At 64.9% G+C, this 115,343-nt stretch carries 94 protein-coding genes, 3 pseudogenes and 1 riboswitch (2 of these 98 cut by a window edge); of the genes and pseudogenes, 32 read left to right on the top strand and 65 right to left on the bottom strand.

Going from position 1 to position 115,343, the window contains the following annotated elements; all coding sequences use genetic code 11:
• The 54 genes and pseudogenes from HFGMBDPB_RS17245 to HFGMBDPB_RS16975 all read right to left on the bottom strand — a co-directional run.
• Positions 1–352, bottom strand: partial view of a hypothetical protein gene (locus HFGMBDPB_RS17245; protein ID WP_212645869.1) — the 5' portion only. Its footprint begins 14 nt before the window's first position; only the first 352 of its 366 coding nucleotides appear in the window; the start codon lies at positions 350–352; its stop codon lies beyond the left edge, outside the window.
• Between the two features lie 632 nt (positions 353–984).
• Positions 985–1,366 (bottom strand): annotated as a pseudogene (locus tag HFGMBDPB_RS30055) (RHS repeat-associated core domain-containing protein); the annotation flags it as partial.
• A gap of 581 nt (positions 1,367–1,947) precedes the next feature.
• Positions 1,948–2,640, bottom strand: a complete 693-nt coding sequence (locus tag HFGMBDPB_RS17235) for a hypothetical protein (protein WP_157158274.1) — start codon at positions 2,638–2,640, stop codon at positions 1,948–1,950.
• Positions 2,621–3,958 carry an RHS repeat-associated core domain-containing protein gene (locus HFGMBDPB_RS17230; RefSeq protein ID WP_212645868.1) on the bottom strand — a complete coding sequence of 446 codons (1,338 nt, stop codon included), beginning with the start codon at positions 3,956–3,958 and terminating at the stop codon, positions 2,621–2,623. Before HFGMBDPB_RS17230 ends, HFGMBDPB_RS17235 begins: the two co-directional genes overlap by 20 nt.
• 191 nt (positions 3,959–4,149) lie before the next feature.
• Entirely contained in the window at positions 4,150–4,560 is a 411-nt protein-coding gene (locus tag HFGMBDPB_RS17225; RefSeq protein WP_212645867.1) for a VOC family protein, read from the bottom strand.
• Between the two features lie 4 nt (positions 4,561–4,564).
• Positions 4,565–5,050, bottom strand: coding sequence for a hypothetical protein (locus tag HFGMBDPB_RS17220; RefSeq protein WP_249343486.1), 486 nt, complete (start codon positions 5,048–5,050; stop codon positions 4,565–4,567).
• The gene (locus HFGMBDPB_RS17215; RefSeq protein ID WP_349305381.1) at positions 5,020–6,063 is read right to left on the bottom strand and encodes an integrase core domain-containing protein; all 1,044 of its coding nucleotides are present in this window, start codon (positions 6,061–6,063) and stop codon (positions 5,020–5,022) included. The genes HFGMBDPB_RS17220 and HFGMBDPB_RS17215 overlap by 31 nt, the downstream gene beginning before the upstream one ends.
• Positions 6,064–6,130: 67 nt before the next feature.
• A protein-coding gene (locus HFGMBDPB_RS17210; protein WP_212645905.1) for an IS5 family transposase occupies positions 6,131–6,939 on the bottom strand; the annotation gives its coding sequence in 2 pieces (ribosomal slippage) (positions 6,131–6,609 and positions 6,609–6,939; 810 coding nt in all).
• 57 nt (positions 6,940–6,996) lie between these two features.
• Positions 6,997–7,662: a hypothetical protein gene (locus HFGMBDPB_RS17205; protein WP_183021405.1), complete on the bottom strand. Its 666-nt coding sequence runs from the start codon at positions 7,660–7,662 to the stop codon at positions 6,997–6,999.
• A 110-nt stretch (positions 7,663–7,772) separates the two neighbouring features.
• Positions 7,773–8,480 (bottom strand): RHS repeat-associated core domain-containing protein, encoded by a 708-nt coding sequence (locus HFGMBDPB_RS17200; RefSeq protein ID WP_349305377.1) that lies wholly within the window; start codon positions 8,478–8,480, stop codon positions 7,773–7,775.
• Between the two features lie 171 nt (positions 8,481–8,651).
• Positions 8,652–9,155 (bottom strand): hypothetical protein, encoded by a 504-nt coding sequence (locus HFGMBDPB_RS17195; RefSeq protein ID WP_151021350.1) that lies wholly within the window; start codon positions 9,153–9,155, stop codon positions 8,652–8,654.
• Positions 9,155–11,023 carry an RHS repeat-associated core domain-containing protein gene (locus tag HFGMBDPB_RS17190; protein WP_502757470.1) on the bottom strand — a complete coding sequence of 623 codons (1,869 nt, stop codon included), beginning with the start codon at positions 11,021–11,023 and terminating at the stop codon, positions 9,155–9,157. Before HFGMBDPB_RS17190 ends, HFGMBDPB_RS17195 begins: the two co-directional genes overlap by 1 nt.
• 109 nt (positions 11,024–11,132) lie before the next feature.
• Complete coding sequence (locus HFGMBDPB_RS17185; protein ID WP_212645865.1) at positions 11,133–11,465, bottom strand: DUF7716 domain-containing protein; 333 nt, start codon at positions 11,463–11,465, stop codon at positions 11,133–11,135.
• 175 nt (positions 11,466–11,640) lie between these two features.
• A complete protein-coding gene (locus HFGMBDPB_RS17180) occupies positions 11,641–11,994 on the bottom strand; it encodes an immunity protein Imm33 domain-containing protein (protein WP_071955994.1) in 354 nt (117 codons plus the stop codon).
• Positions 11,991–12,928, bottom strand: a pseudogene (locus tag HFGMBDPB_RS17175) (RHS repeat domain-containing protein); the annotation flags it as partial. The gene HFGMBDPB_RS17180 and the pseudogene HFGMBDPB_RS17175, both read right to left, overlap by 4 nt.
• A 20-nt stretch (positions 12,929–12,948) precedes the next feature.
• Positions 12,949–13,368 (bottom strand): DUF4259 domain-containing protein, encoded by a 420-nt coding sequence (locus HFGMBDPB_RS17165; RefSeq protein WP_160856191.1) that lies wholly within the window; start codon positions 13,366–13,368, stop codon positions 12,949–12,951.
• A gap of 6 nt (positions 13,369–13,374) precedes the next feature.
• Positions 13,375–13,947: a hypothetical protein gene (locus HFGMBDPB_RS17160; protein WP_212645863.1), complete on the bottom strand. Its 573-nt coding sequence runs from the start codon at positions 13,945–13,947 to the stop codon at positions 13,375–13,377.
• 3 nt (positions 13,948–13,950) lie between these two features.
• Positions 13,951–14,535 (bottom strand): RHS repeat-associated core domain-containing protein, encoded by a 585-nt coding sequence (locus tag HFGMBDPB_RS17155; protein ID WP_237426826.1) that lies wholly within the window; start codon positions 14,533–14,535, stop codon positions 13,951–13,953.
• Positions 14,499–15,218 carry an RHS domain-containing protein gene (locus HFGMBDPB_RS17150; RefSeq protein WP_502757471.1) on the bottom strand — a complete coding sequence of 240 codons (720 nt, stop codon included), beginning with the start codon at positions 15,216–15,218 and terminating at the stop codon, positions 14,499–14,501. The genes HFGMBDPB_RS17155 and HFGMBDPB_RS17150 overlap by 37 nt, the downstream gene beginning before the upstream one ends.
• 249 nt (positions 15,219–15,467) lie before the next feature.
• Entirely contained in the window at positions 15,468–15,962 is a 495-nt protein-coding gene (locus tag HFGMBDPB_RS17145; RefSeq protein WP_160856183.1) for an ankyrin repeat domain-containing protein, read from the bottom strand.
• Positions 15,959–20,626: an RHS repeat-associated core domain-containing protein gene (locus tag HFGMBDPB_RS29920; RefSeq protein WP_212645862.1), complete on the bottom strand. Its 4,668-nt coding sequence runs from the start codon at positions 20,624–20,626 to the stop codon at positions 15,959–15,961. Before HFGMBDPB_RS29920 ends, HFGMBDPB_RS17145 begins: the two co-directional genes overlap by 4 nt.
• Before the next feature lie 5 nt (positions 20,627–20,631).
• The gene (locus tag HFGMBDPB_RS17135; RefSeq protein WP_212645861.1) at positions 20,632–21,813 is read right to left on the bottom strand and encodes a hypothetical protein; all 1,182 of its coding nucleotides are present in this window, start codon (positions 21,811–21,813) and stop codon (positions 20,632–20,634) included.
• An 8-nt stretch (positions 21,814–21,821) separates the two neighbouring features.
• The gene (locus tag HFGMBDPB_RS17130) at positions 21,822–22,943 is read right to left on the bottom strand and encodes a DUF2169 family type VI secretion system accessory protein (protein ID WP_212645860.1); all 1,122 of its coding nucleotides are present in this window, start codon (positions 22,941–22,943) and stop codon (positions 21,822–21,824) included.
• On the bottom strand, positions 22,940–24,301 hold the full coding sequence (locus tag HFGMBDPB_RS17125) for a hypothetical protein (RefSeq protein ID WP_227741005.1): 1,362 nt from the start codon (positions 24,299–24,301) through the stop codon (positions 22,940–22,942). Before HFGMBDPB_RS17125 ends, HFGMBDPB_RS17130 begins: the two co-directional genes overlap by 4 nt.
• A gap of 70 nt (positions 24,302–24,371) precedes the next feature.
• Positions 24,372–24,851, bottom strand: a complete 480-nt coding sequence (locus tag HFGMBDPB_RS17120; protein WP_160853108.1) for a hypothetical protein — start codon at positions 24,849–24,851, stop codon at positions 24,372–24,374.
• 57 nt (positions 24,852–24,908) lie between these two features.
• Complete coding sequence (locus HFGMBDPB_RS17115) at positions 24,909–27,215, bottom strand: type VI secretion system Vgr family protein (RefSeq protein ID WP_160853106.1); 2,307 nt, start codon at positions 27,213–27,215, stop codon at positions 24,909–24,911.
• A gap of 110 nt (positions 27,216–27,325) precedes the next feature.
• Positions 27,326–28,483: a hypothetical protein gene (locus HFGMBDPB_RS17110; RefSeq protein WP_016447001.1), complete on the bottom strand. Its 1,158-nt coding sequence runs from the start codon at positions 28,481–28,483 to the stop codon at positions 27,326–27,328.
• A 2-nt stretch (positions 28,484–28,485) separates the two neighbouring features.
• Positions 28,486–29,382 carry a hypothetical protein gene (locus HFGMBDPB_RS17105; protein WP_223275298.1) on the bottom strand — a complete coding sequence of 299 codons (897 nt, stop codon included), beginning with the start codon at positions 29,380–29,382 and terminating at the stop codon, positions 28,486–28,488.
• Between the two features lie 99 nt (positions 29,383–29,481).
• Complete coding sequence (locus HFGMBDPB_RS17100) at positions 29,482–31,752, bottom strand: S41 family peptidase (RefSeq protein WP_212645859.1); 2,271 nt, start codon at positions 31,750–31,752, stop codon at positions 29,482–29,484.
• Positions 31,749–34,490: a type VI secretion system ATPase TssH gene (gene tssH / locus HFGMBDPB_RS17095; protein ID WP_212645858.1), complete on the bottom strand. Its 2,742-nt coding sequence runs from the start codon at positions 34,488–34,490 to the stop codon at positions 31,749–31,751. The genes HFGMBDPB_RS17100 and tssH overlap by 4 nt, the downstream gene beginning before the upstream one ends.
• A gap of 50 nt (positions 34,491–34,540) precedes the next feature.
• Positions 34,541–35,077: a hypothetical protein gene (locus HFGMBDPB_RS17090; protein WP_212645857.1), complete on the bottom strand. Its 537-nt coding sequence runs from the start codon at positions 35,075–35,077 to the stop codon at positions 34,541–34,543.
• A gap of 52 nt (positions 35,078–35,129) precedes the next feature.
• Positions 35,130–35,762, bottom strand: coding sequence for a hypothetical protein (locus tag HFGMBDPB_RS17085; protein ID WP_016446996.1), 633 nt, complete (start codon positions 35,760–35,762; stop codon positions 35,130–35,132).
• A gap of 5 nt (positions 35,763–35,767) precedes the next feature.
• Positions 35,768–36,601 (bottom strand): hypothetical protein, encoded by an 834-nt coding sequence (locus HFGMBDPB_RS17080; protein WP_016446995.1) that lies wholly within the window; start codon positions 36,599–36,601, stop codon positions 35,768–35,770.
• Between the two features lie 24 nt (positions 36,602–36,625).
• Positions 36,626–37,798: a type VI secretion system baseplate subunit TssG gene (gene tssG, locus HFGMBDPB_RS17075; RefSeq protein ID WP_212645856.1), complete on the bottom strand. Its 1,173-nt coding sequence runs from the start codon at positions 37,796–37,798 to the stop codon at positions 36,626–36,628.
• Positions 37,795–39,669 (bottom strand): type VI secretion system baseplate subunit TssF, encoded by a 1,875-nt coding sequence (tssF, locus tag HFGMBDPB_RS17070; protein ID WP_016446993.1) that lies wholly within the window; start codon positions 39,667–39,669, stop codon positions 37,795–37,797. The genes tssG and tssF overlap by 4 nt, the downstream gene beginning before the upstream one ends.
• A 23-nt stretch (positions 39,670–39,692) precedes the next feature.
• Positions 39,693–40,247, bottom strand: a complete 555-nt coding sequence (gene tssE / locus HFGMBDPB_RS17065; RefSeq protein ID WP_016453373.1) for a type VI secretion system baseplate subunit TssE — start codon at positions 40,245–40,247, stop codon at positions 39,693–39,695.
• 11 nt (positions 40,248–40,258) lie between these two features.
• Positions 40,259–40,705, bottom strand: coding sequence for a DUF4087 domain-containing protein (locus HFGMBDPB_RS17060; protein ID WP_212645855.1), 447 nt, complete (start codon positions 40,703–40,705; stop codon positions 40,259–40,261).
• Between the two features lie 11 nt (positions 40,706–40,716).
• On the bottom strand, positions 40,717–41,526 hold the full coding sequence (locus HFGMBDPB_RS17055; RefSeq protein WP_212645854.1) for a type VI secretion system accessory protein TagJ: 810 nt from the start codon (positions 41,524–41,526) through the stop codon (positions 40,717–40,719).
• Between the two features lie 48 nt (positions 41,527–41,574).
• On the bottom strand, positions 41,575–42,114 hold the full coding sequence (locus HFGMBDPB_RS17050) for a hypothetical protein (RefSeq protein ID WP_249343485.1): 540 nt from the start codon (positions 42,112–42,114) through the stop codon (positions 41,575–41,577).
• 29 nt (positions 42,115–42,143) lie between these two features.
• Positions 42,144–42,515, bottom strand: a complete 372-nt coding sequence (locus HFGMBDPB_RS17045) for a hypothetical protein (protein ID WP_013802359.1) — start codon at positions 42,513–42,515, stop codon at positions 42,144–42,146.
• A 117-nt stretch (positions 42,516–42,632) separates the two neighbouring features.
• Complete coding sequence (tssC, locus tag HFGMBDPB_RS17040) at positions 42,633–44,126, bottom strand: type VI secretion system contractile sheath large subunit (RefSeq protein WP_016446990.1); 1,494 nt, start codon at positions 44,124–44,126, stop codon at positions 42,633–42,635.
• Positions 44,127–44,154: 28 nt separating this feature from the next.
• Positions 44,155–44,697 carry a type VI secretion system contractile sheath small subunit gene (gene tssB, locus HFGMBDPB_RS17035; protein ID WP_212645852.1) on the bottom strand — a complete coding sequence of 181 codons (543 nt, stop codon included), beginning with the start codon at positions 44,695–44,697 and terminating at the stop codon, positions 44,155–44,157.
• A gap of 123 nt (positions 44,698–44,820) precedes the next feature.
• Entirely contained in the window at positions 44,821–45,243 is a 423-nt protein-coding gene (locus HFGMBDPB_RS17030; RefSeq protein ID WP_016446989.1) for a hypothetical protein, read from the bottom strand.
• The gene (gene tssA / locus HFGMBDPB_RS17025) at positions 45,240–46,265 is read right to left on the bottom strand and encodes a type VI secretion system protein TssA (RefSeq protein WP_017405326.1); all 1,026 of its coding nucleotides are present in this window, start codon (positions 46,263–46,265) and stop codon (positions 45,240–45,242) included. The genes HFGMBDPB_RS17030 and tssA overlap by 4 nt, the downstream gene beginning before the upstream one ends.
• A 59-nt stretch (positions 46,266–46,324) precedes the next feature.
• Complete coding sequence (tagF, locus tag HFGMBDPB_RS17020; RefSeq protein WP_212645851.1) at positions 46,325–47,029, bottom strand: type VI secretion system-associated protein TagF; 705 nt, start codon at positions 47,027–47,029, stop codon at positions 46,325–46,327.
• Complete coding sequence (gene tssM, locus HFGMBDPB_RS17015) at positions 47,011–50,667, bottom strand: type VI secretion system membrane subunit TssM (protein ID WP_212645850.1); 3,657 nt, start codon at positions 50,665–50,667, stop codon at positions 47,011–47,013. Before tssM ends, tagF begins: the two co-directional genes overlap by 19 nt.
• A 5-nt stretch (positions 50,668–50,672) precedes the next feature.
• Positions 50,673–52,004, bottom strand: coding sequence for a DotU family type VI secretion system protein (locus HFGMBDPB_RS17010; RefSeq protein WP_043790650.1), 1,332 nt, complete (start codon positions 52,002–52,004; stop codon positions 50,673–50,675).
• A 21-nt stretch (positions 52,005–52,025) separates the two neighbouring features.
• Positions 52,026–53,360 carry a type VI secretion system baseplate subunit TssK gene (gene tssK / locus HFGMBDPB_RS17005; RefSeq protein WP_016446984.1) on the bottom strand — a complete coding sequence of 445 codons (1,335 nt, stop codon included), beginning with the start codon at positions 53,358–53,360 and terminating at the stop codon, positions 52,026–52,028.
• 17 nt (positions 53,361–53,377) lie between these two features.
• A complete protein-coding gene (tssJ, locus tag HFGMBDPB_RS17000) occupies positions 53,378–53,977 on the bottom strand; it encodes a type VI secretion system lipoprotein TssJ (protein WP_016446983.1) in 600 nt (199 codons plus the stop codon).
• 19 nt (positions 53,978–53,996) lie between these two features.
• Complete coding sequence (locus HFGMBDPB_RS16995; RefSeq protein WP_046240040.1) at positions 53,997–54,785, bottom strand: PP2C family protein-serine/threonine phosphatase; 789 nt, start codon at positions 54,783–54,785, stop codon at positions 53,997–53,999.
• On the bottom strand, positions 54,782–56,932 hold the full coding sequence (gene tagH / locus HFGMBDPB_RS16990) for a type VI secretion system-associated FHA domain protein TagH (protein WP_212645849.1): 2,151 nt from the start codon (positions 56,930–56,932) through the stop codon (positions 54,782–54,784). The genes HFGMBDPB_RS16995 and tagH overlap by 4 nt, the downstream gene beginning before the upstream one ends.
• A gap of 51 nt (positions 56,933–56,983) precedes the next feature.
• Complete coding sequence (locus HFGMBDPB_RS16985) at positions 56,984–57,469, bottom strand: TssQ family T6SS-associated lipoprotein (RefSeq protein ID WP_223275220.1); 486 nt, start codon at positions 57,467–57,469, stop codon at positions 56,984–56,986.
• Positions 57,470–57,477: 8 nt separating this feature from the next.
• Positions 57,478–58,266, bottom strand: coding sequence for a PEGA domain-containing protein (locus HFGMBDPB_RS16980; RefSeq protein ID WP_016446979.1), 789 nt, complete (start codon positions 58,264–58,266; stop codon positions 57,478–57,480).
• Positions 58,267–58,275: 9 nt separating this feature from the next.
• A complete protein-coding gene (locus HFGMBDPB_RS16975) occupies positions 58,276–60,363 on the bottom strand; it encodes a serine/threonine-protein kinase (protein WP_212645848.1) in 2,088 nt (695 codons plus the stop codon).
• 615 nt (positions 60,364–60,978) lie between these two features.
• Here HFGMBDPB_RS16975 and HFGMBDPB_RS16970 point away from each other — a divergent pair.
• The 4 genes from HFGMBDPB_RS16970 to HFGMBDPB_RS16955 all read left to right on the top strand — a co-directional run bounded on the left by HFGMBDPB_RS16970 (position 60,979) and on the right by HFGMBDPB_RS16955 (position 65,862).
• Positions 60,979–61,461, top strand: coding sequence for an Hcp family type VI secretion system effector (locus HFGMBDPB_RS16970; RefSeq protein ID WP_016446977.1), 483 nt, complete (start codon positions 60,979–60,981; stop codon positions 61,459–61,461).
• 815 nt (positions 61,462–62,276) lie between these two features.
• Complete coding sequence (locus HFGMBDPB_RS16965; protein WP_016453385.1) at positions 62,277–63,014, top strand: GntR family transcriptional regulator; 738 nt, start codon at positions 62,277–62,279, stop codon at positions 63,012–63,014.
• Between the two features lie 221 nt (positions 63,015–63,235).
• Positions 63,236–64,069, top strand: a complete 834-nt coding sequence (fliD, locus tag HFGMBDPB_RS16960) for a flagellar filament capping protein FliD (RefSeq protein ID WP_017407064.1) — start codon at positions 63,236–63,238, stop codon at positions 64,067–64,069.
• 38 nt (positions 64,070–64,107) lie between these two features.
• Positions 64,108–65,862 (top strand): methyl-accepting chemotaxis protein, encoded by a 1,755-nt coding sequence (locus HFGMBDPB_RS16955; protein WP_212645847.1) that lies wholly within the window; start codon positions 64,108–64,110, stop codon positions 65,860–65,862.
• 11 nt (positions 65,863–65,873) lie between these two features.
• Here HFGMBDPB_RS16955 and HFGMBDPB_RS16950 read toward each other — a convergent pair whose 3' ends face one another.
• Both HFGMBDPB_RS16950 and HFGMBDPB_RS16945 read right to left on the bottom strand, forming a co-directional pair.
• Positions 65,874–66,281 carry a hypothetical protein gene (locus HFGMBDPB_RS16950; protein ID WP_017407006.1) on the bottom strand — a complete coding sequence of 136 codons (408 nt, stop codon included), beginning with the start codon at positions 66,279–66,281 and terminating at the stop codon, positions 65,874–65,876.
• Between the two features lie 107 nt (positions 66,282–66,388).
• Positions 66,389–66,778: a hypothetical protein gene (locus HFGMBDPB_RS16945; protein ID WP_017407005.1), complete on the bottom strand. Its 390-nt coding sequence runs from the start codon at positions 66,776–66,778 to the stop codon at positions 66,389–66,391.
• A gap of 207 nt (positions 66,779–66,985) precedes the next feature.
• On the opposite strand from HFGMBDPB_RS16945, the gene HFGMBDPB_RS16940 reads away from it, so the two are divergent.
• The 4 genes from HFGMBDPB_RS16940 to HFGMBDPB_RS16925 all read left to right on the top strand — a co-directional run bounded on the left by HFGMBDPB_RS16940 (position 66,986) and on the right by HFGMBDPB_RS16925 (position 73,308).
• Positions 66,986–70,489 carry a response regulator gene (locus HFGMBDPB_RS16940; protein ID WP_016453387.1) on the top strand — a complete coding sequence of 1,168 codons (3,504 nt, stop codon included), beginning with the start codon at positions 66,986–66,988 and terminating at the stop codon, positions 70,487–70,489.
• A 195-nt stretch (positions 70,490–70,684) separates the two neighbouring features.
• Entirely contained in the window at positions 70,685–71,515 is an 831-nt protein-coding gene (locus HFGMBDPB_RS16935; protein ID WP_016446970.1) for a CheR family methyltransferase, read from the top strand.
• Entirely contained in the window at positions 71,515–72,129 is a 615-nt protein-coding gene (locus HFGMBDPB_RS16930) for a chemotaxis protein CheB (RefSeq protein WP_016446969.1), read from the top strand. The genes HFGMBDPB_RS16935 and HFGMBDPB_RS16930 overlap by 1 nt, the downstream gene beginning before the upstream one ends.
• A 48-nt stretch (positions 72,130–72,177) precedes the next feature.
• Entirely contained in the window at positions 72,178–73,308 is a 1,131-nt protein-coding gene (locus HFGMBDPB_RS16925) for a hybrid sensor histidine kinase/response regulator (RefSeq protein WP_016446968.1), read from the top strand.
• A 45-nt stretch (positions 73,309–73,353) separates the two neighbouring features.
• Here HFGMBDPB_RS16925 and HFGMBDPB_RS16920 read toward each other — a convergent pair whose 3' ends face one another.
• From HFGMBDPB_RS16920 to HFGMBDPB_RS16905, 4 genes are all read right to left on the bottom strand, one after another.
• Positions 73,354–73,725 carry a response regulator gene (locus tag HFGMBDPB_RS16920; RefSeq protein WP_016446967.1) on the bottom strand — a complete coding sequence of 124 codons (372 nt, stop codon included), beginning with the start codon at positions 73,723–73,725 and terminating at the stop codon, positions 73,354–73,356.
• A 185-nt stretch (positions 73,726–73,910) separates the two neighbouring features.
• Complete coding sequence (locus HFGMBDPB_RS16915) at positions 73,911–74,720, bottom strand: metallophosphoesterase family protein (protein ID WP_016446966.1); 810 nt, start codon at positions 74,718–74,720, stop codon at positions 73,911–73,913.
• Between the two features lie 27 nt (positions 74,721–74,747).
• A complete protein-coding gene (locus HFGMBDPB_RS16910; RefSeq protein ID WP_016446965.1) occupies positions 74,748–75,752 on the bottom strand; it encodes a diacylglycerol/lipid kinase family protein in 1,005 nt (334 codons plus the stop codon).
• A 123-nt stretch (positions 75,753–75,875) separates the two neighbouring features.
• Positions 75,876–78,461 carry a bifunctional diguanylate cyclase/phosphodiesterase gene (locus HFGMBDPB_RS16905; protein WP_462936543.1) on the bottom strand — a complete coding sequence of 862 codons (2,586 nt, stop codon included), beginning with the start codon at positions 78,459–78,461 and terminating at the stop codon, positions 75,876–75,878.
• Positions 78,462–78,965: 504 nt separating this feature from the next.
• Between HFGMBDPB_RS16905 and HFGMBDPB_RS16900 the strand changes: the two genes are divergently transcribed.
• The 12 genes from HFGMBDPB_RS16900 (at position 78,966) to HFGMBDPB_RS16845 (ending at position 96,624) form a co-directional block, all read left to right on the top strand.
• The gene (locus tag HFGMBDPB_RS16900) at positions 78,966–79,436 is read left to right on the top strand and encodes a YjfI family protein (RefSeq protein ID WP_223275219.1); all 471 of its coding nucleotides are present in this window, start codon (positions 78,966–78,968) and stop codon (positions 79,434–79,436) included.
• Positions 79,437–79,476: 40 nt separating this feature from the next.
• Complete coding sequence (locus tag HFGMBDPB_RS16895; protein WP_016446962.1) at positions 79,477–80,187, top strand: PspA/IM30 family protein; 711 nt, start codon at positions 79,477–79,479, stop codon at positions 80,185–80,187.
• A gap of 75 nt (positions 80,188–80,262) precedes the next feature.
• Positions 80,263–80,931: a hypothetical protein gene (locus HFGMBDPB_RS16890; RefSeq protein WP_016453393.1), complete on the top strand. Its 669-nt coding sequence runs from the start codon at positions 80,263–80,265 to the stop codon at positions 80,929–80,931.
• Between the two features lie 131 nt (positions 80,932–81,062).
• Positions 81,063–83,138 (top strand): hypothetical protein, encoded by a 2,076-nt coding sequence (locus tag HFGMBDPB_RS16885; RefSeq protein WP_046240080.1) that lies wholly within the window; start codon positions 81,063–81,065, stop codon positions 83,136–83,138.
• A gap of 166 nt (positions 83,139–83,304) precedes the next feature.
• A complete protein-coding gene (locus HFGMBDPB_RS16880; RefSeq protein ID WP_249343483.1) occupies positions 83,305–88,812 on the top strand; it encodes a DNA repair ATPase in 5,508 nt (1,835 codons plus the stop codon).
• A 252-nt stretch (positions 88,813–89,064) separates the two neighbouring features.
• On the top strand, positions 89,065–89,709 hold the full coding sequence (paoA, locus tag HFGMBDPB_RS16875) for an aldehyde dehydrogenase iron-sulfur subunit PaoA (protein ID WP_212645845.1): 645 nt from the start codon (positions 89,065–89,067) through the stop codon (positions 89,707–89,709).
• The gene (locus HFGMBDPB_RS16870; protein WP_212645844.1) at positions 89,706–90,656 is read left to right on the top strand and encodes an FAD binding domain-containing protein; all 951 of its coding nucleotides are present in this window, start codon (positions 89,706–89,708) and stop codon (positions 90,654–90,656) included. Before paoA ends, HFGMBDPB_RS16870 begins: the two co-directional genes overlap by 4 nt.
• 4 nt (positions 90,657–90,660) lie before the next feature.
• Positions 90,661–92,913, top strand: a complete 2,253-nt coding sequence (gene paoC / locus HFGMBDPB_RS16865; protein WP_034368911.1) for an aldehyde oxidoreductase molybdenum-binding subunit PaoC — start codon at positions 90,661–90,663, stop codon at positions 92,911–92,913.
• Between the two features lie 290 nt (positions 92,914–93,203).
• Positions 93,204–94,544: an MFS transporter gene (locus HFGMBDPB_RS16860; protein ID WP_212645843.1), complete on the top strand. Its 1,341-nt coding sequence runs from the start codon at positions 93,204–93,206 to the stop codon at positions 94,542–94,544.
• Between the two features lie 84 nt (positions 94,545–94,628).
• Positions 94,629–95,036, top strand: coding sequence for a protocatechuate 4,5-dioxygenase subunit alpha (ligA, locus tag HFGMBDPB_RS16855; RefSeq protein ID WP_016453399.1), 408 nt, complete (start codon positions 94,629–94,631; stop codon positions 95,034–95,036).
• Entirely contained in the window at positions 95,036–95,908 is an 873-nt protein-coding gene (locus tag HFGMBDPB_RS16850) for a class III extradiol dioxygenase subunit beta (RefSeq protein ID WP_212645842.1), read from the top strand. The genes ligA and HFGMBDPB_RS16850 overlap by 1 nt, the downstream gene beginning before the upstream one ends.
• On the top strand, positions 95,905–96,624 hold the full coding sequence (locus tag HFGMBDPB_RS16845) for an alpha/beta fold hydrolase (RefSeq protein WP_212645841.1): 720 nt from the start codon (positions 95,905–95,907) through the stop codon (positions 96,622–96,624). Before HFGMBDPB_RS16850 ends, HFGMBDPB_RS16845 begins: the two co-directional genes overlap by 4 nt.
• Positions 96,625–96,642: 18 nt before the next feature.
• Here HFGMBDPB_RS16845 and HFGMBDPB_RS16840 read toward each other — a convergent pair whose 3' ends face one another.
• Positions 96,643–97,914, bottom strand: coding sequence for a LysR family transcriptional regulator (locus HFGMBDPB_RS16840; protein WP_212645840.1), 1,272 nt, complete (start codon positions 97,912–97,914; stop codon positions 96,643–96,645).
• A 169-nt stretch (positions 97,915–98,083) separates the two neighbouring features.
• Here HFGMBDPB_RS16840 and HFGMBDPB_RS16835 point away from each other — a divergent pair, with 169 nt between their 5' ends.
• Complete coding sequence (locus HFGMBDPB_RS16835) at positions 98,084–98,536, top strand: nuclear transport factor 2 family protein (protein ID WP_212645839.1); 453 nt, start codon at positions 98,084–98,086, stop codon at positions 98,534–98,536.
• 116 nt (positions 98,537–98,652) lie between these two features.
• Complete coding sequence (locus HFGMBDPB_RS16830; protein WP_212645838.1) at positions 98,653–99,831, top strand: porin; 1,179 nt, start codon at positions 98,653–98,655, stop codon at positions 99,829–99,831.
• A gap of 22 nt (positions 99,832–99,853) precedes the next feature.
• Here HFGMBDPB_RS16830 and HFGMBDPB_RS16825 read toward each other — a convergent pair.
• Positions 99,854–100,080, bottom strand: a pseudogene (locus tag HFGMBDPB_RS16825) (IS3 family transposase); the annotation flags it as partial.
• Positions 100,081–100,420: 340 nt separating this feature from the next.
• Between HFGMBDPB_RS16825 and HFGMBDPB_RS16820 the strand changes: the two are divergent.
• Positions 100,421–102,283 (top strand): methyl-accepting chemotaxis protein, encoded by a 1,863-nt coding sequence (locus HFGMBDPB_RS16820; protein WP_212645837.1) that lies wholly within the window; start codon positions 100,421–100,423, stop codon positions 102,281–102,283.
• Positions 102,284–102,332: 49 nt separating this feature from the next.
• Complete coding sequence (locus tag HFGMBDPB_RS16815; protein ID WP_212645836.1) at positions 102,333–102,893, top strand: chemotaxis protein CheW; 561 nt, start codon at positions 102,333–102,335, stop codon at positions 102,891–102,893.
• 105 nt (positions 102,894–102,998) lie between these two features.
• On the opposite strand, the gene HFGMBDPB_RS29915 is transcribed toward HFGMBDPB_RS16815, so the two are convergent.
• The 3 genes from HFGMBDPB_RS29915 to HFGMBDPB_RS16800 all read right to left on the bottom strand — a co-directional run bounded on the left by HFGMBDPB_RS29915 (position 102,999) and on the right by HFGMBDPB_RS16800 (position 107,423).
• On the bottom strand, positions 102,999–105,206 hold the full coding sequence (locus HFGMBDPB_RS29915) for an AAA family ATPase (protein ID WP_212645835.1): 2,208 nt from the start codon (positions 105,204–105,206) through the stop codon (positions 102,999–103,001).
• Positions 105,203–106,453 carry a hypothetical protein gene (locus HFGMBDPB_RS16805; protein WP_016446084.1) on the bottom strand — a complete coding sequence of 417 codons (1,251 nt, stop codon included), beginning with the start codon at positions 106,451–106,453 and terminating at the stop codon, positions 105,203–105,205. Before HFGMBDPB_RS16805 ends, HFGMBDPB_RS29915 begins: the two co-directional genes overlap by 4 nt.
• A gap of 148 nt (positions 106,454–106,601) precedes the next feature.
• The gene (locus HFGMBDPB_RS16800; RefSeq protein ID WP_016446083.1) at positions 106,602–107,423 is read right to left on the bottom strand and encodes a hypothetical protein; all 822 of its coding nucleotides are present in this window, start codon (positions 107,421–107,423) and stop codon (positions 106,602–106,604) included.
• A 205-nt stretch (positions 107,424–107,628) separates the two neighbouring features.
• Between HFGMBDPB_RS16800 and HFGMBDPB_RS16795 the strand changes: the two genes are divergently transcribed.
• The 8 genes from HFGMBDPB_RS16795 to HFGMBDPB_RS16760 all read left to right on the top strand — a co-directional run.
• Positions 107,629–108,360, top strand: coding sequence for a 2OG-Fe(II) oxygenase (locus tag HFGMBDPB_RS16795; RefSeq protein WP_212645834.1), 732 nt, complete (start codon positions 107,629–107,631; stop codon positions 108,358–108,360).
• A gap of 27 nt (positions 108,361–108,387) precedes the next feature.
• Positions 108,388–109,038 carry a DNA oxidative demethylase AlkB gene (alkB, locus tag HFGMBDPB_RS16790; RefSeq protein WP_212645833.1) on the top strand — a complete coding sequence of 217 codons (651 nt, stop codon included), beginning with the start codon at positions 108,388–108,390 and terminating at the stop codon, positions 109,036–109,038.
• Positions 109,039–109,052: 14 nt separating this feature from the next.
• Positions 109,053–109,727 (top strand): 2OG-Fe(II) oxygenase, encoded by a 675-nt coding sequence (locus tag HFGMBDPB_RS16785; protein ID WP_212645832.1) that lies wholly within the window; start codon positions 109,053–109,055, stop codon positions 109,725–109,727.
• 12 nt (positions 109,728–109,739) lie between these two features.
• Positions 109,740–110,058, top strand: a riboswitch (cobalamin riboswitch).
• Positions 110,059–110,179: 121 nt separating this feature from the next.
• Entirely contained in the window at positions 110,180–112,306 is a 2,127-nt protein-coding gene (locus HFGMBDPB_RS16780) for a TonB-dependent receptor (protein WP_212645831.1), read from the top strand.
• The gene (locus tag HFGMBDPB_RS16775) at positions 112,306–113,349 is read left to right on the top strand and encodes an ABC transporter substrate-binding protein (RefSeq protein WP_212645830.1); all 1,044 of its coding nucleotides are present in this window, start codon (positions 112,306–112,308) and stop codon (positions 113,347–113,349) included. The genes HFGMBDPB_RS16780 and HFGMBDPB_RS16775 overlap by 1 nt, the downstream gene beginning before the upstream one ends.
• Positions 113,336–114,427 (top strand): FecCD family ABC transporter permease, encoded by a 1,092-nt coding sequence (locus tag HFGMBDPB_RS16770; protein ID WP_212645829.1) that lies wholly within the window; start codon positions 113,336–113,338, stop codon positions 114,425–114,427. The genes HFGMBDPB_RS16775 and HFGMBDPB_RS16770 overlap by 14 nt, the downstream gene beginning before the upstream one ends.
• The gene (locus tag HFGMBDPB_RS16765) at positions 114,424–115,212 is read left to right on the top strand and encodes an ABC transporter ATP-binding protein (RefSeq protein WP_013802412.1); all 789 of its coding nucleotides are present in this window, start codon (positions 114,424–114,426) and stop codon (positions 115,210–115,212) included. Before HFGMBDPB_RS16770 ends, HFGMBDPB_RS16765 begins: the two co-directional genes overlap by 4 nt.
• Positions 115,199–115,343, top strand: partial view of a (2Fe-2S) ferredoxin domain-containing protein gene (locus tag HFGMBDPB_RS16760; protein WP_249343477.1) — the start only. Its footprint extends 638 nt past the window's final position; 145 of the gene's 783 nt are visible here — the first part of the coding sequence; its start codon is at positions 115,199–115,201; its stop codon lies off the right edge, out of view. The genes HFGMBDPB_RS16765 and HFGMBDPB_RS16760 overlap by 14 nt, the downstream gene beginning before the upstream one ends.

Below are 115,343 nucleotides of genomic sequence, written 5' to 3'. Positions count from 1 at the left end.
TTATATATACCCTGTTGTCCTCAAGCCACTTCCACATCTCAACTCTGTTAGCACTGTTGTTATAGTCGAATTTTGGCTTAAATCCCATTCTGTTTCTTATTTCTACAATCAAATTTTCTGGATTCGCCAAAAGATCCAGGCTTGCATGAATTTTACTTAATTCTTGATGCTTTTTCTCATCCCAAACATCCTCTGTTTGTATCAGCATCTCATCGCTTTCTGGAGTCCAATCAAGATTAAATCTTATGGCTTGAGAGGCGTTCATTAATCTGGTGCTTCTAATTTCCTCAGAAGGTATTACAAAAGATTCGTCCCTTTGGACTACTTCTGCACGCCAAAGCTTGGAGTTCAAGTATGAACGCCAGTTTGCACTAACGAGCGGCATCAATCTTGGTGATTTAACTATCTCGTTGCTAAACTCCAAACTGTTGTTATTTTGCGAAAATATCTCGCATAAGTAGGTGTGTCCAGGGATTAGATAAAGCAAGCGCATGAATGCATAGCAATCATTCCCTATGTATATTCCCAATATGTCACCTGGTTTTACTTGAGTGAAGCGTATTTTCATGGATTAGCAAGGATTGATTTGAGATGACGGGGCATTTTTTAGCCATTCTTCAGCTTTTTGATAACCTTTTTCAAAAGACTCATGCCGATCAGCTGGCCTTGTGGTGCTATCTCTGTTGTATCCAACTTTTTTTTTTCCTATATTTCCTTTGCCACAAGGGCATCCCCATTTTCCATTTAAAGTATCGTGGTGTTCAATCATTTTTTGTTCAAATCCTCTGGCATCACCGTATGAAGGAACATTTGTAATTGGTTTTAGAGTATCGTTTTTTGGCAATCGCCCAGATTCTTGATGTTGACCCTGCCTGGTAGATAAATCACCTGTTTGCCCGACGTAACCGACTACTCCGCCATCTTTGCATATGGCATAAATATCATATCCTTTTCCTCCATTTGTGTCAGTATGGGGGATAGATTTTAGTCCCCATGGATCTTTTAATGTTAGTGGATTTGTGGCGAATTCGAATAAATTGCTGCCTCCTAAAACACCAATGGGATCCTGCGATATAAATCTTCCAATTTGCGGATCGTAGTATCTGAACAGGTTGTAGTGCAGCCCCGTCTCCTCATCAAACTGCTGCCCCTGTAACCGGAAGGGCTGCTCAATGGGCGGCGGTGGCGGTGGTGCAACAGGCTTGGAGCCCCAAGCCCGTGCGCTGCCGGGCTGATCATCAGTGCCTGTCCGCAACACACTGCGCATGACCGCCTCACCCCAGACCTTGTAGTCCGCCGCCCAGGCTACCTGGCCTTGTTCGTCGGTCAGCTCCAGCGGGGCGCCGATCTGGTCGCACTGGTACCAGTAGGTGCTGTGTTCCTCGCCTGCGCCCTGAATGGTGGCCAGCGGCACAAAGCTGCCTAGCTCCTAGATATAGAGCGCCTGTCTTGCACCCCGCTGGCTGTGCGCCATGAGGTCGCCATCCCACAGGTAGTGGGTGCAGCCGAAGGCATCGCTCTTTGCGACGCGTCGGTCCAGGGGGGCGTAGCGGGAGTCTTGGCGGCCGCGGAGGGTGTCGGCTCGGGCGGAGTTCTGGTGATTTAAAAAATAGTTTTATATTATTCTCTCATTTTTGAATAATTATATTTTGGAGTGTGCTATGAATTATTAGAAGTTGCATTTTTTAGAAAATGCATTCGCGGATAATTTTGCAAAATTAGAATTTTTCTTTTCTAAGAAAAATAAATATCTTTCCCAAAGATTTATCACCTACTACAAATCGTATTGTGGGTGTGATAGCTCATAGGCTATCGCTAAAAATACATTTCATTCTATGAATTTCTATAAATAAGATATTTATTGGTAAAATAAAGTTTAGAAATACTTAATCAGATCTAATGATCTTCAAAATATCTCATTATATATTAATGATGCGTCATTGTAAATTAATTTTTATTCCAAACAATTGCAAATCCACCTTCTTTTGCCAGAGTGGTTATATTGGTTAGTTCATTGTTTTTGTAGTTAAATTGATATTCCACCTCATTATCCCATCCAGACGCATAGGCCAATTCTCTGATGGGGATACCATCTTTCAATTCTATTGAATTTATTGAGTAATTTTTTCCTCTGCCGACTGTTATATTTAATATCGTGTCATCGTCTTTTTTTGAAATATGACCATATCCATTTAAACGAGGAAGATTTTTTCCAGGGGGATTTATTGAAAAATCAATGTGATATACGTTACTTAGTTCGGAAAATAGATTTTCATCATATATACTTATAGAGACGAAGTTACACTGATTCTCTCGCGGCGATCTGATGATTTTCAATTGACCATTGCTGAATCCGCTTGCAAAATATCCTTTCTCACTTGCCTCTTCAGGTGATTCATATTTTTTGTTCAAAGATCTTGGCGTCCTGAATCCATCCATTTCACTGCGATATGGAATGGGGTTGTATAAATCACCCTTTGAGTATTTCCACTCATTGACTATTGGTAGGTTTTTAATTTCTGCATTTTTTAGAATTCTGGCGGCTGTGTCTTGGTAATTATTTAGCAAAATCTCTAGCCGTTGCTTAATTTCTGGATTATCTATCAACATATTTATTCCTTCATGAGCAGCAGCAAGCAAAAGTTGCCTTCCAACTTCCGCTCTCTAATCGTCTTCCAATATCCTCTAGGGCCGCTTCAACGTTGCCACCACGCTTCTCCACGCCTTTCAATATTTGGTATATAAGTTTATCATTCATATCACTATGTACATGAGATCCGGCGTGATAAGTGCCGGCTCCAATGCTTGCAATCTGGCCTGGATGATTTGCCATTGCAATTTGAGATGGTCTCGTTCCCCATAATCTTGCGCCATTAGCCGCATCGTCAATTCCAATGTTGTTCCTGGCTAATATTGCGCGCGAGTTTTTTACATGTTCATTTTTATTGCATTTTTCTTGAACAATATGATGTGGACTTTGGTCAGGTAGAGCAGGACGCCCGGCTTTTCTAAGGCTTCTCCCAAGTTTTACAGAACTTAGGCCAAGAATGTCTGCCCATATCGTAGGGGTGGAAGCATATATATATAAATTGAATCCTCCTATTAATCCAATCGGATCCTGACTAACAAACCGCCCAACCACCGGATCGTAATACCGAAACCGGTTGTAATGCAGCCCCGTCTCTTCATCAAACTGCTGCCCCTGAAACCGGAAGGGTTGCTCAATGGGCGGTGGTGGAGGCGGTGCAACGGGCTTTGAACCCCAAGCCCGTGCGCTGACGGGCCGATCATCGGTGCCAGTCCTCAATACGCTGCGCATGACCGCCTCGCCCCAGACCTTGTAATCCGCCGCCCAGGCTACTTCGCCTTCCTCGTCGGTCAGCTCCAACGGGGCACCGATCTGGTCGCATTGGTACCAGTAGGTGCTGTGTTCCTCGCCCGCTCCCTGGATTGTGGCCAGTGGCACAAAGCTTCCTGGCTCGTAGATGTAGAGCGCCTGCCTTGCACCGCGTTGGCTGTGCACCATGAGGTCGCCGTCCCAGAGGTAGTGGGTGCTGCCGAAGGCATCGCTTTTGGCGACACGTCGGCCCAGGGGGTCGTAGGCATAGCGCGTGGCCTGGGTGACGCCATGGCGCGTGGTGTTCGATTCGATGAGCTGGTGGTCTGCGTTCCAGGTCAGGTCCAGCACTTCCTGGGTGCCGGCCTTCTGGTTGCCCCGGGTGCGCTTTGTGACGTTGCCGTGCACGTCGTATTCAAAGTGCAGATCCTGGTAGAAGCGCAGGCGGTTGTCGCCGACGACGCCCAGGGTGGTGTCCACGGGCTGGCCGTCTTTGCCGGGTAAGGAGTCCAGCAGGTTGCCTGCGGGGTCGAAGGCAAACAGTTCGTGGGCCAGCGGGCTGCCCAGGGAGGGCAGACTGGTGAGCTTGTCTACCTGCGTAGCCTTGGTCTGCCCAGGCAAGTTCTACAGTGTGGCCAGTTGCCTGCTGCACTTGCTCTAGCATGCATTCACGAAATTTAGATGAATGAGCGAAAACTGGAAAGTAACGACGCGGCTGTATCCGCAGTCTTGTGTTAATAGGTCATATTTACGGAAACGATTAAGACACAGCTGTTTCTGAATGAAATATGAAAAAATAGCGACGCTTAATATTATGGGATAAATATATTCCACTTACCATTCGAAAAATCTAGACGTGTGCCAAATGGATCATAGATTGACGCATATGCCCCTCCGGGGCATTCATGTATGCCGTATATATGGCCGTTTGGAGTTTTTTCTGCAGGATCATCATGCTCAGGAATTTTGCCTGAGATCTTTTTATATAGATCCCATACGTCTACTTTATAAAATTGAACCCAGTAAGATCGATCTGCTAAAATAGCATCCCATTTCTCTTCATTTCTTTCTGATACTTGTATTGAGTAATTGCTTGATATACCTTCAATAGAGAAATATTTCGAATTTTCATTGATTTCATGTGAAAGCTTAAACGGGAGTTTTTTGCAATAGAAATCTAGTGCGATATTTATATCTTTCACGAAAATTGGTACACGGATCATAAATCTAATCGCATTGATGATTGGGCCTGGGTTTAGGCTTTGGTTTGCCTGGGCAATGGCAGCCAGCTCTGGCTACTGATACATTGGGCTTCATGGAGTGATCATATGGTTTTATTCCGGAATCTCTTAATGCCTTTAGTTCTTCCTTATAAAATGGACTTCTGACGGATTGATCATCTGTGCCAATAATAATGAATTTGTATCCTTCTTTGGCTTTTTGCCTAATCCAATCACCGTTTGCCTTAGCTGCAGCACATGTCCATTCAACGGTGCCGGGTTTTAGATTTGAATCCATTCCTTTTGTTATATCTTGCCACTCATTAGAAATTGTTTTAAAACTATCTCCCGATTTTTCAATTCCTAGCTGTTTGGCATACGCCTCAACTCCCGACTGGCCTTCACCTAGGACAATATAAGATGCTAATCCCAGTGGATCAATTAATGCAAGAGAATTCGGACCTAAACGATAAATATTTGTGCCGCCAGCCAATCCAATCGGATCCTGATTAACAAACCGCCCAACCACCGGATCGAAGTACCTAAGATGTTCAGTCCCACAGTGAGATGGTGCGGATGAAGTCTAAAGCGGCTTGGATCTTTTTCCCATGCCTCGCAAATCGCCCGGAATGGTGTGTTCCACCTGAGCGCCTTCAAGTGCTTGCCGAAGTTGTAGCTTTGAACGAAGGCCTGGACATGTTCCCGTAGCTGCTCCAGTCCTTCGTACTCGTAGGCCTTGATCGTGGATTCTTTGATGGTCCGGTTCATGCGCTCGACCATGCCGTTCGTCCAGGGGTGATATGGCTTGGTGTGCCTTTTATCGACGCCATTGAACTTGCAGATGCGTTCAAAGATGTGACCGATGCATGTATCGGTGACGCCGCCTCTGAAGCGCTCTTGCCCTGTAAAGGCCATGCCGTTGTCCGTCAGGACGGTATGTATGCGGTACGAAAAGGCTACAAGCACCTGCCGAAGGAACTGCGCTGCGTTGGCTTTCGTGGCCCTGTCAAAGAACGCGACATGTGTGAATTTTGTGACGCGGTCTATGGCAACAAACATGTGCTGTTTGCCGCTGGAGATCTTCATTTCGGCGCTGCCGATGTGCACGAAACCCAGCGTCGTTTCTTCAAACTTTCCGTGCCTTCGTGGCAGGTGCGTTGTGGGTTGTCGGCTGATTCCGTGACGCTGCAGGCATCGATGCAAGGCGCTATGGCTGAGCTTGGGTGCTGTCTCCACGAATTGCCCCATGAGATCGTCCATCGACAGATGCCCTTGCTTGCGCAACGCAATCGCCAAGTGTTCTTGCTCTTTGGAAGGATGCTGGCTTGCTCTGTCCCGAGGACCCATAGGCTCATCGAGCACCGAGGTGCGCGCACGCCACTTGGCCACGGTCTTGGGGTTGATGCCGTAGAGCTTGGCCAAGGCCCGATGGCAGCCGGTCGCTAGCTGGAGTTCTGCGCGGATACGCGGCGTCGTGCGGGCGCTGCCATGCGGGCGGATTGCTATAGTGCTTTCTCCTGTTCCAGGCTGAAGAATGCATCATGACTTCCTGGGACCGTACATCTAAGACTGGCTAACACCACCGATCCACGAATCGTGCGCAGATGATCGCTGCCGCCAATTTCAGCAGCGCTTCGTGGATATCCAGTCGTCTTTCAAAGCGGATTCGCAGCTTGCCAAAGCCTGCAAACCAGCTGTGCGTCCTCTCCACCACCCACCGGTGTTTGCCCAGCCGCTCGCTGCTCTCAATGCCTCGTCTAGCAATCCGGCCAATGATGCCCCGCTGCCTCAGGTGGGCTCGGCATCGCTTGAAGTCGTAGCCTTTGTCGGCGTGCAGCTTTGCCGGTCTTCTACGGGGACGTCCTGGCAGGCCAGCAATCGCAGGAATCGCGTCCACGCACCTCTCGAACATCTTGGAGTCGTGCCGGTTCGCGCCGCTGACCAAGATCACCAGCGGGATGCCTCTGGCATCTACGACGATGTGCCGCTTGGAGCCGAGCTTGCCTCTGTCCGTGGGGTTTGGGCCCGTTTCCTGGCCCCCCGGGGGCTTGGTACCGAGGAGCCATCAATGCTGGCCCGGCTCCAATCGATTTGGTCATGTTCACGCAAGCGAGTCAGCATGGCCTGATGCAGCTGCTCCCAGACACCAGCGGCGTTCCAGTCGCGTAGGCGGCGCCAGCAAGTCATGCCGCTGCCGTACCCAAGGGATTGGGGAAGGTCTTCCCACGGAATGCCTGTTTGCAACACAAACAGGATGCCGTTGAGGGCGGCTTCATCGCTGACTGCGGCCTTGCGGGCACCACCTTTGGAGGAAGGTACGAAGGCTGGGATGAGAGGTTGTAGCTGTCGCCACAGTTCTTTGCTTACGGGTCGTCGTGCCATGAGGGCAGCGAGCATAACGCTCTGCGGGGGGCTTCTGACCAAGTGGTGTTAGCCGCTCTAAGAAGCTTTAGACCATATTAAGCTAGCGCTAGATGTGACTTTATTGAGATTTCCTTCATTATCGTAGTGGAAATATCTGAAAAAGTCAGGTATGCCTCCAGATAATTCCAAGCTGGTATATCCTTGCGCCATAATTGGCTGGTCCGAAGAGTATTTGTAAAGAAAAATAAAACATGCTCCACGCTCACCAACACCAAGATGTAATTTGTTATTATCTTTCAGATCAATCCAGCGATGCATGCCGGCTACTTTAGATTTTCTCTTGCTTGGGGTATCGATGAATTTGCAATTTATATATTTAAATTCAATTACCCCCGGATTTTTCGCACTGAATAAGCATGCATCAAGTGCCTCCATATTTGGCTCGCTGGGCATGACAGTCACAAGATGTTTACCTGCCAGAAATCCAGCGCAGTATTTCCCTAGCCATCGAGCTTGATCAACATTTTTGTATGACCTCTTCATAAGACGTGCCGAAGGAGAACCATTGCTCTCTTCTGAGTAGGGGATGGGAAAGAAATAGTCTCCAGACGAGAACTTCCACTCATCAACATTTGAGGATATTTTCAGATATTCATCGTACCAATCCAGCTTGGGTAGTGTTTCAAACTCTTGCCTAAGCTCTGCAAGATAAGACTTTATTTCAGGATTTTCTAAAATCATATTTTATACGCACTTAGTAATTCATCGATGAATGGAGCTGGTGGAAATTTTTCTTGAACAATAGGTGCAAAATTGTTTAATAATGAATCTCCATTAAATATATTAAGATCCTAGTTGCAGCAACAAGAAAATGTCGTCTTCCAGGCGCCCGACTCCATACGCCGCCCTATGTCTTCCAATGCGTTTTCCAAATTACCACCACGCTTTTCAACACCTTTGAGCACTTGATAGATAAGCTTGTCATTTGCCTTGCTGTGAATATGACGCCCGGCGTGATAGTTGCCAGTGTTGGCTGCGGCTACTCTACCGGGATGATTCGGCTCCGATATTTGTACATTATTGGTTCCCCATACTCGAGCCCCATTTGAAGCACTGTCTATTCCAATTTTGTTCCTGGCAAGAATATCACGGGATTTTTGTACGTGACTACGTGGATTGCTATTTCTGAAATTTTCCTGAACGATATGGTGCGGGGTTTTCCCATCCGGAACTGGACGGCCCGCTAACGCAAGGTTCTTCCTAAGCTTGTCTGCAGTCAGTCCCAGCGGATCGAGATACTCGATCGGATTGGGACCAAATTCGTAGATATTTAACCCGCCGACCAACCCAATCGGATCCTGACTAACAAACCTCCCCACCACCGGATCGTAATACCGAAACCGGTTGTAGTGCAGCCCCGTCTCTTCATCAAACTGCTGTCCCTGAAACCGGAAGGGTTGCTCAATGGGCGGCGGTGAAGGTGGTGCAACAGGCTTTGAGCCCCAGGCCCGCGCACTGACAGGCCGATCATCGGTGCCGGTCCGCAACACGGTGCGCATGACCGCCTCACCCCAGACCTTGTAGTCCGCCGCCCAGGCTACCTGGCCTTGTTCGTCGGTCAGCTCCAGCGGCGCACCGATCTGGTCGCATTGGTACCAGTAGGTGCTGTGCTCTTCGCCCGCTCCCTGGATGGTGGTATGAGTACAAGAGCAGGTCAGAGGTGCAATATCTCAGTATCGACCAGTGTCGTCTTTCTCTCTTTCTCCAACTAGATATTCTAAAAATCTTTCTAAGTTAAAGAACATTTTATAGTCTGCACCGAAGTATCTCCAAACTTGCGGTTCAATATTTCCTTCAACCCACACCAAATAAGCCTCCTCTGGCTCGTAAGGATTCAGAGCAAAAAGTGTGCAGTGGCTAGCTGAGATACTTTCTGGAGGAGTTTCCGACCAATTTTCTTTTCTTAAACTTATCCACTCTTTTGCTATATCATTATTGTATATGTCAGATATTTCTTTAAGACTTAACCAGTCTTGATCAAGGTTGGCATTTTTCCAGCTACTTGCATATTCGAACCTTAATTTCAGCATTGGAGACAGTTTTCTAAAGCTGTAATCAAGCATCATGATTTCGTGTATATCATCCTCTTTTTCGCTAATCTCCTGATCGCCATGCTCAGGATCATTGGCATTTCTCAAGAATAACTTTTCCATTAGAGAAGTTGTGTTGTGCATTAGCAGCCTCCTAAATTGTCAACAAGCTTCACGCTGTCGTATGTATAACCTACAGGTATTTTAGATACAATGCCTCCTACATATGAATTTGTCTCTTTCATTTGAGCCATCCAATCAAGAGGAATGGCCGGGCCACCTGCTGCTGCATCTGGGACATGTCCAGCAACCGTATTTCCAGGACATTGACAGCGCATCCTTTTTTTCCAATTTCTAGACTCTCTTTCCTCTTGTTCTGTCAGTATTCTACGTGTCATAGATCCACCGTTTGCATTAATCTGCTTGTTCCAGCGATCTGTGAACTCTTGTAGTTCTTTGGCTGCCGGAGAATTGGCTGGAAATTTATTCTTTATGCATAGGGTTTTACCGGCGGTCTTGAATGCTACTGGCTCTAGGCCTAGAGGATCTGCAAAAACTACGGGGTTCGTTCCATAACGATAAAAATTAACACCGCCCGCTAGCTTAATAGGATCTTGCGAAACATATACTCCAACCACAGGATCGTAATACCGAAACCGGTTGTAGTGCAGCCCCGTCTCTTCATCAAACTGCTGTCCCTGAAACCGGAAGGGTTGCTCAATGGGCGGCGGTGAAGGTGGTGCAACAGGCTTTGAGCCCCAGGCCCGCGCACTGACAGGCCGATCATCGGTGCCGGTCCGCAACACGGCGCGCATGACCGCCTCACCCCAGACCTTGTAGTCCGCCGCCCAGGCTACCTGGCCTTGTTCGTCGGTCAGCTCCAGCGGCGCACCGATCTGGTCGCATTGGTACCAGTAGGTGCTGTGCTCTTCGCCCGCTCCCTGGATGGTGGCCAGCGGCACAAAGCTCCCCGGCTCGTAGATGTAAAGCGCCTGTCTTGCGCCCCGCTGGCTGTGCACCATGAGGTCGCCGTCCCAGAGGTAGTGGGTGCTGCCGAAGGCATCGCTTTTGGCGACACGTCGGCCCAGGGGGTCGTAGGCGTAGCGCGTGGCCTGGGTGACGCCATGGCGCGTGGTGTTCGATTCGATGAGCTGGTGGTCTGCGTTCCAGGTCAGGTCCAGCACTTCCTGGGTGCCGGCCTTCTGGTTGCCCCGGGTGCGCTTTGTGACGTTGCCGTGCACGTCGTATTCAAAGTGCAGGTCCTGGTAGAAGCGCAGGCGGTTGTCGCCCACCACGCCAAGAGTGGTGTCCACGGGCTGGCCGTCTTTGCCGGGGATGGAGTCCAGCAGGTTGCCGGCGGGGTCGAAGGCAAACAGTTCGCGGGCCAGCGGGCTGCCTTGTGCGGGCAGGCTGGCTAGGATGCGGCCCGTGGGGTCGTAGCGGAAGTCCTGGCGGCCGCGCAGGGAGTCGGCACGGGCGATGAGCTGGCCTGCGGCGTCGTAGGCGTAGCCACGCTCCAGCGTTGCGTTGGAGTTGCCGGGCCGGATCACGTGGCCGCTGCCTTGCAGCGCGGCGCGGTGGCGCAGCAGACGCCCGGCAGGGTCCCAGTCGTAGCGGCTGGACAGGGCACCCTGGCTGCGGCGCACTTCGCGGTGCAGGGCGTCGCGTTCCATGTCGGCGATGACCTGGTGCGCGGCCGGAGGCTGGTCAGGGCCTTGCGCCGCAGAGATGTTGATCTGGTGCAGGTGGCCCGAGCCATAGAACAGCCAGTGCAGGGTGCGGCCATCAGGCATGCGGGTGTGGGTGCGGTTGCCCAGTTCGTCGTAGCCGTGCGAAAGGCTACGCTGCAGTTTCTGGCGGGCCTGGCCTGTGGCATTGCCGAGAGCCTGCAGGGTCTGGGTCTCGCTGAGCAATTGGCCCACGGGGTCATAGGCAAAGGCCAGGTGGGAGGCGGCGTTGCTGGCCTGGGTCAGGCGGCCCAGGGCGTCGTAGCGGTAGGTGGTTTCTTCCAAGGGGCCGGTGTGGCCCAGGGCGCGCTTGGCCAGCAGACGGCCCAGGGCATCGCGCTCGAAGCAGGTGACCTTGCCGGGCCCGGCGTCGCTGCCACCCCGGCTTGGTCGCCTAGTCTATTTCAATAAAAGCATCATTCTCCTTGAAAAATCTCATTGCTTCCAAGTATTTTTCTATTCTTGGAGAATCCATCTGTTGATCTAAGTTATCAACTATATCTTCGATGTCTTCTTTTGAGAGATATGGGAAAAATCCCTGTCGATGAAAATTTTCTCTAACTTCTTTTTCTTCCTCAGGGCTCCGATTTAAGTCGGCAATGTAGAAAAATACTTTTGCATCGTCATTGGCGTTAATGTCATTTTTTGCATAAATCCATCTATTGTAATTTTGGATTTCTTTTATGGCATTTTTAATGCCGATAAAATTCTTTAGCATCAAAAGCATTTCAATTTCTTGGAGCCATATTTATATGGTTGTGATGAAGTGGCTTCTTTGTTGATGAGGTTACCAAATTAATTTCGGGATGATGCATAAAATCCTCATTTCAGCCAATCATAACTCGTATCAAGCTGACTTGATTGGAATGAGGTTTCGGAGAGCTGAATTTTGCAGAAGGCCCTTATTTCTTTGTAATAACTGGCTCATGCCAAATATCCTCGTAACCCTCGTCGTCAATGATAAATCTATAACCTGGTGCAAGAGCCAAGTACGGCATTAGTGCGGGCCATACATCTGGGACGTGGCCAATGTGTATTGGCTGAAAAAAATCAGGATCTTCAGAATACTCTCCTGCCCAAATATACCAGCCGGCAGTCCCATTTTCAGGATTGGCTCTCATTCCTGTTATGGGTTGTTTTCCTCTTGTTTGCAATGCGATGCCAATTTTTAAACTCTCATCCGGATAAAATTCTGGAGATCCAGCTAGAATACATTTTTCTTTCTGAAGAGACTTGAGTTTGCTATGGTCGTTCATATTTTTCCAGCCATACATTTAGAGAATGCAGATGCTTGTCCGCCTTGAATTCTAGAGCATGTGGGACAGTGTGACTGAACTGAAGAAACTTGTGTCTGTTTAACTACATCGTTAGTTCCAGTTCGATAGTGCTCCACAACAAGTGGGTCAATATGGTCAGCTACCATTTTTGCTTCAATGCCACCACAAACTACACAAGGTTGTCCTTGTACAGCGGCGGTCTGCTGTGCCGTTGGACCACAAGGACCAAGTCTTTGATATTTGCCAATTCCTTGCTTTGGCTCAAAGGTGCTTTTATCGGGCACTCCATAATCCGATGTAATTATCGTGTTGCCTTTCGAGTCGGTGGTGGTGCCTGCAAGGCCGAGTTGATCAAGCCAAGTGAATGTATTATTCCCAAATAAGAATAAATTTAATCCACCAAATAATCCAATAGGATCCTGACTAACAAACCGCCCAACCACCGGATCGTAGTACCTGAACCGGTTGTAATGCAGCCCCGTCTCCTCATCAAACTGCTGTCCCTGGAAGCGGAAGGTTGTTCAATGGGCGGCGGTGGAGGTGGTGCAACAGGCTTTGAACCCCACGCACGCGTGCTGATCGGCCGATCATCGGTCCCGGTCCGCAACACGCTGCGCATGACCGCCTCACCCCAGACCTTGTAGTCCGCCGCCCAGGCTACCTGGCCTTGTTCGTCGGTCAGCTCCAGCGGGGCACCGATCTGGTCGCATTGGTACCAGTAGGTGCTGTGTTCCTCGCCCGCTCCCTGGATGGTGGCCAGCGGTACAAAGCTGCCTGGCTCGTAGATGTACAGCGCCTGTCTTGCGCCCCGCTGGCTGTGCACCATGAGGTCGCCATCCCACAGGTAGTGGGTGCTGCCGCAGGCATCGCTCTTGGAGACGCACCGGCCCAGGGGGTCGTAGGCGTAGCGAGTTGTGTGAATAAATTGTTTTATCAGCTAACCATATTCAGTCGTGCTTGTAGCGCTCTTACATGCTGACACCACTCTTCCAAATCCTCCACTGACTGCCATCCCTCCAAAGCTTCGCAAGGTGGTCGCAGAACACGCCCTACGGCCAGGCGAGCCATAGGCAAAAGGTCAGGTGAAGGTGATTCAATGCAATCAAATTCGAGCCATTCTGCAATGCGCTCTACAATATTGATTGATGACCCTGGATGTCCATAGGCTTGAGCAATAACCTCTGCTGCCGCTAGCGCTCCAGAGGCTAAATCAATTTCAATATATGAATCTTTGGCTACATTGATTTCTTCGAAAGATTTACGGATCAACGAATAAGCTTTTTTTCTCTCCAATAGACCAAGCCAATGGAATGACTCATCATTGCCAAATATTTCTGTACTCCAAGTTCCCATTTTTGTTTATCCGAGATATACCTTGTTATTTTTCAGCCAATTAAAAATCTCCATTCGTTTTGTTCTGTCTTTATAATCTAGTGTTGGCTTCAGTTTGAGCTTATTTCTAATTTCACAAATTAGCTTCTCTGGATTATCATAAAGTTCTAAGTTGGCGTGCTTTTTACTTAGTGCAGCATGTTTTTCTTCATCCCAAACATCTTCAGCTATGATCAACATTTGATCACTATTTGGAGTCCAGTTCATGTTGAATTTTATTATCTGGGAAACATTCATTAGTCTCGCGTCGCTTATCCGATCTATTGGCGGGGTAAATGAATTATCTCTGTGAACCACTTCTCCATGCCAGAATTTTGGGTCAAGATATGCCTTCCAATTTGCACTAACAAGGGGAGTTAACTGATTTGCATGAAGTATCTCTTCCGTAAATTCCAGCTTTGTGCACTTGAATTCAAAAACTTCACACAGATATGTATGGCCGGCTATCATGTATAAAAGGCGCATATATGCGTAGCACCCATTTCCTATGTACATGCCTAATATATCACCGGGCTGAACTTCCTTGAATCGTATTTTCATATATTAGCAGGGGTTAATTTGAGAAGAGGGGGCATTTTTTAACCATTCTTCAGCTTTCTGATAGCCTTTTTCAAATGCACTGTGTCGATCTGCAGGCCTTGTGGTGCTATCGCGGTTGTAGCCTACCTTTTTATTTCCAATATTTCCTTTCCCGCAAGGGCATCCCCAGTTTCCGTCAAGAGTATCGTGATGCTCTATCAGTTTTTGTTCAAAGCCTCGAGCATCGCCATAAGTGGGTACATTACTAATACGTTTTAAATCTTCTCCAGTTTGTAGCCGTCCTGAATCACGATGTTGGCCTTGCCTAACATCCATGTCACCTGTTTGCCCAACATAGCCGACGACTCCGCCTTCTTTACAGATTGCATAGATATCATAGCCTTTCCCACCATTTGTATCTGTGTGAGGAATAGATTTAAGTCCCCATGGATCTTTCAATGTCAATGGGTTCAGTGCGAACTCAAATAAATTACTGCCTCCCAGTACGCCGATAGGATCTTGCGATATAAATCTTCCAATTTTCGTGTCGTAATATCTGAAAAGGTTATAGTTCAAACCTGTTTCTTCATCAAATTGTTGTCCTTGCAAGCGCAGTGGCTGTTCGACGGATCGGCGCGGAGTTGCACAGTGACCTTGATTCCCCAAGCCCGCGCGCTGATCGGCCGATCATCGGTCCCGGTCCGCAACACGGTGCGCATGACCGCCTCGCCCCAGACCTTGTAGTCCGCCGCCCAGGCCACCTGGCCTTGCTCGTCGGTCAGCTCCAGCGGGGCACCGATCTGGTCGCATTGGTACCAGTAGGTGCTGTGTTCCTCGCCCGCTCCCTGGATGGTGGCCAGCGGTACAAAGCTGCCTGGCTCGTAGATGTACAGCGCCTGCCTTGCACCGCGTTGGCTGTGCACCGTGAGGTCGCCATCCCACAGGTAGTGGGTGCTGCCGAAGGCATCGCTCTTGGAGACACGCCGGCCCAGGGGGTCGTAGGTGTAGCGGGTGGCCTGGGTGACGCCATGGCGCGTGGTGTTCGATTCGATGAGCTGGTGCTCTGCGTTCCAAGTCAGGTCTAGCACTTCCTGGGTGCCGGCCTTCTGGTTGCCCCGGGTGCGGCGGGTGACGTTGCCGTGCACGTCGTATTCGAAATGCAGGTCCTGGTAGAAGCGCAGGCGGTTGTCGCCCACCACGCCAAGAGTGGTGTCCACGGGCTGGCCGTCTTTGCCGGGGATGGAGTCCAGCAGGTTGCCGGCGGGGTCGAAGGCAAACAGTTCGCGGGCCAGCGGGCTGCCTTGTGCGGGCAGGCTGGCTAGGATGCGGCCCGTGGGGTCGTAGCGGAAGTCCTGCGGCCGCGTAGGAGTCAGCCGTATGCTACGGTAGAGCTAACTTAATATCATAAGTAAACGGTTTATGTTTAATATTGGTTTGAAATTGTTAAAAAGTTTTTAATAATAGATTGTATTTTGCTCAAGAATTATTATGAGAATAACCTCGAAAATTATTACACCAAGCTTCAGTGGCTAATATTCTGCTCAATTATTAATCAGGCTTTTTATTAGGTCCGGATTAACGTCATTCGGAGAAACTCCAGCATTGTTTTGTAGAAATGGATCGGCTCCATTAATTATAAGAATTTTTGCCAGTTCGAAATTATCTGACGTATTTTGAGCCAGCAATCTTAGGAGTGGAGTTGCTCCAGTGCTATTTTTTTCGTTTACGGAAGCCCCAGATTGGATGAGAAATTCTATATTTCTCTTGCATTTGTATTCGCAACTAAAATGCAGAGCCGTCCAGTTGGCACTGTCCTTTTGATTGACGTTGGCACCATTAGCTATGAGCCATTTAAGAAAATTATTATTCTCATCACTCATGGCTGCGCGCATTAAGGGCGTTGTCTGACAATTTCTCCTTGGATCGGCAGAATTTACACTTGCCAAACCTGATGATATTAGTTTCTTCATTGCTTCAAAATCATCTGAAACAAATGCATCCATCATTTCTGAGTGAATTTTGGTACTATTTTTCATGGCAGTTCGTATTTGTGGCTCATATTTAGTTTAGGATCTTCTATTTGATAGAAGTTGGCGTTGTTCATATGATCATTAAACAGGGCTTGACTCATGCATTTTTTTTCTGCTGCCGCCTTCTCTCTCCAAAATTCATGGCCGCGTTTATGACCTAGATGATAAGCTCCTTTAATTGGCGTCAGCTCGTTTGCATCTAAAAACTCTCCTGCTGCATTTTTGGCGGCTTTCATCTCAACGGTTGCCCTTACATCTGCTCTAATGTAAGGCCTGTGTAGTGTAGGACAAGAATCATCACACTCGCATCTAGGTTTATTTCCAAATTGCCCATTTGATTTTCTGTCTTGTGATGTCCAATGCAATCCAAGTGGATCAAGGAAAATAAGAGGGTTTGGTGCAAATCTAAATAAATTCAATCCTCCTTCCAACCCAATTGGGTCTTGATGGACAAACCGTCCAACCACCGGATCGTAGTACCGAAACCGGTTGTAGTGCAGCCCCGTCTCCTCATCAAACTGCTGTCCCTGGAAGCGGAAGGGTTGCTCAATGGGCGGTGATGGAGGTGGTGCAACAGGCTTTGAACCCCAAGCGCGATTTCCGCTGGGTCGATCATCGGTCCCTGTGCGCAACACGCTGCGCATGACCGCCTCGCCCCAGACCTTGTAATCAGCAGCCCAGGCTACCTGGCCTTGTTCGTCGGTCAGCTCCAGCGGCGCACCGATCTGGTCGCATTGGTACCAGTAGGTGCTGTGTTCCTCGCCCGCTCCCTGGATGGTGGCCAGCGGTACAAAGCTGCCTGGCTCGTAGATATAGAGCGCCTGCCTTGCACCGCGTTGGCTGTGCACCATGAGGTCGCCGTCCCAGAGGTAGTGGGTGCTGCCGAAGGCATCGCTTTTGGCGACACGTCGGCCCAGGGGGTCGTAGGCATAGCGCGTGGCCTGGGTGACGCCATGGCGCGTGGTGTTCGATTCGATGAGCTGGTGGTCTGCGTTCCAGGTCAGGTCCAGCACTTCCTGGGTGCCGGCCTTCTGTTTGCCCCGGGTGCGCTTTGTGACGTTGCCGTGCACGTCGTATTCAAAGTGCAGGTCTTGGTAGAAGCGCAGGCGGTTGTCGCCCACCACGCCAAGAGTGGTGTCCACGGGCTGGCCGTCTTTGCCGGGGATGGAGTCCAGCAGGTTGCCTGCGGGGTCGAAGGCAAACAGTTCGCGGGCCAGCGGGCTGCCTTGTGCCGGGAGGCTGGCGAGGATGCGGCCCGTGGGGTCGTAGCGGAAGTCCTGGCGGCCGCGCAGGGAGTCGGCACGGGCGATGAGCTGGCCTGCGGCGTCGTAGGCGTAGCCACGCTCCAGCGTTGCGTTGGAGTTGCCGGGCCGGATCACGTGGCCGCTGCCTTGCAGCGCTGCGCGGTGGCGCAGCAGGCGCCCGGCCGGATCCCAGTCGTAGCGGCTGGACAGTGCGCCCTGGCTGCGGCGCACTTCGCGGTGCAGGGCGTCGCGTTCGATGTCGGCGATGACCTGGTGGGCGGCCGGGGGCTGGTCAGGGCCTTGTGTTGCAGCGATGTTGATTTGGTGCAGATGGCCCGAGCCATAGAACAGCCAGTGCAGGGTGCGGCCATCTGGCATGCGGGTGTGGCTGCGGTTGCCCAGTTCGTCGTAGCCGTGCGAGAGGCTGCGCTGCAGTTTCTGGCGGGCCTGGCCTGTGGCATTGCCGAGAGCCTGCAGGGTCTGGGTCTCGCTGAGCAACTGGCCCAAGGGGTCATAGGCAAAGGCCAGGTGGGAGGCGGCGTTGCTGGCCTGGGTCAGGCGGCCCAGGGCGTCGTAGCGGTAGGTGGTTTCTTCCACGGGGCCGGTGTGGCCCAGGGCGCGCTTGGCCAGCAGACGGCCCAGGGCATCGCGCTCGAAGCAGGTGACCTTGCCGGGCCCGGCGTCGCTGCCGCCGGCCTCGATGACGTGGGTCAGTTCACCGGCGGCGTTGTAGATGTAGCGCTGCCAGCGGCCGTCGAAGCCGACTTCGTCGGTGAGCTGGTCGCGCAGATCGTAGCGGAAGTGGGTGCGGGCGTGGTTCTCGTTGTCCAGGGCAATAAGGCGGCCGGCGCGGTCGTAGTGGTAGGCGAGGCTGCGGCCTGCGGCGTCAATCCTGGTGAGCGGGCGGCCCATGCCGTCGTAGGTGTAGCGGGTGCTCTGGCCCATGGGGTCGGTGTAGGCCAGCAGGTGGCCTTCGCCGTTCCAGACGTAGAGGTGGGTGGGGCTGGCGGGCTGGCTGCTGGGGCCTGCGGGGCTGGATGGCTCGATGACACGTATCAGCTGGCCCGCATCGTTGTATTCGTAGCGGGTCTGCTGGCCCAGCGCATCGGTGCGTAGCACGGGCTGGCCCAGGGCGTCGTAGGCGAAGCGCGTGGTCTGGCCCGAGCAGTCGGTGTAGGCCACAAGGCGGTCGGCCTCATCCCAGGCCAGGCGCTTGAAGCCTCCCTTGGCGTCAATGACTTCCACGGTGCGGCCCCGGGCGTCATGGCGGTAGCGCGTGGTGCGGCCCAAGGGGTCGGTGGCCTGCACAAGGTGGCCCCGGCTGTCGTATTCCTGTTGCCATTCGTGGCCGAGGGCGTCGCGCAGCGTGGTGACCAGGTCCAGCGGGTTGTATTCCAGTGTGGTGGCATGGCCCATGGCGTCGATGATCTGGACCAGGTTGCCGCGTGCATCGCGGCGCAGGGTGGTGCGGCGGCCCAGGGGGTCTATGCGGCCTGTGGAGGCGCCGGTGGCATCGGTGGGGGTCTGCTCGATGATCTGTTCGGGCGTGCCTTCCGCGATGACGGTGGCGATGATGTTGAAGCGCGCATCCCAGTGGTAGGCGGTGGTGCGGCCCAGGCCGTCGGTGTGGCGCGTTACACGCTCATGGGGCAGGTAGGTGAAGCGGTCGTCGTCCTGGCCGGGCACCGGCGTGTCGGCGCACCAGGAGCGCAGCACGCGGCCCTGGGGTCCTTCGATGTCGTACTGGGCGAAGTAGCGATGCCCGCTGGATTTGCGGTAGCCCACCAGCACGCCGGAGCGCCAGGCGTATTGGCGGTAGGGCTGGCTGCCGTGGTGCGTGGAGATGAGCTGGCCCTGGGCGTCGTAGGCGTACTGGGCCAGGGTCTGCGGGGCGTGCTCCGGGGCATGCAGGACCACGGCAGTCAGGCGGGCGCCGGCAAAGGCGTCCAGCGGCAGTGTGCCTGGCGCGCTCCAGTGCAGGTGCAGGCGGCGGCCTGCGGTGTCGCTCAGGCCGGCGAGCAGGGGGCGGGCAAAGGGTGCGTGTGGCTTGCCCTGTGTGGCGGGGGCAGCACCCTGGCCTGCGGCGTAGCGTGCACTCCAGGTCTGCGTTGTGGCGGGTTCGTCCGAGCCCAGGGCGTATTTCCAATGCAATTGCACGGTGTTGCCGTCGCGGTCCTGGAGCGCGGCCAGCGGCAGGCGCCATTGCTCGGGTGCTTCGCGGCGGAAGAGGCGGGACAGGCCTTCCTTGTAGGTGATGGCCCAGAGGTCGGGTTCGGGGTGGCTGAGCGTGAACTTTTCATAGATGTCGAAATGCTCGGCTCCCACGGCCAGGGAGGGCAATGTGACGTACAGGCCTGTGTCGTCTGCCAGTACGCAGCCATCGGCCGACAGGCGCAGTTCCTGCGTGAATTCATGGCTCCAGCCCCGGCCCCAGGGACTTTCTTCGGCAAGGCCCGAGATGTAGCGGCGCCGCCAGACGATGGGTATGGGGCCTGCGAGGGTGAAATCGGTTTCGTCCAGGTGCTTCTGCCCGGTGGAAAGAATCACGGGAAAACGCGTGGCGCACTGCGAGCAGGGGCCCTTGCCATCGGGCTTCTTGGTGTCGCTGTGTTCGGTGGTGGGGTGCTGATCGCTGTTGCCCTGGCTTTTGGTTTTGCGCTTGAATTTACCTGCCAGTGCCAACAGCAAGGCCATGCCGCTGCCCATGAGCCACAGCGCCAGTTGCATGCGGGCATGTTCCATTTGGGCAGGTGTCATCTCCGTGCCCCAGTTGGCCGTGATGTTGCGGATTTCCTCGGCCGCTTGTATTGCCGCCTGGCCGGTGCCCACGGCGCGGTCCACCATGACGGCGCCCCCTACGGCCTGACCCAGGACAGGGACGCCTTGCACGGCAGTGGCTCCGATGGAGACGGCCAGGCCCATGTAGGTTTCTGGGTCCTTGAGCATTGCCAGCAATTCCTCGGCCTGGGCCTGACCGGCCGCGCTGAAATGCCGCAATTCCATGCCGGTCAGCACGTTTTTGCCGTTCTCGATCATCTTGGCGGTTTCAGGCGCCAGTTTGATCAGGATGGCATTGGTCAGCGTGGTGACGCCGTTGACCACCATCTCGCCCGCCTCATGGACGACAGACTTGACGTAGGTGACGTGCTGGTTGACGTGGTCCTTGACCTTGGTGAATAGGCCCACGATGACACTGACGGGATCGTGCTTGCCGGTATCCATGGCGCCGTAGCGGTTGGCCATGTCGGTGCCGTATTCCTTGACGGTGCCCAGCGGGACCTTGATGGCGCGGCTGTTGTTGGAGTGCCAGGCCACGCCGGGGTCGCCCTTGGGCTTGAGGTGGACCGGGGTGGCCGGGTCGAAGGTCCAGGCGTTGGCGGTCTGGGTGATGGCGCCATCGCCGCCGCTGAAGATGTGCGTGCCCATGGTGTTCAGGACTCCTTGCTTTGCAGAAAACGGGCCGAGAAGGTCTGCGTTGCGGCGCCGTTGCTGCTGTGGATGGGGTATGCGTTGCGAGTGGACTGGACGCAGATGGTGCGTTCCAGCGCCACGGCGGCCACTTCCTCGCCTTCATCCAGCACCCAGCTGAGGATGGAGTTGGGCGGGCGCGCATCGTGGCGAAGGCGCTGGGCGGCCAGGGCCCAGTGCAAGGGGCCGGTGGCGGCGCCGACCTGGCCGGTCATGGCTGCAGGCTCCCAGGTATCTGGCTGGAAGCTGCCGTCCAGCCGAGCCCGTGCCATGACCTGGATGGCCGCGCGCCAGTCCGATCCGTCGAAATCGGAAACGGCGCAGCCCACGTGTTCCTCCTTCCAGCCCGCGCCGTCGAGGGCGCCGCGCAGCACCTCGGCCAAAGGCGCTGCATCGGCCCGCTGGTGTGGCAGGCGATGGGGGCCGGCGCCGCGTGCCAGGGAGGGGACATGCAGCACCAGATGGCGGTCATCCCGGTAGGTCGTGTCTGGCGCGGCCTGCAGCAGCAGGGCGGCAGCCGCCTCTCCGGCAATGCAGCCCTGTGGGCGGCTGTCGGTCAACAGGCCTGCCTGGGCATGGGCTTGCACCAGGTTGGCTTCGTCCAGCAGGCTGTCTACCGCCAGCAGCAAGGCATGGTCATCGGCTGCGGTGGGCCGGCCCAGGGTCTGCAGGGCGTCATAGCCGGCGCCATGTCCTCCGAAGACGGGGGTCAGGGGAATGCTGATCAGGGGGGCCGACGCTTTGGGGCCTGCCCAGCGTTCCAGCGCGGCAAGTGTCTGGCGCCACAGTGCAGCGGCCTCGTCACCGGACACGCGCATGGGCAATGCCAGCACGATGCGGCGTGGCAGTGCGACCGGGGCGTCGGCGGGCCGGCTTTGCACGTCCGCAATGAGGTCGGCCAGTGCCGCGCCCAGCAGCTTGGCCAGGCGTGCCGTCTGCTGCTCGCCTTCGGTGATCTCAGGACAGGGGGCGATGGTGACGGGATGGGGGCTGACGGCTGCAACGACGAGTTTGCGCATGCGCTTTTGCATGCCGACCCAGGAGGCGGCCGACTGCCAGGCGCTGGTGCCGATGCAGGTGACTGCCCCGGCATGCTGGATGCGCCACAGGCAGGGGGATGAGGGTGGTGTGTTCGAGGAGGCCATGCGGGAACTCATTGCGGGGCGGCGGGGACCGCGGGGGCGTTTTCATGGGCCCAGAGATGGACCACGGCGATGCGTTCCTGCGCGGCAAGGGGCAGCAGGGCGCGCCAGACCAGCGAGGCATCGGCTTGCTCCGTGTCCACGGCCAGCGTGTCCCAACGCAGCTCCTGGGGCGGCAAAAGCGTGCCGCCCGCAGTCTCAGCCTGTGCCAAAAGGGCCACCCGTGGCCAGACGAAACGCATCAGCGGCTCGGTGCCCATGTGGTGCAGTGCCAGTACGTCTCCGGGCCGCGGCGACTCGGCCAGCTGCAGCGATTGCGGTGCGGCGTTGCGGTGGCGTGGATCATGGTCCAGGGGCAACAGCGGTGCGCGGCTCTGGCGCCAGGCGTCGTCGAAGCTGCCCTGCAGCGCGCGGCGCGGCTGGTGGTGGGCAGGCACCAGGCCCAGGCCAAGGGCCTGTTCCGCCACGGTGTCATCCCAGTACCTGAGCGGTTTGTCCAGCGCCTGCATCCATGGCAGGGGCGCCGAGGCGGCCTGCGCCGCCGTGCCGTAGAAACCCATGCCGTCCGGGTTGTGCTCGTCCACCAGGCTGTTGCCCCTGGCGTCCAGCGTTTGTCCTCCAAAGGCAAACGGCCGCAGCAGCGGGATGCGCAATGACGGCCCCAGCTCACTGGCCTTCAACTGGCCAAAGTCCTTGATCCATATCCGTGGGCTGAATGCCCTCAGTGCGGCCAGGCGGTGCTGGCGGCCCTGGCGCTCATAGTCCACGGCGACGTCGATGCTGGAGGCCGGGCGCCCGTTCGGCGATACGGCGCAGGCGTCGAGCAGCAGGTCGAACCAGGGTTTGGGAGGCACATGCTCCGGTTCGCAGATCGGCCAGGGTTGCTGTGCACGCGGCTGAAGCACCTGGGCCTGGAACTCGTCCCTGGCAAGACTGCCCAGGGGGCGCAGCAGGCCGGCGCGGTGGATGGGGCGCTGGCGCTCGGCCGGCCGCAGCCTGGGCAGGTTCGTGGCGCCGGCGGCCAGCTCCCAGGTTCCCTTGGCGACGAGGGCCAGCGAGTGCACGCCCTGCGCGTCCGTATGGGGAAAGGCCTGGGCAGCGAACGGGGTGTTGTTGAGGATGCTGCAGTTCATTGCGCCGTCCCGTCGTCTTCCAGGCTGCTGATGAGCTGGATCGTCTCTACGGCAGTCATCTGCCGCCGGGCATGGTCTTCGTGGGACAACGGGAACGGCCGGCCGGTGCGGGCCGCATGCTCCACATACAGCCAGCGGCGCAGGCCGTGGCCTACGTCAAAGGCTTCCTCGAGCGGCAGCACGGTGTGCAGTGGCCGACCCGCACGCAGGCGGATGCCGTCCAGCGGCCAGAGAAGCTCCTTGAGCGCGGGATCTGTCCAATCGCCGATCTGCCCGGGCTCCAGCGCCTGGCAACCATTGGCGGCAAAGACCTCGCAGGCCAGGGTGCGCAGCGCGGCGGTGCGGGCGGGAGCCTGCCCGTGTGTATGGGTGAGCTCGCCTGGCACTTTGCCAAACACCAGCCGCAGCAGATCGCGCTCTGCGGCTGTGACCGGCCTGTCCTGTTGCTCGATGAAGCGCAGTGTCGGCAGCAGGCCTTGAAGACGGCCGGCAAGGGCCACCGTGCGCAGTACGGTGTCGGGGGGCAGACGCAGGCCCTGGGTGACGGCCGAAAGCGCCTGCTCAGGCTGGCGCGCGGTCCACAGCGCCATGGCGGTGTCCGTTGCCGAGGCCCAGAGTCCTGGGTGGGATTCCTCCGTGGGGCCATCGTTGGCGGTGAGTCGCTCGATGTAGCGCGCAAGCTCCCGCTGCAGCAGGCTCCCACCGGCTACGCACAGGATCTCCAGCGCACGGCGCTGCAGCGCCAGGTCATGGCCTTGCAGTACGGCGGCCAGCCGGGGCGCGGCCTGATCGGGCAACTGGCCCATGCGGGCGCAGGCCAGCAGGCAGGCTTCAGTGTCCGCACCCCGCCTGGCCGCTGCGTGTACCGCGTCAAGGTGGCTTGGCAGGGCCAGCAGGCCGGCCAGCTCCACGCCCAGGGCCTGCAGGCGGTCGTCGCCCGATGCCAGCAGGTGGACGCAGGTGTCTTCAGCGGCGTGGAACCACAGGCCATCGCGCACGGCAACGGGATGCTCCGGGAGCAATTGCGCAATCAAGGCAAGCCGTGCTGCGGCATCGGCCTCATGCGCTTCTGAAAGGGCGATGCGGACATGCGCCGAGCCTGCCCGGTCAACCGGCAGTGCCTGTGCGTGGGACGCGGCAGCTTCTTCCTGGGCCACTGTGCCGCCGTAGTAGCGGCATGCCGCCATCAGCATGTCCAGCCGCTGGTCGGTGGCCTTCAATGCCCTGAGTGTGTGTTCGGTCCGCAGCAATGCGGCGCGGCGGCCATAGGCACGGATGGCTGTCGCCAACTGGCGTGACAGCATTGCGGGCAGCGGCGGAGCGGCAGGAGCGCGGAAAAGGGGAGTTGACGTGTTCATTCGGTCGAAGCGAAGGGAAGGGCTTGCGGCGCATGCCGCGTTCGCAGGGGCGTTGCCTTCGGCGGCCTAGTCAGTTGAGTTCGATGGAGCCACCTTCGAGACGGTGGGTTTCGACGGCGGCAGCCGTGATGGTCTGGCCCCGGATCTGTACTTGCCCATCACGGGTGAACTGCAGTCGCGTGTCGGCGCAATGGATGAGCACGCTTTGCACGGCTTGCAGCTCCAGGCTGGCCACGCGCAGGCTCAGGGCACCGCTGGCGCGGTCGAATTCCCAGGGCGGGCAGGCCGGTGCCTGCGCTGCGGGCCAGGCGGCGACGATCAAGGGGGCAAGGTCGTGCTGCCCCTCCTTGGGACTGGGCATTGCGACCAGTACGTGCTGTCCGCTCACCAGTCTGGGCAGGTGGGTGGACGCGACCGCCTGCCACTGCTGGCCAAGGCACTCGATGGTGATGCTTCCATCGTCTTGCTGGGGTTGCAGAACCTGTGCGGGCTGCAGGCCAGATGCCGTGGGGATGGCCTGTGCCTGGGCCGGGCGTTGGAGTGCGGTCATGGGTGTGCTCCTTGAAGACTGGGGTGCTGTTGGGTGTGGCCGGGGCCGTGGCGTGGATCAGTTTTCATGGATGCCGCCGGAACTGGTGGTGACATCGTTGGCACCGATGAGCTGGATGCTGTTGCCATTGACGGTGATGGTTCCGTCTGCCTTGAGCACAAGGCTGCTGCTCCCCACGGTGATGGCGACGCTTTGCGCGTCCATGGTGATGTTGGAGCCGCCGCCGCCGCCACCCGAGCCGCTTTCGGACGGCGCAACCACATTGCTTGCGAGACCGCCGCCTGCGGAAGATCCGCCGCCACCGCCGCCCCCAACGGTCAGCGAATACGTGGTGCCGACCGTGGTTGTCTTGGTGCTGCCAACCGTGGTGGACTGGCTGCTGCCCACGCTGGTGGTCTGGGTGCTGCCGACGATGGTGGCCATGATGGCGCCCACGTTCAGGTTGTAGGCGACGCCGACGTTTTCCATGCGCCCCACGCCCACGTTCTGCATGTAGGCGATGCCGATGGTCTCGGTCTTCATCTTGCCCACCTTGATCGACCAGTTGTTGCCGATCTTGTCCTTCTCGTTGCGGCCTATGGTCTTGCTGCGGTTCTTGCCGATGGAGATGTTCTCGTCGATGCCAACGTCTTCATTGCGGTTGTCGCCGATGCTGATCTTCTCGTTGTGGTCCACCCGCTCCGTGCGGTTGTTGTGCACGGTGATGGTCTCGTCACGGTCCACGGTCTCGGTGCGGTCGCGGTGGATGACGTTGGTCTCGTCCCGGTCGATGGTCTTGCGCCGGTCGTTGCCCACCCATTTGTCCTCGTCGTTCTCGACTTCGGTGAGCTGGTCCTTCTGCGCGTGCAGCCAAAGCTGCTCTTGCCCAGCCTTGTCCTCGAAGCGGATGGCGTTGGCGTCGCCCTGGCCGTTCTTCATGCCCGCGCCTGGGGCGCCGCCCTTGCTCGACCGGGTCTTGATGCCCGATTGCGTGGCGTTGGCCGGCAGTGCCCAGGGCGGCATGTTGGAGGCGTTGTAGACGCAGCCCATGACGATGGGGTGGTCAGGATCCCCGTTGAGGAAGTCCACGATGACTTCCATGCCGATGCGCGGGATGTGCACGGCGCCAAAGCCCGGCCCGGCCCAGCTGGTGGCCACGCGCATCCAGCAGCTGGAGTTCTCGTTCATGCCGCCGATGCGATCCCAGTGGAACTGCACCTTGACGCGGCCGTACTGGTCGCACCAGATCTCTTCGCCTGCGGGGCCCACGACGACGGCGGTCTGCGGGCCCGTGGTACGTGGTTTGGCGGTGATGCGCTGGGGCTTGAAGGGAAGGCTGGTGGGCTGGGCCTGGAGCACGAATTTCTGCACCGAGCCTTCGCCGCTGCCGCCGTCGCTGACGCGCGGGTTCTCCTCGAAGGCATAGTCGACCGCCGTGACCAGGTAGGTCTGGTTCTGGTCGCCGCGCGGATAGTTGTCCAGCGTGAAGGTGTAGCCCGGCGCCATGGCGCGGTGGTTGGAGCGGCCCTGCACCGTGCTCTGGCGCGTGAGGCTTTGCTGCAGGCGCACGCGGATGTAGTCCTCGCCGTCGCCGGTCTCGGTGTAGCCGCCCGGCCATTCGTAGATCTCGTAGGCGTCGTGCGCGTGGCCGGGCGGGTTGCGGCGCATGTTGGACAGCTCGGCGCGGGGCTTCTTGAAGTCGTAGTCGTCGTTGTAGTGCCGGCCAGGCTTGACGCGCTGGTGCAGTTCCCAGGCGTGTATGCATTCCTCGCGCGCCACGGCGGCCTTGCCCGGCGGGTGGAAGGGGATGACGGCGCCGCCCTGCAGCGGGTCGTGCGAGGCGATGACATCGTCGCCCAATGTCAGCACATGCTGGCCCGCGCTGTGCTGGTGGTAGTAGCAGATGCCCTCGTGCTCCATGAGGCGCGAGACGAACTGGAAGTCCGTCTCGTTGTACTGCACGCAGTACTCCCAGGTGCGGTAGGAGCGCGTCAGGCGCTGCTGCATGGGGTGGCCGTAGATGCCCAGGACCTCGTTGATGATGTCCGGCACCGTCTTGTTCTGGAAGATGCGGAAGTCGCTGCGGCGCGTGGCCAGCCACAGCCAGGGCGACAGGCGTGCGCGGTACAGGAAGTTGCGGTGCTCGTCCTGGCCGCGCATGCCAAAGGCAGTGACCAGGCCGTCGATGTAGCGCTTGCCGCCGTCCTGGGTCTCCACCACCACGGTGGCGCCCTTGCCCAGCAGGGCCTTGGGGTCGATGCTGTCGTCCTCGCTGAGCAGGTCGATCTCCAGGGCGAACAGATGGCTGATTTCCTCGCGCCCCTGCAGCCGGCGCAGCTGCAGCTGGTCTGCCAGGGGGGTGTTGATGGTGACTCTGCGTGTCATGGTGTCGGATCTCGCGGTGCTTGGATGTAGACAAGGGGCGGGGGCGTCAGGTCCGGGTGGGCGGACCTGCGTGCGCCGGCGGTGGATCGGGTGGAGAGGTGCCTTTGCTGCTATCGGGCTGCGTACACCAGCCCTGGACGGGCGCCGTCTGCGTCATCCAGGGCTGGATCGATGACGGGATCGGGGCGAAAGGTGTGCCCCAGCGCGATGAACTGGTAGTTGCCGCGCCGGTCGGTGAAAACAGCCAGGCCGCCAGGCGTCAAGGCCACGTTGAACCAGTCGTTGTCGGTGCGCGGTTGGTCCAGGTCCAGCTTGCCGGACTGGCTCAGTGCAAGCACGCTGCCTGCCAGGCTTTCCAGGTTCAGAACGCTGAGCTGGCGGCCGTCAGCGCCATACAGCCGTAGCTCTCCGGTGGCTTCGACCTTGCTGAGGCCCTCGCCAAGGGGGACGGATCGCTTCATGGTGGCCAGCACGAACTGGCCGCCCGGCGCCAAACGCAGGTCCGGGGGGATGTCGCCGGAGCCATGGCGGAATTCGGCCAGGCGCACGATGCGCGCATCCGTGCGCAGCGCCAGCGCTGCGCCCGTGCCGCGCTGATCGGGCAAGGCATAGGTCAGCAGCACATTGCCTGCTGACCATTCGATGGCATTGGCCCAGGTCATCGCATCGGCTCCCGCCCAGGACTGAACCTGCGCGGCCATGGCTGCAGCCGGGTCCTCGTCCCGGGGCTGCACGGTCAGGCTTGCGTTGGCGGAGATGGCCAGACGGGGCGGTGCATCCAGGCTGCCCAGGTTGCGGGTCTGCTGCAGTGTCCATTGGGGCAGCTCGAATGTCAGCAACTGATACGGCTTGCGGCCATCGGCATCGGGATCCACATGGCTGCTGGCAACGATGTGGACCATTGCGGCAGTGCGATCCTGCGCATCGTCCGTGGCCACGGAGCGGGCCAGGCAACCGCCGGGGCGCACTCCCGGCTGTGCAAGCGCCGCAACGGCAGGGGGGCTGCCGCTGCGCTCGGACAGCTGGAAACTGCCCACTTTGGATCGTTGGACGAGGTCCAGGCGATCAACGGTGCCGTTGCAGTAAACGGTATAGAGATAGCGGTACGGGTCCTGGTCGTTCGACGAGGCGAAGCTGGCCGGCTTCGCCTGCACGGACGAGACGGCAGGGCTGTCATCCGCATTGCGCGTGCATGCGACCGACAGCAAAGCGCTGGCCAGCATTACGCCAATGGTCGCGAAGCGGCGGGAAGTAGCACTCCAGGGCATGGCTAGAAGTCCTCGCGGGCAAGCACGTTGTCGACATAGTTGCGATCGCCCACGGCGCCGCGCTCGGCGGCGGGAATCCTTTCCCATTCGGCGCGGGCCGTATTGCCGTCGGCGCTGACCGTCACCCACAGTTGATCGCCTTGCATGCGTATGCGGTACTCATGCAGATTGTTGGCATAGCCGTTGAAGCCGCGCAGGGTGTCGAGTTCGAGCTGCTCGGCCGTGTAGTCCGGCAGTTCCACGGGAATGGCTGGCAATCCTTGTGCGGTTCGGGCCTGGTTCCAGGCTCTGACCAGACCTTTGAACCGCTCGCCCTTGCGCTGCTTGCCAGGATATGCCCTTGCGAAGGCCTCCTTTTCCAGGAAGAGCTTCCAGCCGCCGCGCACGTTGTCCTTCCAGTTCCAGGTCTGATTGGCGGTCGGTGCCGGTCGGGTGAGTTGGCACAGGCCCACGCCACCCAGGCCATCGCTGCTGTATTTCGGCCAATTGCCGGGAGTGCGGAATTGTTGCAGCGAGCTTTCCTGCCGCATTTTTTTTCGAAACACGATCCTGTCGGCGCCAATGCTGTTGGCAAAGGCACGGATGGCGGTGCTCGTGGGATTGGTGCCGACGATGGTCCAGGTGGCGCGCGCCCGGCGCTCCACACCGGCCGCCCGCATCGTGACCTGCACGGTCAGCAGGCCTCCACGGACTTCGGTGAACGGGATGCGCCAGCTCGGGCTGGCGCTGGTCTGCGGTGGCAGAGGGCTGTGTGCAGTGCTTCGGCCACTTCCATACGCGGTGTTGGTAGGCGGTGTGCCGCCTTCGAACGTCAGCGTGGCCGACCATTCGAAGATGGGCGTGCTCCCTGCAGGCAGCGCTTCGTTCTGCAGGACGGCAGTCACCGTGATGGTGGGCATTTGGGCATCGGCCGTGATGGCGAACTGCGGTCCTGCGGGCTGGCTGGTAATGGCAAGTGGCATGTTCAGGGGTCTCCGTAAGACGATGGATGGCTGGTCCTAGCGCGATGCCTGCACAGCGCGGGCGCGCTCCAGGTGGAGCACGGCAGCGTCCAGCAGCGGGTCGCCGCCGGCCTGGATGGAGGCGGTGAAGGCCGCGTCCACGGGCACGCGCAGGCGCGGGGTCACGCCTTGGGCTTGTGCGGCGGTGTTGTTGCCGGCAGTGGGGCCGGTTTCTGCGAGCAGGGGGACTTGCACGATGAAGCCAGCTGGCAGGTGCACGCGTGTGGCGGGGCCGGTGGCGCCGGCCGTGGTGCTGGTGGCGACGATGTCGGCACGTTGGCTGTGCTGCAGCCAGGCGGCGAACAGTTCGCAGGGGCCGGCGCAGCCGGGGCCGGTGAGCACGGCGACGGGGGCCGTGAAGGGCGCGCCCGTGGCGGCCAGCGGCAGCTGGGCCGGCAGGCCCAGGCCGCCACGGCTGCGCCAGACGCGGGCGGCGGGGTCGAACAGGCGCTGGGCGGCGTCCTGCATGCGCAGCGGCTTGTCGCGTGTGTAGAGCGAGGCCAGCATGTGGGGCAGCAGCTGGTAGGCGTCGTCGCCCCGGTGGGCGCGCAGGTCGATGACCAGGCCCGTGACCCTGGCCTGGGTGGCGGCGGCCAGGGCGCTTTCCCAGCGGCTGAGCTGGCCGGTGGCGCCGTCGGCAAAGCTGTCGAGGGCGATGTAGGCCAGGTTGCCGCCCTGGGCGCTGCGCAGCAGGAAGGAGGCGAGGGCGGGCTCGGCCGCAGGCCGGGCCGTGGTTGCGGCGGGGGCGGCGTCCAGGCGCAGGGTCTGTTCCTGGCTGGCCGGGGGCGCGCCGGCTGCGGTGCGCAGGCTCAGCGTGGCGGGCGTGCCCAGGTCCAGCGCCAGCAGGTCGGCGCGGCGGGCGTCGGCACCGGCGCGCAGCGAGGCGGGGGCAATGCGGTCCAGGTAGCGGGTCGGGCTTTCCCCTTCGATGGCGAGGATGTCGCTGCCGGGCTGCAGGCCCGCCTTGGCGGCGGCAGAGCCTGGCGCCACGCCGGTGATGGCGATGCGGCCGTCCTCGCGCAGCCAGGTGCGCGGCATGGGCATGTTGACGCTGCCGCGTGCCAGCAGCTGCGGGGACAGGCCCCGGTCTGTGCGGGCAGGCCAGGCCTGGCCGCCGGGCAGCAGAACGCGGTACTGGCCATCGCCCAGGCGCTGGCCCATTTCTGCCAGGGCCTGGGCCTGTGCGGCGCTGTCGCCGCGCTCGGCGGCGGTCTGCAGGCGCTGGCCGTAGTCGGCACGCAGCTTGCCGGCATCAAAGCCGCTGGCAGCGGCCAGCGGGTGGCGCTCGGCAATGAGGCCGATGAGGGCCTGGGCCGCATCGCCCGCGCCCAGGCGGGACAGGTCGATGTCCTGCGCGGGCTGGACGGCATGGAAGGCCAGGGCGATTTCCCGGGCGCGGTCGAAGCGCAGGCCCTGCGGCTCCAGCGTGACCACGGTGTAGCCGCGCGGCAGGGTGACCATGGGGTCGTCGGCGGTGAACAGGCGCCCGTCGGCGCCAAAGCCGGAAGGGAAGCGCTGCGTGGCATCGCTGGCCCAGACCAGCAGCTTGCCGCCCGTGGGCTCCAGGATGTCGCCGCTTTGGCGCGGCCATTCGGTGCGCACCGAGCTGGCGCGCAGCATGGCGTGCTGCTCTATGGCGTCCAGGCTGCGCCGGCCCGCGCGCTGGGGCACGTCGGCATGGACGGACAGGGCGAAGATGCGCACGCCCCGGCCCCCGGGGCGGGCACGGCCGGTGGACAGGTCATAGGTCGTGCCGTCGGGGTCGCCGGGCAGTTCGATGGCCACGCCGGTGCTGTCGCCGCGCGGCAGGGCCAGCCATTGCGACTTGGCCGGCGCCACATGGGCGGCCTGGCGCTGCACGAGGTACGGCCCCTGGTCCATGAGCGCGACCACGGCCTGGCCGCGCCGGGCGCTGTCCGTCCAGGCGTCGCCCAGCACGGCCATGACGCGGCGTGGGCCGCCCTGGTCGTCCTGCACGGGGGCGGCGCCGGAGGGCGCCGACTGTGCCGCCTCGGGCTGGGCCTGGTTGCGGTCCCACCAGGCACGGGCCTCGCTGGCGGCGCCGGTGGCCGCGTTGGTGGCCGTGCTGGCCGCGCTGCGGCCGGCCTCCAGCGCCTGCTGGCCGGCTGTTGCGGCGCCCGAGGCCCGCTGCACGGTGTCGGCGGCCTGGCCGATGGCGCCCAGGTCCAGCGCCTGCGCAGCCGGGGCGGCCAGCAGAGCTGCTGCGATCACTGCCGTGGCGGCGCGTGGCAGGCGGTGCCTTCTCATGCCGGCTCCGCAGCGCGGGTGCGCACGTCCAGCGTGAAGTCGTCGCCGCTGGCGCCGGCATGCAGGCTTTGCAGTTCCTGGCCTTGCACGGTGGCCTGCAGGAAGTGGGTAGCCATGCGCGGCAGCAGGTTCTGGGTGAGGATGCCGTCCACCATGCGCGCGCCCGATTCGACCTCGCTGCAGCGGCGGCGCACCAACTCCACGGCGGCTTCGTCGAAGCTGAACTGCGCGCCGTGGCGTTCCTCGATGCGCCGCTGGATGCGCAGCATCTGCAGCCGGATGATCTGCTCCAGCATGGCGTCGGAGATGGGGTAGTAGGGCACGACGGTCAGGCGGCCCAGCAGCGCGGCGGGGAAGGTCTGCAGCAGCGGCTGGCGCACGGCCTGTGCCAGGCCTTCCGGCGTGGGAGCCAGGTCCGGGTCGCGGCACATGTTGGCGATCAGGTCCGAGCCCACGTTGGAGGTCAGGATGATGACGGTGTTCTTGAAGTCGATGTAGCGGCCCTCGCCGTCCTCCATCCAGCCCTTGTCGAAGACCTGGAAGAACATCTCGTGCACGTCGGAGTGGGCCTTCTCGATTTCGTCGAGCAGGACCACGCTGTAGGGGCGGCGGCGCACGGCCTCGGTGAGCACGCCGCCTTCGCCGTAGCCCACGTAGCCGGGCGGCGCGCCCTTGAGGGTGGAGACGGTGTGCGCCTCCTGGAACTCGCTCATGTTGATGGTGATGAGGTTCTGCTCGCCGCCATACAGGGCTTCGGCCAGGGACAGCGCCGTCTCGGTCTTGCCCACGCCCGAGGGACCGGCCAGCAGGAACACGCCGATGGGCTTGCCCGGATCGTCCAGCCGCGCGCGGGAGGTCTGGATGCGGCGCGTGATGGCCTCCAGGCCGTGGCGCTGGCCGATGACGCGCTTCTCCAGCGTGTCTGCCAGCGAGAGCACGGACTGCACCTCGTCGCGCACCATGCGGCCCACGGGAATGCCGGTCCACTCGGCCACGACGGCGGCGACCACGCCGGCATCGACCACGGGCTGCAGCAGCGGGGCATCGCCCTGCAGCTCGGCGAGCTGGCGGCGCAGCGCTTCCAGCGAGGCCACGCTGGGTGGCTCGGCAGGTTCGGTTGCGGTGGCTTCGGCGGCCGTTTCCGGTGCCGCAGCGGACGGGTCTGCGGCTGCGTCGGTGGAGAAGACGGGCGGCTTCAGGCCCATGAGGGCGGCCTCGGTTTCCAGGATGCGGCGGGCCAGCGCGCTTTCCTGGCCGAAGCGCTCGGCCAGCGTGGCTTGGCGCTCGCGCAGGCTGGCCAGGTCGGTTTCCAGCGCCTGCAGGCGCTCGGCCGTGGGCAGGCCGAGGGCGGCCTCCCGCAGCAGCACTTCCTGCTCCACGCCCAGGGCCTCGATGCGGCGCTGCACGGCTTCCAGCTGGGCGGGCGTGGCATGCAGGGCCATGGCCACGCGCGAGCAGGCCGTGTCCAGCAGGCTGACGGCCTTGTCGGGCAGCTGGCGCGAGGGAATGTAGCGGTGCGACAGGCTGACGGCCGCGGCCACGGCGTCTGCGGCAATGCGCACCTGGTGGTGGTTTTCCAGCTTGGCGGCCACGCCGCGCAGCATGTCCACGGCGCGGGGCTCGTCGGGCTCGTGCACCTGCACCAGCTGGAAGCGGCGGGTCAGGGCCGGGTCTTTTTCGATGTATTTCTTGTACTCGGCCCAGGTGGTGGCGCCGATGGTGCGCAGCGTGCCGCGCGCCAGGGCGGGCTTGAGCAGGTTGGCGGCATCGCCGGTGCCGGCCTGGCCGCCCGCGCCCACCAGGGTGTGGACTTCGTCGATGAAGAGCACGATGGGCGTGGTGCTGGACTGCACGGCGTCCAGCAGGCCGCGCAGGCGGTTCTCGAACTCGCCCTTCATGCTGGCGCCGGCCTGCAGCAGGCCCACGTCCAGCACGCGCAGCTCCACGCCCTGCAGCGGCGGCGGCACATCGCCCTGGGCGATGCGCAGGGCCAGGCCTTCGACCACGGCGGTCTTGCCCACGCCGGCCTCGCCCACCAGGATGGGGTTGTTCTGGCGGCGGCGCAGCAGGATGTCCACCATCTGGCGCACTTCGTCGTCGCGGCCGGTGACGGGGTCCAGTTCGCCCGCCTTGGCGCGGGCCGTCAGGTCCACCGTGTACTGCTGCAGCGCACCGCCCTGGCCGGGTGCGGCGCCCGTGGCCTGGCTCGCTTCGCCCGGCGTGCCTTCCAGCCCGCCGCCATCGGCCGCGCGCATGCGTGCCTCGGGCGAGTCGGGCAGCAGGCGGGCGAAGGCATCGCTGAGCGCGGGCTCGGAGATCTTGTCGAATTCGCGCGAGATGGAGCGCAGCTCATTGGCCAGCGAGCGCGTGCGCACCATGCCCGACAGCAGATAGGCGCTGCGGATCTGGCTGTCGTTGAACATCAGCGTGGCATAGACCCAGCCGCGCTCGATGGCGGTCTCTATGTGCTCGGAGAAGTCGCTGATCGAGGTGGCGCCGCGCGGCAGCTGGTCCAGGCGGCGCAGCACATCGGCGGCCAGGCGGTCGGAGGCGATGTCGAAGTGGCGCAGGATGCGGATCAGGTCGCAATCGTTTTCCTGCAGCAGCTGGTGCAGCCAGTGCACCAGCTCCACATAGGGATTGCCGCGCAGCTTGCAGAACACGGTGGCGCCTTCCAGCGACTTGAACAGCAGCGGGTTGAGCTTGCCGAAGAGGGATTGGCGGCTGATTTCTGTCATGGGTCTTGGGTGCGGAAAAAGAGTGGATGAATGGGGGCCGGGCATGCCGGCTAGCGGCGGGGGCGGACTTCGACCTTGCGGCCCTTGGCCTGGCACTGCGCCAGCAGCCGGTCGACCCAGGCGCGTTCGACGAGGAAGCTGCTGCCGGTGATTTCCTGCGCCGTTTCACGGACGCCAGTGGCCAGGCGGATGGATTTGTTGCGCGCCATGCCTTCGCCGTGCTCCTCGGCCTCCTGCGGCGTTGCATGTGCCGGGGCCAACAGCGAGCCCAGGCTGAGAATCTCGCCGCCGTCTTGCCAGATCATCCAGACGAAGGGGCTTGGATCTTCGGGCGGCGCGGAGCGCTGCTGGACAAAGCAAAAGTGCTGACGCCTTCCCGCCAAGGAGGTGTCTGCGTACTGCAGCTTGAGTCGAAGGTAGGCGCGCAGTACGGCAGGCGAAGGGATGCTGGCCTTGACGGGACGTGAGAAGTCGTCAGGAGGGAGACCCTGGGAGGTTGCTGGCGCAGGGCTGCCGTTGTCTGCCGCAGCATTGGCCTGAGCCAGGACTGTTGCGGGCAGGGCCAGCGCAGCCACCAGACAGGCCATCCGGCACATCCGGCTGGGCGGCAACCAGGATTGGTGGAGATACGGCATTCGGCTATCGGGCAGGAGCCACTTTGATGGTGCGGCCCTTGGCCTTGCACTGCGCCAGCAGCAGGTCCACCCAGGCACGCTCGACGAGGATGCTGCTGCCGGTCGTTTCCTGCGCCGTTTCACGAACGTCGGTCGCGAGGTGGATGGCCTTGGCTTCGGCCAAGGCATCTCCGTCCCATTGCGCTTCATCCGGCGATGGTTTGGCGGTGAAGCGGCGCTGCCCCAGATTGGCGATCTGGCCGCCTTCCAGCCAGACCATCCAGACCGATGAGCGCGCAGGGGTTACGGTGCGGTTGTGCTGCTGCACGAAGCAAAAGTGCTGCCTGCTCTGGGCTTTCTGGGTGTTGTTGGCTTCGTCCTTGGCTTGCAGATAGTTGCGAAGGGCCGCAACCGATGCCACGTAGTGAGAGGCCGGGCGCGAGAAGTCGGCGGCCGCGGCGTGTTTTGGTGCGGCATCGGCTGTGTCTGCCGGTGCTGCAGCGACAGCGTGCCAACTTGCGACTGCGAGGAGGGTCAGGCACGCTGCCCGTGCGAGACCGACCGAGACGCTGGCCGGCTTGGCAAGGGCAGGCATTGCGCAATGGCCGTGGTGGCTGGGGGAGCCCAGTCGCTGGAGGGCTTGTTGAAGTTCAGGCATGGGCTTCAGTCCTTCTTGCGCAAGCGGGTATGGGTGTAGAACGTGTTGCCGGACAGGGTCTTGTGTTCGCGGAATTCGGGGCCTGGCTGGGGGGCTTCAGTGGTTTTCCAACCGAAGAGCCCTGTGGATGTGGGGTCCGGGGGCACTGGCGCCTGGGCGATGTCGATGGCGGCCTGCACAAAATCCAGATAGGCCTTGCGCTGCGGGTGAAGGCCGTTGTTGGCGTTCTGGAGATACTTTTGAAGGTTTCCTGCCATTTCGGATGGCAGCGTGGGATACAGGTTGAACCCGTGGAACTGGACCGATCCACGGTCGTTTGCCATGACGATGTCTTTTTCGCTGGTGGCGCCACGTGCCATGAAATCCCCGGGATTCGGGCTCTTGAGGCGGTTTTCGATCACGCGCCGCATCCATTGCATGGAAGTCCGAATGTCTTCAATTCGCCAGCTTGAGCCACCGAGTGCGGGCGAGGTGTTCTCCGCCAGGAACAGCCTTGCCAGCATCCCCTCCGTCGTGCTCTCCGCAGGCAGCGAAATGCTCTTCTCCACCTGCACGGTGATGGCTGCGGGCATGACGCTGAGCCCGCTTCCCTGCACCGCCACGATGCTGAGCTTGGTGAGCCCGGGCTGCTGCGCCACGAAGTCGAATTGCCAGCTGTCGGCGCGGGCGTTGTGTACGGGGGGCTGGGCCGCAAGAATGCTGGGCGCATCGATCCTTGCACCCAGCTTGTAGGTCTTGGCGACGGCCTCGATCTTGACGCGCAGGCGGTTGCCTTCGACCAGCGTCAGCGTGGAAGGAACCGGTGCGTTGTGCGGGAACTTGATCTGTACGGTGGGCATGTGTGCGAGCAGGGAAGTGGTGATTCAGTGGTTCGGTGATTCAGTGGCTCGAGGACTGGGGCCGGGGCCGGGGCGCCGGCCCCGCACGGGCTGGCGGCGCTGGCGCAGCCAGGCTTCGGGGTCCAGGCGGAAGTCGCGCGCGTCCTGTGCGGGCTCGGCATGCGTGAGCCAGGTGGTCCAGCCCAGCTGGGTGCTGCTGCCCAGCCGGGCGGCAGGCACTTCCTGGCGGCGCAGCACCAGCACATAGTCCCAGGCGTATTCGATGCCCAGGTAGTTGCGCACCCAGTCCACCAGGGTCTGGAACAGTGCGGCCTGGGGCAGCAGCTGCCGGTATTGCTCCAGGCCCAGCGGGCCGAGCACCAGGCGGAACTTGCTTTGCGCATCGGGCACGCGCGAGCCCACGACGGCATCCACGCCCAGGCGCGAGTTGCAGGGGCGGCTTTGCAGCCGGGTCTGCTGCCCGGGTTCCAGCTCCAGGTGGTGCAGGCAGTTTTCTTCCAGCCGCACGGGGATCTGGAAGTAGTGCGACAGGGCCTGGCACAGGCCTTCGGGATTGCGTGTCCAGCGGGTCAGGTGGCCGGCCATGAAGCGCTTGGCGTGGTCGGGCACGTCGTCGCGTGCGCGCTGGCTGGGCAGGCCGGTGCCGATGAAGCTGTCTATGTAGCGGCCGAAGGGGTCCTCGCCGGGGCGGTCCAGCGATGCCGTGGGCTGGGCGTCCGACCAGGCGCGAAACAGCAGCAGCAGCATGCGGTGGTGAAAGATGTCTGAAAAACGCGCCAGCGTGGCGTCGTCATGCTGGCGCAGGCGCTCGCGCACGTATTCGGTGATGTGCGTGGGCAGCGGTCCGTTGGGGCCGTAGAGGCCGAAGTTCCAGACCGTCATGCGCTCGGGCTCGCCGGCGCGCGAGGGCAGGATCTCGGCGATGGTGGCGGGCGCGAAGGCCAGCGACGGGTCCTGGCCCAGGCGCAGCGGTTCGTCCTTGGGGCGCGTGGCCTGGCCCAGGCGCGGCAGGCCGGGGTGGCGCGCCTGCAGGTAGCGCAGGCTGTGCATCAGGTCGAACTGGTAGGGCCTTGCGCTCAGGCGCTGCCAGAACAGGCGCGCCCGAGCGTCCTCGGACGCGTTCGCCTGCACGGTGGGCAGCTCCGGGTCCTGATCGGGCACCGGCTGGGCAAGGGGAGCGTGCGCGGCGTTGCTCATATGCCGGGCCGTTGTCCGGGGCGTGGCGCCCAGTGCGCGACGGGGCCGCGCTGGCGAGAGTGCAGCTGCAGCTCGGTGAAGCTGTTGACGCCCACGTGGCGGGCAAAGAACCGCTCCAGCATGTTGGCCAGGGGCCAGGGGCTGACACCGGCCATGGCCGGCTCGTCCACGCTCAGGTGCACGCCCACGCCGCGCCCGTAGACGAGCTGGCGGTGCTGGGGCAGGCGGCGCGTGATGGGCTCGATGCGCATGCCCTGGATGGCGGCGATCTGTCCGGCCAGCTGGTGGTTGCCCAGGTCCAGGTACAGGCGCAGCAGCTCCTGCAGCGTGGCCGCGCCTTCCTCGTCGGACAGGTCGGTCATGGCCAGGTAGTTCAGGCTCAGGTGGGAGATCAGCCGCCAGGTGAGGCCGCCATCGGCCACGGCCGGTATAGGGGCGCTGGGGCCGGCGATGACGCGGGCCCAGTCCACCGGTGCCGACTCCTGAAGGGCAAAGTCGCCGCCCGGCTGGTTGACGCGCATGAGCAGGGGCAGGTCGCGGTTGGTGCACAGGGTATGCATGGACAGCTGCTTGAGCTCGTCGGAGAACGGCGCCTCGCGCTGGTCCACCAGCGAGATGAAGACTTCCGAGCCCAGGTACTGCGTGCGCGGGCCGCTGCGCAGGCTGCGTTCGGAAAACAGCCGGGGCTCGCGCCGCGTGGTGAAGTAGGCCTGCTCGGTGGAGTGCAGGCCGTGAGTGGATGCGTACAGCGGCGCAAATTCACGGTCCTGCGTCTTGCCTTCGTGGTGGCCGGTGACGGCCTGCACGCCGTAGACCTCGAAGTCCAGCGGCCGCATGCGGTCGGCAACGACGTGGTATTCGTGCACGTTGGAGGCCACGTGCAGGCGGTCCGCCGTGTACTCGAACAGGTTGATGGCCGGAATGCAGTGCATCAGCAGCTTGGCCGCGTCGATCTGCGGCTCCAGCGTGGGCGCGGCGCGGCGCAGCAGCAGCGTGATGCCCACGCCGTCGTGGGCAATGCGGCGCATGCTGCGCGACAGGCCGTTGATCGAGAAGAACCGCTGCCGCGCGGGAAACGCGAAGTACTCGTGCAGCAGCCGGTGGCCCTGGAAGGCGCGGTGCGAATAGGGAATCAGGGCCTGTTCGCTGTCATGGCCCTCGGCGCGCAGCGCATCGGGCGGGAGCACGTCCCAGACCTGACGCGGGTCCTGCGGGTGGTGGACCACGATGGCCAGCGTCTGCGTGTGGATGAGCTCCTGCAGATGGGAAGCGACGACGTCGCCCGCATGGATGTACACCCACAGCTGGTCCAGCGCCACCTGCATGCACTGCGAGGCATCCAGCGTGGCCAGCTGCAGCCGCAGGTGGCCGCCGGCCTCGCCCAACTGGGGCACCAGCGCATGGGGCAGGTCCAGCGCCGGGCCGCCCAGGCGGGCCTGGCGTATCTCCAGCGGCCACAGCGTCAGCGGCCCGCCGGTGCGGAAATCGCAGATGGTCTGCTCTTCCTGCACCTTGTGGGTGCGCAGCACGCTGCCCGAGGGCAGGGTGAATCCATCGACCAGGTTGCCTTCCTTGGCACTGGGCTTGAGCTGGACCACCACCATGGATGGCGTGGGCGCCAGGTAATGGGGGCAGACCATTTCCAGCATGCGCTGGGACAGGCGCGGGAACTCCGCGTCCATCTTCAGCTGGATGCGTGCGCTCAGAAAGCTGAAGCCCTCCAGCAGGCGCTCCACATAGGGGTCGGCCACATCGGTGTCGTGCAGCGAAAGACGGCCCGCGACCTTGGGAAAGGCGGCAGCGAACTCGGCGCCCAGCTCGCGCAGATAGGCCAGTTCGCGGTTGTAGTACTCGACGAGGCGGGGATTCATGGTGTGTGTGGCGGCGTCCGGGCTCAGGCCCTGAGGTTTTGCAGCGAGACCTGGCCGGTCTCCAGGTCCAGGCTGGTCTTGAGCAACAGCTCCAGCGGATAGGGCATGGACCAGAACTGGCAGCGGATCTCGAACTGCAGCGTGTTGTGGTGGTTGAGCTGCTCGGTGGAGGCCAGCAGCGTCACGGCCAGCGTCTTGGGCAGGATGCGCGGCTCGAAGGCCAGGATGCTTTCGCGGATGCTGCGTTCCACATGGCCCCAGTCCAGCTCGGACAGCAGCTGGCCGGCCAGCGGCGGCATGCCGTAGTTGATGACCGAGCGCTGCACATGCTCCAGCCCCTCCATCTCCACGTGGTCCCAGGCATCACGCGCATTGAGCAGCCAGCCCAGGTCGCGCAGCAGGGCCTCGCGCAGGCGGGATTCGTTCACGAAGACCGCATCGGGCCGCTCGGTGCGCAGATGGGGCTCATGGTCGGTCAGCCGGTCCAGCAGGGCGGGCTGCAGCCGGTCCTTGGCTGCTGTCGCCTGGTTCTGGCGCGTGCGCAGCGTGGGCATGGGGTTGAGGGGACTGGGGCGCATGGCTTGTTTCTTCAGGAACCGGCCGGCCGGGCAGCCGCCAGGGGGTTCACGGGCTCCTTCGCCTTCAACGCCGGGTCTTGGCGGCAGGCGGAAAGAGGGCGCGAACGGGCAGAGAAGATCTGAACGATCTGCTCCTTTTCATCGGTGGACACCTTCATGCAGGCGCAGCCATAGCCGTGGCTGCCATGGCCGGTACGCACCCAGTCACGGTTTGCAAAGCGGGGCCAGTCGCCCTGGACCTGATGGCCGCCCTGCACGCCAACGGTCCATTCGGTATCGCGATCGGTCAACGAGGCATTGGCGGGCGTGGGGTTGTCGAACCAGCCGCAGCGCAGGGCATTGGCCGGGCCGTGGCTGGAGGCCGATGCAGGCCACGGGCCCAGACACAGCAAGGCAGCCAGCAGCAAGAACGGGCAGCGCAGGGCTTGCGGGGACGCGGGGGCGACTGTTCCGTGCATGGCCTGCTCCGTCATCGCGTGGCGGTGTCCAGCGCCAGCTGGCGCACCTGCAGCATGGGAAAGTCCTCGGAGTCGGTGACCCAGGTGCGCTGGCCGTGGCCGGCCACGTGGCCCGAGGATTCGTCAGGATCGGAGGAGCCTGTGTCCAGCGGGCTCCACTGCGTGCGGCGCGACATGCGGACGGCGTCGTCATCGCCGGGCGCCAGCGGATAGCGCGCAGGCATGAAGCCCTGCAGCGCGCCGCCCTCGCGCAGCGTGACCTCGCAGGGCAGCCAGATCAGGTCGCGCAGGTCCTGCACGGGCTCGAAGCCGATCTGTGCAATGGCGTCGAAGGGCAGCCAGTAGTAGCTGCCGTGCGCCAGCAGCTCGCAGACGGGGCCGAGGCGGGTATCGCTGTCGGCCAGCCATTCGAAGCGGTGCTCGCCCATGTGGCCTGCGGTGGCGGGCGCCTCGTCCAGGGCGCGGGCGCGCAGGTCCTGGGCAGCTGCTCCTTCATGGGCCAGGGCGTCGATCAGGCAGGCCAGCCATTGCGCGGGCTCGCCCATGAGAAAGGGCTTCTTCTTGCCGGCGAAGACCTCGGCGCGCAGCACTTCGCAGCGGATGGCCTCGCGGTAGGCGCGCGCCATGGGCTCGCACGACGGGTCGAGCTGGGCGCACAGCTGCAGCTGCTCCAGCGCCTTTTGCCATTCGCCCAGCACGCACAGCAGCTGGAAGTAGTAGACGCGCAGGGGCGCCGAGGCCGGGGCCTGGCGGATCTGGTCCTTCAGGGCCTTGAGTTGCTCGTCCAGGGAAAGCTGTGAGGTGAAGCTGGGCAGGGGCATGGTGAAAACGCAGGAAAAAGAGAGGGGCGGGGTGCGGCTGCGCCCCGGTCAGTCGTCGTAGGAGCGGCAGCCCCAGCGCACGGCGTAGGGCGCCTCGCCGGCCACATGGCCGATGACGATGCGCGGTGGCGTCTCGTCCAGGCCCTTTCTGAGCGGCATGGCGCGCGTGTACTGGGCGGGCAGCTCGCCAAAGCCTTCAAGATCCCAGCGGCTGCGCGCCTGCGGCCGGGCCTTGGTGCGCTGGACCAGCGCCTGCAGGCTGCCCGTGGCGCGCGCCGCGACAATGCTGCCGCTGCCGCCGCGCACGGTGATGGAGGACACCTGCGTGCCATCGATCTCCAGCGGCGTGGCAAACAGGTAGAGCAGGTCCAGGCTTTCGCCGGGTGCGCGGTCCACCACGGTCACGCCCTGTGCGCGCAGGCGCTGGGCCAGCGCTTCGTCGCGGCCATCGGGAAACTCGATGCGGCAATGCAGGGCGTCGGTGAACAGGGTGGTGATGTCCGCTGCCGTGGCGGGGGCGGCCTGCACCGTGGCGCAGGCCGTGCCGGCCAGCAGCAGGGTGAAGAAGGTTTTGGAACAGGCGTTCATGGCGTGGCTCAATGGGCGCATCAGGCGCATCAGGGATGGCGGTAGATCTTGAAAGCGGGCTTGTGGGTGCGGTAGCCGGGGCCTGCCCAGAAGCCGTTCTGCTTGAAGTCCGAGATCCAGACGCTTCCGTCGAACATCTGCATGTGGCCGGCGGGCGATGAGGTGAAGCCCTGCATCACGGCCACATCGCCTTTCTTGTAGCCACCTTCGGGCATGGCGTCGTAGCGTGTGAAGCCGGCGGCCACCAGGCTGGTGCCGTAGTCCTTGGCATCGCGCGTGCGCTGCAGTGCGATGCCGCCAGCGCCGATCGCATCGCGCACATAGCGCGCGCAGTAGCCGGCGGAACTGGCGCGGGCATTGGTCTGCAGGGTGGCGACGGCGTTGTCTACATTCCAGGGCATGAAAAGCCTCTCTGAATTGGGTCCTGGAGGGGAAAGCTTCTCCAGGCCTGTTTCTTGTTATGGGGCCTGGCCCTGGTGCGAGCGTGTCGGCACCAGGAGCCAGGTGGGCGGACAGTCTTACTTCGCGCCCTGCTTCACGGAAGGCAGCTTGGACACCAGGCGCAGCGACACCGTCAGGCCTTCCAGCTGGTAGTGGGGGCGCAGGAAGAACTTGGAGGTGTAGTAGCCGGGGTTGCCCTCGACTTCCTGCACCTGCACCTCGGCGGCGGCCAGGGGCTTGCGGGCCTTGGTTTCCTGCGAGGAGTTGGCCGGGTCGCCGTCCACGTAGTTCATGATCCAGTCGTTGAGCCAGCGCTCCATGTCGGTGCGCTCGCGGAAGGAGCCGATCTTGTCGCGCACGATGCACTTGAGGTAGTGCGCGAAGCGGCAGCAGGCGAACATGTAGGGCAGGCGCGCCGACAGGTTGGCATTGGCCGTGGCGTCGGAGTCGTAGTACTCGGCGGGCTTGGCCAGCGACTGGGCGCCGATGAAGGCGGCCACGTCCGAGTTCTTGCGGTGCACCAGGGGCATGAAGCCGTTCTTGGCGAGCTCGGCCTCGCGGCGGTCGCTGATGGCGATTTCCGTGGGGCACTTCATGTCCACGCCACCATCGTCGGTGGGGAAGGTGTGGGCCGGCAGGTTGTCCACCGCGCCGCCCGATTCCACGCCGCGGATGGAGGTGCACCAGCCGTAGTACTTGAACGAGCGGTTGATGTTGACCGCCATGGCGTAGGCCGAGTTGGCCCAGCAGTACTTGCCGTGGTCGCCGCTGTCGGTTTCTTCCTCGAAATCGAATTCATCGACCGGGTTGGTGCGCGCGCCGTAGGGCAGGCGTGCCAGGAAGCGGGGCATGGCCAGGCCGATGTACTTGGCGTCGTCGGACTCGCGCAGGCTGCGCCAGGCGGCGTACTCGGTGTTGGTGAAGATCTTGGTCAGGTCGCGCGGGTTGGCCAGCTCCTGCCAGGATTCCATCTGCATGATGGCGGGCGCCGCGCCCGAGATGAAGGGGCAGTGGGCCGCGGCGGCCACCTTGGCCATTTCACCGAGCAGCTCCACGTCCGGCGGGCTGTGGTCGAAGTGATAGTCGCCCACCAGGCAGCCGAAGGGCTCGCCGCCGAACTGGCCGTACTCCTCTTCGTACACCTTCTTGAAGACGGGGCTCTGGTCCCAGCCCACGCCCTTGAAGCGGCGCATGTTGCGGTGCAGCTCCTTCTTGGAGATGTTCATGACGCGGATCTTGAGCATCTCGTCCACCTCGGTGTTGGTCACTAGGTGGTGCAGGCCGCGCCAGGCGCCTTCGAGCTTCTGGTAGTCGTCGTGGTGGATGATGCGGTTGATCTGCTCGGACAGCTTGCGGTCGATCTCGGCAATGATGGCCTGCACCGTCTGGTAGGCATCGTTGGACAGCGTGATCGCCGAGCCCAGGGCCTGCTGGGCCAGCGTCTGCACGGCCGCTTCCACGGCTTCGCGGGCCTGCTCGGTCTTGGGCTTGAATTCCTTTTGCAGCAGGCTGCCGAATTCGCTGCCGGCCAGCGCCTGGGTCGATTGTTCGAGTTGGGTTGCGGTATTCATGACGTGCTTGCCTTCCTGATGTGCTGCCTCAAGCCTCGGATGCAGGGCCCGAGGCCTGCGGGGCAGTGATATTGGGCGTGGCGGCCAGCGACTTGAGCAGCGCAGGGTCCTTGAGCACCTTGCCGATCAGCTCCTCGGCGCCCTGCTTGCCGTCCATGTAGGACAGCAGGTTGTGCAGCTGGGTGCGTGCCTCCAGCAGCGAGTTGAGCGCGCCCACGCGCCGCGCGATGGCGGCGGGGGAGAAGTCCTCCATGCTCTCGAAGCTCAGGTCGATGTTGAGCTTGCCCTCGCCCGTCAGCGTGTTGTCCACCTGGAAGGCGACGCGGGGCTTGATGGACTTCATGCGCGCATCGAAGTTGTCGATGTCGATTTCCAGGAACTTGCGGTCGGCGATCTCGGGCAGCGGATCGACGGGCTTGCCCGACAGATCGGCCAGCACGCCCATCACGAAGGGGATCTGCACCTTCTTTTCCGAACCGTAGATCTCGACGTCGTACTCGATCTGCACGCGCGGCGCACGGTTGCGCGCGATGAATTTCTGACCACTCTTGCCGGTTTTGGTGAGCGACATGCGGGTGTTCCTTTCAAGAAAAAAATAGGTCGCAGAAGTAAAAAGCCTGGAGTCCCGCCTTGCGGCGGACCGAAGGGCTGAGGGCGCAAGAGGCCGTGTGGAAACAGGTGGACGGGGTGGGGGTCATGGGGCAGCCGGCTCCTTGAAAGCGAAGTCCGGGTCCAGCAGATCCGTGCATTCCTCGCAGTAGAGGTAGGCGATGGAGCGCTTGTTCTCCGTCGTCCCCCAGCCGGTGCCGCTGTCGATGGTCAGATTGACCTGGCGGCCGCCCTTGAAGCGCACGACGGCACGGGCACTGCAGCTACCGGTTTCATAGGCATGCGCGTAATTGAACTGGCTGCTGGACTTGGCGTGGCGCAGGAAGTAGCGCGCGCGCTTTTCGTCAATGCGCAGTGAATCGCAATGGATGCGGGGGTCTTCGCTTTTGGCGGTGCCGTCGCGGATCGTGATGCGCTCGATGGCGTTTGCATGCCGTGCACCGGCATCTGCGAAGGCTGGCGTCGAGAGACCCACGCCCAGGGCCATGAAACAGCATTTGGCCTTCATGTCTGCTGCTCCTGCAGGTGGGCGCCCGTGATCACTTCCACCTGGGCCAGGCTGTCGGGCGACAGTTCGCGCAGGATGTCCATGAAGCCCATGCGCATGAAGCGGGCGGCGCGGCGGATGAGCAGGGGGGCGGGGTTGGAGGGCTCGGTGCGCTCCACGAAGGCGGCGATTTCCAGCAACTGGGCAATCGCCTGTTCGCGGTTGCGTGCCGGGGTGTGGGGGGTGCCGGGCGCGGGCTGGGATGCCAGGCCGTCCCCGGTGCCGGCCTGTGCGGCCGGATCGGTTTCAGCGGCCGTGTCGGCGTCGCCTGTGGACTGGGGCAGCCATTGACCGAGGGCCAGCAGCAGCTGGCGCAGGCCGTCGAGCTCGGGCTGCTGGTGGCTGGGCAGGTGCTGTTCGCAGCAGGCGCGGATCCGGTCGAGTTCCTGCAGCGCGGGGGTGACGGCCAGCAGGGTTTCGTGGCCCTCGGCATGTGCGCGGGCCGAGGCCATGCGCAGCTCGTCGGCGGTCAGGTGCGGCAGGTCCTCGGGCACGTTGCCCCTGGCCATCAGTTCGGCGTCGCGCACGCTGATCTGGCCCAGGGCGCCGCGCAGGAAGTCGGCGTTGCGCAGGTCGCGCACAAAGCCCGTCACGTCCGACAGGGTGCCCAGGGCGTTCATGCGCATGAAGTAGTCGTCGCCGTCCTCGGGCAGGGGGTGGACATGCTCCCAGTGGCGCTCCAGCAGGGCGGCGCACAGCTGCAGGCCCTGCAGCGTGCCGGGCAGGCCGTGCAGGATGGTCCAGGCACGGCACAGCAGCACGGCCACGCGCAGGTCCTTGGTGCGCTGCATCAGGGCCGAGGCCTGGCGCTCCACGTCGCGCCAGTCCGGTGGTTCGGCGGGGATGACGGTGTCGCCGAACTGCTGTTCGACCTTGCCCTGCGCAGCGCTTTCCATGGACTGGAAGTCGTTGTCATAGGTGAGGTCCGGGCCGCAGGGGGGCTCGGCGGATGTCTCGGTCAGCAGGTCCTGGATATTGGCCATGGGCGGGATTCGATGTGGCTTGGGGTTTGGTGTGCAGGGGCCGTGCGCTCTGTGCGGGTTCAGGCGCCCTTGAACAGCCGGGTGAACAGGCGGCGGTGCAGCACTTCGTGCTGGACCACTTCGTCAGGGGCGTGGCGCGGCGTGGCCGAGATCCACCAGACGGAGGTGGTGGAACCGGCGCGCATGCAGGCGCGCCAGTCCATGCGCGGCAGGCGCGCGGCGTTGCCTTGCGAGGCGCCCATGTCAAGGTCCGCCAGCAGGCTGTGGATGGAGGTGCTGTCCGGCGCGCTGCGCTCCTGCTGGAACGGCCATTGCAGGGTGCCCAGCCGCTCGTCGAGCTGCTGGGCCGACAGGGGCAGGCGTCGCGCGTCGATGAGCGCATCGCGTGCGCCGCTCAGAAAGCGTTCGATGTCCTGGTCCGACGCCGGTATGCCGGAGCTGCCGTCCACCGTGGCCATGATGGCCAGCGGAAAGAGCCTGCCGATGCGGTCGGAGCTGGGGCCGATCACGCCCACCATGGACTGGCCCAGGATGGAGGCAGGGCACAGGAAGAACCACAGCGGCGAGTGCACGAAGCGCGTGGACCAGCCATCGGCCGCATCGCTGCGCAACTGGTCCATGCCGTTGCGCAGCCATTCGTCCCAGCGCATGGTCAGTGCGTGGGGCATGCGCCGGCCGACGAAATCGCCCTGGCTGGGCAGCTTGCCCCACCAGGCGGCGCATGGCCGCTGGACAGTCATGGCGTTCACAGCCGGTCCGGACATTCGAATTCCTCCATGGCCTTGAGCCGGAATGGGTTGAGGACGCTGCTGGTGGTGACTTCCATGCGCAGCTTGCGCCCGTCGATGGTGAAGATGGCCGTGAAGCGCTCGGGCGAGTTGCCCGGCAGGATCTGGGCGCGGTCGAACAGGCGGTGCAGGGCCCAGGGGCCTTCGGTCACGATGCCGGTGTTCTGCGCGCCGGCCGCAGTGATCTGCAGCCGGGCCTGGCCTGTGCCGCGCGTGCCGGGCCAGGAGACGGCCTTGGGGATTTGCGGGCCGTGCTGGTAGCGCACGATCTCGCCGTCCACGTCCAGCACCATCTGGGAGATGGAGGCGTCCATGTCCAGCGGCTTGATCTCCAGCCGGATGCCGGGCGTGTTGCCGCCTGCGCGGAAGAACACGTCGCGGATGGAGGCCGCGCGCTGGAAGGCGGCCAGCGAGGCAGAGCCCCCCACCGGCGTGCCGTCCACACCCTGCTTGAAGGTCCAGGGCACGGTGGAGATGTCCACCATGGTCTGCAGCTGGGTGCGGAAGAACTCGTCCATGGTGCCGCCGGTGGCGAACAGGCGGGCGAAGTCGTCCGTGGTCACGTCGCGCGTGGCGCTGCGCGTGAAGGGGTAGCGGCCCAGGATGGCTCGGCGGCAGAAGTCGCCGATGGTGGCGTTGAGGTTGCCGCCCAGCGTGCTGCGCACGCTGCTTCCCACGAAGGACGAGGTGGAGGTGGCCAGGGCCTCGTACATGCTGTTGAGCGGAGGCGGCACGCGCTTGGCCTCCGAGCGCACCTTCTCCAGCGTGCCGCTCAGCGAGGGAGGCACGCCGCCGCCCTGGATCACCTGCTGGCGCGCCGAGGCGATGACGGCCGCCGCCTCGTTGAGCACCTGCAGGCTGGCGGTGATGGGCGCCGGGCCCGAGCCGTTGCTGGTGGCAAGGCGCCGGTATTCGCGGAAGCGGAAGTCCACGATGTCGGCCTCCAGCGTGCCGGTGGCCAGCATGCCGCCCACGTTCAGCGGCTTGCCGGTCAGGCGGCTGAGCTGTTGCTGTTCCTCGCGGATGCGCTGCAGTTTCTCGCCCAGCCAGCTGCTGGTGCTGCCCGAGCTGCCGCCTTCCTGCTGGTCCGGGCGGCGGGCCAGCGTGGTCTCGCGGGCCACGGCGCGGATGAACTGCTCCAGGCTGGAGTTGGCGGACGAGTACAGGCGGGCCTGCTCGCCGGCCTGCTCCAGCGAGGCCGTGCGTATGGGGCGGATGTCGGCCAGGAAGGTTTCCCACAGGCGCGCGTACTCCATCAGGTACAGGCGCTTGACCTCGTTGGCCAGCTGGCCCGTGAGCACTTCCTGGGCCACGCTGCGCCGGCCTTCGGCCTGGCCCAGCACCCAGGTTTCCTCCTTGGCCAGCAAGGTGGTGACCTTGGGCAGCTCGTGCAGGAAGAGGCCGTGGTAGCCGTCATAGGTGAACAGGCCGCTGATGCCCTGGGTGAGCGGCTTGCCGCTGGCACGCGCAAAGACCTGGGGCGCCTCGGGTCCGCTGGCACGCACCACGCTGAAGTCGGGCGGCAGCTTGTCGCCGGTGTTCAGCAGCTGCTTGAGGCGGCTGTAGGCACGCTGGGCGGGCGACATCTGGGCCAGGCGCTGGCGCACTTCGGCGACCAGGTTGGCGTCGATGGGCTGGGCGGAGACCACCACGCGGCCGTCGATGAGGCGGTCCAGGTGCTCGGACAGCTGGTCCACCAGGCCGGCCTGCACCAGATGCTGGGGCAGGGTGTTTTCCCAATCGCTGCGCAGCCAGGCCTTGACGAAGGTGGCGTCGAAGTGGTCGGGCTCGTAGAGCATGAGATAGGCCTTGAGCGTTTCGTAGCTGGCCTCGGGGCTGCCGGTGCTGACCTGGCGCAGCGAGCGCGCGACATGGCTGCTCAGGCGCGGCAGCCAGGCGTCTTCCAGCAGGCGCAGGTAGGTGGCGTGGGCGGCCGTCTGCACCTTGGGCACCTGCAGCAGGCCCCAGCGCCAGCCCAGCGGGGCTGATTCCTCGAAGCGGCTGCTCTGCGCCACGCGCGCCGCGTGGTTGAGCATGGGCACCAGGGCGACCACGTTGTCGGGATCGGTGGCCTTGGATTCCTCCACGGCCTGGCGCAGCGTGCCGGCGTTGTCGGCCACTTCGTTCAGGTAGCGCTGGTTGTTCTCGTAGCTCAGCGTCCAGGCCAGGGCCGCGCCGCCCAGGGCCAGCAGCAGGGCGCACAGGCCGGCGGCCTGCATCAGGCGCAGCTGGCGCTCTTTCTTGGCGTTGCGCCCGGTCAGGCCGGACTCGTTGAACATCACGTCCTTGAACAGCGACTCCAGGAAGTAGCTGCGGCCCTGCTGGGGCACGGCATCGGCCGGCAGGCGGCCGCGCAGCGCAAAGCGGCGCGACAGGGCCGACATCACGCGGTCAAAGGGCATGCCCTCCTGCGTTCCGCTGGTGAAGTAGACGCCGCGCAGCAGCGGCTTTTCCTTGAAGCGCGAGGCGGAGAACGCCGCATCCAGCGTGTCGCGCACCACGTCCTTGAGGCCGGCAAACTGCTGGGGCAGTGCGTAGAGCAGGCTGCGGCGCGCAAGATCGGGCTCGGTCATCAGCCGCTGGGGCAGCAGGCGGTTGATCTGGGCGACCAGGGCGTCGAACTCCTGCATGTACAGGGCACTGGCCGCCTGCGGGTCGCTGGCGGGCGAGCGCTGGGTCTTTTCGTCATAGGGATAGGTGAAGCCCCAGACCTGAGCGCGCTCCTCGCGGCTCATGGCCCCGAAGAACTCGTTGAAGCCCGCCAGCAGGTCGCTCTTGGTGACCAGCACGTAGACGGGAAAGCGGATGGTCAGCTCCTCGCACAGCTCGCTCAGGCGCAGGCCGATCAGCTGGGCCAGCTGGGCACGCTCGGTATCGCTGCTGCTGAGCAGCTCCTGCACGCTGAGCGTGACGATGACGCCGTTGACCGGCTGGCGTCCGCGAAAGCGCCTGAGCAGCTGCATGAAGCCCTTCCAGGCAGCCTTGTCCTGCTCCGCATCGCTTTCCTGGGTGGTGTAGCGGCCGGCCGTGTCCAGCAGCACGGCCTGGTCGGTGAACCACCAGTCGCAGTTGCGCGTGCCGCCCATGCCGGGGATGGCGCGCTTGCCGAACTGGGCCGCCAGCGGGAAGTCCAGCCCCGAGTTGATCAGGGCCGTGGTCTTGCCCGAACCCGGCGAGCCGATGATCAGGTACCAGGGCAGCTGGTAGATGTAGCGCTTGTTCCAGCGCCCGAACAGGCCGCCTTCGGTCTGGCCGAAGCGGGTCTTGCTCAGCGTGTCCAGGGCTTCCTTGAAGCGGGACTCCAGCTCGGCCACTTCCTCGGAGCCGGCAGCGGGCGTGCCGTCCGCCTCGCGCGGCGAGGTCAGGCGGGACAGGCCGGTCATGAGGTGCTCGTTCATGCGCTGTGCGCGCCACCATTTCAGCAGCAGGCGCAGGAACCAGAGGATGAACAGGCCGGCGATCAACCACCAGCGCACGGTGGGGCTGCCCAGTGGCTGGTAGGGCTGGATGAAGACGAGGGGGCCGACGAACCAGATGAGCAGGCTCAGGGCCACCAGGCCCAGAAGCTCCAGCATGTAGCGGTTGAACAGCCATGAGGCGATGCGACGGATCATGGGGGTCAGTTCCTGGTCTCGGGTGCGGCAGGCAGGGCCTGCAGTTGCTGGTCACGCTGCTGGGGCGCGACCAGCAGGACGATTTCCACCCGCCGGTTCAGCGCCCGGCCTTCGGCCGTGTTGTTGGGGGCGACGGGGTCGCTGTCGGCACGGCCCTCGGCATGCAGGCGCTGGCGGTCGCGCAGCGAGCCGCCCAGCATCTGGGACACGGCCTGGGCGCGCTCCTGCGACAGGTTCCAGTTGGAGGGGAAGCGTGCCGTGCGGATGGGCAGGTTGTCGGTGTAGCCATTGACGATGACCTTGCCCGGCACTTCGTCCAGCGCCGCGGCCACGCGGTGGATGACCTGCACGTAGCGGGGCTTGACGACGGTGGCAGCCGGGTCGAACAGGCCGTCGCCGCGCAGGATGACGGTGCTGCGGTCGGCTTCGTCGCGCACGCTGACCAGGCCTTCGCGGATTTCGGGCTCCAGGAACTGGCGCAGCCGCGGCTTGATGGTGGCCACGGTGGCAGCCGCCGAGGTGCGCGGGAACCGGATCTCGTTGATGGCGGCGAACAGATCATCCGAGCTGTTGGACAGCCGGTAGCTGAACCACAGGTAGATGAAGAACGCCAGCAGCAGCGTGATGGCTGCCGCCACCCACAGCGGCACCATGGCCCAGGGCGGCGAGGCCAGGCGCTGCACGCCGCGCCAGTGCACGGACAGCAGGCTGCTGCGGTCGCCGCGCGTCGATTCGATGAGCTGCAGCAGGCGCGCCTTGAGCGTCTCCAGCTGGGCGCGGCCGTTGTCGATCACGCGGTAGCGGCCTTCGAAGCCCAGCATCACGCAGTAGTACAGCAGCTCGATGAGGTCGATGTGCTGGTGCGGCGTCTGCACCAGCCGGGCCAGCAACTGGAAGAACTTCTCGCCGCCCCAGGTTTCGTTGTGCAGGGCCACGAGCAGGCTGTAGTGAGGCCAGATACCTGCGCTTCCCCAGGGCGTCTGGGCGGCGGTTTCGTCGAGCACGGTGCAGATGCAGTAGCGTGCGCCGATGATGGTTTCCATGGGCACGCCGCTGGCGCCGGCACGCTGCTCGAACTCGCGTATGTGTTCGAGCAGCAGCTGCTGCAGCGCGCGCGGGTCTTCGTTGGTGACCATGGCGCGGATCTGGGGGATGAGGTTCAGCAGCTGGTTGGCGGCGGCCACCAGCGGGTTGCCGCCGCTGACCACGTCGGGCAGGTTGGAGCGCAGCGGCTCCTGGCCGGCAGGCGCGGTTGCGCCGCTGGCTGCGCCTTCGGCTCGGCCCGCGTCGCCGTCTCTCCCCCAGGGCATTTGGTGGCTGATGTTGGAACTGTTCATGTCGGAAGATGCGTCGCGCCGTCAGCGGCGGATGGCCCAGAACTCCAGCTGCAGGTCGGGGAATTCACCGGAGACGTGCATGGCAAGGCCGCCGGAGCTTTGCAGCTGGTTCCACAGGTCGTGCGTGGTGTCCACCTCGAAATAGTTGTAGCCCGCGTGGTAGGGGATCTCGCGCGGGGCGATGGGCAGCGGCCGCAGCGTGACGCCGGGCAGGTGCAGGTTCACCAGGTCGCGTATGCGCTCCACCGGGCCCAGCTTGGTCTGGGTGGGGAAGTGGGTGCGCAGGAATTCCGGCGTGGTCTGGGCATGGGCGGCCAGCACGAAGTCGCAGGTGGTCAGCAGCTCGGTGGACGGGATCAGCGCCACGCGCACGCCGTACTGGCGGTCGTGCAGCGGGATCTGGATGGCGTTTTGCTCCAGCACCGAGGACAGACTGCGCCGCAGCTCCAGCATCAGCGGCGGAAAGCTGCGCCGCAGGTCGTCGTGGTCATAGACGGGCAGCACCTCGGGGCGGCGGCGCTCGTGGTCGAAGGTGGTCAGCTCGGCGGCCAGGCGCAGCAGTTCCTCGAACAGGCGCTCGGGATGGATGCTGCCGGTGCGCACCCAGTGCTGGGCGGCGCCCGTCCAGTGGTTGATGAGCTGCAGCAGCAGGAAGTCGCCGACCTCGCCGATGCCGCCGCGCTCGGGCTGGATCATGCGCTGGGCCAGAACCTCGCCGCGCTGGCGCAGCAGGCCGTGGATTTCCTTGCAGAAGGTGTTGAGCACTGAGCTGGGCCCGTTGTTGACCACGGTGGGAATGAAGCCGGGCTCCAGCAGCACGCCGCCGCTGGCCTGGCGCTCGACCACATGGGCCACGGGCAGGCTGACCCAGCCTTCGGTCAGCTCGTGGGCGGGGCGCAGGCTCAGGCGCAGCCGGCCCAGCTGCACCTCGGCGGGCTGGGCGCCCACGTCGTTGCTGTCCGCCACTTCGGTCACGTCACTGAGATAGCGCGCGGGGCTTTGCGTGCCTTCGCCAAAGGTGACCTCGCTGCCCGACAGGCGGCGCAGCGGCAGGGCCAGGTGCACCACCACGTCCTTGAGGTCCTTGCCGATGTCCAGCGGGGTGGGCGCCTCGTCGTCGCCCGGCAGCTGGAACGGCGTGCCGTCGGGCAGCACGCCGTGTGCCGAGCGTATGCCCAGCTTGCCCATGCGCAGCAGATCGGTGTCCAGCTCCAGTTCCGAGAAGCCCCAGAAAAAGGGCTGTCCCGGCAGGCTGCGCGACTGCAGTTGCCGGAACAGGAAGCGCTCCTGCTGCTGGAAGTGCTGGGGCCGAAGGAACATGCCTTCGGCCCAGATGACTTTGCGTTGCCAGACCATGGTGGATAGATGTGCGTTTATTGGGATGCGGGTTGAATGCGCACGGTGACCTCCTCGCGGGTCAGGTGCACCTGGTAGCGCACGGGCTGCAGCTTTTCGGTGGAGCCCATGCCCCACCAGCGCCTGCGCAGCTCCACGGAGTTGGGCGCGGCGGCCGAGGCGCGCCAGGTGCTGCGCTCCAGATCGCGGTAGGCGGCGAACAGGCCGAAGGCGCGCACATCGGGGTTGCCCTTGCGCTCAATCACCTGGCGCTGGCCGGGCGCGATCAGGAATTCCTCGCGCCGCACGAAGTCGCTGCCCAGCTGGCCGTCGTCCTTGTCCTGCAGGTCGAAGAAGCCGGCGCGGTCGAAGGCGGCGGAGGCGCGCAGCTCGTAGATGCGCAGCAGCACGGGCTTGGGGATGCCTTCGCGGTCGGGGTTGATGTCCATGTCGGCCACCACCTCGAACACGGCGGCGGGCACGGCCGTGGGCGCCACTTCAGGCGCGCGGCTCAGGGGATTGAGGGAGCCGCAGCCGGCCAGGCCGGTCGCCATTGCCGTGCCCAGGCCCAAGGCGCCCAGCGTTTGCAGCGCCTGACGGCGCGCTTGCGGTACATGCGGTGCATGCGATTTCCACATGGCTTCTCCTGTCTCGATATCAGTCATTGGTGTCACGCGGGCAGATCCACACCGTCAGCGCGCTGAGGTTGTCCTGGTGCGGATTGCCGCTGGATACGACGCGGCCGACCATGCGCTGTATCCATTCGTCGGGGCGCTGGCTCGCGGCCAGCAGCTGCTCCATTTCCGACTCGTGCATGCCCTCCCAAAGGCCGTCCGAGCACAGCAAAAAGACATCGCCGGGCTCCAGGGCCACGGCGGCGGAGCGGATGCTGGGCGGCACCTGGCCTTCGGCACCGATGGCGCCGGCCAGGACGTTGCGGTTGGGCAGGCGGCGCGGGTCGTTCTCTTCGTACAGGCCGGCGTGCAGCAGCTGCTGCACCAGGCTGTGGTCTTCGGTGCGCAGGTGCATGCGGCCCGCGCGGAACCAGTACAGGCGCGAGTCGCCCCAGTGCGCCCACAGGGCGCGGCCCTGTCCGGGGTCGATGCACAGCACCACCACGGTGGCGCTCATGTGCATGCGCGAGGCCGAGGTGGACTGCTGGCCGCTGACGCGGTGCTCCGCCTGGGAAATCAGGGAGGCCAGGCTGGCAGGGGCGAACAGCGGGTTCTCCCGGAAGCCCTCCAGCACGGCCTGGACCGTGAGCTGGGCGGCAAGTTCGCCATGCCCGTGCCCGCCAGCCCCATCGGCCAGGGTGCAGCACAGGCCGCCGGCGCCCAGGTCCATCAGGCCCATGGCGTCTTCGTTGCTGGAACGCCTGCCGCTGTGGGATGCGCTGGCCACCTGGATGCTGTAGCGGTGGCCGTCTCCGTCGAGGTAGGCGATCACGGCTGGCCTTTCACGGACTGCTCGGCGTTTTCGTAGGCCTCGACGAAGGTGCGGCCCGAGAAGGCCATCAGATCGTCCTCGGCATGGCGGCGCAGCACGTCGAAGTTGTGCTTGTAGTCGTCCCACAGCGCAGCCTTGCGGCCATTGGTCAGCAGCTTGTCCAGCAGGCCGGGGTTGGTTTCGGTGCGGCGCTCCAGCTCGGTCGGATCGAACCGGGTCAGGGCCTCGGCATAGGCGGCGCGGATGCCGGCCATCAGGGCCAGCTGGTGCACGTGCAGATCCTGGAAGGCGTCCTGCATGGCGGGCAGCGGCTTCATGAAGCCCGGGAAGGTCTGGTGGACCATCTGCATGAGCACGCCCTCGGAATTGGGCAGGAACTTGAGCGGGTTGTTGGCGCCCGTGGCAATGATGGTGACGCCGGCACGGAACTCGCGCTTGATCTCGGAGCGCGCCGCCAGCAGGTCGATGGTGCCCTGCACGGCAATGCGCAGGGCTTCGCCGAAGGTGCGCATGAATTCGGGCGTGACCTCGAAATGGGTCTTGGCCGGGTTCAGGCCCGCGCCTTCCATGAAGGCCGTGGCCAGGGCCTGCAGGTCGGCGTGGGCGGCGCTGGCGGCCGGCTGGGGCTGCACCGGAGCATCGACAGGCGCGGCGGTGCAGGGCAGGGTGCCGACGGGAATGGCGGCGGCGCCCTGGCCGAGGATGCTGGAGGCTGCGTTGAAGTGGACGCTGGAGCTGGTGTTGGCGGGAGCGGCGGCAGCGCTTGCGGCAGAAACGATGGCTGGCGCAGCTTGGCCTGCGCCGGACTGGAAGATGTCCAGGTCCAGCCCGTTGGTGGGCAGCAGTCCGTCGAGCACGACGGGCTCGGCGGGGATTTCGGGGGCCGTCGCGGCAGCGGGGGCCGTGGCCATCGGTGCAGCAACTGGTGCAGCGGCAGGTAAGGGAGCTGATACGGCAACTGGTACGGCAGCTGGTGCGGCCTGAACCTGTACAGGTTGCTGTGTCTGCGCCGCAGGCGCCAATGACTGCTCCAGGCCGGCCGGCTGGGCCGGCGCCGCTGCACCCTGTGCAGCAGGCTGCGCAGGCGGCTGCATGCGCGGCAGGTTGAAGGCCTGGCCCAGCTCGGAGCCCCGGCCCGATGCCTGTTGCAGCGGCGCTGCGTCGCCGGGCAGGCCGCCCTGGTCGAACAGCGCGAGCGGATCGAGCTTTTGCGATGCCTCGAAGCACGAAGGCAGGCCGGTATGGGAGGCGTCATGCAGTGCCTCGGTGCTCAGGCCCTTGAGGGGAAGCGTTTGGACCATGCCGTCATGGCGCTGCTGAATCAGCTCGCCCTTGCCGTGCGAGGGCAGGCCGGCCCAGCCTTCTTCCTGCTGCCGAGCCTGCTCGGGCGGCGGTGCAAAGGGGTCGAAATCATTGGGAATCAGCAGCGGGCGATGCTGCGGCCTGGCCGGCTGCGGCATCGCCATGGCCGCTTGCTCGGGGGGGATTGCACTCTCGGCAGAAGGCGCAGGCGGGGTCTGGATGTCATCCAGGCTCAGCGCCGTCAGGCCTTCCCAGGGATCGGCGATGCCGGCGGCGGCTGGAGGCAGAACGTCTGCCAGTGGCGCAGCTTCTGCCGGCCCCGTTGATTGCGGCTGCAGGGGGCTGTCAACTGCGGGGGGCTGCTGGATCTGTGGCTGCGGGATTGCCGTGACCGGCGAGGGAACCGATGGCGTTGAGGATGCTGAGGACGCAGAAGGTGCTGAGGGCGTCACAGCCGCTGCAAATGCTGCGCTGGCAGGCGCCGGCACGGCTGCACCGGGCGAGGCCGGTGCCTCGAAAGGGGTGCCCGGCGCCACGGCGGCCAGGGTGTAGGCGCCGATGCGGATGCGCGCGCCCAGTGTCAGGGCCACTTCCTGGCCCGAGCGCACGGGCTGGTCTGCCACCCAGATGGGATCACGCTCGCTCAGGTTCGCAACAAAGGCTCCCTCGGAATCGAGCCTGACCATGGCGTGCACGCGCGCCACGGAAGCGTCCGGATCCGAGATGATGAGCTTGTTCTGGCCACTGCGTCCGATCGTGCCGCCTGCCATGCCGAATACGGCATGCCAGTGGCGGTCGACCGCAACGCCATCGTGGTCCACGACCCTGAGTTCGATTTTGTCCATGGAGTCTTAGGCTAGGCAGTTTTCAGGAAGCGTCGGGGGCCTCGGCAGGCCTCAGGAGGCCTTGCGCGCGGGCGCCGGGCGCTTGTTGCGCAGCGCGGCGCGGGCATTGTTGAATTCCCGGCCCCAGGTGGGATGGCCCTTTTCGGCCTCGGTCAGCTGGAAGGTGGGGTCCAGGGCCAGGGCCATGTCGAAGTGCTGCCGGCAGGGCTTGCGGCGGCCTTCCACGCAGTGGCTGAAGGCGATGTACTTGAGCGCCTTGACCTGGCTGCTCATCGGCAGCTCCTGCGCGGTGGACAGGGGCGTCAGGGCCGTGATGGCATCCTCGTAGCGGCCATCCACGTAGAGCTGGATGGCCTCGACCAGCTCCTGCTCCTTGATCACCACCGGGTCCACGGGCTTGACGGGCTCGACAGGCGCCTGCACCACGGGCGGTGCTGGCTCGGGCTCCACCGGCTTGGGTGCGGTTTCGCAGGCGGCCAGCCCGAAGGCAACGGCAAGGGCAAGGGTCAGGCGCTGGAGGGAGTGAGGGATATGCATGGACATGGTCATCGGGCATCAAAGTCATGGGAAAGGGTCACCGACTGGCCGTCGGTGATGCGGATCACCTGCCGATAGCTCTCGAAGCCGGGGTTGCGCAGTTCCACCGTGTGGGAGCCTGGCGCCAGCTTGAGCAGCACGACGGGAGGGGTGACGCCGGACGGCTTGCCGTTGATCAGCACGTTGGCCCAGGGGCTGACCCTCAGGCGCAGGTTGTGATCTGTCCGTGGCGTCTCAGGCCGTGCGGCCAGTGCGGCGGAGCGCACCGGGGCCGAGCCCGATGTCAGTGCGGTGATCGATGTGATCACGCGGCTGTTCAGTGCAAAGCCGCCGGCCGTGGGCGCTGCGGTTGCCACGCGCAGCCGTTGCGCGGCAGGGCAGCGCTGGGTCCAGCGTTCCTGGGCGCGGCTGTAGGCGTCCCGCCACGGCGTACCCGTGGTCTCGTAGGCCTGCAGCGCAAAGCCGGGGTGGGCGGCGAACGCGGCGTCGAATGCGGCCTCGCAGCGCGCCCATTCCTTGTGCGTGCAATAGGTGTAGGCCAGGTACTTGTGGGCGGAGGCCCGCTCCATGGGATCCGCCAGCCCGCCAAACAGCGCAGCCTGCAGCGCACGCTCGGCCTGGGCCAGGTCGCGCGCCTCGAACAGCGCAATGCCCTGCGCCAGCTGCGGGCGTCCTGCCGAGCCGGTTTGGGCCGGCGCGGCCTCCTCGCATGCCGCCTGGGAATGCGCCAGGCAGGGCAGGCCGAGCACTGCAGTGCACAGCATCCATCGCCAGCGGTGGTTCATCAGTCGAGCCATGCGCCGCGCTCATTCGAAAAGATGGTTCACGGTCACCGACTCGCCCTTGGTGACCGTGATGGTCTTGGTCACCGTAGAGGCCGCACCCGGGTTGCTGATGTCGATGCGGTACTCGCCCTCCGGCAACTCCATCTGGGTCAGCGGCGGGCTGGTCCGTGCCGGGGCGCGGTTCACGGAGACATAGCCCCAGGGCACGACCCTGAACACCACCTTGCCTGTGGCCGCTGCGGGCTTGGCGGGGCGGGCTTCGGTCTTGGGCGGCTCGGTGGGCAACGGCTCGGGCACCGCGGCCACCGTGACGGGGGCGACGGGCGCCCCTTGCTCGGGCTGGGAAGGGGGGAGTTCAGCCAGCGCGGCCTGCTCCGGCGGGGTCATCGGCTGCACCTGCTCCGTGGAGGCCAGCGAGGCCTCGTTGAGCAACTGCTTGAGCAGCGCCTGGGCCTCGGTGCGGTGCTGTCCTTCGGGGAAGCTGTCCAGGTAGTCCTGCAGGCGGGCCAGGCTGGACTGGCTTTGGGCCTGCTGCCAGGCCAGGTTGTCGCGCGCCGCCAGGGTCTTGGCACGGGCCTGGTCCTGGGAATGGTCGTACCACAGCACGCCGCCGCCCGCGATGGCCGCCAGCACCAGGGCGCCGATGGCCATCGGCACGGCCATGCTGCTGCGCCTGGCCTTGGGCACTGCCCGGACGGCAGCGGCCGGAGGCTGCACCCCTGCGGGCGCGCCCTGAACGGCGGGTGCGGAGGCGGGCTGTTGGGATGCAGGCGCCTGCGCCTGAACCGGGGGCTGCGCAGGCTGAGCGGGGGGCAGTGCCTGGTCGATGTCGATGTACGGACCGTTGTCCAGGTCCATGGGATCGGCGGCAGATGCCTGAGGCGTCATCTGGGGCGCGGCTGCGGCTGCAGATGGCTGGGCAGGGCCGCCTGTTGCCAAACCCCCAGGCGTGGTGGGAGCGGGCGGCACCGGTGCGACCGTGGCGACAGGAGGGACCGATGCAACAGATGCAACAGGCGGGACCGCAGGCACGGGCATGACCGTGGCCGCGGGCGCTGCCTGCGGCGCTGCTGCAGGAACGAAGATTTCCGTGATCGGCACGAAGCGCGGCGCCTGCACGGCTGCCGACTGGGTGGCCATGGCGGCCTGTACGGACGCAGGCGGCGTGATCGGGATGTAGATGGGGCTGGGTTCCCCCGGCGCAGGCGCTGCCCGGGCGTCGGTGGACAGGCCCAGCAGGCTGCGCAGCTCGGCAATGGACTGGGGGCGATCCTGGGGGCGCACCGCCAGCGCCCGTTGCATGCCCTGCAGAAAAGCGTCGGAGTAGCCCGGGACCTGTTCGGAGGTCAGCGGCTGCATGGGATCGGTGACCATGCGCGCGACCGAGGTGGCCGGGATGCGGCCCGTGGCGGCCTGGTGGATCAGTGCGCCGACCTGGTAGATGTCGGTCCACGCGCCCTGGGGCATGGCGCCGTCGTCCACGTATTGCTCGATGGGCGCAAAACCGGGCTTGAGCACCATGGTCAGCGCCTGGGTCATGTCGCCGATGATGCGGCGCGCGGCGCCGAAATCCAGCAGCACGGGGCTGCCATCGCGCTGCACGAAGATATTGTCCGGCGCGATGTCGCGGTGGAAGCAGTCCTGCGCATGCAGCACTTCCAGCACGTCCAGCAAGGGGATCAGCAGCGCGCTGAGCCCGGCCTGATCCATGCGGCCGGACGATGCCTTCAGCACCTGGCCCAGCGTCTGGCCCTCGTAGTGGCGCATCACCATGTAGGCCGTGCCGCCGGCTTCGAAGAAGCGGTAGACATGCACCAGGGTGGGGTGGGAGAAGCGCGCCAGCAGGCGGGCCTCGTTGATGAAGCTGCGCAGCCCGGCGTCGAAGGCGCCACGGTGCTGCGAGCGCACATGCACCTGATGGGAGCTTTGCCGTCCGGCCAGTGCCGAAGGCATGTACTCCTTGATCGCGACCTCGCGGTCCAGCGAGAGGTCGCGGGCCTTGTAGACGATGCCGAAACCGCCTTCGCCGATGACATCGAGCACGCGGTATTCGCCAATCTGGACACCTGCCGGAAGGCAGTTGGTCGAACATGCTGCTTCGCTATCCATGCAATCCCACCCAAGATGTTGTTTCACACGCTGGCGGGCGAGGTCTGTCGCAGTGCCAGGGTGCCGAATCTGTTCGAGGCCATTGGACAAGCACAAAGCCGGCATCGCACCGGCAATCTGTCTATGCAACCGCTGGTTTTCCTCGATCAGCCAATTGTCTGAAGCCGGGGGCCAAAGACGAACGTCATGGACTCGTCATGAATACAAGATCGTATTTCAATCGGACTCCGAATGCGGCGTGAGTGTAGCTTGAGTTCTGCAAAAAGCCATGACACGTATCGAATGGATAAGCGATGGATACATTTTTTTTCAGATGTATCGGCCGTAACAATTCAGTCGGGCCAATTGTTTGTATTTTTCCGATCTTATCCACTATCATCGCGGCTCCAACAAAGGAGGGCGGTTCACGACAGTGAGGATTGCAGGCGATTGTCAATACATTCCTTGACCATCCAGGGTATGCGCCGCACTGATCTGAATCACATGTTCAGTGAATCGGTTTCGTGCGCTCTGCCCGGGAGTGGTTTTCCCCTTTGTTCGCGTGTGAACCATCCGATGCAGTCGGTCTATTGGGTTGCATGCGAACGTTTAATCCATTAATTCGAGAGGTGTGCAATGTCCGTTGATATGTTCATGAAGGTCGAGGGCGCCAGTGGCGAATCCCAGGATTCCAACCACAAGGGCTGGACCGACATCGACTCCTTCACCTGGGGCGCGACCCAGCCCAACACCATGGCCAGCGGCGGCGGTGCCGGCGCCGGCAAGGTGAGCTTCCATGACCTGAACGTCATCGCCAAGGTGGACAAGTGCTACCCCGCCGTGCTCAAGCACTGCGCCACGGGCAAGCACCTGGGCCAGGTCGACATCTCGCTGTGCAAGGCCGGTGGCTCGCAGATCGAGTTCACCAAGATCACCCTGACCGACGTCATGGTGACGAACGTGACCGTCAGCGGCGCCAACTCCTCTGACACCGTGACTGTCAACTACTCGTTCCAGGCTGCCAAGGTCAAGACCCAGTACTGGGAACAGACCAACCAGGGCGGCAAGGGCGCCGAGAGCCAGATGGGCTTCAACATCAAGGAAAACCGCGAAGCCTGAGTCTTCTTGCGCAGGCTTGCTGCTGCGGCAAACCCGCGTCGGATGCATCCGGCGTGGGTTTGCCGTGGATGCGCGGGAATATGGCCTCCATCCATCGATGGAGGCTTTCCAGTATGGAAAGCTGGAATCGAGCGGTGGATGGAATATCGGGCAGGACGTGCCTTGTCTCTGCACGCAAAGGCCGCTGCTAGCAGATTCACATGTCAGTTCCTTGACAGAAGGCTGCCTTCCATTCCTGTCAGAGGCTGAATGCCTCAATATCTTGCAATATTTAACAAATACACAAACCCATGGCCGCAGGCATGGGGAATTGATGCGCTCGTTGCACCAGGTGTGTGCAGAAACTCTCTGGAAAAAATGGATTGGCGCAAATATGCGCAGGATTACCGCGAGTGGGTTCCTGTTGGTGTTGGTCCAGTCACTTTGAATGCCTGGTGCCGGGGGTTGCCAAACGCTATGGTGTGTATGGCCTTTGCGGCGGCAAGTCGCGGAGCATACACGAAGATCGGCCGTTGTCGAGGATATTCTTGTAGGTCCAATTATTAAAACGCAATTCGTTTCTTTAATAAATCCCACTGCCAACTTGTGTACAAGAAAGAGTACTAAATGCGTGAATGGACCATTGCCCATTGCCTGATAGCAAATCAGGCAATGGTATTGCTGCTGCGGTCGGCGTATACCCTGTCTTCGGCCATGCGCGAGTCCGGTGTCGAAGGCAAGGCCTGGCCCTTCTTCAGGGCTCCGGGCATGTCGTTGCCAGCCCCTGGCGGTGGCCAGCGGCAAGGCCTGCGTGCTCCAGCAGGCGTGGCAGTCGCATGAGCATCGCGGTTGTTTCCTCGCCGGTGTGCGAGACGCGCCAGGGGCCTGCGAGCAGCGCGCATTCGCTGGCTGCGCAGATCTACGCCTGCCTGAAGAACGACATCTTCGATTTCCGCCTGCTGCCTGGCGACCGTTTCAGCGAAGGCGAGATCGCCACGCGCATGCAGGTCAGCCGCACGCCCGTGCGCCAGGCGCTGTTCTGGTTGCAGCGCGATGGCTATGTGGATGTGCACTTCAAGAGCGGATGGCAGATCAAGGCCTTCGACTTCAAGTACTTCGAGGATCTGTACGAGGTGCGCACCCTGATGGAGACCAGCGCCGTGGCCAGCCTGGTGGGCGAATCGCTGCAGTCATTGCAGCCGCTGCGCGAAGTCTGGTGCGTGCCCGAGGAGCAGCGCGAGACCGACCCCGCCGTCGTGGCCTCGCTGGACGAGGCCTTCCATACCGGCCTGGTGGCCGCGACCGGCAACCAGGAGATGGCGCGCATCCACCTGGACATTACAGAGCGCATCCGCATCATCCGCCGCCTGGATGTGATCAAGCTGCCGCGCGTCTCGGCAACCTATGACGACCATGCCGCCATTCTTGCCGCCATCGAGGCCGGCGATGCCGCGCTGGCCCAGTCCTGCCTGAAGCAGCACATCGCCGACAGCCGTGCCGAGGTCAAGCGCATCACCTTCTACATGCTGCAGACGGCGCGCGAGCGCTACGGAGCCCTGCAGCAGACGGCCTGATGGTCGGGATGTGTGGAACGGGCCTCTTCGGAGGCCCTTTTTCATGGGCGCACGGCTCGCTGGGGGAAGGCGCGCGTGCATCCGGCCCGGCAAAGGCTGCAAGTCGCGGGTAAGCGGCCCGCTTATCCCTGCATTGCGGCGGCGGCGTCCCGGTAGTCTCCCTGCCAAACCGTGGACGGGCCCTGCGCCCGCACCATCCGCAAACTTACAGGGAAGAGAACATGAGCATCAGAACCGACAACCTGAATGTGCAAAGCCTGTTGGCCCGAGCCCAGTCCAGGCTCAACAGCAGCACCACGGCGCAGACGGCTTCGGACTCGGCCATCAAGAAGAGCGATGCGCAGGCCGGCGCCACGAAGACGGACAGCACCAAGACGGAGACCACCGAAGCGGAGAAAGTCCGCAAGCTGGCGCCTTCGCTGTCCAAGGCACACGAGCGCATTGCGGCCCAGGCCCAGGCGGGCTCTACCTCGCTGTCGGCGCTGGGGCAGTTCAAGTCGTCCCTGGTGGATCTGGCCACGGCGGGCAAGGAGATGGCGGCCCTCACGGCGACCAGCACCACCCAGTCGGTTCAAGGTGCGCTGGAAAAGCTGGTGGCGCGCTACAACGCCAGCGCGGCCAAGGGCAATGCCAGCGCGGCCGCAGGCTCCACCACCGATGTGGGGGCCACCCGCGCGCTGCGCGAGCTGCGTGCGGCCATCATGAGTGTCACGGGCAGCGCGACTTCGCCCAGCCTGGCCAGGATCGGTATCGTCCAGCGCCAGGACGGCACGCTGGCGGTGGACGCCAAGGCCCTGGAAAAGTCCATGGCCACAGATCCCGCAGGCGTGACCTCGGCCCTGGCCGGCATTGGCAAGGCGGTGGAAAACAGCGCCAACGATGCACTGTCCACGGGCAGCCGCCTGAGTTCGTCCATGGCAAGCCTGGGCGACCGGGTCAAGGCGCTGCAGCAGCAGCAAAGCGCCGTGGTGGCGACGGCCGAGAAGCTCGGCGATTCCCTGGTCGGCTCGGCCAACTGGAATCGCATGGTGCTGGACGCCTACCTCAAGAACTAGTTTTCGCCGCGTTCCGTCCCGCATCCTGTTTCCCCATCATGAAAAATCTGCGCATAGGCCTTCGTCTCGGAGGCGGTTTCACCATTCTTTTGCTGATCATGCTGCTCATCAGTGTCACCAGCATCGTCAGCATGGGGCACATGGCCCGCTCGACCACGGAAATCACCGAGGTGGCCCTGGCCAAGGAGCGGATGATCAGCGACTGGTTCCGCAACATCCACTCGGGTTCGCGCCGCACCACGGCCATTGCCAAGAGCAGCGATCCCTCGCTGGCCACCTTCTTCGCCGAAGACGCAGCCGAGTCCTCGCGCCAGTCCAGCAAGCTGCAGGACCGCATCGAGCCGCTGCTGCAGACCCAGGAGGAAAAGGACATCTGGGTCGAGATCAAGAAGGCGCGCGCCGGCTATCTGGCGGGCCGCGACGTGGTGACCAAGGCCAAGGCCGAGGGCCGCGCCGAAGACGCCGAGCGCCTGTTCACCCAGCAATACCAGCCCGCCACGCAGCGCTATATCGACATGGTCCAGCGCCTGCTGGACATGCAGCGCGCGGCCATCGACAGCTCCGCCGCCGATGTGCTGGTGCGCTTCTCGGCCAGTCGAGCCGCCATCATCACGGTGGTCTCGCTGGCCTTTGTGCTGGGCGCGCTGGCCGCCTGGTGGATCACGCGCGGCATCACCAGGCCGCTGGCCGAGGCCCTGCGCGTGGCGCGCACCGTGGCCAACAACGACCTGACCAGCCGCATCACCGTCGATTCGCGCGATGAAACGGGCCAGTTGCTGCAGGCGCTGCGCCAGATGAACGACAACCTGGCCCAGGTCGTGGGGCAGGTGCGCTCGGGTGCCGACAGCATTGCCACGGCTTCGGGCGAGATCGACGCGGGCAATCAGGACCTGTCCTCGCGCACCGAGCAGCAGGCCAGCTCGCTGGAGCAGACGGCCGCTGCCATGGAGGAGCTGACCAGCACGGTCAAGCAGAACGCAGAGAACGCGCGCCAGGCCAATCAGCTGGCCGCTTCGGCGTCGCAGACAGCCGTGCAGGGCGGCAAGGTGGTGGCGGGCGTGGTGGACACCATGGGCGGCATCAGCGAGTCCAGCCGCAAGATTGCCGACATCATCGGCGTGATCGACTCCATTGCCTTCCAGACCAACATCCTGGCGCTGAACGCCGCCGTGGAAGCGGCGCGTGCCGGCGAGCAGGGCCGCGGCTTTGCCGTGGTGGCGGGTGAGGTGCGCGCGCTGGCGCAGCGCAGCGCCTCGGCGGCCAAGGACATCAAGGACCTGATTGCCGACTCGGTCTCCAAGGTGGAGGCGGGCACGCGCCAGGTGGCAGACGCCGGACGCACCATGGACGGCATCGTGCAAAGCGTGCAGCAGGTCAGCGACCTGGTGGCCGAGATCACCGCCGCCAGCCAGGAGCAAAGCAGCGGCATCAACCAGGTGCACCAGGCGATTTCCCAGATGGACACGGTGACGCAGCAGAATGCGGCGCTGGTCGAGGAGGCGGCCGCTGCAACCGGCTCGCTCAAATCCCAGGTGCACCAGCTGGCCGCTGCAGTGAGCGTATTCCGTATCGAGGGCGCGGCGTCCGCTCGTCCGGCGGTGGCCCCAGCCCCGGCCCCTGCCGGGCGTGCACAGCCTGCGGCAGCGCAGATGCGCGCTCCTGCCAGGCCGCTGGCCGCGCCTGCTGCGTCCCCGGGCGCACCCGCCGCCAAGCCTGCAGCTGCCAAGCTGCCGGCCTCCCGGCAGTCCGTGCCCGCCACTGGCAAGGATGATGGGGACTGGACCTCGTTCTGAGCCCGGCCAGGTTACTTGGGGGCGCCCAGCTCGTACTTGGAGCCCTCTCCCTGGCCGTCGGTGATGGCGGCGGCCTGGCCGGCTGCCGGGTTCACGCCGCCTGCATCTTCCTTGTTGGTGGCACCTGACCCGCTTGCCGGTTCAGACGCCCGGGCGGGCAGCGGCGCGGCAGCCGGCAACGGCTCATGCGGGTCGCTCTTGGCATGGGGCATGACCTGCTCGGCCGTGATCACGGGCTGGCCCAGCAGGGGCTTGTCCGGTGGCGGCTGGTTGAAGCGCGGCACTTCGGCCATGGGAAATCCCGCGCGCTGCGACGAGGTCTCGCCCGAGCAGGCGGCCAGCGTCAGCAAAGAGCTTGCGGCGACGCCCAGGGCCAGCCGTCTGGCAAGTGTCGTGGCATGCACAAATTCATGGGGCATGGTTGTTCTCCGGTGGTCTATCTTCCGGCCGACATGCTCCCACGCGCCCAGGGCTGGTGGCGTAGGTCCATGCCGGATTCCCGGTCGCCGACCACCGCAATCCTTGCTCAGGGCTGGCTGCCGCTGGCCTTCCACGATCCGTCGGACTGCTTGCAGAACCAGAAGCGCCAGTTTTCCGAGGTCTTTTTCAGGCGCACATCGGCCGACAGCAGGCGGCAGCTTCCGGCCGTCCCGGTCTGCACGGTCTGCTGCGGCTGCAAGGCCAACGTCACGCGCTGGTTGGTTCGGTTCGGGCCGCTGGTCCATTCGGTCACGGAGCCGTCGGCGGCCTCGTTGAGCACCTTGGCCACGGCGGCCTTGGCATCGGGCAGGTCCCTGGCGGGAATGCGCGCGGCGATGGTGTCGTTGAGGAAGATCGAAGCCGCAGCGCTGGCGCTGGTGGACACCAGCGAAGCGGCAGCGGCCAGCGATGCGACGGTGATGGCAAAGGTTTTCATGCAATGGGTCCTGGAAAGTGGGCCGACGCCCGCAGCGGGGTGCCGGAAGGAGAGTATCGGGCCATGTTAACGGCTGCAATGGCGCCTGCGGGCGTCGCGCGCCGCCGAAACCAGCGCAAGCTGCGCCACAGTGCTGCCGAGGGCTGCGCAAAACGTTTACAGTCCTTGGCGGATTTCCCCGTCCCTTCCTGCCAGAAACTCCACTGCATGCCACGATCCTCCCGCAATCAGAGCACCCAGCGCTTTGCCATTCCATGGACACTTGTTGCCGGCTTTGGCGCGGCGGCACTGGCCACCCTGGTCATTGCCTTCGTCAATTTCAGGGCGTCTGAGACGCGAGGCCAGGCCGTGGTGGCCATGGACCGCACGACACTGGCCATGCGCCAGCTCAGCCAGCTCAATGCTTCGCTCAAGGACGCTGAGACCGGGCAGCGCGGTTTTCTGCTCACGGGCGACCCGGCCTACCTGCAGCCCTACCAGCAGGCACGCGATGTGCTGATGCAGCAGCTGGAGGCGCTCAAGGCGCGCACTTCCAATGACTCCGACCAGCACCGGCTGCTGGCGCAGATCGAGGAGATATCGGCCCAGAAGCTGCGCGAGCTGCAGGAGACCATAGACCTGCGCAAGTCCGGCGATCTGGACGCCGCCATGGCCCTGGTGCGCCTGGACGTGGGCAAGAACGCCATGGACCGGCTGCGCGAGCTGATCGACGACCTCTACACGCACCAGACACGGGAGCTGGCCCAGCGTCGCCAGCTGTGGGTGGAGGCATCCACCACCTCGACCTACTATTCCTGGGGCGGCTCCCTCATCCTGCTGGGCCTGATCCTGGCATCGGCCGCGCTGACGGTGCGCGAGTACCGCGTCAAGGCGCGCCAGTCGTGGGTGACGTCCGGTCTTTCCGGCCTGGGGCAGCAGTTGCAGGGAGACCACCGGCTGGAAGACCTGGGCCAGAAGGCGCTGGAGTACCTGGCCAACTATTTGCGTGCCGATGTGGGCGCCGGCTATGTGGTGGACTGCGCCGATGGCGGGTTGCGCCTGTTCGGCGGCTATGCCCTGCCGCGCGAGCGACTGCAGCAAAAGCTGCTGCCCGGCGAGGGGCTGGCGGGCCAGGCGGCCGCGTCGCGCAAGCTGCTGCATGTCAGCGATGTGCCTGCCCAGCATTTGCAGATTTCCTCGGGCACCGGCCAGTCCAGCCCCTTGCAGCTGATGCTGGTGCCCGCCATGGAAAACGGCGAAGTGTTCGCCGTGATCGAACTGGGCTTTCTGCGCCCCGTGGGCGAAGCCGAGCGCAGCCTGCTGGAGCGCGCCTCCGAATCGCTGGCCGTGGCCATTCGCTCGGGCCTGGACCGTTCGCGCCTGGAGACCTTGCTGGAAGAAACGCGCCGCCAGTCGGAAGAGCTGCAAGCCCAGCAGGAAGAGCTGCGCGTGAGCAACGAGGAGCTGGAGCAGCAAAGCCGCATCCTGCAGGAGTCGCAGACCCAGATGGAGCACCAGCAGACCGAGCTGGAGCAGACCAATGCCCACCTGGAAGAGCAGACCCAGCAGCTGGAGTACCAGCGCGAGCAGTTGCTGCGCGCCCAGGGCGCGCTGACCGACAAGGCCCGCGAGCTGGAGCTGGCCAGCCAGTACAAGAGCGAGTTCCTGGCCAATATGAGCCACGAACTGCGCACGCCGCTGAACTCCACCCTGATCCTGGCCAAGCTGCTGGCCGACAACAGGCCGGGCAATCTGCAGGCCGAGCAGATCAAGTACGCGCAGACCATCCACGCCGCAGGCAGCGACCTGCTGGCGCTGATCAACGACATCCTGGACCTGTCCAAGATCGAGGCCGGCCAGGTCACCGTGGTCGCCGAGCCCGTGACCATTGCCACGGCGCTGCAGACGCTGATGGAGCCGCTGCGCCCGATTGCCCGCGAAAAGGGCCTGGAGCTGTCCTGGACCGTGGACCCGGGCGTGCCCGCCACCATGCAGACCGATCCCATGCGGCTGGCCCAGGTGCTCAAGAACCTGTTGTCCAACGCGCTCAAGTTCACGGCCAAGGGCTCGGTGGGCCTGCAGGTGTCCTGCGCGCCCCAGGGCATGCTGTCTTTCGCGGTGCGCGATACCGGCATCGGCATTGCCGAGCAGCAGCAGCAATTCATCTTCGATGCCTTCCGCCAGGCCGATGGCAGCACGCACCGCAAGTTCGGCGGCACGGGCCTGGGCCTGTCGATATCGCGTGATCTGGCGGGGCTGCTGGGCGGCACGCTGACCGTCTCCAGCACGCCTGGCCAGGGCAGCGTTTTCACACTGACCGTGCCCGTGAGCCTGGAGTCGGCCGAGTCCGGCCCGGCCACGGCCGCGACTGCCGCACCGCAGCCTCAGCCGCAGGGGCTGCGAGAGGCCTTGGCAGCGTCGTCCGTGCCCGTGCTCGCAACGGCCAACGTTGCGCCCGCCGCACCTGCGTTCGCGCCGCCCATGTCGCCTGCCATGGCACCTGCCGCGTCGGCGGCAACGGACGCCCTGCGCAAGAGGGGTCAGAGCGGGCGCCGCATCCTCGTGATCGAGGATGACCTGCGCTTCGCGGACATCCTGTCGGAGCTGGCACGCGAGATGGATTTCGAGTGCGACGTGGCCAATACGGCGTCCGACGGCCTGTCCATGGCGGCCGACAATCAGCCCAACGCCATCGTGCTCGATATCAACCTGCCCGATTTCTCGGGCCTGGGCGTGCTGGACCAGCTCAAGCGCAACCCGGCCACGCGCCACATTCCCGTGCACGTGGTCTCGGTCGCGGACTATTCGCAGGAAGCCATGGGGCGGGGTGCCGTCGGCTACGCGCTCAAGCCCGTCAAGCGCGAGGAACTGGTCCACGCCCTGCAGCGGCTGGAGGCCAAGTTCACCCAGGACCTGCGCCGCGTGCTGGTGGTGGAGGATGACGAGCGCCAGCGCGAGAGCGTGCGCCACCTGCTCAGCCGCAGCGATGTGGACATCGTCTGCGCGGGCACGGCGGCGGCCGCGCTGGATCATCTGCGCGGCTCCACATTCGACTGCATGGTGATGGACCTGAACCTGCCTGACATCAGCGGCTACGAGCTGCTGCAGCGCATGACGGACCAGGACGATGTTTCCTTCCCGCCTGTCATCGTCTACACGGGCCGGGCGCTGTCGCGCGATGAAGAGCAGCAGCTGCGGCGCTTTTCCAAGTCCATCATCATCAAGGACGCGCGCTCGCCCGAGCGACTGCTCGACGAGGTCACGCTGTTCCTGCACCAGGTGGAGTCGGAGCTGTCGGCCGAGCACCGCCAGATGCTGCAGGTCGCGCGCAGCCGCGAGTCTGCGCTGGAAGGGCGCACGGTGCTGGTGGTGGAAGACGATGTGCGCAACGTGTTTGCGCTGTCCAGCATCCTGGAGCCCACGGGCATCCGCGTGGAGATCGCGCGCAACGGGCGCGAGGCGCTGGAGGCGCTAGAGTCTCGCGGCGCGGCGCAGGCCGGTATCGACCTGGTGCTGATGGACATCATGATGCCCGAGATGGATGGCTACACCGCCATGCGCGAGATCCGCAACCGGCCGCAATGGCGCCGCCTGCCCATCATCGCCCTGACCGCCAAGGCCATGAAGGACGACCAGGAGAAATGCCTGGCCGCCGGTGCCAACGACTACATCGCCAAACCGCTGGACGTGGAAAAGCTGCTGTCGCTGGTGCGGGTGTGGATGCCCAAGTAGCAAGGAGGACGCGATGCCTCAGCTGAAAAATAGCCCCCACGCTCCCCTTGCTGCGCAAGGTCCGCTGCCCCCCAAGGGGGCCGCTTTTTCATCTTGGGGCGGCCCGGCGATGAAAAATGGCCCCCACGCTCCCCTTGCTGCGCAAGGTCCGCTGCCCCCCGAGGGGGCCGCTTTTCATCTTGGGGCGGCCCGGCGATGAAAAAAGCCCGCACCGCCGACATCGAGCAGCGCCTGCTGATCGACGCCATCTACCACCGCTACCACTACGACTTCCGGGGCTATGCCCAGGCCTCGCTCAAGCGGCGCCTGCAGACGGCCCTGGTGCAGTTCGGCTGCCAGACGCTGTCGCAGCTGCAGGACCGCGTATTGCATGATGCAAGCGTGTTCCCGGCGCTGCTGGAATACCTCACGGTCCAGGTCAGCGACATGTTCCGCGACCCGAGCTATTTCCGGGCGCTGCGCACCGAGGTGGTGCCGCTGCTGCGCACCTATCCCTCGCTCAAGGTCTGGGTGGCCGGCTGCAGCGCGGGCGAGGAGGTGTATTCGCTGGCCATCCTGCTGGAGGAGGAGGGCCTGCTGGACCGCACCCTGATCTATGCCACCGACATCAATCCGCATGCGCTGCGCGCGGCCGAGCAGGGGGTGTTCGACATGTCGCGCGTGGCGGCCTTCACCGACAACCATGCGCGCTCGGGCGGGCACAGCTCGCTGTCGCACTACTACACGGCGCGCTACGGCCGCGTGGTCTTCGACAAGGGGCTGCGCGAGCACATGGTGTTCTCCGACCACAGCCTGGCCACCGACAGCGTGTTCGCCGAAATGCACCTGGTGTCCTGCCGCAACGTGCTGATCTATTTCGAGCGCGAGCTGCAGGACCGGGCGCTGGGCCTGTTCCGCGATGCGCTGTGCCATCGCGGATTCCTGGGGCTGGGCTCCAAGGAGTCGCTGCGGTTTTCAGGGCATTCGGAGGCCTTCGAGGACTTCGTGCTCGAGGACCGCATCTACCGCAAGAAGGCCGGGCTGTGATGCCCGTGACCACGAACACACCCGCCTCTGACGCCGCCACAGCCTACGAGGCCATCGTGATCGGCGGCTCGGCCGGCGCGCTCGATGCGCTATCGGTGGTGCTGCCCGCGCTGCCGGCCAGCCTGCGCGCCTCGGTGCTGGTGGTGCTGCACCTGCCGCGCGATCGCCGCAGCCTGCTGGCCCAGCTCTTCGGCCCGCGCTGCGCCGTGCCGGTGCGCGAGGTGCAGGACCAGCAATGGATCGAGCCTGGGTGCCTGTACTTCGCCCCGGCCGACTATCACCTGCTGGTGGACAGCGGCCCCCGGCTGGCGCTGTCGCTGGATGCGCCCTGGCATTTTTCGCGGCCCTCCATCGACGTGCTGTTCGAGTCCGCTGCGGATTGCTATGGCGAGCGGCTGCTGGCGGTGCTGCTGTCCGGCGCCAATGACGACGGCGCGCAGGGCATGGCCAGCGTGCACGCCGCCGGTGGCCTGGCCGTGGTGCAGGCGCCCGACGGCGCCCGCATGCCCACCATGCCGCTGGCGGCGCTGGCCCGCGTGCCGCAGGCCCAGGCGCTGGCGCCCGAAGGCATTGCCTCCCTCATTGCATCGCTGCACCGCCAGGGAAGGCTTTGAATGTCCAGCCGGCACGCCCCCACAAGACTAAATACCGAGAGAGAATCCATGCCCCATACAGATCGCGTCAAATGCTTGATCGTCGATGACATCGCCGAGAACCTGATCGCCATCGAGGCGCTGCTGCAACGCGACGGCATCGAATTCCTCAAGGCCCAGTCCGGCCCCGAGGCGCTGGAGCTGCTGCTCAACCACAGCGACGTGGCCCTGGCCCTGCTGGATGTGCAGATGCCCGAGATGAACGGTTTCGAGCTGGCCGAGCTGATCCGCGGCAGCGAGCGCACGCGCCATATCCCGCTCATCTTCATGACGGCCGGCTCGCGCGAGCACAACTGGCAGTTCCGTGGCTATGAGAGCGGCGCCGTGGACTTCCTGTACAAGCCCATCGATCCCCACATGCTGACCACCAAGGCCAATGTGTTCTTCGAGCTGCACCAGCGCAAGCAGGCACTGGCCCATCAACTGCAGGAACGCACCGAGGCGCTGCGCATCAACGAGATGTTCATGGCCGTGCTCAGCCACGACCTGCGCACGCCGCTGCAATCCATCAAGGCCGCCGCCACGTTGCTCACGCGCCAGCCCGATACGGGCAAGGTGGCCAGCATGGCCGAGCGCATGCTCAGCAGCAGCCAGCGCATGTCGCGCATGATCGAGGACCTGCTGGACGTCACCCGCATCCGCCAGGCGGAAGGCCTGCCGCTGTCACCGCGGCCTACCAGCTTGCAAGCGCTGCTGCAGCGCACGCTGCAGGAAGTGGAGACGGGTTTTCCGCAGCGGCGCCTGGACAGCGAGATGCTGGGCAATCTCGATGGCACCTGGGATGGCGAACGCCTGTGCCAGGTGCTCACCAATCTGGTGGGCAACGCCATGCACCATGGCGATCCGGCGCAGCCTGTGCAGGTGACGGCCGATGGCAGGCAGGACCATTGCGTGGTCATCACGGTGCGCAACGGCGGCACCATTCCTGCGGAGCTGATGCCCACCCTGTTCAACCCGTTTCGCGGAGGAGAGCGCAAGCCGGGCCAGCACCAGGGCCTGGGCCTGGGGCTTTTCATCGCGCACCAGATCGTGCGTTCGCACAACGGGCGCATCGATGTGCACTCCGCCGATGGCGTGACCAGCTTCAGGGTGGAGTTGCCGCGCGAGATGGCAGCGGGAGGCTCCAAGGCCGTGCTGTGACGGCGGGAGCCGATGGACCGGCAGGCCGGTCTCGGAAAAATGGGCTCAGTGGACGGGCCTGGTGTGCAGCGCTTCCTGTATGGAGTCCAGCAGCGTTTCCAGGTCCTCGATCTCGAAGGGCTTGAGCAAGGTCCGCACCTGGGGACCCCAGGCGGCCGGGTAGGGCCCCAGGTCGTAGCCGGAGCACAGGATGATCCAGCGCTGCGCATCGGCCTGCAGCAGCTGCCGCGCCAGATCGGTGCCGGACAGGCCCGGCAGACTGACATCGGAGACCACCACGTCGAAAGGCTGGCCCGCATCCAGTTCCAGGGCCTGCTCGGCAGTGGCGCAACTGGTCACGAAACGGGATTCGCTCTCCATCAGCAGGCCAATGGTTTCTCGCAGGTCGGCATTGTCTTCAACGTACAGGATTCGCATATCTCTTTGTTGCAGTGCGTCATGCTGCTATCAAAAAGGCAGCATGGACGAGGGCTGATCATCCACACCCGCCGCCTTCCATCACGTAGGACAGCATGCAAACTTGGTCGACGGTTGCCTTCTGTGCGTGCCAGGCGATGGATTGTGCAATACAAAGGCAAGTCCCACGAACGGCCTGTGCGATCTCAAGTCTGGGCAGTGGGCAGGGGATCCAGCACATGCCTTTGCACGGGCAGGAATTCACCGGCCTGCCGCGAATAGTCCCAGCGCGTGAGCTGCCGGCGCCAGTCCTGGCCCGTGGCGCCATCCCGATGCTCCAGGGTGAACAGGCTGTTGGGCGCATGGGCGCGCAGCCGCACCGAGACCGCGGTGCCCGCCTGCGCTGCCCACAGCCCGGGCAGGGGCTGGACCAGGCCGGGGTCATGCCCATGGCCCGAGAGCACCAGTTGCGCTCCGGCATCGCGCCAGCGGGCCAGTGCCTGCGCGGCGCGGTGAGGACGGTGGCTGCGGTCCTCTTCGTGGGCCGCAGCCAGCGGGTGGTGGCTGACGACGATGCGCCAGTCGGCAGGGCTGGCCTGCTCCAGGCGCTGCGCCACGTGCAGGATCTGCCCGGCCGACAGGCTGCCGCGCTGGTGGCGCCACCAGCGTGTGGTGTCCACGCCGATCACGCAAAAGCCTGGCACGGCGCACCAGGGCTGCAGTTCGGAATCGATCCAGCGCACATAGCGGTCGTGGGCGTGGCCACCCAGCCGTTCCCACCAGGCGAGCAGCGGCAGGTCGTGGTTGCCGGGCACCACCAGTCGCCGGGGCACGGAAAGGCTGTCGAGAAACTCCCGCGCCTGGGCAAATTGCGCGGCCGTGGCGCGCTGGGTCAGGTCGCCGGAGACCACCAGCAGCGTTACCGGCAGCCGGGCCGCCAGTCTGGCCACGGCGGCGCATACGGCCTGATCGTGGGCGCCGAAATGCAGGTCCGACAAATGCATGAGCAAGGCCATGGGCGCTCCTTGTTCCTCATTCGGCGGTCAGGAGGAGGCGGGCTCTGCCGGGGCAGGCACCACCAGCCACAGCGGCTTCTCGCCCAGGCGAAAGCGGATGGGCGGTGCCATCCATTCGCGTTCGCCATCGAAGGCCACCTTCATGCGGCGAGGACGCCGTCCTGCTGGCTCCGCCACCAGCTCGGTACAGGCCAGGCTGGCGACGGCATCGTCCTGGGCCAGCCGTCCCATCACCGCATTCCAGACCACGCGCGCCGGGGCCTCGCTGGCCTGGGGCAGCAGCAGCACGGCGGCCAGATGCCGGCCATCGGCCACGGCGCGGGCCTCGTCAATCCCCACGCGCTCCAGCTGCAGTGGGTTGTTGCCGACGAACAGGGTGGTGGCCAGGTGCTCCTGTTGCTGCAACGGCGCATCCCGGTCGGGGCGCAGGGCCACGCGCCAGCGGCGCACGCTGCCGCCGCGCAGGATGCTCCAGATGGAGGCGGCTATGGCCACCAGCCGGGTGCGGCCGAAGCGGGTGGACGCGCGTTCGCGTTCGTCGAGCAGGCGGGGGTACAGGCCCAGGCTGGCGTTCACCAGGAAAAGCCGTTCGTTGACCAGGCCCACGTTCACGGCCCGCATCTGGCCGGCCTGCAACGCCTGGAGAATGTCCTGCACGGCCTGGGCCGGCTCCAGTGACAGCGCCTGCTCGCGGGCGAAGTAGTTGAAGGTGCCCAGCGGCACCACGCCCATGGGCACGCCACGCGACCAGGCGGCCGAGGCCACGGCATTGATGGTGCCGTCACCGCCGGCGGCCACGACCAGGCCGCCGTCCCTGCGGGCACTGTCCACGGCGCTGGCGGCCAACTGCACGATGTCGGCCCTTGCGCCCGGCACATGCCAATGCACGCTGCGCTGCTGCAGCGCCGGCACGCCGGTCAGGCGGGCGCGCAGCTGCTCCAGGTCGGCGCCGGGGCGCAGCGGCACGATCAGGTGGATGGGGCCGGCGGGATCAAGTCTGGGCGGCTGGTTGTCGCAAGATGAGGGCGTCATGGAAGGAAGCGGGCTGGAACAGGCGCCGATTGTTCCGTGGATGGCACCTGCCGGTGCACCGGAACATGCAAGCGGTGCGCGTCAGCCAAAGCCGACAGTCTGCGGGCTGCTGACTGTACCGGCTCACTCGCGCCAGGGGGCGCGGTAGTCCAGCATCTGCGCCAGCGGCACGGGCCGCTCGAACAGATAGCCCTGCGCATGCTCGCAGCCGAGCTCGTGCAGCAGCTGCGCCTGGGCCTGTTCTTCCACACCTTCGGCGACCACCTTGACGCCAAAGCCCTGGGCAATGCGCAGCACGGCGGTCACGATGGCCTTGTCGGACTCGGAGGCCGGCAACTGGCCCACAAAGCTCTGGTCGATCTTGATGCAGTCAAAGCGCAGTCGGCTCAGGTAGGCCAGGGACGAGTAGCCGGTGCCGAAGTCGTCGATGGCGATCTTCACGCCCAGCGCGCGGATGGCGGCAATGCGCTGCAGCGTGGCGTCGCTATCGTCCAGCAGCATGGACTCCGTCAGCTCCAGGGTCAGCACCCGGGCGGGCAGGCCGCTGGTGGCCAGCGCCTGCTCCAGCGTGCAGGCGAAGTCGGACTGGATCAGCTCGCGCGCCGACATGTTGACGTGCAGCTCGAAGTCGGCCGGCAGGTGCGCAAGGTGCAGGGCAATATCGTGCGCCGCCGTGCGCAGCACCCATTCGCCGACGCTCAGGATCAGGTCCGACTCCTCGGCCACCGGGATGAACACGCCCGGCGGCACCCTGCCGCGCGTCGGGCTTTCCCAGCGCACCAGGGCCTCGGCACCCACCATGCGGCCCGTGGCCAGATCCACCACGGGCTGGTAGAAAACGCGCAGTTCGTTGCGCTCCAGCGCCTGGCGCAATTCCATGGCCAATTGGGTGCGGCCTAGCATTTTCTGCGCCAGGCTGGGCTCGAACAGCAGGAAGGGGTGCGAGCCGCGCTGCGCCTCACCCAGCGCAATGCTGGCGTTGCGCAGCCACTCGGGCAGCGCGCCCGGCAGCAGCTCGCCGCTGACGGCGCCCGCGCAGGCGCGCAGCACGATGTCGTCCTTGCCCACTGAAAATGGCTGGTCGAAGATCTCCAGCAGATGGCGGCATTTGTCCTGTACCTGCAGCGGCGTGCACTCGTGCAGCCACAGCACGGCGAATTCATTGCTGGCCGTGCGCGCCAGCAGGGCCGGAAATTGCAGATGGTGGTTGCGCAGCCGCTCGGCCACGGCCCGCAGCAACTGCTCGCCCGTGCCATGGCCCACATCGTCGCGCACGCTGCGGAAGTTCTGCAGCTCCAGCAGGCACAGCGCGGCAGGGACGGGCGCGCCGGCGTTGGCGGCCGCATCGGCCTGCTCAATCAGGCCGGCGCGCGTGAGCAGCTGCGTCAGGCTGTCGTACTGCAGCAGGGTGCGCATGTGCTCGAAGGATTCCTGCAGCCGCTGCGCCATGTTGTGGAATGCCGAGACCAGGGACGAGGTTTCCACCACGGACGTGTCCGGCAGCGCCTTCACCGCGCTCCAGTCACCCTGGGCCAGGCGGTTGGCCGCGTCGGCCGTCACGGCCAGGGGGCGCAGCGCCCTGCGCAGGCACCACAGGCCCAGCGCCAGCCCCAGCAAGGCCAGGCCGAAAGCCAGGAAAAGGGTCTGGCGGCTGTCCTCCCGCATGCTGCTGACCAGATCGGACTCGGGCTGCAGCACCAGGATCCGCCAGTCGATGCCGCGCACATCGTGGAAGGGGGTGACCTGCCCGTGGTAGATCTGGCCCTGCTCCGTGAAGCTCAGGTTGATGACACGGTCAGGGCCTGTCCGGGCTGGCGTCGAGCCCTCGCGCGCATGCCCGGGCAGGTGCTCGGGAAGCCGGGCTGCCAGCGAGCGCAGCGCCAGGTCGGGGCTTTCGGACAGGCGCAGGCGCACGGGCGGGTCGTAGGGGCCTTCGCGGCGTTTCAGCACCGACAGCTCGGAGGAGTGCGCCACCATGTAGCCCTGCGCATCGACCACGGCGATATGGCCATTGCCGCGCAGGGGCTCGTCGCGCAGAAAGCGGTTCATGCTGCTCAGCCGCACATCGGCGGCCAGCACGCCGGCCAACTGGCCGGACACACGCACCGCAGTGGCTGCGGAAATCGTGGCATCACCCCGGTCCCCCGTCACCGTGTAGATGGGCGACCAGTGCGGGCCGTCTTCGCGAATGGCGGGCTGGTACCAGGGACGCACGCGGGGGTCGTAGCCGGCAAGGCTGGACATGGGCGGGCCCGGCTGCAGTCCCTCGAAAATCTGCAAGGTTCCCTGGGTGCTGCGGTCCTGAAGAATCAGGCGGTAGTGGCCATCGGGCTCCAGCCGCACCCCCGTGTATTCGCCTTGCACGCCTCCAAAGCTCAACAGGCTGATCTGGTGGTGCTGGGCATAGAGCTCGGTGAATGAGCGTGTCAGATAGCCATAGATGGGCCGCAGGTCTCCGGGGGTGTAAAGCGCCTGCCGGGCCACGGTCTCGGCCAGGGCCTGCTGCACGCGCAGCGGAGTCTCCAGATAGTCGGCCAATTGGTGGCGCGTGGTGGTGGACAGGGAGTCGAGCAGCCGCAGACTTTCGCGATTGATGAGCTGGTCCACCTGGCGCTGCTGCCAAGCCGCCAATAGCCCGGCCGTGACCACAAACACCGCAATGAAGGGGGCCGTGACTGCCGTGCGAAGTGAGAGCCGAAAGGCGGGCATGCAGAGGTTTCCGTAGCGTGCGCCGGGCAGCCAAGGGCCGGGTCTGCCTGCGACAGCGGCCATTGTGCAGTGCCTCGGCAGCCTTTCGCGGCAGCGGTCGCCCCCTGTGCAGGAGCTCTCCTGTGGGTGATAGTAAAAATTGTCGATAAATGATTTTCAGTAGAAAAAATGAATACTGAACGGGCATTTGCAGCAACGCAAAGGCATGGTCAGTACGTCTGCAATGCCTTCCATTGCGGCACTCCTTTTACATATCCGTTTACAAATTGATCTTCATTACATGTAGACATCACATGTAATGGTCGCTATGGTATCCGCATGGAACAAAAGACATCAGCCCACTACCAGCGTCTGCACCGGCAACGGCTGCGCGAGCAGGGGCTGGTGAAAAAGGAGGTCTGGATTCTTCCAGAGTACGGTGCTGCATTGCAGCAATTGGAAAAGCAAATGCGCGTGTCCGGCTTGCAACCGGATTCAATGGTTCTCATCCACAAGGAGGGCAGCATGGACAACAGCAGACAGGCATATCGGGATATTCACGCCTTGGCGGGCGATCTGCAGCAATCAACGCTGGTGCAGGGCGGCCGGCTCCATATCGAGGTGCTTGAAGGCGCGGACGCCAGTCTGCTCATCAGCCTGCCCGAATTCGGCGATCTGCCGGTCCACGTGGCCCTGTCGGGCGACCAGCTGGTGGTGGAGGCCTTTCTCTGGCCCGCCGACCAGGTGCACGACCGCGCCGGCCTCAACGAGCAGATGCTGCGCCTGCAAAAGCTGTTTCCCTTCACCACCATGGCGCTGGAACCCCAGGCCCATGGCGGCGAGGGCTATGTGATGTTCGCCGCCCTGCATGCCAGCAGCAGCGAGGGCGACATCATTGCTGAAATCCTCACCCTGGCCGACAGCGTCATCCAGGCCACCGAGGCGCTGGCCCACTATCTGACCCCTGCGCCGGTGCCCGCGCCAGTGCAGGCCTGAAGCCTGCCCGTTGAAGACACTGAGCCCCAAGGAGATCATCATGACCATCTGGAACAAGCTGGTGACCGCGTTGCGCGGCGCAGCGCACGAGGCCGGCGAGGCGGTGACCGACAGCCAGGCCCTGCGCATCCTGGACCAGGAAATCCGCGATGCCGACAGCGACCTGAACAAGTCCAAGGAAGCGCTGGCCGACATCATGGCCAAGCAAAAGCTGGCGGCCGGCAAGCTCAAGCAGACCCAGGAACGCATTGCCGAGTACGAGGGCTATGCCGTCAAGGCGCTGGACACCAGTGACGAGGCGCTGGCGCTGGAAGTGGCCGGCAAGGTCTCCGTGCTGGAGACGCAGCGCGACGAGGAGCAATCCCAGCTGGACGCCTACACGCAAAGCGTCGAGCAGCTGCGCGTGGCCATACAGACGGCGCAAACGCATATCAAGCGTCTCAAGCAGCAGGCCGACACCGTCAAGGCCACGGAAAGCGTGCAGCGCGCCCAGGCCACGGTGGCCGGCCGCTACGCAGGCTCGCAGACGCGCGTGCAAAGCGCGCTGGATTCTCTGGAGCGCATCAAGCAAAAGCAGGCAGAGCGCGGTGCGCGCATGGAAAGCGCGGCCGAGCTGGCGCGCGACAGCAGCGAAGACGCGCTGGATGCCAAGCTGCGCGCCGCCGGCATCACGCCCCAGGCGGGCAATGCGCAATCGGTACTGGAACGCCTGAAGGCGCAGCGCGCAGCCGCTGGCGGAAAAAGCGCTTGATGCGCGGCCGTGGTCCGGGCAGGCCGCGTCGTGCCCGCCGTCCTGGCTGCCGGGTTTGAAGGGAGGAGATAAAACATGTCTGCATTCCTGCAATACGCGTTCGGCTTTCCGACCTTCATCTTCGGCGCCTTGCTGCTGTTCATGCTGCTGTACTGGCTGATCGCCATGCTGGGCCTGCTGGAGGTGGACTCGCTGGACCACTGGGTGCTGTTCGACGGCAGCGACCATGCGCACGGCGTGGAGCACTCGGCCAGCGCGCTGGCCGGGCTGCTGCTCAAGGTGGGCCTGGGCGGCATTCCGCTCACGGTCATCCTCACCGTGCTGTTCCTGCTGTCCTGGCTGGCTTCCTATGTGCTGTGCCATTTCGTGCCCATGCCCCAGGGCTGGGCCCTGGTGAACCTGCTGACCGGCACCTTGGTGGCCGTGGCGGCTGCCGTGCTGGGCTTTGCCGCCACGGTGCTGGTGCTGCGCCCGCTGCGGGGCATCGTCAACAAGGTGGCGCCTGCAGAGGAGCCCAAGGTGCTGCTGGGCCGCACCGGCCTGGTGCGCAGCGCCGTGGTGGACGGCACGCAGGGCTACGGCAGCGTGGAGGACGGCGGCGCCGGCCTGAACGTGCAGATGCGCTCGCCCGAGCGCGCACTGGGCCGGGGCACCGAGATCGTGCTTATCGAGCACCTGCCCGAGCACAACGCCTGGCGCGTGGTCAGCAAGGCCGAGTTCGACGGCACCGAGCTGCCGCGCTAGCTCCAGGAATTTCCAGGAATTCCTTCCTATTCGTTCCCATTGATTCCCATTGGCCCGGGCGCCCGTGCGGCGGGCGCGGCCTTTGCGTTTTTCAGCGTTTTCACAGATAGCAATTCACAGGGGAGATTCGCATGAACATGAGCAACATGGAGTGGTACATCGTCGCCGGGGTGGTGATCGGTTCCGTCTTCGTCGTCATCCTCGGGCTGTTCGCCCTGGTCAAGGCCTTCTACATCAAGGTCCCGCAGGGCACGGCACTGATCATCAACGACACCACCTCGCAGCCCAAGGTCAAGTTCACGGGCGGCCTGGTGCTGCCGGTGATCCACAAGAAGGAATTCATGCAGATCTCGCTGCTGACGCTGGAGATCGACCGGCGCGGCAAGGAAGGCCTGATCTGCCGCGACAACATGCGCGCCGACATCACCGTGGCCTTCTACTTGCGTGTCAATGAAACGGCCGAGGACGTGCTCAAGGTGGCCAAGGCCATCGGCGTGGACCGGGCCTCGGACAAGACGGCCGTCAACGACCTGTTCAACGCCAAGTTCTCCGAGGCGCTCAAGACCGTGGGCAAGCAGATCGAGTTCGTGAAGCTGTTCGAGAACCGCCAGGATTTCCGCGACCAGATCATCCATGTCATCGGCAACGACCTCAACGGCTATGTGCTGGAGGACGTGGCCATCGACTATCTGGAGCAGACTCCCAAGTCCTCGCTGGACCCCAACAACATCCTGGATGCCGAAGGCATCCGCAAGATCACCGAGCTGACGGCCAACCAGAACATCGTCACCAACGAGCTCGAGCGCAACTCCGACCTGGCCATCACCAAGAAGAACGTGGAGACCAAGGAAGCCATGCTGGCGCTGGAGCGCCAGCAGGCCGACGCCGAGGCCCGCCAAAAGCGCGAGATCGCCACCATCCAGGCGCGCGAGCAGGCCGAGACCCAGAAGGTGCAGGAAGAAGAGCGCCTGAAGGCCGAGCAGGCCCGCATCCAGACCCAGGAGCAGCTGGACATCCGCGAGGAAAATCGCCAGCGCGAAGTGGCTGTGGCCCAGCAAAACCGTGAGCGTGCGGTGGTGATCGAGGTCGAGAAGGTCACGCGCGCCAAGGAGCTGGAGATCGTGGCCCGCCAGCGCGAGGTGGAGCTGCAGCGCATCGAGAAGGAAAAGGCCATCGAGGTCGAGAAGGCCAACATCGCCAATGTGGTGCGCGAGCGCGTGGTGGTGGAAAAGTCCGTGGCCCAGGAAGAGGAACGCATCAAGGAAGTGCGCGTGGTCTCCGAGGCCGAGCGCATGAAGCAGGTCACCGTGCTGACTGCCCAGGCCCAGGCCGAGGAAGACCTGGTGCGCCAGGTCAAGAAGGCGGAGGCCGAAGAGGCCGCCTCGCGCCACAAGGCCGTGGAAGTCACGACCATGGCCCAGGCCGAGCTGGAGGCGGCCAGCAAGACCGCCGAGGCCAAGAAGAAGCTGGCCGAGGCCATCGAGGTCGAGCGCGCCGCGCCCGGCCTGGCCGATGCCAAGGTGCGCGAAGTCACGGCCGCCGCCCTGGAAAAGGAAGGCCTGGCGCAGGCCAGGGTGATCGCCGAGAAGATGATGGCCGAGGCCAAGGGCCAGCAGGAAAAGGGCCTGGCCGAGGCGCGCGTCATCGAGGCCACGGCCGACGCCAACGAAAAGCAGGGCCTGGCCGATGCCAAGGTGCTGGAAGAGCGCCTGCTGGCCCAGGCGCGCGGCGAGGCCCAGGTGGGCGCGACCAAGGCCTTGGTCACCCGCGACGTGGGCACGTCCGAGGCCGATGTGCTGCGCGACAAGCTCTTCGCCGAGGCCAAGGGCCTGACCGAAAAGTTCACCGCGCTGGCCTCGCTGTCCGACCAGGCGCGCTCGCATGAGGAGTTCCGCATGCAGCTGGAGAAGAACTTCGAGCAGGCGCTGGCCGCCATCGAAGCCAACAAGAGCGTGGCCAAGGACCAGTCCGAGGTGCTGTCGGCCGCGCTCAGCAAGGCCAACATCGACATCGTGGGGGGCGAGGGCGCCTTCTTCGACAACTTCGCCAAGGCGCTGTCCGTGGGCAAGGCCGTGGAAGGCGTGGCGGGCAAGAGCCCCATCGTGCAGGACCTGATCGGCAAGTTCCTCAGCGGCAAGGGCGGCGCATCGCTGCTCAACGCGCTGGGCGACGGCAAGGGCCTGCCGCCCACGCAGAGGGTCGACTGAACGGTCGATTCAACGGCCGACTGAACGGGGCGGCCGCCCGGCCGCTCCCTCCGCCGGCTGCCCAGCCTCCCGCATCCGCCTTCGTCTTCGCCTGCCTGCCCGCCCGTCTGCCGGCCGGCGGGGAAAGGCGTGAATGGTCCCTGACACGCGAAAGCCCGTGACGCCCATGTCCCAACCGTCCCCATCGTCCACACCGTCCTCACCGCCCCTCTCCCCCGACACTGCCGCCTCCGCCGTGGACCAGGCAGTCGCCAGCGGCGGCTCCTACGAAGTGCTGGCCAAGCGCCTGGACGGCCAGGGGCAGGCGCTGGAGGCGCTGGTGCGCCAGCTCAACGAGGAGCGGCTGGAGGAATTCGGCCGCAGCCAGATGGAAGTCATCGGGCGCATGCGCGTGCGCACCGAAAACAACTGCCTGGGCCGCGACATCGCCCAGGTCGGCGGCTACCTGCTGTTCGGCTACAACGTCTTCATGGGCCTGAAGCAGTCCACGCGCGTGGAAGACGTGTTCGGCCTGTATCGCCTGCACGAGGGAGAGCAGGGCTACGAGGTCACTCCCGTGGACCTCAAGGACAGTTTCCTGGGCATACAGAGCTTCGTGCAGGACTTCCAGGAGCTGTACGCCTACTACAAGAACACGCGGCTGATGCAGCTGGCCGTGCGCGACGGCAAGCTGCTGGCGAGCTTCCAGATCGGCGAGCGCCTGTCCGATGTGCGCGTGTTCCGCTGGTCCGTGCCCGTGGACGGCCAGCCCATACGCTACATAGACAACCGCGGCGAGCGCGACATCGAACTGCCTGCGCCCCATGACTTCGAATGGCAGCGCGCCGGGCGCGAGCAACTCGTGCAGGGGCGCCACCCGCACATCAACGTGCTGGACAAGGTCTTCGTCGAGACCCTGGGCGGCACGCTGACCATCAAGGTCGAGAACAACACCAACGACGGACTGGGCATCTACAGCGAGCCCGTGCAGGAGAAGAACCAGTCGCTGGACGACGCCGTGTTCGAGTACGCCGCCGTCGGCAGCCTGATTCTGCTGAAGATCCTGCCCTACCGCGAAGAGCAGTGGCGCTACCTGATCTTCAACACCGTCTCCCGCCAGGTGCTGCGCATGGATGCCATCGGCGCGGCCTGCATCCAGCTGCCGCAGGACCACGGCATCATCTTCCCGGGCGGCTACTACCTGCAAAGCGGGGAGAACCGCTCGTTCGAGCAGAACATGCAGGGCATGCGCTACCGGCGCAGCATCCGATCGCCCAACGGCGAGGACGTGCTCTACGTGTTCTACGAGCCCGAGAGCGGGCGCATGGCGCTGTTCAAGTACAACCTGATCGAGCGCGCCCTGCAGCCGCCCATCATCGGCCACGGCCATGCGCGCATGGACGACGGGCGCATCGTCATCTTCGCGGCCGAGAGCAACGAAGCCTCGCGCGTGCACCCCATGCAGGTCTGGCGCACGCCCTTCGCCTCGGACGACTACGCGGCGCGCCAGCCGCAGCGCGACAGCTTCCTGGGCCGCATAGGCAATGCCGAGCTGGTCAGCGGCATCTCGGACCTGTACAGCGTGCGCAAGGAAATCGCGGCCACCGAGGTCTCGCTGCCGCGCTACGAGCGCCTGATCGACGCCGCGCGCCGCCTGTTCGAGCGCTACCACTGGCTGGGCGCGCCGCAGCTCAAGGGGGTGCACGAGACCCTGCTGGGCATCGTCGCCACGGGTGATGCGGTCATCGACGAGTACGAAAAGGTCGAGAGCATCCGCAATGCCTCGGCCAAGGCCATGGGCGAGGTGTCCGGCCGCCATGGCCGGTTGCTCAAGCAGTTGCGCCTGGCGGACTGGAAGGGCATTGGCGAATACGTGGATGCGCTCACCCAGCTGGGCCAGCTGCGCGGCCAGCTCATGGCCACGCGCGACCTGCGCTATGTGGACCAGGCCGCCATCGACACCATGGTGCAGGGCGTCAACGAGGCCCAGGCCGATGTCTCCCAGCGCACGGCCGCCTTCATTGCCACCGACGAGGCCATGCAGCCCTATGCCGAGCAGCTGCAGGCGCTGGACCAGGCTGCGCAGGCGGCAGCCACGGTGGCGCAGATCAACGAGCCGCTGGCGCGCATGGCCGACATGGCGGCCGCGCTGGACATGCTGTCCGAGCTGATGGGCAGCCTGTCCATCGACGACGCCACGCAGCGCACCCAGGTGGTGGATCGCATCTCGGCCGTCTATGCGCGCCTGAACCAGGTGCGTGCACGCGCCGAGCAGCGCAGGTCGGGCCTGGGCGGCGCCGAGAACGTGGCCCAGTTCGCGGCCCAGCTGGCGCTGTTCTCGCAAAGCATCGTCAGCGCCCTGGGCCTGGCGCAGACGCCCGAGAAATGCGACGAGCAGCTGGCGCGCCTGCTGGTGCAGCTGGAGGAGATCGAAAGCCGCTTCGGCGAGCACGAGCAGTTCCTCGGCGACATCATGGCCAAGCGCGAGGAAGTGCTGGAGAGCTTCGAGGCGCGCCGCCAGTCGCTGCAGGACGAGCGCCAGCGCAAGGCGCAAGGCGTGCTGGACGCGGCCCTGCGCATCGTGCAGAGCCTGCCCAAGCGCACCGAGAAACTGGCCAGTGCCGACGCGCTGCATGCGTTCTTTGCAGGCGATCCGCTGATCGGCAAGCTCAAGGAGCTGTCCCAGCGCCTGCGAGAGCAACTGCACGACCCGGTCAAGGCCGACGATATCGACGGCCGCGTCAAGAACCTGCGCGACCAGGCGTTTCGCGCGCTGCAGGACCGCAGCGAGCTGTACGAAGGCGGCGGCGCCATCATTCGCCTGGGCCGCCACCGCTTCAGCGTGGGCAACCAGGAACTGGACCTGACCCTGCTGCCGCGCAACGGCGCTTTGTTCCTGCACCTGGTCGGCACCGAGTATTTCGAGCCCGTGGACAACCCCGAGCTGGCCGCTTTGCAGGCCTACTGGGATGCCTCCACGCCGGCCGAATCGGCAGACTTCTATCGCGGTGAATACCTGGCCCTGGAAGTGGTGCAGGCCGCACGCCAGCGCCGCGACGGCTGGAGCGAGGCCCGGCTGGCCCAGTTGCTGCCCGACGAGGCGGCACTGACCCAGGCCATCCGCGAATTTTCCGCGCCGCGCTACCGCGAAGGCTATGAGCGCGGTATCCACGACCATGATGCGGCCCGCATCCTGCAGGTGCTGCTGCCCCTGCGCGATGCCGCCGGCGTGCTGCGCTTTGCGCCCCACGCCCGTGCGCTGGCCCTGCTGTTCTGGAGCGCACAGGCCCAGGTGCAGCAGCCGCAGCTGGCTGCCGCCATGGCGCAGTGGCCGCTGCGCGCCCAGCAGGCCCAGGCCATGCAGCAGATGTTCGGCAGCGAGGCCGAGCAGCTGAGCCTGCGCGCCGACATTTCCGAGCGCCTGCGCGCCTATGCCGACGAGCGGGGCCTGCTGCGCGACCTGCTGCCAGGACAGGCGGCGTCCGCAGACAGCGATATCGACAGCCTCATCCACGGCGCCGCCGACTACCTGCAGGCCGAGCTGGCGCAAAAGGCCGTGCGCTTTTCCTTCTCCAGCTACAGCCAGTCGGCCATTGCCGCACTGCAGGCCGCCGTGCAGCAGCAGGCCCAGCCGCTGCAGCGCTGGGAGGAAATGCAGGCCTACTGGCAGGGCGAGGACCGGCACGACAAGCCTTTGGCGCCGCTGGACCAGCGCTGGCGCAGCGCGCTGCACTGGCTGCAGACCGCCTGTCGCGCGCTGGACGACGGGCAAGGGCAGGCCTGGCTGGCCTATTGCGGCGAAGCCGCCGCCTGGCTGTGCTGCGCCGGCCCACTGCCCTGCAAGGTCAGCAATGTGGACCTGCGCCATGAAGTGCCGGGCCTGCTGGGCCAGCATCCGCGCATTGCGGACGGCCGCATGTGGCTGCAGATCGACGACCTGGGCCAGCGCGCCGCGCGCCATTTCCGCAGCTTTGTCCCCGAATTCGGCCGCTACCAGGCGCTGCGCCAGCAGCTGCTGCAGGACTGGCGCTCGCGCGTGCGGGTGGACGAATTCAAGGCCCGGCCGCTGTCGTCCTTTGTGCGCAACCGGCTCATCAACGAGATCTACCTGCCCGTGATCGGCGACAACCTGGCCAAGCAGATCGGCGTGGCTGGCGAGAACAAGCGCACGGACCAGATGGGGCTGCTGATGATGATCTCGCCGCCCGGCTACGGCAAGACCACGCTGATGGAGTACGTGGCCAACCGCCTGGGCCTGATCTTCATGAAGATCAACGGCCCGGCGCTGGGCCACTCGGTGCGCTCGCTGGACCCGGCCCAGGCGCCGGACGCCACGGCGGCCAAGGAGCTGGAAAAGCTCAACCTGGCGCTGGAGATGGCCAACAACGTGATGCTGTACATCGACGACATACAGCACACGCACCCCGAGTTCCTGCAGAAATTCATCTCGCTGTCGGACGGCACGCGCCGCATCGAGGGCGTGTGGAAGGGCCAGACCCGCACCCACGACATGCGCGGCAAGCGCTTTTGCGTGGTCATGTCGGGCAATCCGTACACCGAGTCGGGCGAGGTCTTCAAGATCCCCGACATGCTGGCCAACCGTGCCGACATCTACAACCTGGGCGATGTGCTGGGCGGCATGCAGGAGGTGTTCAAGCTCAGCTATATCGAAAACAGCATGACCTCGAACGCCGTGCTGGCGCCGATGGCCACGCGCAGCCTGCAGGACCTGTACCTGCTGCTGGACAAGGCGCAGGGCAGGGATGTCTCGGGCAACGCGCTGTCGCACGACTATTCATCGGCCGAACTGCGCGAGATCGAGGCCGTGCTGGCCCGCATGGTGCAGGTGCGCGAGCTGGTGTTCAAGGTCAACCAGCAGTACATCCAGAGCGCCGCGCAGGACGACGGCTACCGCACCGAGCCGGCCTTCAGGCTGCAGGGCAGCTACCGCAACATGAACAAGCTGGCCGAAAAAATCACCCCGGTGATGAACGACCAGGAAATGCAGCAGATGCTGGCCGACCACTACCAGGGCGAAGCGCAGATGCTGACCACGGGCGCCGAGGAGAACCTGCTCAAGCTCGCCGAGCTGCGCGGGCAGATGAGCGACGAGGACAGCGCCCGCTGGCAGCAGATACGCCAGCAGTTCCTGCGCCGCCAGGCCGCAGTCGGCGCCAATGCCGACGCCGCCACGCGCGAGGTGGCCCAGTCGGTGGCCCAGCCCCAGCAGCAGGCGATGCAGGAAGGCGCCGCCGAACAGTCCCAGCTCCTGCAAGCGCTGCAGGCACTGCTGGCCCGGCTGCTGCAGACGCAAAGCGCCGCAGGCGACTCGCTGCACGGCATACGCGAGCTGATGGCGCAAAGGGCGGCCAGCGAGCCCGCCAGCACCAAGGCCGGCACCCCGTCGGAGGTGCAGGCCGCCCAGGACCGTCAGGCCCTGGTTCACATGCTGGGCCAACTGCTGACCCGGTCGCTGGCCCAGTCCCTGGAGCCCGTGGTCACGCACCTGGACCAGGCCCGCCGCCAGCAGCTGGGCCTGCACCGCGTGCTGATGCAGGTGGCCACGCGCATGCAGGAGCAGATCGACGCCCAGCGCGCGGGCCGTCCCGTGCCGGCTGCGGGCGCCATACGCTCCGAGGAAATCGACAAGGCCTTCGAGCGCATGCAGCGCGGCGACGTGCCGCCTGCGGCCTAGGCGCAGCGCCGGGGCCGGGGCAGGGGCAGGGGCAGGGCCCATCGGCAAAGGCTGGGGCGCTTTGCTGGCGCTGCCTTTGCATGGGCCGGGGGTCCTCGCACGTCTGCATGCGCTGATCCTTCATCGGACAACCCGATGTCCCGGACGTTGGACCATCACCTACAACCCGGGGCGCGTCCCGAACCGATGCTTGGAGTGGCGTGTTCGCAGCAGTGTGCACGCCCCACGAAGAGCCAACACGATGGACGCCCCATGGAACACAACACCCAGCTTTCCGTTTCGCGGAGGGACCTGCTGATTGCAGGTGCCTCCACGGCTGCGGCAACGGCCGTGCCTCGATCGGCCGGCGCGCAAGTGCAGCCTCCCTCCATCCCCGAAGGGGTCCAGCTGCCCGTCACCCTGCAAGTCAACGGCAAGGAACACCGCCTGGACCTGGACACCCGCACCACGCTGCTCGACGCCCTGCGCGAGCACCTGCACCTGACCGGCACCAAGAAAGGCTGCGACCATGGCCAGTGTGGGGCCTGCACGGTGCTGGTCAATGGCCGGCGGGTTGTGTCCTGCCTGAGCCTGGCCGTGATGAACCAGGGCGCCGCCGTGACCACCATCGAAGGCCTGGGCACGCCGCAATCCCCGCACGCCATGCAGGCCGCCTTCGTGCGGCATGACGGATTCCAGTGCGGCTACTGCACGCCGGGGCAGATCTGCTCTGCCGTGGGCGTGCTCGATGAAATCAAACGCGGCATGCCCAGCCATGCCAGCGAAGACATCGTGGCCCAGCCCCTGGTGTCGGCCCATGAACTGCGTGAACGCATGAGCGGCAACCTGTGCCGCTGCGGGGCATATTCCAACATCGTCGATGCCATCACCGAAGTGGGAGGGGAGGGGCGGACATGATTGCCTTCACCTACGAACGCGCCCAATCCCCCGCGCAGGCTGCCGCCGCCGTGGCGGCCCGGCCGGGCGCCCGCTTCATCGCCGGGGGCACGAATCTGCTGGACCTGATGAAGCTGCAGATAGAAACCCCCGTGCATCTGGTCGATGTCAACGGCACCGGCATAGACACCGTGGAGCCCACCGCGCAAGGCGGCTTGCGCATAGGCGCGCTGGTGCGCAACAGCGACCTGGCTGCCCATGCGCGCGTGCGGCGCGACTACGGCGTGCTGACCCGCGCCCTGGTGGCCGGCGCCTCTGGCCAATTGCGCAACATGGCGACCACGGGCGGCAATCTGCTGCAGCGCACCCGCTGCCCGTATTTCTACGACACCAATATGCCGTGCAACAAGCGCGTGCCGGGCAGCGGCTGTTCGGCCATTGCCGGCGTGAGCCGCCAGCATGCTGTGATCGGCGGCAGCGAGGCCTGCATTGCCACCCACCCCAGCGACATGGCCGTGGCGCTGCGCGCACTGGATGCCACGGTGGAAACCATCCAGGCCGACGGCAAGGCCCGCGTCATCCCCATTGCCGACTTCCACCGGCTGCCCGGCACCACGCCGCATGTAGAGACGGCCTTGCAGGCCGGCGAACTGATCACCTCCGTCACCCTGCCGCCGCCGCCGGGCGGCACGCACATCTATCACAAGGTGCGCGACCGTGCCTCCTATGCCTTTGCGCTGGTGTCGGTGGCCGCCATCGTGCAGCGCGACGGCAGCGGGCGCGTGGCCCTGGGCGGCGTGGCGCACAAGCCCTGGCGAGTGGAGGCGGCCGAAGCGTTGATGCCGCAGGGCGCCAAGGCCGTTGCCGACCGCCTGCTGGCAGGCGCCCGGCCCACGCACGACAACGCCTTCAAACTCACGCTGGCCGAGCGCACGCTTGCCTCCGTGCTGGACCAGGCCAGGAACTGACGCCATGAAATTCGACACCCCCGCAACGGTCAACCCCATTGACCAGCTCAAGATCATCGGCCAGCCGATGAACCGCATCGACGGCCTGCTCAAGACCACCGGCACGGCGCCGTATGCCTATGAGCGGCATGACGTGGTCCAGCACCCGGCCTATGGCTATGTGGTGGGCTCGGCCATTGCCAAGGGCCGCATCCGCAGCATCGGGCTGGCGCAGGCAAGCCGCGCGCCCGGCGTGCTGGCCATCGTCACCGCACAGACCGCTGGCAAGCTGGGCCAGGGCAAGATGAACACCGCGCCGCTGCTGGCAGGCCCCCAGGTGGCCCACTACCACCAGGCCGTGGCCCTGGTGGTGGCGGAAACCTTCGAGCAGGCGCGCGCTGCCGCGCAATTGGTCCGTGTGGACTACGAGCCCGTGGCTGGCGCCTATGACTTGGCCAAGGCCAGGGACTCCGCCGTGCCACCCGACAGCATCAATGGCGATGCGCCGGACACGGCCATTGGCGATTTCGAAGGCGCCTTCGCCTCTGCCCCCGTGAAGGTGGACGCCACATACACCACGCCAGACCAGTCGCACGCCATGATGGAGCCCCATGCCACGCTGGCCGCATGGAAGGGCGACCAGCTCACGGTATGGACCTCGAACCAGATGATTGCCTGGGGGCAGGGCGAGCTGGCAAAGACGCTGGGCATTCCCAAGGACAAGGTGCGCCTGGTCTCGCCATTCATCGGCGGCGGTTTTGGCGGCAAGCTGTTCCTGCGGGCCGATGCACTGCTGGCCGCATTGGGCGCCCGCGCGGCAGGCCGGCCCGTCAAGGTCGCACTGCAGCGCCCGCTGATGGCCAACAACACCACGCACCGCCCGGCCACCATCCAGCGTGTGCGCATCGCGGCAGGGCAGGACGGCAGGATCACCGCCATCGGCCACGAAAGCTGGTCGGGCGACCAGCCCGGAGGATCGGCGGACGGTGCCGTGGACCAGACCCGCCGCATGTATGCCGGCACCCATCGCATGACCGCCACGCGCCTGGCCGTGCTGGACTTGCCCGAGGCCAATGCCATGCGCGCCCCCGGCGAAGCCACGGGGCACATGGCCCTGGAAGTTGCCATGGACGAGCTGGCGGAAAAGCTCGGCATCGATCCCGTGGAGCTGCGCATCCGCAACGACACCCAGGTGGTGCCGGACAGCGGCAAGAAGCCGCAACCCGAGGCGAAGGAGGGCACCCCTGCCCAGGAGCACAAGCCGTTTTCCCGCCGTGAGTTCGTGCAGTGCCTGCGCACGGGCGCCGAGCGCTTCGGATGGAGCAAGCGCAATCCCCAGCCGGCCCAACGGCGCGAAGGGCGCTGGCTGATCGGCCTGGGCATGGCCGGCGCCTACCGTGGCGCGCCTGTCATGAAGTCCGCCGCCCGCGTGCGCCTGGACAGGCAGGGCATGCTCACCGTGGAAACCGACATGACCGACATCGGCACGGGCAGCTACACCATCATTGCCCAGACGGCGGCCGAGATGCTGGGCCTGCCGCTGCAGCAGGTGCGCGTGCGGCTGGGCGACTCCGGCTTTCCCGTGTCTGCCGGCTCGGGCGGGCAATGGGGCGCGGCCAGTGCCACCTCCGGCGTCTATGCCGCCTGCGTGAAGCTGCGCGAGGCCGTGGCGCGCAAGCTGGGCATGGACCCGGGGACGGCCGAATTCGCGGATGGGCATGTGCAGGCGGGCGGCAAGCGCCGGGCTCTGGCCAGCGCTGCCGGCGACGGCGACCTGACGGCCGAGGATGCCATCGAATTCGGCGTGCTCGACAAGAAGATGCAGCAGTCCACCTTTGGCGCGCACTTCGTGGAGGTCGCCGTGGACGCCTTCACTGCAGAGGTCCGCGTGCGGCGCATGCTGGCCGTTTGCGCGGCCGGCCGCATCCTCAATCCCAAGACGGCCCGCAGCCAGGTCATCGGCGCCATGACCATGGGCGTGGGAGCGGCCCTGATGGAAGAGCTGGCCGTGGACACGCGACTGGGCTTGTTCGTCAACCACGACCTGGCGGGCTATGAGGTGCCCGTGCATGCCGACATCCCGCACCAGGAAGTGATCTTTCTGGACGAGGTCGATCCCATGGCCTCGCCCATGAAGGCCAAGGGCGTGGGCGAGCTGGGCATCTGCGGCGTGAGCGCGGCCATTGCCAACGCCATCTACAACGCCACCGGCGTACGCGTGCGTGACTATCCGGTCACGCTCGACAAGCTGCTGGCGGGGCTGGGGAGGCTGGCATGACAGGGGAGTGCACCTGAGGCAGCCCGCTCAGGCCCTGGATTCTTGATGAACGAAGGCCGGTCACCTCTGGGTGGCCGGCCTTTTTGCATGTGGCCATCAATAAAACGCATAGCTTGCGCGTCCGTCGGCATTGGCCTGGAGAGGCTGGCGTGGAGATACTTTTTGCACTGGGGAATGTAGGCGCTGTGCACTCCGAACACAGGCCGCCCCGGTTTCCCCACAACAGAACCTGACCTGGGCGCGAAGCGCCTGCCAGGGCAAAGAGACAACCTGCTCCGACAAGGACTTGTATGAAAGATATCCGCAAGACGATGGACGAGGGCGCCATGGCGCCGTTCCAGTGGCTGGCCGTGGCCATCTGCATCCTGCTCATCATGCTGGACGGCTTCGATGTGCTGGTGATGGCCTTCACCGCCTCGGCCGTCGCTGCCGAGTGGAAGCTCAACGGGGCGCAGCTGGGCGTGCTGTTCAGTGCCGGGCTGATCGGCATGGCCCTGGGCTCGCTGTTCCTGGCGCCCGTGGCCGACCGCCGTGGCCGGCAACCCGTCATCGTGCTGTGCCTGGTCGTGGTGTCCGTGGGCATGCTGCTTTCTGCCGCAGCGCGCAGCTATGTGGAACTGGCAGCCCTGCGCGCCATGACGGGCGTGGGCATTGGCGGCATGCTGGCCAGCGTGGGGGTGATCACCTCGGAGTATTCATCGAACAAATGGCGCAGCACGGCGATTGCGCTGCAGGCCACGGGTTATCCGATTGGCGCCACGCTGGGCGGGCTCATGGCCGCCTGGCTGCTGGCACACCATGGCTGGCGCTCGGTCTTTGTGTTCGGCGGCCTGGCCACGGCGCTGATGGTGCCCATCGTGCTGTGGCGGCTGCCGGAGTCGGTGGACTTTCTGTTGGGCCGTCGCCCGGCGCGTGCGCTGGAAAAGCTCAACCGCCTGATGGCACTCATGGGGCACCCCGCCATGCTGCAGCTGCCCGCGCAAGCCGGCCGTGACGTCCAGCAGGGCAATACCGTGGCCGCATTGTTCAGGAGCGGCCTGGCGCGCCCCACGCTGATGCTCTGGGCCGGCTTCTTCCTGCTGATGTTCAGTGTCTACTTTTCCCTGAGCTGGACGCCCAAGCTGCTGGTGCAGGCCGGCCTGTCGGCACAGCAGGGCGTGACGGGCGGCGTGCTGCTCAACCTGGGAGGCATTGCCGGCGGCAGCCTGTTCGGCCTGCTGGCGGTGAAGGCCAAGCTGCGGCATCTGGCCATGGGCAGCCTGCTGCTGAATGCCTTGTTCACCGCGCTGTTCGGCCTGGCCTCGGCCAGCCTGGGCTGGGCGTTTGCCGCGGCCGTAGGCGTGGGCGTGTTCCTGTTCGCCTCCATGGCCGGGCTGTACGGGCTGGTGCCGGCCACCTATCCGGCCCAGGTGCGCGCCACCGGCATGGGCTGGGCCATAGGCATTGGGCGCATAGGCGCCATCGTGGCGCCCACCATGGCCGGCCTGCTGCTGGACGGTGGCTGGCAGCCTGCCTCGCTGTACTACGTCTTTGCCTTGCCGCTGATTGCCGCTGCGCTGGCCGTGTGGGCCACGGGTGCCGGCCGCGCCCTGGCGCCGGGGGGTGGCGCGCTGCGAGCGCCTGGTGCTTGATCCTTGAACCCCTATCCGTGAGCACGCGCCCGAGCGCCCGAGCGCCCAAGCGCTCAAGCGCTCAAGCGCAGGAGAAACACTTCCATGGCATTGGACAAACCCTATCTCGACGTACCGGGAACCACGGTCTTCGACGCCGAGCAATCCCGCCAGGGCTACTGGCTCAACCAGTTCTGCATGTCGCTGATGAAGGCCGAGAACCGCGAGCGCTTTCGGGCTGACGAGCGCGCCTATCTGGGCGAATGGGCCATGACGGCCGAGCAAAGACAGGCCGTGCTGGACCGCGACCTGAACCGCTGCATTGCGCTGGGCGGAAACATCTACTTCCTCGTGAAGATCGGCGCCACCGACGGCGTCAGCGTGCAGAACATGGTCTCGACCATGAGCGGCATGAACGAGGAGGACTACCGCCAGATGATGCTGGGCGGCGGACGCAGCATCAATGGAAACCGCTACCTGCATGAGCAGGAACGACAGGAAAAAGGCATCTGATGGCACGCATCACCGCATCCGTCTACACCTCGCATGTGCCCGCCATCGGCGCGGCCATTGACCTGGGCAAGGCGGGCGACCCCTATTGGCAGCCGCTGTTCAAGGGCTTCGAGCACTCGCGCCAATGGCTCAAGGACAACAAGCCCGACGTGATCTTCCTGGTCTACAACGACCACGCGACCGCGTTCAGCCTGGACTTCATCCCGACGTTTGCCATCGGCACGGCCGCGGAATACCAGCCCGCCGACGAAGGCTGGGGCCCGCGCCCCGTGCCAAAGGTCGTCGGCCATCCGGAACTGGCCAGCCACATCGCGCAGTCGGTGATCCAGCAGGACTTCGACCTGACCATCGTCAACAAGATGGACGTGGACCACGGCCTGACCGTGCCGCTGTCGCTGATGTGCGGCGAGCAGGACGCGCGCACGGGCGCCTGGCCCTGCCCGGTGATTCCGTTTGCCGTCAACGTGGTGCAGTACCCCGTGCCGTCGGGCCAGCGCTGCTTCAACCTGGGCCGGGCCATTCGCCGCGCCGTGGAAAGCTTCGACGAAGACCTGAACGTGCAGATCTGGGGCACGGGCGGCATGAGCCACCAGCTGCAGGGCGCGCGTGCGGGCCTGATCAACAAGGAGTGGGACAACCGCTTCCTGGACCTGCTGATCGAGAACCCTGCCGGTTTGGCCAAGATGCCGCATATCGACTACGTGCGCGAGGCTGGCTCCGAAGGCATCGAGCTGGTGATGTGGCTGATCGCGCGCGGTGCCATGGCCGATGTGGATGGCCCCGCGCCGCTGCCCAAGGTCAACCACCGCTTCTACCATGTGCCGGCATCGAACACCGCTGTCGGACACCTCATCCTGGAGAACGCAGCATGAGCCGGCCTTGCATGGTACTTCTGCCGGGCCTGCTGTGCGACGAGACGGTCTGGCACGAGCAGCAGGCGGCCCTGTCCTTTGCCGGTGCTGCCGAGTGCATTGTTCCGTCCTATGGCGCGGCGGCCACCATCGAAGACATGGCGCGCCTGGTGCTGGATGGCGTGGCGGCCGAGCGGTTTTCGCTGGCGGGCCATTCCATGGGCGGGCGCGTGGCCCTGGCCATTGCCGGCATGGCGCCCCAGCGTGTGGAACGGCTGGCCTTGCTGGACACCGGCATGGACCCCATCGCCCCGGGCGAGGCCGGCGAGAGCGAACGCGCCAAGCGCATGGCGCTCTTGCAGATCGCCCGGAACAGCGGCATGCGCGAGATGGGCCTGCAATGGGCGCGCGGCATGGTGCATCCGGACCGGCTCGATACGCCGCTGTTCAGTGAGGTGCTCGACATGGTGGCGCGCTTCACGCCCGAGGTGTTCGCCGCGCAGATCAATGCCTTGCTGAACCGCCCCGATGCGGGCGATGTGCTCAGGCAGCTGCGCTGCCCGACCCTGCTGGCCTGCGGTCGCCAGGATGCCTGGAGCCCGCTGTCACGCCATGAGCGCATGCAGGCCCTGTGCCCGGGCGCCGAGCTGGTGGTGATCGAGGACAGCGGCCACATGAGCACCATGGAGCAGCCGCAGCAGGTGTCGCGGGCACTGCTCGACTGGATGGGGCGCTGAGCGAGCGCTGCACTTAGACTAGGCCGGCGGATCGCCCACGGCCCGCCGGCAGGCCTGCATGAACAGCTCCAGGTCCTGCGATGCCGTGCTCAGCGCACGCGTGGCCAGCCCGATGCGCCTGCGTGTGGAAGGCAGGTCCACAGGCACGATGGACAACTGCCCCCCGTGGTCATCCTGCAGGGCCTGGCCGCGCGAGGCCAGGGCCAGCCGGCCCGTCTGCAGCACAAAGGCCAGCGTCATGGTCGGGCTGCTGGCGCGCAGGCTGGCGCGCGGCGGCTCCAGGCCCTGGCTGCGGAACAGCTGGACCATGGCGCGGTCGGCTGGCGTGCCGGGCAGGGGCGAGACCCAGGGCCATTGCAGCAAATCCTCCAGAACCAGCTGGCCGCGGTCCAGGCAGGCATGGCCGGCCGGTGCCACCACCACCAGGTCATCGTCGAACAGGTGCAGCTGGCGTACCTCATCGGAGGGCATGTCGGCGCGCAGGGCGCCGGCAATGGCGTCGATGTCGGCGCTCAGCAGATGCTGCACCAGGCTCTCGTAGGTGCCGTCCACGATGCTGACCTCGATGTCCGGGTGGCTGGCGGCCAGGCTGTCGACAGCGCGCGGCAGGAAGATTCCCACCGACAGCGGCAGCACGCCGACCACCACGCGCCCCCGGATCTCGCCGCGCCAGGCGGAAATATCGCTGTCCATGCCGCGCACCTCGGCCAGGGCCAGCTTGACGCGGCGCAGCAGCGCTTCGCCGGACGGCGTCAGCCGCGTGCCGAAGGCCAGCTTGTAGAACAGCTGCATGCCCAGACTGGTTTCCAGCCCCTGCAGCGCCGCATGCACGGCGGGCTGCGTCAGGCCCAGCCACTGCGCGGCCAGGGATTCGCTGCCGCAGTCGGCAATGGCCATGAGGGCGCGCAGCTGGCCTGCAGGCACGGTCTCGGCAAAACGCTCGGGCAGGGGAGGGCGCCTGGCCGCCAGCGTGGCGGCGGCCTGGGCGTCGGCCGCGCCGCTGCCCAGGTGCTGGAGCATGGCCTCTATGCGGGCGGCCAGCTGGCTGCCCAGCGGGGTCGGCATCATGCCGCGCGCACCGCGCATGAACAGCGGCATGCCGCAGGCCTCTTCCAGTTGCAGTACCGAACGCGCCACGGCCGGCTGAGAAAGATGCATAGCCTGGGCGGCCCGCGTGATGCTGCCATGGCGCACCACGCCCAGCATGGCGCGCATGGCTCGCAAATGGCCTGCCAACTCGGGAAAACGCGAGGGATTGCTGCTGGCCCAGGGGGCAAGAGAAAGGTTCATTGAAAGGCGCTTCGCGGTACGTTGGAAGAACGTGTTTTGATTGTCCCATAAGAAAAACGCATTGATGGCCGGGGCTCCGGCATTGGCCGGATCGATGCCAGCGTGGAATGCTTGGTGCCTGGATCAAGACAGCCCATCGCAGGCTGCGAATTCCGGGGAGACAAGAAACATGAACCATGAAATCGACCGGCTGCTGGCACGCCAGGCCTGCCTGGACCTGGTGCTGCGCGCTGCAGCCTTTGCGGATGCCGGTGATGCCCAGGCCCTGGCGCAGCTGTTTGCCGAAGACGGCCAGCTGCAACGGCCCGGCGGCGAGGTACTGGGCGGGCGCACGGCCATCGCCGCTGCGTACTCCCGGCGTCCTGCGGGCCGCATGACCCGGCATCTGGTCACCAACACGCTGGTGGAACTGCAAGGCCCGGACCGCGCCAGCGCGCGCAGCCAGGTGCTGCTGTGGTCCTGCGACGAGGCCGATGCCATCACGCCGCACGGCCGCCCGGCGCAACCGCGCCAGCTCGTAGGCGAGTTCGATGACACCTTCGGCCGCAGTCCTGAAGGCCGTTGGCTGATCACGCGCCGCGTAGCGCGCTTCGTCATGTACCGGGACCTCCCGGGCGCCTGAAGAGCAGGGCGCCCAGCCGCTTTCTCCCATTTCCCCGTGCCCGCCACTCTCGCCTTTCTCAAGGCGCAGCGTTGCGGCGTGCCGATTCCGCAACGACAACGACAGGAGACACAAGCATGAAACGCACTCTCAAGAGCATTCCCCAACCCCCAGCCAGGCGCCCAGTGCGGGCTTGTCTGGGCCGCCTCGCCCCGCTCGCCATGCTGGCAGCAGCAGGCGGCGCCCAGGCCCAGACCGCCTCATCGGTGACGCTGTACGGCCATCTGGACACCGGCATCGAGCACCTGACGAATGTGCAAGGCGGCGGATCGCTGACACGCATGCCCGGCCTCACGGGAACGGCACCGTCGCGCTGGGGGCTGCGCGGCAGCGAGGATCTGGGCGGCGGCCTGAGCGCCGTCTTTGCGCTGGAGTCAGGCTTTGGCCCGGATGCCGGCACCTTCAACCAGGGCGGGCGGGGCTTCGGGCGCCAGGCCTGGGTGGGGCTGTCCGGAGGCTGGGGCAGTGTCTCGCTGGGGCGCAACTACACCATGCTGTACTGGGCATTGTTCGATGCCGACCTGCTCGGCCCCAACGCCTTCGGCCTGAGCAGCCTGGATAGCTACATCCCCAACACGCGCACCGACAACTCCCTGGCCTACCGGGGACGCTTCGGCGCCTGGAGCCTGGGCGCCGCCTACAGCCTGGGACGCGATGCCGTCAACGCCGGCCCCAGCCCGGCCGGCACCAACTGCGCCGGCGAATCGGCCACGGACAGGCAGGCCTGCCGCCAGTGGTCGGCCATGCTGAAGTACGACACCGCGCCCTGGGGCTTTGCCCTGGCCGTGGACGAGATGCGCGGCGGCGCCGGTGCATTTGCAGGGCTCACGCGCTCGGACCTGAAGGACCGCCGCATCATGCTCAACGGCTATGCCGCGCTGTCACCCACCATCAAGCTGGGCGCCGGCCTCATGCGCCGCGACAACGACGCGGCCCAGGCGGCCTCGGCCAGCAACGGCGCCACGCCGCGCAGCACCCTGGCCTGGGGCGGCCTGTCCTGGTCCCCGAGCGCCGCCGTCGTGGTCGATGGCCAGCTGCAGCAACTGCGCTATGCCCGGGGCGGCGACCGCTCCACCCTGCTGGCCCTGCGCGCCACCTACAGGTTCTCCAAGCGCACGGCGGTCTATGCCCAGGCCGCGCGCATTGACAACGGACAGCGCCTGGCCATCTCGGTCAGCTCGGCCGCAGCCGGCGGCAGCCCGCTGGCGGGCGCATCGCAGACCGGCCTGATGCTGGGCCTGCGCCACTCGTTCTGAAACCGACGGCAAATACAACAGGCCAGCTGGGCAAGTCGGCAATTTCCTGGCGCAGTTCGGCGAGCAGCCCGGCGTCGTCGCCGGGTGTGCGATGGCTGCGGCCATCGGCCCAGCCTCACCGCGCCCAGGCAGGTCGCGCACAGGCGAGCGCAATCCACTTTTTTCTGCGGCGTACCGCACGGCTTCCTTGAGGATTTCGTTCTCCAAGGTTGTCTTGCCGAGCACGCGCTGCAGCTTGGCTATTTCCGCGCAGACACCGACAGCGGACTCCTTGATATCCGTACATGCCGAGTGGTGGATCGGAGATGTGCTCACGCGCATAAGTAGCAATTTCCTCAAATTGATAGAAAAATTTAATTCATATTTGATTAAATTGATATCTATGATGCAGTCATCGGATCAATTTTGGCATTCAATGGCAGCATGTGGCTGCGCCGATCCGGCCAGTTCAGGGTGACGCGGGACAGCGCAGGGCAGGGGGCTGAAAAGTCGCAAGCCCCATGCTCTGCGCCAAGCCAGGTCAAGCCTGCATGGCGAACTCAACTCCATCGTCCTGGTCGAGGGCGAGAGCACAGTCGAAGGAACAACAATGAGACTCCAGATCAGACAAGCCTACAGTTTTGGTGCCGCTCTCCTGCTGGTTCTTGGCGCGGCCACCATTGGCGCAGCCATCATGAGCAACCGCAGCAGCGCTCTTGCCGACGAAACCGCCGCCAAGCGATACCAGTCCTACCTGCTGGCCGATGAGTTGCGGCAAAGCTCTGACGACCTCACCCGACTGGCGCGCACCTACGTGGCCACCGGTGACGCCAAGTGGGAGAAGCAATACATCGAGATTCTGGATATTCGCAATGGCAAGCTGCCACGGCCTCAGGCCTACGAGCGGATCTATTGGGACTTCCGGGCAGCCGATGCGCAAAACGTGCGTCCCGCAGGCGAAACGGTGCCGCTGCTTGATCTGATGAAGCGGGCCGGCTTTGCAGACAACGAACTCGCCAAGCTGGCCGAAGCCAAGGCCAACTCAGATGATCTGGTGCGCACTGAAACCATCGCCATGAACATGGTGAAGGGCCTCTATGACGACGGCAAAGGTGGGTTCACGCGCCAAGCTGAACCCGACAAGGCCAAGGCTCTGGGGATGATGCACGACTTGGCGTACCACCAGTACAAAGCCAAGATCATGAAACCCGTGGACGAGTTCCTGATTCTTCTCGATGAGCGCACGTCAGCACAGCTGGCCGCAGCCGTGGCGGCGCGGCGGCAATGGTCGAAACTTGCCATGGCCTCGACGGCATTGCTCATCGTGAGCCTGCTCGCCGGGCTACTTTATCTGCGTCGTCGCACCAGCGCCGTGCTTGGCGACGTCAGTCGTGTGGCATCGGGCATTGCTGCAGGGGAGCTTGATCAGTCGATCGATCTCGGAGTGAGGGGTGAAGAAGGTGACCTGCTGCGCACTATGGGCAGCATGCAGCAGCAATTGTCTAGCGTGGTGGGCGCCATTCGCAGTGGTGCCGACAGCGTGGCGACAGCCAGCTCCGAGATTGCACAGGGCAACCAGGACCTGAGCCAGCGCACCGAAGAGCAAGCCAGTGCCCTGCAACAAACGGCCGCCACGATGGAGGAGCTGGGCACCACCACCCGCAACAACGCCGACAACGCCAAGCAGGCCAATCAACTCGCTCAGGGCGCCTCGGACGTCGCTGCGCAAGGTGGCGAGGTGGTCGGCAAGGTCGTCACCACGATGCAAGGCATCAGCGACAGCAGCCGCAAGATCGGCGACATCATCGGCGTGATCGACGGCATCGCCTTCCAGACCAACATCCTGGCGCTCAACGCAGCCGTCGAGGCGGCCCGCGCAGGTGAGCAGGGCCGCGGCTTCGCTGTCGTGGCGTCTGAAGTGCGCAGCCTCGCGCAGCGCAGCGCTGAGGCTGCCAAGGAAATCAAGGCCCTGATCGGCCGTAGCGTCGAGCAGGTGGAGCAAGGCACCGTGCTGGTGGACGAGGCCGGCAAGACCATGGGCGAGATCGTCGCCTCGATCCAACGCGTGAGTGACATCGTGGCCGAGATTACCTCGGCCAGCGTCGAGCAGAGCTCCGGCATCGGGCAGGTCGGCGAGGCCGTCAGCCAGATGGACCAGGTGACGCAGCAGAACGCGGCGCTTGTGGAAGAGAGCGCTGCCGCCGCAGAGAGCCTGAAGGGCCAGGCCCAGAAACTGGTGCAGGCCGTGGCGGTGTTCAAGCTGTCGCATGAAGGACTTGGAGGCTCGACCCACGCTGCGGCCCCAGCGGCCAACGCTGCTGCCGTCGAGCGTCGCGGCCCGGACCGTGCCAAGAACATCGCCCGGCCGGCATTCAAGGCGAAGGCTGCTGCAGCCCCAGCATCGACCTCTGAGTCGAGCCGGCTCGCTATCGCACCTGCCAAGACCGGCACTGACGACTGGACGTCGTTCTGAGCGCGGCTCGCCGCGCCAGAACCCGCCCCCAATCTCCAAGGAGTCGAAGATGACCGCCATGATTGAAGAGCGCCCAACGGTAGCACCGGTTACGGCGCAGACGACAGCCGCCTCATCAACCCAGGCTGCCAAGGCAGTGGCCGCCATGCCCAACGAGTTCCTCAGCTTCCGCCTGGGTGGCGAGGAATACGGCATCGACATCCTGCGGGTACAGGAGATCCGCAGCTATGAGGCACCCACCCGCATTGCTAACGCACCGCATTTCATCAAGGGAGTGATCAACCTGCGTGGCGTGATCGTGCCCATCGTCGACCTGCGCCTGAAGCTCGATTGCGAGTCGGCCGAGTACACCGATTTCACCGTCGTCATCGTGCTGAACGTGCGCGGACGGGTCATCGGCGTGGTGGTCGATTCGGTGTCGGACGTTCTGGCGCTGGGCGCGGACAACATCAAGCCGGCGCCCCAGATGAGTGCCTCGGTGGATGCCGGCTACATCATGGGTATGGGATGCTTCAAGAGCGGCGATGTCGAACGCATGCTGATTTTGACCGACATCGAAGCGCTCATGAGCAGCGCCGAGATGGGGTTGATGGAGGCCGCGATGCTTTGATTGATACGATGTATATTATGTTAAATCACAGTTGCGATTAACACTGTCCAAACCCAGGTAAGGCACTCTTCCTGCACCAGGCCTGCCTGTCTTCCGCCTCTTTTTTCAGCTGTTCAACCCTCTTTCCAGGCTCTCCAGTTCCTGCCTCAACAACAACTCCGTCTCCTGCGGTTCGAACTGGCGTTGCAGCAGCGGGATGGTGAAGACGTAGCGTGCGTCGTGCACGCCGTGGGTTTCATCGCGGCGCAGGACGTAGGCCAGTTGCAGGCGGGCCAGGGATCGGCGCAAGGCCTGGGCCTGGCCGGTGGCGCCGTGGGCCTGGACCAGGGCGTCGAGCGCGGTCAGGCTGGTGTGACCTTGCTGGGCCGTGTGATAGACGGCGATGCGGTCCAGGCGGCAGGCCTGTTCGTCGGTGCTCAGGCGGCCCCAGCCGACCAGCGCATCCTGTACGGGCTGGGATTCCAGCGCCTGGCGCAGGTGGCGCTCTTCGATCACGCGTTCGTCGGGCGCCAGGGCTTGCAGGCATTCCTGGCAGAGGATGGCGACCAGATTGGCCCGCCTGCCGCTGGCCTCGATCAGGCGTTCGGCCAGCGCGTCGTTGGCGTAGCCCACGCGCAGCCTGCGCAGCGGCTCGGTGGCCAGTGCCTGGCAGGCGGACGGCTCCAGGCCACCGATGGCCAGGATGTCGCCGAAGTTGCGCAGCGGCGACTGGTAGTCGAGCAACGCGGCCGCATAGAGATCCCAGAATCCAGCCAGCATGAACCAGCAACGGCCCTCCTCGCTGAGCGCGCGCAAGGCGCTGAGCTGGGGATAGCCGTTGCGGGCCTCATCGCGGAAGAACAGGTCGGCCTCGTCGATCAGCAGGTACAGCCGCCTGCCCTGCGATTGCGACTGCAGGTGTTCGATGATGGCCTCCAGCGGTGTCTCCACGGGCAGGCCGAACTGGGTGGCCAGGCGCGGCGTAAGGCGGTGGTCGCGCAGCGAGAGGTAGTGGCAGGCAATGGACGGATGCTCCTGCAGGCGCCGTTGCACGGCCTTGAGCAGGCTGCTTTTGCCGAGCTGGCGCCCTCCCACGACCAGATAGTTGGCCGGTTCGCGGTTGAGTACGCGCGCCAGCAGGCGCTCGCGGCCGAAGAAAACGTCCTCGCGCGTCACGCCGCCGCGCGTCTGGTAGGGCGAGATGCGCGTGACCTGCAGCTGCGCGGCCAGCAGCCGCAGCAGCACCTGCGCGGGCTCGCCGCCCATCAGCCATTCGGTCTGACCGGGGCTGTCCAGCACTGCGTGCAGATTGGCGCGGTCCTCGGCATGGCGCTGCAGCAGCGGCATGGGCGACTGCGGATGGTGCGGGCTCACGATGAGCACCACATCGCCGCCGGTTTGCAGCAGGCGCAGCTGGCGCACGAGTTCGCCCTCTTCCAGTTCTTCCAGCTGCTCTGGCAGCGCATAGACCAGGCAGCGGCCCAGGGCGATGGGCAGGTCCGGCGGCAGCGTCCATTCGAACATGCCACCGGGCACGGGCCATTCGCCCTCGGCGGTTTTGCAGGTGGCCGACAGTCGTTCGGCCAGGGCGCGCACGCGGGCGGCGGGGCTGGCGCTGGCAAGGCGCAGGGCACGCTGCCAGTCGGGCGGGCGTATGCCTGCGGCGCGCAGCACGGCGGACCGCCGGCCGGTGAGCCGCAGCAGCCGGTCCAGCTGGGGAAGATGCTGATACGGCTTGCGGCGCAGGCGCCCGGGCTTGAGCTGCGCCGGGCCTATCAGCGGATGGCGGACCAGCCACAGCAGGGCCAGGCCGCCAAAGACCAGGGCGCAGGTCCAGATGATGTTGCGCAGCCAGCCAAAGGGTTCGTGCTCTGGCTGGCCTGGCGAGGGGCTGCAGTTCAGCGGCAGATAGCGTGGCGGGGTGGGTGGCTGGCCGCCCTGGCAGCTCCAGTCCTGGCTGGGCATGTTCAGCTGCAGCAGGACCTGGGTTCCTGAGAGCACGCCCATCTGGCTGTCGCGCACGATGTCCGCCTGCAGCACGAAGGGCCTGGGCGAACTCATGCGCACGCGGGGCTCGGCAATCTCCGGTGCCACGCTGGCGATGTCCTGCGGCCAGCTTTCATGCTGGCGCACATGCTCCATCAGGGCCAGGCGCCACAGGATGATTTCGTTCCAGACCCGCCCTGAACTTTCCGCGCCCTGCAGGCTGCCGCGGGTAACGGGGTTGTAGCGGGGCAGAAGGACGGCGGTGCCTATGAACAGCGTGAACAAGGCCAGCAGCGCGGCGCGCCAATAGGATCGGGGCAGCTGCAGAAGGCGGGCCGGGCCGCTCATGCCTGCAGCACTGCCATTGCGGCTTCGCGGGCGATGTCGCAGCGCCAGTGCAGGTGGGCGCCCTCGCCCGCTCCGCGCACCTGCAGCAGGTTGCCCCAGAACAGGCGCCGCAGCACGGCATCCTGCAGATAAGGCCGCGCACGGCCCAGCGATGCCGCATCCACCAGGCTTCGCAATTGATCGCGTGCGGCCGGCTCCTGCGCCAGGGGCAGCAGGGTCTGCCACAGGCGCGCACTGGCCACCAGATGGGCGCGCAGCAGTGGCGAGTGCACGGCAGCGATGCCCACACCCTGCTCCACCAGCCATTGCAGCGCTTCCTCGAAGAGCGCGGGATGCCCGCCCGTCAGGGCCTGCAGCGCCTCGATGACCTCGACCGGCCAGGCTGTTGCCGGCCAGCGCTGGCGCGCCATCAGGGCCAGGTCTTCCAGCGTGGGGTCGGGCCAGTGCGCCACCTGGCCGATGTTGAGCAGGGACAGATCGCCGCTGCGGTACTTGAGGTCGGCCAGCGCCTCGCTGCCGCACAGCAGCAGGTGCAGGCGGCCGCTGTGCATTTCGCTGAGGCTGCGCAGGATGCCGGCCAGCGTCTCGCGCAGTGCGGCCGTGCCTTGCTCGAAACGGCTGACCAGGCAGAACAGGCGGCCGCCTGCCAGCAGGCGCTTTTCCAGCAGGGCCTCGAATTCATAGTCCGAGCCCACCTCGCCCAGCCCGCACTGCCGGCCCAGGGCCGCAAAGTAGTCGGCCGGGGCCGTGCTCACGCTGTACGGCGGCTGGATGTGCAGTACCGCCTCGGCGCCGTACTGGGCGCGGGCACGCAGCAGCAATTCCTGGCGGAACGGGGGCTGCCCCCAGTGCGCGGGAGACAGCAGCATGGTGATGGCATAGGGCGAGGCCTGGGCCAGCTGGGCAAAAAGCCGGTCCATGAAGCCGGCAAAAGGCTGGGCGCCAGCGGCTGGCGCCTGCAGCGGGAACTGCGTGGCAAAGCCGGCGGCGGAGAACAGTCGATTGGTCTCCGCCTCCGTCAGCCGCAGATACTGGGCGCAGGCGGCCAGCCGGTCGCGCGAGCGCGGATTGGGCAGGGAAACCCCATTCCTCCAGTTGTTGACGGCTTCCCGGCTCAGCCCGATCTCGGTGGCCACCCCCGAAGCGCTGGCACGGATGCGGCGCATGTACAGACCCAGAAGATGGCCGAAATCCTCGTGAACGCCTGCTGCCACGGCGGGGCCCTGCTCGATTGCGGTGGGCTGCATCAGCGTTGGCCCTGCTCAAAAAGACGGCGCCTGATGGCGCATGTCCATCCTGCCGTGACGACGGTCGGTATCCACATCCTGTTCACCCTCTCCTGGGACTTTGCCGGATCTTGTGCAATTTGTTTCATTCTGCCGAGCGCGGATTGTCTCAGGATGCCGGGTCGCTGCCGCCCTGCCCCGCGAACTCCCGCCGCGCACTGGCCATCCGGTACAGCGGCAGCACGACCGCCAGTACCAATCCCAGGGCCAGCCAGAGCCACAGGCCCTTGCCTCTGAAGGCCAGGGCGGCAACCACGGTGAAGGCGACGGCCTCGCACAGTCCGCGAAAGCCGGCCCGCAGCATGAACAGGCCCGCGATGCCGTCCACCGGCGACACGCCGCTCTTGCGCAGGCTGGCCATGGTCTCCAGCAGGGCCTGCACGGACTCCTGGGCCTGGCGATCGCGTTCCTGGTCACGCTCGCGCAGTTGCCTGATGGCCATGGGCTGGGCGGGATTGCTGAGTGAGGTGCCATCGTTGCCCTCTTCCTGCCCCGGGCGCGGATAGACCTCTGCGTCGGGATCGACCAGCACCTGGCGCTCCGGGTAGCGGGCCAGCCAGGCATGGTGGCTGACCCATTGGCCGGCATCGAAGTGATAGCGCTCGCTCTCTCCCACCTGGTCATAGAAGACATGCAGCACCGCCGCCTGCAGGCCGTGCTGGAACAAGGTCTCCAGCAGCCGCCAGGGCATGCCGGCTGTGGTGCGGGTGTCAAAGCCCAGCTCCAGGTGCTGGGGGTGGCCCAGGGCGCTGGCATTGGCCCAGTCGTCATCCCACAGCGCGGACCGGTCCAGGGCGGGGTCCAGCTCATGGATCCAGCGCTCGGCCTGCTCCCAGGACTGTCGGGCCAGGTACTGGCAGATCAGTTGCACGCGGCGCAGCTGCAGGGGCGTATCGAAGAACAGATAGAGGTGATGGACGTTGCTGGACATGGCGGGCCTGAGGCGTTTGCAGGAATGCCGCGATTGTTCAATTGCAGCTGCCAGCCGGCCCTCCCAGGCCTGTCCAGCACGCGGCTGGCAGGCGCTGCCGCCGGTTGACATTCTGTCCACTGCAAGAAGCGGGATGCAGGCGCTGCGGCGGCGCCCTAGACTGCGGCAATTGCCCACAGCGCCCATGCCGCCAACCGCGCCCGCCATGCACAACCTCCGTCTTTTCGACAACGAAGCTTGCGAATCCGCCCCGCCCTGCCAATGGACGCAGATGGAGCACCAGCTCGACGAGCACGGCTGTGCCCGGCTGCCCGGCCTGCTGGACGCGCAGCAATGCCGTGACCTGGCGGCCCTCTACACCAGGGAAGACGGTTTTCGCTCCCGCATCGTCATGGCCCGCCACGGTTTCGGGCGTGGCGAATACCGGTATTTCGACTACCCCTTGCCACCTCTGCTGCAGCGGCTGCGCGAACAGCTGTATTCCCGCCTGGTGCCGGTGGCCAACCGCTGGAACCAGCGCATGGGGCTGGAGGTGCGCTATCCGGACCGGCTGCAGGACTTCCTGGCGCGCTGCCACGCGCACGGCCAGTTGCGGCCCACGCCGCTCATCCTCCAATACGGCGAGGGCGACTACAACTGCCTGCACCAGGATGTCTATGGAGAGCATGTGTTTCCGCTGCAGGGGGTGTTGCTGCTGTCTCGGCCGGGGCAGGACTTTGCGGGCGGGGAATTCGTCATCACCCAGGCCGATGGCGACAGGCAACGGGCCGATGTGATGGCGTTGGACCAGGGCGATGCGCTGGTCCTGGCCGTGCGCCACCGGCCCGTGCCGGGGCGGCGCTCAGGCTACCGCCGCGCGGCCATGCGCCATGGCGTCAGCCGCGTCCGAAGCGGCCATCGCCATACCGTGGGGCTGATCTTTCATGACGCACTCTGATATGACGCACTTTGATGGACGGCCGGTATGAGCACGCTGGATCTTTTTGCCGATGAACCTCCCATGGGCATCGAACCCATTGGTCCCCAGTCCGTGGTGCTGCGCGGCCATGCCCTGCCCCATGCGGCGCCACTGCTGGCTGCGGTGGACGGCGTCATGGCCCAGGCGCCGCTGCGCCATCTGGTCACGCCGGGCGGCTTCACCATGTCGGTGGCCATGACCAACTGCGGCACGCTGGGCTGGACCAGCGACAGGCGCGGCTACCGCTACAGCGCCATCGACCCGGTCAGCGGCCAGCCCTGGCCCGCCATGCCGGCCGTGTTTGCGCAGCTGGCGGGCGAAGCGGCCGCCGCTGCGGGCTTCGAGGGCTTCGCGCCCGACGCCTGCCTGATCAACCAGTACCTGCCCGGCAGCCGCCTGTCCCTGCACCAGGACCGCGACGAGCGTGACCTTGGCGCGCCCATCGTCTCGGTGTCACTGGGCATGCCGGCCACATTTCTGTTTGGAGGGCTTGCGCGCGCGGACAGGACGGCCAGGGTGTTGTTGCAGCATGGCGACGTGGTGGTCTGGGGCGGCGTGGATCGGCTGCGCCACCACGGCGTGTTGCCACTCAAGGACCAGCCTCACCCGCTGCTGGGCGGGCGGCGCATCAATCTCACTTTTCGCAAGGCGGGTTGAATGGAGGGGGCGACATGGATGGGCTGAACAGCAGTGATCGCTTCGCCGGCCTGGACTGGGGCCGCATTGCCACCCAGCTCGATGCAGAGGGCCATTGCCTGCTGCCACGGCTGCTGAATGCGGATGAAAGCCGCGCCCTGGCTAGCGAGGCGGCCATGCGCAATGGCCTGCCGCCCTCCCTCTACACATGGCGCCCGGTGCTGTACCGGCACCTGCTTGCCATTGCCAATCGCTGGCGTGCCCAAATGGACATGCAGCCTGCCCTGCCCGCCTCGTTCGAGGCCTTCGGGCAGCTGGGCCGCCAGCGCGGCCAGATGCATCCGCAGTCGCACCTGCTGCATGTGGCGCAGGCGGGCCATGCGCCGCTGCGCTCATACAGCGAAGGTGCGGCGGTGTTCCCGCTGCAGCTGGTGCTGCTGCTGTCCCGGCCGGGCCAGGATTTCGAGGGCGGCGAATTCGTGATGACCGAGCAGCGCCCGCGCATGCAATCGCGCCCCATGGTGCTGCCGCTGGGCCTGGGGGATGCGGCCATCATCGCCACGGGGCCGCGCCCGGTGCGCGGTGCGGCAGGCTTTTACCGCGTGCATCTGCGGCATGCCATCAGCCGCGTTCACCGTGGCGAGTGGCTGGGTGTGGAGCTGCTGCTGCACGACGCGCCGCAGGCTACCGACGCGGGCCGCTGGCTATAATGCCGCGCCTGCAAAGGCATCCGTGCATCAGGTGTCCACATGCCAGCCATGGGGATGAAACGGGAACAAGGTGACTGCCAGCAAATGCTTTTTGCGCTGCCGGCACAGGCCTTGGCTGCCCCCGCAACGGTAAACAAGTCAAGGCGTTCCATGCCTGTACCGCCAGACTCCGCAACCCTGCGGAGGGGCGATGACAGGCTGTCACTGGTTCATGGCGTGGTCTGCAACATGCAGCTTTTCGCGGGTGGATTGGGAAGACGGGGCGCTGGGCGCAAGGCATGTCCTTGCGCCGCTTGTGAGCCCGGAGACCGGCCTGCTGCGTTTCGCGCCCGCTGAGCGGGCGCTTTCTTGACTGTCTGCGGGGTGCGGATGGCAATGTCCTGCACCCTATCCTTGCACGCTGGCTGGAGAGGCGGCAGTGCCTTGCTTTCGCATCAGGCGGTCGAAGACCGATGTTCGAAATGCATTCCTCCCTTTCCTGCGTTCCCAGCACCCGTGCTGCCGATTCCCTTTGCCTTCGGCTGAGCCCGCTGGCCCTGGCCTGCGCCTTCCTGTCCGTTCCTGTGCAGGCACAGACTGTCCTGCCCGAAGTGCAGGTCACCGGCCAGGCCGAACGCATCGGCCAGCAACTGGCCCAGCCTGCGCGCTCGGCCAGCCATACCGGCGTCTCCAACCAGGAAGTGCCTGCCAGCGTGGATGGTGTTTCTGCCGAGCAGATGCAGGAGCGCGGCGACTACGCCCTGGTGGACGCCGTCACGCGCACCGTGGGCCTGACCTCCAGCAGCACGCCGGGCAACGGCGGCCTGTCCTTCAGCAGCCGTGGCTTTGCGGGCGTGAACTCCGTGGGCGTGGCCGAAGACGGCATGGTGCTGGGCGTGGCCGCCGGCACCACGGCCTATCCCGGGGACAGCTGGGGCTACGAGCGCATCGACGTGCTGCGCGGCCCGGCCTCGCTGATGTATGGCAGCGGCACCATGGGCGCCACGGTCAACGCCATCCGCAAGCAGCCCAGCCGCACCAGCTCGGCCGAGGTGCTGCTGGGCGCGGGCACGGACGACACGCTGCGCCTGGGCCTGGGCGTGACCGGCGCCCTGGGCGCCTATGCCAGCTACCGCATCGACAGCTACACCGCGCGCAGCGCGGGCGAGCGCGACCTGGACCAGTCGCGCAACGGCAAGTTCATGAGCACGCTGCGCTTGGAGCCCACGAGCGACCTGCAGATCGACCTGATTGCCGACCGCAGCGTGCAAAAGCCCAGCCGCTACTGGGGCACGCCGGGCCTGGACGGCAAGGTGGTGGAGTCCCTGCGCGACCGCAACTACAACGCCGAAGACAGCGTGCTGCGCTATGCCGACGAGCGCCTGCGCGCCAAGGTGCAATGGAAGGCCAATGACTGGTTGACGGTGCGCAACGAGCTGTACCACGTGCAGTCGGACCGCCACTGGCGCAACATCGAGGCCTACGCGCTCAACCCCGCCACTTGGACCGTGGGCCGCTCCGACTACCTCGAAATCCTGCACGACCTGGAGCAGACCGGCAATCGCCTGGGCCTGAACGTGGACCGGGGATCGCACAAGATCGCCATGGGATGGGAGGCCGCACGCATCAACCTGCGGCTGTCCAACAACTCGCCCTATGGCGGCTCGTCCACGGTCTCGGCCTGGGACCCCGTGCATGGCAGCTGGGCCAGCCCCGATGTCACCAAGGCCAAGACCGAAACCGGCGTGACCCAGCATGCGCTGTACCTGGAAGATGCCTGGCGCATCAGCAACCGCTGGCTGGCCATGGCCGGCCTGCGCCGCGATGTCTACGACTTTGCCAGCCACTCGCTGGTGGGCGGCACGGATTTCAACAAGACGCTGGCCGCCACCTCCTGGCGCCTGGGCCTGACCTATGAGCTGGCCCGCGACACCCATGTCTATGGGCAGATCAGCTCGGGCCATGATCCCGTCAACAGCTTGGTCTCGCTGAACCTGGCCAACACGGCTTACAAGCTGAGCAAGGGCCACCAGGCCGAGATCGGCATCAAGCAGCAGGTGGCAGGCGGGCGCGGCGAATGGACGCTGGCCGTGTTCGACATCAAGAAGGACGACATCATCACGCGCGACCCCGACCGCCCGGCCATCTCCATCCAGGGCGGCAGCCAGTCCTCGCGCGGCGCCGAGGTCACTGCCAACTTCCAGGCCACGCCCGCCCTGCGCCTGGAGGGCAACCTGTCCTATGTGGATGCCCAGTTCGACAAGCTCATCGAGGCCGGCGGCAACCGCGCCGGCAACCGCCCGCAGAACGTGGCCAAGACCACGGCCAACCTCTGGGGCCACTACCGCGTGGGCGCCTGGCAGGCCTCGCTGGGCCTGCGCTACGTGGGTGACCGCTTTGGCAACAACGCCAATACCGTGAACCTGCCCGCCTACACCGTGGCCGACGCCGCGCTGAGCTGGCAGGTGGACCCTCGCACCACCCTGAGCCTGATCGGCCGCAACCTGGCCGACAGGGTCTATGTGGGATCGAGCTACGGCAGCCAGTTCCTGGTCGGGCAAGGCCGCCGCTTCGAGATCGCGGCCCATATCCGGTTCTGATGGCCATGGCGCGCTCCAAAAGCCTCCACGGCCTGTGCGCTGGCGCCCTGGCGACCACCCTGCTGCTGGCCGGCTGCTCGCGCAGCGATTCCGGCACCACCAGTGAACTGCCGGCACCGGCTGCCGCACCGCAGGCGGCCGTGACCGTCAATGTCTGCGGCAGACCCGTGACTTACGCCAACGCACCGCTGCGCGCCGTGACCCATGACGTGAACATCACCGAGATGTTTCTCTTTCTGGGCCTGGGCGACCGGCTGGTGGGCTACAGCGGTATCACGCAGGCCAAGCAGATCGACCCGGCCTTCCAGGCCCAGCTGGCCCGCGTGCCGCGGCTGGCCGAGCGCGAGATGAACCTGGAGGCCATCCTGGGCGCCTCGGCAGATTTCGTCTTCGGCGGCTGGAGCTACGGTTTTCGCCAGGGCCAGGTCACGCCCGAGGTGCTGCAGCGCCACGGCATTGCCTCATATGTGCTGTCCGAATCGTGCATCCGCGTGGGGCCGCGCAGCCAGGTGGCGCTCGAAGACGGCCTGACCGACCTGCGCAACCTGGGCCGCATCTTCCGCATTGACGCCCATGCCGAGCAACTGGCGCAGGGGCTGGAGCGCGACCTGAAGGACCTGCGCGAGCGCATGCAGGGCGTGCGGCAGCGGCCTTCGGTCTTTGTCTACGACAGCGGCCAGGACATCCCCGTGACCGTGGGCCGCTACGGCATGCCGCAGGCCATGATCGAGGAAGCGGGCGGGCGCAACATCTTCGACGACATTCCCAGCAACTGGCCCGCAGGCAACTGGGAGGACGTGGTGCAGCGCAACCCGCAGTGGATCGTCATCATCGACTACGGCCAGCCCCATGCCCAGGGCAAGATCGACTTCCTGCTGGCCAAGCCCGAGCTGGCCGGCGTCGATGCCATTCGCGAAAAGCGGTTCTTCGTCATGACCTATGCCGAGGCCACGCCCGGCCCGCGCAACGTCGCTCGGGCCCGCGCGCTGGCCCAGGCCCTGCACCCCGACCGCGTGCCGGCGACCGCCCATGCCGGGCACTGAGGCACGCACCCGCTGGCACAGCCGCCCGGGCGCTGCCCGCGCCTGGTGCCTGCTGCTGTTCGCGGCCCTGTTGCTGGTGATGACGCTGGCCATCACCTGGGGGCCCGTGGACATGCCGGCCGGCACGGTCTGGCGCATTGCCTGGAGCCGGTTGCTGCAGGCGCTGGGCATGCAGCCGCCGCCGCTGGAGGGCATCACGCCGCAGCACCAGCAGATCGTCTGGCTGATCCGCATGCCGCGCGTGCTGCTGGCGGCCCTGGTGGGCGCGGGGCTTGCCGTGGTGGGCACCATCATGCAGGCCATGGTGCGCAATCCGCTGGCCGATCCCTATCTGCTGGGCGTGTCCTCGGGTGCGTCGGTGGGCGCCGTGGCCGTGCTGGCCTTCGGTGCGCTGGCCTCGGCCGGCATGTACGCCCTCACGGCCGGGGCCTTTGCCGGGGCGCTGGCGGCCACCGTCGCCGTCTACCTGCTGGCGCGCTCCCAGGGCCGCATCCATGCCACGCGGCTGATCCTGGGTGGCGTGGCCATCGGCTATGTGCTGGCGGGCGTGACCAGCCTGATCACCCTGTCATCGGGCCAGCGTGACCTGGTCAATGCCCTGCTGACCTGGACGCTGGGCAGCCTGGCAGGCACGCAGTGGGAGGAACTGGGCATTCCCGCCGCCGTGCTGGCTGCGGGAATGCTCTGGCTGGGGCTGCAGACGCGCCCGCTCAACGCCCTGCTGGCCGGTGACGAGGCCGCCGCCACGCTGGGCGTGGACACGGCACGGCTGCGGCGCGCACTGTTCCTGGCGGTGTCGCTGCTCACGGGCACCATGGTGGCGGTCAGCGGCGCCATCGGCTTTGTGGGGCTGATCGTGCCGCACGCCGCGCGCATGCTGGTGGGCACGGACCACCGGCGCGTGCTGCCCGTGGCCGCCCTGGCCGGCGCCCTGCTGCTGGTGCTGGTGGATCTTGTCGCGCGCACGGCCTTTGCGCCCATGGAACTGCCCGTGGGCGTGATCACCTCGCTGATCGGTGGACCCTTCTTCGTCTGGATGCTGGTGCGCCAGCCGGTGCAGGGAGGGCGCGGCCCATGAAGCTGCAAGCCCAGGACCTGTGCTGGAGTGCCGACGCCCGGCGTGCCGACGCCCGGCGCATCGTGGACCAGGCCAGCCTTGCCCTGCACAGCGGCGAATGCGTGGGGCTCATCGGCCCCAACGGCAGCGGCAAATCCACCCTGCTGCGCATGCTCTATCGCGTGCTGCGCCCCGACGCGGGCTGCGTGCTGCTGGACCAGCGCGACATCCGGGATATGACGGCGCGCGAGTTCGCGGCCCAGGTCTCGGTCCTGGCGCAGGAGGCGCCGCAGAGCTTTGACTTCACCGTGCGCGAGGCGGTGATGATGGGCCGCATCCCCCACCAGTCCCCCTGGGCGGGCGACAGCGCCGAGGACCTCGCCTGCATGCGGCAGGCGCTGGCCCAGGTGAATGCCCTGGCGCTGGAGGAGCGGCGTTTTTCCAGCCTGTCCGGCGGCGAGAAGCAGCGCGTGCTCGTGGCCCGCGCGCTGGCCCAGCAGCCACGGCTGATGCTGCTGGACGAGCCCACCAACCACCTGGACATACGCCATCAGCTGGAGTTGATGTCACTGGTCCGGCGCCTGCAGATCAGCAGCATCGTCGCCCTGCACGACCTCAACATCGCCGCCCACTACTGCGACCGTCTCTATCTCATGGAACAAGGCCGCATCGTTGCCCATGGCACACCGGCCCAGGTACTGACCCCGGCCACCATCGGCCAGGTCTACGGCGTGGCTGCCGAGGTGGACATCCATGCCGCCACCGGCCGGCTGCGCATCAGCTTCATTCCCGATGAACTCCTCTGAAACATCCATTCCGCCCGGGCCCGACGCCGTGATCGTGCTGGGCCGTGGCGGCACGGGCGCAGCCTCGCGCCAAAGCCTGATCGAACTGGCCGATGCCTTGCGCCAGACGCTGGAGCCGGCCTGCAAGGTCG

The sequence above is a fragment of the Delftia sp. PE138 genome, assembly GCF_018320755.1.
In the GTDB taxonomy this organism is placed as follows: domain Bacteria; phylum Pseudomonadota; class Gammaproteobacteria; order Burkholderiales; family Burkholderiaceae_C; genus Comamonas; species Comamonas tsuruhatensis.
Note: the sequence above shows the minus strand (reverse complement) of the source record. Positions and strands in the feature narration are given on the sequence as shown.

Bases quoted from the DNA above. Each gene is read 5' to 3' on its own strand.
- HFGMBDPB_RS17225 (WP_212645867.1), bottom strand. From the start codon at position 4,560: ATGATCCGTGTACCAATTTTCGTGAAAGATATAAATATCGCACTAGAT.
- HFGMBDPB_RS17205 (WP_183021405.1), bottom strand. From the start codon at position 7,662: ATGATTTTAGAAAATCCTGAAATAAAGTCTTATCTTGCAGAGCTTAGG.
- HFGMBDPB_RS17200 (WP_349305377.1), bottom strand. From the start codon at position 8,480: ATGCGCACCGTGTTGCGGACCGGCACCGATGATCGGCCTGTCAGTGCG.
- HFGMBDPB_RS17195 (WP_151021350.1), bottom strand. From the start codon at position 9,155: ATGCACAACACAACTTCTCTAATGGAAAAGTTATTCTTGAGAAATGCC.
- HFGMBDPB_RS17185 (WP_212645865.1), bottom strand. From the start codon at position 11,465: ATGCTTTTGATGCTAAAGAATTTTATCGGCATTAAAAATGCCATAAAA.
- HFGMBDPB_RS17180 (WP_071955994.1), bottom strand. From the start codon at position 11,994: ATGAACGACCATAGCAAACTCAAGTCTCTTCAGAAAGAAAAATGTATT.
- HFGMBDPB_RS17165 (WP_160856191.1), bottom strand. From the start codon at position 13,368: ATGGGAACTTGGAGTACAGAAATATTTGGCAATGATGAGTCATTCCAT.
- HFGMBDPB_RS17160 (WP_212645863.1), bottom strand. From the start codon at position 13,947: ATGAAAATACGATTCAAGGAAGTTCAGCCCGGTGATATATTAGGCATG.
- HFGMBDPB_RS17145 (WP_160856183.1), bottom strand. From the start codon at position 15,962: ATGAAAAATAGTACCAAAATTCACTCAGAAATGATGGATGCATTTGTT.
- HFGMBDPB_RS29920 (WP_212645862.1), bottom strand. From the start codon at position 20,626: ATGGGCACGCACATCTTCAGCGGCGGCGATGGCGCCATCACCCAGACC.
- HFGMBDPB_RS17135 (WP_212645861.1), bottom strand. From the start codon at position 21,813: ATGGCCTCCTCGAACACACCACCCTCATCCCCCTGCCTGTGGCGCATC.
- HFGMBDPB_RS17130 (WP_212645860.1), bottom strand. From the start codon at position 22,943: ATGAACTGCAGCATCCTCAACAACACCCCGTTCGCTGCCCAGGCCTTT.
- HFGMBDPB_RS17125 (WP_227741005.1), bottom strand. From the start codon at position 24,301: ATGAACACGTCAACTCCCCTTTTCCGCGCTCCTGCCGCTCCGCCGCTG.
- HFGMBDPB_RS17120 (WP_160853108.1), bottom strand. From the start codon at position 24,851: ATGACCGCACTCCAACGCCCGGCCCAGGCACAGGCCATCCCCACGGCA.
- HFGMBDPB_RS17115 (WP_160853106.1), bottom strand. From the start codon at position 27,215: ATGACACGCAGAGTCACCATCAACACCCCCCTGGCAGACCAGCTGCAG.
- HFGMBDPB_RS17110 (WP_016447001.1), bottom strand. From the start codon at position 28,483: ATGCCCTGGAGTGCTACTTCCCGCCGCTTCGCGACCATTGGCGTAATG.
- HFGMBDPB_RS17105 (WP_223275298.1), bottom strand. From the start codon at position 29,382: ATGCCCACCATCACGGTGACTGCCGTCCTGCAGAACGAAGCGCTGCCT.
- HFGMBDPB_RS17100 (WP_212645859.1), bottom strand. From the start codon at position 31,752: ATGAGAAGGCACCGCCTGCCACGCGCCGCCACGGCAGTGATCGCAGCA.
- tssH (WP_212645858.1), bottom strand. From the start codon at position 34,490: ATGACAGAAATCAGCCGCCAATCCCTCTTCGGCAAGCTCAACCCGCTG.
- HFGMBDPB_RS17090 (WP_212645857.1), bottom strand. From the start codon at position 35,077: ATGGCCTGTCTGGTGGCTGCGCTGGCCCTGCCCGCAACAGTCCTGGCT.
- HFGMBDPB_RS17085 (WP_016446996.1), bottom strand. From the start codon at position 35,762: ATGCCTGAACTTCAACAAGCCCTCCAGCGACTGGGCTCCCCCAGCCAC.
- HFGMBDPB_RS17080 (WP_016446995.1), bottom strand. From the start codon at position 36,601: ATGCCCACCGTACAGATCAAGTTCCCGCACAACGCACCGGTTCCTTCC.
- tssG (WP_212645856.1), bottom strand. From the start codon at position 37,798: ATGAGCAACGCCGCGCACGCTCCCCTTGCCCAGCCGGTGCCCGATCAG.
- tssF (WP_016446993.1), bottom strand. From the start codon at position 39,669: ATGAATCCCCGCCTCGTCGAGTACTACAACCGCGAACTGGCCTATCTG.
- tssE (WP_016453373.1), bottom strand. From the start codon at position 40,247: ATGCGCCCCAGTCCCCTCAACCCCATGCCCACGCTGCGCACGCGCCAG.
- HFGMBDPB_RS17060 (WP_212645855.1), bottom strand. From the start codon at position 40,705: ATGCACGGAACAGTCGCCCCCGCGTCCCCGCAAGCCCTGCGCTGCCCG.
- HFGMBDPB_RS17055 (WP_212645854.1), bottom strand. From the start codon at position 41,526: ATGCCCCTGCCCAGCTTCACCTCACAGCTTTCCCTGGACGAGCAACTC.
- HFGMBDPB_RS17050 (WP_249343485.1), bottom strand. From the start codon at position 42,114: ATGAACGCCTGTTCCAAAACCTTCTTCACCCTGCTGCTGGCCGGCACG.
- HFGMBDPB_RS17045 (WP_013802359.1), bottom strand. From the start codon at position 42,515: ATGCCCTGGAATGTAGACAACGCCGTCGCCACCCTGCAGACCAATGCC.
- tssC (WP_016446990.1), bottom strand. From the start codon at position 44,126: ATGAATACCGCAACCCAACTCGAACAATCGACCCAGGCGCTGGCCGGC.
- tssB (WP_212645852.1), bottom strand. From the start codon at position 44,697: ATGTCGCTCACCAAAACCGGCAAGAGTGGTCAGAAATTCATCGCGCGC.
- HFGMBDPB_RS17030 (WP_016446989.1), bottom strand. From the start codon at position 45,243: ATGAAGGCCAAATGCTGTTTCATGGCCCTGGGCGTGGGTCTCTCGACG.
- tssA (WP_017405326.1), bottom strand. From the start codon at position 46,265: ATGGCCAATATCCAGGACCTGCTGACCGAGACATCCGCCGAGCCCCCC.
- tagF (WP_212645851.1), bottom strand. From the start codon at position 47,029: ATGTCCGGACCGGCTGTGAACGCCATGACTGTCCAGCGGCCATGCGCC.
- tssM (WP_212645850.1), bottom strand. From the start codon at position 50,667: ATGATCCGTCGCATCGCCTCATGGCTGTTCAACCGCTACATGCTGGAG.
- HFGMBDPB_RS17010 (WP_043790650.1), bottom strand. From the start codon at position 52,004: ATGAACAGTTCCAACATCAGCCACCAAATGCCCTGGGGGAGAGACGGC.
- tssK (WP_016446984.1), bottom strand. From the start codon at position 53,360: ATGGTCTGGCAACGCAAAGTCATCTGGGCCGAAGGCATGTTCCTTCGG.
- tssJ (WP_016446983.1), bottom strand. From the start codon at position 53,977: ATGTGGAAATCGCATGCACCGCATGTACCGCAAGCGCGCCGTCAGGCG.
- tagH (WP_212645849.1), bottom strand. From the start codon at position 56,932: ATGGACAAAATCGAACTCAGGGTCGTGGACCACGATGGCGTTGCGGTC.
- HFGMBDPB_RS16985 (WP_223275220.1), bottom strand. From the start codon at position 57,469: ATGCATATCCCTCACTCCCTCCAGCGCCTGACCCTTGCCCTTGCCGTT.
- HFGMBDPB_RS16980 (WP_016446979.1), bottom strand. From the start codon at position 58,266: ATGGCTCGACTGATGAACCACCGCTGGCGATGGATGCTGTGCACTGCA.
- HFGMBDPB_RS16975 (WP_212645848.1), bottom strand. From the start codon at position 60,363: ATGGATAGCGAAGCAGCATGTTCGACCAACTGCCTTCCGGCAGGTGTC.
- HFGMBDPB_RS16970 (WP_016446977.1), top strand. From the start codon at position 60,979: ATGTCCGTTGATATGTTCATGAAGGTCGAGGGCGCCAGTGGCGAATCC.
- HFGMBDPB_RS16965 (WP_016453385.1), top strand. From the start codon at position 62,277: ATGAGCATCGCGGTTGTTTCCTCGCCGGTGTGCGAGACGCGCCAGGGG.
- fliD (WP_017407064.1), top strand. From the start codon at position 63,236: ATGAGCATCAGAACCGACAACCTGAATGTGCAAAGCCTGTTGGCCCGA.
- HFGMBDPB_RS16955 (WP_212645847.1), top strand. From the start codon at position 64,108: ATGAAAAATCTGCGCATAGGCCTTCGTCTCGGAGGCGGTTTCACCATT.
- HFGMBDPB_RS16950 (WP_017407006.1), bottom strand. From the start codon at position 66,281: ATGCCCCATGAATTTGTGCATGCCACGACACTTGCCAGACGGCTGGCC.
- HFGMBDPB_RS16945 (WP_017407005.1), bottom strand. From the start codon at position 66,778: ATGAAAACCTTTGCCATCACCGTCGCATCGCTGGCCGCTGCCGCTTCG.
- HFGMBDPB_RS16940 (WP_016453387.1), top strand. From the start codon at position 66,986: ATGCCACGATCCTCCCGCAATCAGAGCACCCAGCGCTTTGCCATTCCA.
- HFGMBDPB_RS16935 (WP_016446970.1), top strand. From the start codon at position 70,685: ATGAAAAAAGCCCGCACCGCCGACATCGAGCAGCGCCTGCTGATCGAC.
- HFGMBDPB_RS16930 (WP_016446969.1), top strand. From the start codon at position 71,515: ATGCCCGTGACCACGAACACACCCGCCTCTGACGCCGCCACAGCCTAC.
- HFGMBDPB_RS16925 (WP_016446968.1), top strand. From the start codon at position 72,178: ATGCCCCATACAGATCGCGTCAAATGCTTGATCGTCGATGACATCGCC.
- HFGMBDPB_RS16920 (WP_016446967.1), bottom strand. From the start codon at position 73,725: ATGCGAATCCTGTACGTTGAAGACAATGCCGACCTGCGAGAAACCATT.
- HFGMBDPB_RS16915 (WP_016446966.1), bottom strand. From the start codon at position 74,720: ATGGCCTTGCTCATGCATTTGTCGGACCTGCATTTCGGCGCCCACGAT.
- HFGMBDPB_RS16910 (WP_016446965.1), bottom strand. From the start codon at position 75,752: ATGACGCCCTCATCTTGCGACAACCAGCCGCCCAGACTTGATCCCGCC.
- HFGMBDPB_RS16905 (WP_462936543.1), bottom strand. From the start codon at position 78,461: ATGCCCGCCTTTCGGCTCTCACTTCGCACGGCAGTCACGGCCCCCTTC.
- HFGMBDPB_RS16900 (WP_223275219.1), top strand. From the start codon at position 78,966: ATGGACAACAGCAGACAGGCATATCGGGATATTCACGCCTTGGCGGGC.
- HFGMBDPB_RS16895 (WP_016446962.1), top strand. From the start codon at position 79,477: ATGACCATCTGGAACAAGCTGGTGACCGCGTTGCGCGGCGCAGCGCAC.
- HFGMBDPB_RS16890 (WP_016453393.1), top strand. From the start codon at position 80,263: ATGTCTGCATTCCTGCAATACGCGTTCGGCTTTCCGACCTTCATCTTC.
- HFGMBDPB_RS16885 (WP_046240080.1), top strand. From the start codon at position 81,063: ATGAACATGAGCAACATGGAGTGGTACATCGTCGCCGGGGTGGTGATC.
- HFGMBDPB_RS16880 (WP_249343483.1), top strand. From the start codon at position 83,305: ATGTCCCAACCGTCCCCATCGTCCACACCGTCCTCACCGCCCCTCTCC.
- paoA (WP_212645845.1), top strand. From the start codon at position 89,065: ATGGAACACAACACCCAGCTTTCCGTTTCGCGGAGGGACCTGCTGATT.
- HFGMBDPB_RS16870 (WP_212645844.1), top strand. From the start codon at position 89,706: ATGATTGCCTTCACCTACGAACGCGCCCAATCCCCCGCGCAGGCTGCC.
- paoC (WP_034368911.1), top strand. From the start codon at position 90,661: ATGAAATTCGACACCCCCGCAACGGTCAACCCCATTGACCAGCTCAAG.
- HFGMBDPB_RS16860 (WP_212645843.1), top strand. From the start codon at position 93,204: ATGAAAGATATCCGCAAGACGATGGACGAGGGCGCCATGGCGCCGTTC.
- ligA (WP_016453399.1), top strand. From the start codon at position 94,629: ATGGCATTGGACAAACCCTATCTCGACGTACCGGGAACCACGGTCTTC.
- HFGMBDPB_RS16850 (WP_212645842.1), top strand. From the start codon at position 95,036: ATGGCACGCATCACCGCATCCGTCTACACCTCGCATGTGCCCGCCATC.
- HFGMBDPB_RS16845 (WP_212645841.1), top strand. From the start codon at position 95,905: ATGAGCCGGCCTTGCATGGTACTTCTGCCGGGCCTGCTGTGCGACGAG.
- HFGMBDPB_RS16840 (WP_212645840.1), bottom strand. From the start codon at position 97,914: ATGAACCTTTCTCTTGCCCCCTGGGCCAGCAGCAATCCCTCGCGTTTT.
- HFGMBDPB_RS16835 (WP_212645839.1), top strand. From the start codon at position 98,084: ATGAACCATGAAATCGACCGGCTGCTGGCACGCCAGGCCTGCCTGGAC.
- HFGMBDPB_RS16830 (WP_212645838.1), top strand. From the start codon at position 98,653: ATGAAACGCACTCTCAAGAGCATTCCCCAACCCCCAGCCAGGCGCCCA.
- HFGMBDPB_RS16820 (WP_212645837.1), top strand. From the start codon at position 100,421: ATGAGACTCCAGATCAGACAAGCCTACAGTTTTGGTGCCGCTCTCCTG.
- HFGMBDPB_RS16815 (WP_212645836.1), top strand. From the start codon at position 102,333: ATGACCGCCATGATTGAAGAGCGCCCAACGGTAGCACCGGTTACGGCG.
- HFGMBDPB_RS29915 (WP_212645835.1), bottom strand. From the start codon at position 105,206: ATGAGCGGCCCGGCCCGCCTTCTGCAGCTGCCCCGATCCTATTGGCGC.
- HFGMBDPB_RS16805 (WP_016446084.1), bottom strand. From the start codon at position 106,453: ATGCAGCCCACCGCAATCGAGCAGGGCCCCGCCGTGGCAGCAGGCGTT.
- HFGMBDPB_RS16800 (WP_016446083.1), bottom strand. From the start codon at position 107,423: ATGTCCAGCAACGTCCATCACCTCTATCTGTTCTTCGATACGCCCCTG.
- HFGMBDPB_RS16795 (WP_212645834.1), top strand. From the start codon at position 107,629: ATGCACAACCTCCGTCTTTTCGACAACGAAGCTTGCGAATCCGCCCCG.
- alkB (WP_212645833.1), top strand. From the start codon at position 108,388: ATGAGCACGCTGGATCTTTTTGCCGATGAACCTCCCATGGGCATCGAA.
- HFGMBDPB_RS16785 (WP_212645832.1), top strand. From the start codon at position 109,053: ATGGATGGGCTGAACAGCAGTGATCGCTTCGCCGGCCTGGACTGGGGC.
- HFGMBDPB_RS16780 (WP_212645831.1), top strand. From the start codon at position 110,180: ATGTTCGAAATGCATTCCTCCCTTTCCTGCGTTCCCAGCACCCGTGCT.
- HFGMBDPB_RS16775 (WP_212645830.1), top strand. From the start codon at position 112,306: ATGGCCATGGCGCGCTCCAAAAGCCTCCACGGCCTGTGCGCTGGCGCC.
- HFGMBDPB_RS16770 (WP_212645829.1), top strand. From the start codon at position 113,336: ATGCCGGGCACTGAGGCACGCACCCGCTGGCACAGCCGCCCGGGCGCT.
- HFGMBDPB_RS16765 (WP_013802412.1), top strand. From the start codon at position 114,424: ATGAAGCTGCAAGCCCAGGACCTGTGCTGGAGTGCCGACGCCCGGCGT.